Raw genomic sequence first — 115,343 nt, 5'->3', positions numbered from 1 at the left:
CAATGACTTTCAGGTTTTTGCGCCGTGGTTTGCGCAGGTAATGCGCGACCACCATAGTCAGCAAGCCATACCCGATCTCAAACAGGTAAGAAAACTGCCCGATGAAGCGCGGCACGGGGAAACCGGTGAAACTGTGAATGTTGATGCCAATAACCAGCAGCCCGAAATCGAGCAAGCCAAAGAGCAGGACCAAAAGGCCGACTATCTTGAAGAAATTTGACATCGGCGCCTATAAAGCCCGGCAGTTTGGCCAAAGCGCGAAGAAATTGTGGCAGTGCTTCGGAAAGCTGCGCGATGTGGCGCGCTAGCCCTCTTCGGCCAGGAAACGTTCTGCTTCCAATGCGGCCATGCACCCCATCCCGGCGGAGGTCACGGCCTGACGGTATTTGTGGTCGGTCAGATCGCCCGCGGCAAAAACGCCGGGGATCGAGGTCTCGGTGCTGTCGGGTTTGGTGACGACATAGCCGCCCATATGGGTCTCCAGTACATCCTTGACCAGTTCATTCGCCGGCGCGTGGCCGATGGCGACGAAGACGCCTTTGCAGGGTATTTCCGTGATCTCGTCGGTCTTGACGTTGCGCACCTTAACGGCTTCCACGCCCATTGGGCTGTCGGCGCCGATCACCTCTTCGAGCTGGTGGAACCACAAAGGTTCAATCTTGGGGTTCTTCATCAGACGGTCTTGCAAGATCGCCTCCGCGCGCAGCTCATCGCGGCGGTGAATGAGCGTCACTTTTGACGCGAAATTGGTCAGGAACAGCGCTTCTTCAACGGCCGTGTTGCCGCCGCCGATGACAACGATTTCCTGGCCGCGATAGAAGAACCCGTCGCAGGTTGCGCAGGCGGAGACGCCGAACCCTTTGAACTTCTCTTCGGAGGGCAGGCCCAGCCATTTCGCCCGTGCGCCGGTTGCCAGGATCAACGCGTCAGCGGTGTAGACCGTGCCGCTGTCCGATTGGCAGGTGAAGGGGCGTTTTTTGGTGTCGATTGAAGTGATGATATCGCCGATGATTTCGCAGCCCATCGCTTTGGCATGCGCTTCCATGCGCACCATTAGATCCGGGCCCTGCACCTCTGTGTCGCCGGGCCAGTTTTCGACCTCCGTGGTGGTGGTCAACTGCCCGCCGGGTTCAATCCCTTGGACCAAAATCGGGTCCAGCATGGCGCGAGACGCATAAACGCCCGCCGTATAGCCTGCCGGGCCGGAGCCAATGATGAGAACTTTGGTGTGACGGGGGTCGGGCACGGCGGTTACCTCTTTTTCCAAACTGAGAGCTGGCTTATAATCCAGCTCTATTCCGGGCGAAAGGCCCGCATGCGTGTTTGATGAGGAGCGATTGATGAAAGTGATTTATATTGCAGCGGCGATCTGCGCGCTGGGAACGGGCCCACTTTGGGCGCAGTCCTCAGACAGCCAAGAGATGCCGGAAGGTTGCACCGTCACCGACAAAAGTGACATCATTCGCCTTGTGCATTGTGCGATTGACGCGTCCGATGGGGAGCTGCTGGCCCAAGCCGGTCGCGCGGCCTGCACCGGGTTGGAGGTCTGCGGGACATGGATTTGGAAAGACCGCGCAGATATGCCTGAAACAGCCCCGGAAAATCATGACGGGCTAACGCAAGATCAGGTGACCTCGGCCCTGGCGGTGTGGTCACAGGAAACCAAGCAGCTGATCACCATTGCGAAGGAATAAAACCACTGCTCGTTTGGGTGGTATGACAGAAAAAGGCCGGGTCGCTGGGACCCGGCCTTTTCAATTCTATAAGGTCAGTTGCCCGACTAGGCAGCCATTTTCGCCTTGCGACGCGACAAGCCTGCAAAGGCACCGATGCCAACCAACAAAAGTGGAAGACCGGCTGGCAATGGAACAACGTTCGGGTTGCCGCCGCCGCCAGTGTCGATCACGATTTTGCCGATTTTGGCTTTGATGGCCGCTTCATAATCCGCGAAAGTCAGAACTGGGATCACGAAACCAGTTGTGGTTGCGTTCGGGATAATAGCGCCTTGTGCCAATACAACACCGGCCAATGCGTTGCCCGAAGTCCCCAGACCCGCGATACGTGCCATACGGTTGAGAGCAGTCGTGTTATTGATGCCCGCGCCAACGGCCTCAAAGCTGATGCCGTCAACGTAGTCACTGTTGGCTGCCAATGCAGCAGCTTCAGAGTTTGACTGGCTGTTCGGCGAACCGTCTGTGGTGATGTTAAACAGCGTCGTGTCTGACTTGAACGGGTCGAACAAGGCAGTCAGGTTGTTGATGGCGCTACTTGTCGCGGTTCCGCCCCCACTGTAGGTCGTGGCTTTCAAATCAGCTTTGAGCTGGGCGATATTGCCTGCAGTGACGATGGTTGGTGGAATGACAGTTGTCGTACCGCTCGAATAGGTCGTGACGGCAACGCGGTACTGGTTTGCGCCGCTTGTCGGGATCGCACCAAGCGCATCGGCCAAGGCATCGCGCGTTGTGGCGAAGTTGGACGGGCCTACGGACCCAGATTCGTCGAGTGAAAAGCCAAGGTTGATCACCGCAGCTGATGCGGACAGTGCGCTGACCGCCAGACCGGCAGCGAAGACGCCCGCGAATAGAGTTCTTTTCAACATAATATTTCCCTCTGTTAAAACACAAAAGATGCCTAAAAATTTCATCTTTCAGACACTTGTTTACCAGATTCGGAGCGGATTCCCTATATTTTTCCGTGAATAATCCGTTAATGCTGGACAGAGTTGCCAAAAATCTGGCCTAAGATTGAAATAATAAACCGCAAGTGCGAAATATTGTTGCGTCGATGGCGACAATGAACTTGCGAAGGGAAAGACGCTTAAACATGGGGCAAACGCTAAATGGCCATCTCTAAACTGGACGACATTGACCGCAAAATTCTAGCCGAATTGCAGGCCGATGGGCGGATGACCAATGTTGAGCTTGCAAAGCGCGTAGGCATCTCTGCGCCGCCGTGCTTGCGCCGCGTGCGGACGCTGGAGGAATCGGGTTTCATCAAAGGCTACCACGCCGATGTTGAGGCGCGCGCACTTGGGTTTGAAGTTCAGGTTTTTGCGATGGTCGGGCTTGTCAGCCAGGCGGAAGCGGACCTGAGCGCGTTTGAGAAACGCTGCGAGGGCTGGCCGCTTGTCCGCGAATGCCACATGCTCAACGGCGAGGTCGATTTTATCCTCAAATGCGTGGCCCCGGACCTATCCAGCTTCCAGAGCTTTCTGACAGAAGAGCTGACCTCAGCCGACAATGTCGCAAGCGTCAAAACCTCGCTCGTCATTCGCGGCGCAAAAGACGAGCCGGGTGTGCCCTTCGACGTGGTTGAAGAACGGTTGAACGCGATAAATTAAGCGCTTTCGCGCAGCCTGCCTGCCTCAAACACTGTAAGCCGCTCAGTTTGCGGCTTGCCGCATTGGCGCAGGCTACTGACATGCGGAAACAGTCGCAAAAGGGCGGTCCGAAAGTTGTGATCCAGCAGCGTTTCGGCCAGTGGGCCCGGGTGGAATGCTTCGAGCTCTATGCCGTTGGCCACAATCGTGGCGGGTTGATCAAAGGCAATGTTATAGACCGTCACAGGCGCTGCCGGCGTGATCGAAAAGACTTGCGCCCCGTCTTCAAAGGCGCGTGCGGGGACATAGGCTTGCTCCATCCCGAAAAGCGGGACGCATTGCGGATTGCGCACCAGTATGTGTGCACGTTCTGCGAGCATCAGGTCCGCGCTTGGCTTCGCGAGGCCGAACGTATCAGCGCTGATGCGCACCAGCCGCGTCATAGATCGGCCTGAGTTATTGCGATGGGCATCAACCGTGTAAGAGCCGATCCAACGCACCGGTAAAGCCCCGTGCTCAGGCGTCAGTACCTCGTCGCCGGGTTGCAAATCTTCAATCGGCACTTGCCCGTCCGGCGTACTGATCACCGCCCCGCGCACGACATTGGCGAAGGTGACTTCGATTAGCTGGTCTGCGGGCGCGATCACCGTTTCAAACCGCGCTGATCCGCGTTCATCAAGCCAGGCGATTTCATAGCTTCTTACCGGGCCCCCACGGCGCGCGTTTTGATCGGGTGTGTGCGGCACACCTCGGAAATTCGGGGTAGAATGGGCTTGAAGCAGGCGGGACATTGGGGCTCCTGAGTATGGCTTCGGCGTCAAGGGTCCCACCCCGTGGCTGCATAAATCAGCCGCATGATCCGCACACGAACCCACAGCCCGTATAAAAAGTCAAAATTTTCGCGATATTGTCGCTTTGATCTGTAAAAATCAGCAGTGGCGTATCAAGATTGTTTCCAATTTCAGGGCATTGGCGGCGCGCGCTCGAATCGTTGGCACTGGCTCAGGCCAATCCCGCATGATAGTCGAGCGCAACCGCACATAGCAGGGCAGGGTCCAAAATGGCCGGCGCAGATCACATCAAAAAAACCTATGCCAAAGCCATTGCAGCGCTCAACGCAGGCAAGTTGGAGGCGGCCCAGAAAGGGTTTTTGCGCGTGCTCAAGCTCAGCCCAAATCTGGCCGAAGCGCATTTTCAACTGGGCCGCATCGCGACCAGGCAGGCCGATTTCGGTGCGGGATCGCAGCATTTTGAAACCGCTTTGCGGCTTAAGCCCGGGCAGGGGGAGATTTGGCTCGCCTATCTCGACATGGCGTCGCGCCACCCCAAGACCGACAATCTGCAAACACTTCTGACTAGGGTCGGCAATGGCCTTGATGCGCGTCCTGAGATCGGGTTTTTTCGGGCGCTTGTATCGCTCGCGCAGGGCGATGCGGCACACGCGCGGGTCTTGCTGGAAGACGCGCTCAAACGCGGGCTTAAATCGGGGCGGGCCGAGATCGCACTGGGCCGCTTGTTGGCGCAGAGCGGTGAGACTGACGGCGCGCTTGCCGCATATGACCGCGCCGCGACATTTGGCGGTAGCGCCGGGGAAGCACTGTCGCTGAAAGCCGCCCTTTTGCGCAATCTTGGGCGCATCGACGCGGCACGTGACGCGGCGCGCGCCGCCATTGAGGCTGAGCCGCAAACCGGATCGCTTTACTACACCTATAGCTCCATCGCGCGCATGCAGGCGGATGACCCGCTCATTCCTATCATGCAGGACATGTTCAAACGCGCCGGCAAATCCGACCCCAGCAGGCCCTATCTGGGCTACGCACTTGCCAAAACCGCCGAAGAGACGGGTCAGACGGATCAGGTATTTTCCTATCTCAATGCGGCGAATGCGCAATTGTCGCGGATGTTTCCCTATAACGCCGAGGCGGACGCGCAGGCCGTGACGCGTGTGCGGGAGCTGTTCGCGCAGCTGCCCGACGCGCCGTCCCTGAAAGACGCAAGCGCCAGCCCGACGCCGATCTTTGTCACTGGCTTGCCGCGGTCGGGGACGACGCTGGTGGAACAGATCTTAGCCTCCCATTCGCACTGCGAGGGCGCGGGGGAAATTGCGCTTTTGGGCCGGGCGCTGAAGCCTGTTTATGAGGTTAAGGACGCCGGTAAACTGCCCAAAGCGCTGCGCGAGGCAGGCGCGGACTATCGCAATAAGCTGGCGCAGCGTTTCGAGGGCGCACGATATGTCACCGACAAATCCATCGCCAGTTACAGCACCATCGGGCTGATCCGCCATGCGCTGCCTGATGCGAAAATCATTGTGGTGCGCCGTGACCCGGCGGATGACGCGCTGTCGATCTACAAGAACCTGTTTGAGCTGGGTCAGCATCGCTACGCCAATGATCTGGGGAACATTGCGAAGTTCATGCGGCTGTTTGAGGCGCAAATCGACTTTTGGCGGGATGCTGTGCCGGGCGCGTTTCATGAAATTCAATATGAGGCGCTGATCGCCGAGCCCGAAGCGCAAAGCCGCGCGCTTGTTGCTGCTGCGGGCTTGGAATGGGAAGACGCTTGCCTCGATTTCCACCAAAACACACGGCAGGTCGACACGCTATCGGCCACACAAGTCCGCAAGCCGATTTACACGTCATCCGTGGCGGCATGGAAAAAGTACGAGACGGACATGGCACCGTTTCTGGCGGCCTATAGCGACGAAACAGGCGCTTCAGAATAGGAAAAGGCGCGCACTCAGGGGAAAAGAGCACGCGCCTTCTGCCAGCCAAAAGATGTGGATCAAGCCGTTTTGACGTCTGCTTCGTCTGAGCCTGACCCCTTTTGGGCCATTCGAGGGGGACGGGTTTGACGCGCTTGGCGCGTCCAGGGCAAAATGTCTTCAGATGCGGCGGATTCCTCAAGGACCCACTCCATCCAACGTGATGTTTTCGCCATGTTACCTCTCCATCTTGAGTTGACCGGGGCCAGTTGCCTTGGGAGCAACTTGGGAAGAGCCCACGGTCGATTTTCGATGTCCCCACCTTGGAACAGCATCAGCGTCGCAGCTGTTTCGGGCGCAAGCATGGCGGTGTTTATTTTTTCTTAGGGATTGGCAGAAAAATGCAAATCGGTGCTACCCCTTTGCTTTAAAATGAATTTTCTGCGGTGAGGCGCCAAATTGTGACAAAAATTTGCGGTAAATTGCCCTGATATTGTCACGAATAGAGAAACAATCCCCGGGGTCTAAAGCGTGATTGTTGCGATCAACCGCCCGTAATCCGCTTCATTTTGGTGCACAGACCGGCGGTAGGAATAGAACCGATCCGGGTCGGCATAAGTGCAATGACGGGTCCATTCGGCGTCAACACCCGCCGCACGCAGCCTTGCGAGCCCATAGGCCGGCAGGTCGAATTGCACCTTGTCGCCTAGACCTTGGGCGAAGAACCGTCCGTTTTCCGGATCGTCATCAAGAAAGCGATCCAGAAATTCCGGGCCGACTTCGTAATTGGCCTGACTGATCGAGGGGCCGATAACTGCCTGAATGCTGTCGCGCTGCGCCCCAAGGTTTTCCATGGCGTCAATCGTGGCTTCTAACACGCCTTTGAGCGCGCCGCCCCAGCCCGCATGGGCACCGCCGATGACGCCATTCTCAGCGTCAGCAAACAGCACCGGTTGGCAATCGGCGGTAAGGATCCCCAGCGCCACACCGGGCGTAGCCGTCACCATCGCATCCGCCATGGGCCGCTCTGCATTTGGATCGGTCACCGTCATAACATCGGCCGAATGGATTTGGCGCACCGTGATCAGGTGATCCGCTGCAACATCCATCGCGTCGGCCACACGCTTGCGATTGCAGCTTACGGCATCGCGTTGATCGGACGAGCCATAGCCGCAATTCAGCCCCTTATAGATGCCTGAGGACGCGCCGCCACGGCGGGTGAAAAACCCGTGTTTGAACGGCGCGAGGCTGTCGGCGGTGATGATTTCAAGCGTCATGGGGCAAATCCCGGCGGGGGCTGCGCGCCTTTGGGGTGAAGCGCGATTGCTTTGAACAGCGTCCCCATCTGGGCCGGGTCCGTCAAGCGTTTGTAGGCGGATAAATGCGCATCAAGCGCAACCCGGTCGCCTGCATCATCAAGGCTTTCGGCAAGTTTCTGCGCGCGTGGGCCGATCCCCAGCGCATGCAGCAACGCGCCTTGGGTGGTCATTTGGCTGGCGGCGCAATTGGCGGCGAGGCTCAGCGCATGAAAATCCACATGCGCGGTCAGATCGGCTTGGCCCGGGGCGCCGAGCGGGTCACAGGGCGCGTGGTTTTGCACCGCCTGAAACGTGTCGCCCTTTGATCCCCAATCGCCATAATCCACAATCAACGCGGCACCACCGTGGGCCGCGATCCGTTCGCTGATTTCAGAAGTGATCGGTGGTGCGGAGGAGCACAGCTCAATCACATCGCCGTCAGCCGTATCGGCCAATCGATGCGCAAGCGCCTCCATCGGGACGGGTTCTGTCAGTCCAAAGACCAAAGCCCCGTCCTTCGCACCGACGCGGCGTTCTGCCCAGCCACGACCTTGCCGGATGAACTGGCGGATTGGCAGCGCGTCGAAGAACTCGTTGGCGATCAGAAAAAGGGGGCGTCGGGTAGCGTCGAGGCCTCATAATGCCAGTGAATTTCTGTGCCTTTTAGCGTTTGGGCTTGAACTGCGCGCAGCTTTTCGCTGGCCTCAACCAGATGCACATCGGGCGCAAAACCCGGCACCGCGCGGGCGGCGCGCAGCATATCAGCCATGAGCGTGCCACGACCGGGCCCGAGCTCAGCCAAGGCGCAAGGTCCGCCGCCCTGATCACGCCAGCTTTGGGCCAGCGACAGGCCCAACAGCTCGCCAAACATCTGCGAAATCTCGGGCGCGGTGATGAAATCACCTGCTGTGCCAAACGGATTGCGCGTGGCGTAATAGCCGTGTTCAGGATCGAGCAGGCAGGCCTGCATATAGTCGGCCAAGCTGATTGGCCCGTTGGCCGCAATCTGACGCAATAGCCGCGTCTTGAGGCTCATAGCGCGCGGCGCCGTGCCGCCAGAATAATGATCACACCAATCACAATCATCGGGGTCGACAACAGCTGCCCCATAGTCAGCCCGACCGGCCCAAAGAACTGGATCGCGTAGCCCAGCGGGTTGGTGTCTGAGAAGAATTGCGCGTCAGGCTGGCGGAAGAATTCCACGAAGAACCGCGCGGTTCCGTAGCCTGCGAAAAACACCCCGACTAAAGCGCCCGGCGTTTTCAGCCAGCCGCGTTTCAGCGCCAGCCAGATCAGGACGATGCCAAGGATCAACCCTTCAAGGATGGCCTCATAAAGCTGCGACGGATGGCGCGCGCAAAATTGGCTGGCGGTCGCGCAGGCTTGTGCCGCTTCACCCGGGAATACGACGCCCCATGGCAGGTCGGTCGGACGGCCCCAAAGCTCCGCATTGATAAAATTGGCGCATCGGCCCAGAAACAAGGCAGGTGGCGTCGCAATCACAATCAAGTCACCGACGCTGAAAGGCGAGATTTTGTTGCGCCAGCAGAAAATGAGCCCTGCAATCAAAACGCCCAATGCGCCGCCATGGAAGGCCATGCCGCCCTGCCAGACCTGCAAAATCTCCATCGGGTTTCTGAAATAATAGGCCGGTTGGTAAAACAGCACGAAACCAAGCCGCCCCCCAAGACCACGCCCAACACGATCCATGTGATCAAATCCGATAGCTGGTCGGAGGTCATCGGCGCCGCGTCCTTGGGCCAAATCTTTGCGCGCTTGATCAGACGCCCGGCCATCCACCAGCCGATCAAAATGCCGACAATATAGGCCATGGCGTAGTAGCGCAGGGCGATCTCGAAGCCGAAGACATCGAAGGCGACGATATTCGGGCCGATATCGGGGAAGGGCAGGGCAAATGTGGTCATGGCGTTTGAGTGGGCCGGGGTTGCGACGATGTCAACCTTGAGCTTTGCGGCCGCGATCACCATATAGGGAGTAACGCAAAATCACGGAGGGCGCTGCATGCAAACCCGCAACAAATTCTTTGACGACATGAGCCAGATGATGACCAACGCCATGGGCGTCGCGCAAGGCGCGCGAAGCGAGGCGGAAAACGCCATGAAATCCATGATGGACCGCTGGCTGGCGGACCGCGATTTCGTCACGCGCGACGAGTTCGACGCGGTACGCGCCATGGCCCAAAAAGCGCGTGAAGAGAACGAGGCGTTGAAAGCGCGTCTTGACGCGATGGAAAAGAAAAAGCCCACCAAGAAAACCTGATAAGGCGCAATTGCGCTTGTGATGCAGGGCTCGCGCCGGTTGGTGCGGGCCTTTTTCGTTTGTGACGCGGCGTCTTTTGGTGACGGGCGCCGGGCCTATTTGGTGCTTGCCCTGCGGCTAAACCCCTCATGCGGCTGGGTTTGTTGGGGGTTCCCGCGCGTGGGCAAATGGTTAAGGTGGGGATAGCGGGGAATTTGAGCCGATTTGGAACCTTTTTGATTTGGGCGGGCCTGTTAAGGAATTTGAGTGACTTTTTCGTGGGTGTTTTGCTGCCCAAATAAACAATCGCGCGATCAGCATGCTTAACGACTTGTTCAGGGCGGGCTGGCACATATTTTTAGCGCAAAGGAGACATTGATGACGAACCCGCTTTTGGCCGACTGGGCCACACCGTTTGAGCTGCCTCCTTTTGACGCGATTTCCGATGATGATTTTGCCCCGGCCTTTGCGAAGGCACTGGATGCGGCGCGCGCGCAGCTGAACGCAATTGCGGGAAATGCCGCGGCGCCGACATTTGCTAATACAATCGATGCGCTCGCGCAGATGGGCGAGGCGATGGAAAAAACGCTCGCGCCGTTTTACCTGCTGGCCAGCGTCGACGCCAACCCTGCGCGCGAGGCTTTGATGCGTGACTTCTCCCCGAAACTCGCCGCTTGGGGGTCCGAGGTGATGATGAACCGCGCCTTGTTTGACCGGGTGGAACGCCTGTGGGAGGCGCGCGACACGCTGGGCCTGAGCGACGAGCAAAAGCGCGTTCTATACCTGCAGCGCCGCAGCTTTTTACGTGCCGGTGCGCAGTTGGAAGGCGCGCAATACGACCGGCTGAAAGAGATCAAGAACCGCCTTGCGGTGATTGGCACTGAATTTACCCAGAACCTGTTGGCCGATGAGCGCGATTGGTTCATGGAGATCGGTGCCGATGACCTGACGGGTCTGCCTGAGTTTGTTGTCGCCTCAGCCAAAACTGCCGCGCAGGAAAAGGGCGTCGATGACTATGTCATCACGCTGTCGCGCTCCCTGATCGTGCCGTTCTTGCAGTATTCGGACAGGCGGGATCTGCGCGAAAAAGCCTATGAAGCCTGGACCGCGCGCGGCGCGAATGGTGGCGCCACAGACAATCGCGACATTGCGCTAGAGACGCTACAATTGCGCCGCGAACGGGCGCAGCTTTTGGGCCATGACACGTTTGCGGACTATAAATTGGTCACCGAAATGGCCAAGACACCGCAAAACGTCCGGGATTTGTTGATGCAGGTCTGGGAACCGGCCAAAGCACAGGCCGAACTGGACGCGGGCAAACTGGAAGCGATGATGCATGAGGACGGCGTCAACGGCCGGCTTGAGCCTTGGGACTGGCGGTACTACTCGGAGAAACGGCGCGCGGTTGAACATGACCTCGATGAGGCGGCGCTGAAACCATATTTGCAGCTTGATACAATGATCGAAGCTGCATTTGATTGCGCCAATCGGTTGTTTAATCTTGATTTTACGCCGCTGGATATAAGCCTGCACCATCCCGATGCGCGCGCTTGGGAAGTGACGCGCGACGGTCAGCATATCGCGGTTTTCATCGGCGATTACTTTGCGCGTTCGGGCAAAAGGTCGGGCGCTTGGTGTTCGGCCCTGCGGGCGCAGCAAAAGCTGAAAGGCGACATCCGCCCGCATGTGATCAACGTCTGTAATTTTGCCAAGGGCGATCCGGCGCTGTTGTCCTATGATGACGCGCGGACCCTGTTTCATGAATTCGGCCATGCGCTGCATCAGATGCTGTCAGATGTGACCTATGAGATGATCTCAGGCACGTCCGTGCCGCGCGATTTTGTCGAGCTGCCCAGCCAGCTCTATGAGCATTGGCTTGAGGTCCCCGAGGTGCTGCAAAAGCACGCGCGCCATGTCGACACGGGCGAGGCGATGCCGGCTGACATGCTCGACAAGATGCTGAAGGCCGCGACCTATGATCAGGGGTTCGCGACCGTTGAATATGTGGCATCCGCGCTGGTCGATCTTGAGTTTCACAATGGCCCTGTCCCAGATGACATCATGGAGCGGCAGCGCGAGATTTTGGACGGGCTCGGTATGCCCCACGCGATCCGAATGCGGCATGCGACCCCGCATTTCGCCCATGTCTTTGCCGGAGACGGCTATTCGAGCGCCTATTATTCCTACATGTGGTCCGAGGTGATGGATGCGGACGCCTTTGAGGCGTTTGAAGAAGCAGGCGGCGCGTTTGACGCGGAAATGGCCGAAAAGCTGGAGGCGCATATTCTGTCGACCGGCGGCTCGCAAGAGGCCGACCAACTCTACACTGCGTTCCGGGGTAAGATGCCGGGCGTTGATGCGTTGCTCAAAGGTCGTGGGCTCGACAAAGTCGCATAGACCCACCGGTGCGCGCTTTCGCGCGCCCATGATTTTTGCGCTCGCCGCGCGTGCTGGCACCAGGTGACGCGCCGTTCGCCGTGATCATTCGTCAATTTTGCTTGAAATCTGTGACTGGCAATGCTTTGACGGCGATCTGACGCAGCGGCGGGGGACGCATGTTAACTGACGAGCATATCAGCGCGCTGATTGAACAAGTGCGCGCGACGTCCAAAGCTGAGATCATGCCGCATTTCCGTGCGCTGACCAGCCAACAGATTGATGCGAAATCTGCGCCTGATGACCTTGTGACCGTGGCCGACCGCGCCGCTGAAATGGCGTTGACGCAATCCATACATGAGCTGCTGCCCGAGGCGCAGATCGTGGGGGAGGAGGCCGTAGCGGCCGACAAATCCGTGCTGTCACGCGTCAAGGAACCCGGCCTTGTGGTCGTCATCGACCCGATTGACGGCACCTGGAATTACGCCAATGGCATCGCGACGTTCGGCGTCATTCTAGCAGTGATTGAAGACGGGAAAACAGTCTTCGGAATGCTGTACGACCCCAGTTTTGACGATTGGATCATGGCCGTGCGCGGGCAGGGCGCATTTTATTGCAAGGCGGATGGCTCACGCCAGCCGCTTGCGCTGCCGCCCCCACCCGAAACACTGGGTGATACGATGGGGTTCATCGGGTTGTACCTGTTCAGCAAGGATCGGCAGGCGGAGCTGGCGGCAACCCTACCAAGTTTCCGGCGCACGATGACGCTGCGTTGCTCATGCCACGAATACCGGCTGTTGGCGCAGGGCAATGCGCAGTTTTGCCTCAATGGCATGCTCAATGTCTGGGACCACGCCGCGGGTGTGCTGATTTATGAAGAGGCCGGTGGTGTCGCCCGGCTGCTTGATGGTCGCGCCTATGACCCTGCGATGCGCAAAGGCCATCTTTTGACGGCGGCATCTGAGCGGCTTTGGGAAGAGCTGGCGGAGTTGTTCGTCTAGAGCTTTGCGGCTACTGTCGCGTTTCACCGGGCATCATGCCCCAAAACGCGGCGCGTTCGATCCAGCCCTTTGAGCCTTCGACGCTGACGCGGCACCAGCCGTTTTCGCATTTGCCCAGCCGCGCGATCACGCCCGCTTCGGCATAGGCTTCAACCGGTGAGTTTGCATCTGGCTTGGCATAAAGCGGCGCCATATCGGTTTCGATCAACACCGTGCGCACGCCTGACAGCAATGTGTAGTGCACCCAGCCGCCTGCGCCTTCGCGGTCTTCGACCCGGCGCCAATGGCCGTGCTCGGCCACGACCTGCAGTGGCATGTTGCGGCGCGTAAACACCCAGTCAATCCGGTGCGACAGGGAGGGGCCGCGACGCACATTGCCTTCCGTTGCTTTCAGCGAAACGAAGCGCGGCATGGGCAGATTGGTGACAGGGCCGCGGTCGGCAAAGGCTGCGCCGCCGGCCAAAACTGCCGATATTGCCAAAGCAATCATTCCCGATCTCATAGTGAACCTGTCCGGTTTGAAGCGCCTGCTTTTATGTCGAACGGGGCTTATTGTTGCTTGCCCCTTTGTGCGTGATCTTGTCATCATGGGGGCAGGAAATCTACCCCGCAAGGAAGCGCCATGCCCAGACAGAAGCTGAGTGTTGTTGTCACGCGACGGTTGCCCAACGCCGTTGAGACCCGGATGAGTGAGCTGTTTGACCTGCGCCTGCGCGAAGATGATACCGCCATGAGCCGAGCAGAGCTGGCAGACGCCATGCAACAGGCCGATGTGTTGGTGCCAACGATCACCGACAAGATCGATGCGGGGCTGCTTGGGCAAGCCGGCGACAAGCTAAAGCTGATCGCCAATTACGGCGCGGGGGTCGACCATATCGACGTCGCCACGGCCCGGCTGCGCGGCATCCTGGTGTCGCACACGCCGGGTGCGACCACCGATGACACGGCAGATATGACCGTTGCATTGATACTGGCCGTAACACGGCGCATCCCCGAGGGTTTGCAGCTGATGCAATCGGGCGATTGGGAAGGCTGGTCGCCAACGGCGATGATGGGCGGGCGCATCGCCGGGCGGCGTTTGGGCATTTTGGGCATGGGACGCATCGGTCAGGCCGTCGCCCGCCGCGCCAAGGTTTTTGGCATGCAGGTGCATTACCACAACCGCACCCCGGTCCATGACGGTATCGCCGAAGAGCTGGAAGCCACCTATTGGGAAAGCCTGGATCAGATGCTGGCGCGCATGGACATCGTGTCGGTCAACTGCCCGCACACGCCTTCAACCTACCATTTGCTGAACGCACGCCGCTTGAAGTTGATGAAACCAAGCGCCGTGGTGGTCAACACCTCCCGTGGGGAGGTTATTGACGAGAATGCCATGACGCGGATGTTGCGCGCGGGTGAGTTGGCGGGCGCCGGGCTGGATGTGTTTGAGCATGGCAATGAAATCAACCCGCGTTTGCGCGATTTGGCCAATGTTGTCGCGCTGCCGCATATGGGGTCGGCCACCGAAGAAGGCCGGGTCGAGATGGGCGAGAAGGTCCTTCTCAACATCAAGACCTTTCAGGACGGACATCGCCCGCCCGATCAGGTCGTGCCGGGCATGCTTTAATTCAGCGCGCCGGAGCCGCTAGCGATCAATTGCTGCCGCCGACAATGCGATTGCCTGCTGATACACCGTCGCCGCGTTCCAGTCGTTCAACACGCGGAAATTGGCAGTGCCTTCCTGATAGGGCTGCCCGGGCTGCCAGCCTTTGGCACGCAGGAAATTCGCGGTCGAGGCGAGTGAATCCGCCAGATTGTAGAAATCGGCCCGCCCGTCGCCCGTCGCATCAACCCCGTAGCGCACGGCGTTGCCGGGGAGGAACTGGGTATGGCCCAGCTCGCCATGCGCGGCACCCCGTTGGCCGGGTGACAGAGTGCCCTTGTCGACCATGCTCAGGGCGGCAATCGCGTGCGGGGTGAAGAAATCGCTGCGGCGGCAGTCATAGGCCACGGTCAGGATGGAATCGACGACCGGCGTGTTGCCCATGTTGCGCCCGAAACCGGTTTCCATGCCGTGGATCGCCAGCAAGATTCCGGCTGGCACGCCGTATTTTGCTTCCAATGACTGGTAAAACGCGGCGTCGCGCGCCTTGCGTTTGCGGGCTTGCGCGGCAAACCCGTTGACAGATCCCAGCCGGATTTTAATGAACCGGTCGAGCGTGTATTTCACGCCCTTCTGGTTGCGGTCCGCAGCGATGGTGCTGCGCGAGTATTGCGCGCGCGCGAGGGCGTTCAGCCCCGCTTGTTTGACCCCGGCGGCAGCCGCTTCCTGGGCGAATTGCCCCTTCCATGCTTCAAACCCGCTTGATGTGTTGCCGCACTGTGCGGCGTGGGCTTGCACGGCGCCAAGACAGAGGCAAGCGGATAGCGCCAATTTACGTGTCTTCGAAAAATTCATTGATGTCCCCAGCGGCAGATGTGGCAGATCGCGGAAGCGTAAATCATTGCCGAGACTCCTCAAAGCCCTGCACGACCTTACCCCGCGCGCAGTGCCGTGAAAGGCACACACAGGTTTGCCCCGGCCATCTTTTTTTGAAAATGACGCAAATTTGCCTAAATCTGCTGCCACCTTGGCAACGTGTGAAGGAATTAAACATGATGCGTCGCATTTTGATCAACCTTGCTTTCGTGGTGCCAATGGGTGCTGTCGTGATGGGCGGCGCATTTTATATGCAGTTCCAACGTCAGCAGATTGAGGCGCAGGCAAGTGGCCAACCCGTGCTGAGCTTTGCCGCCTATTCGAAAGAAAAGTTCGGATTTCCTGTTGCTTCAGATCTTGAGGGCGCAGAGCAGCCAGTACTGGAAACGGTTGATGCGGCCCTTGTCAGTGCGCCGTCGTTCACCGACCGCCTGAAAGAGTTTTTTGGCGCAAAGCCCGAGCCAGAGGTCGAAGTGGAAGCCCCGCGCAGGCTGGTATGCCATATCCGCAAAGGCGCCAAGCACTGCTTCATGCCACCCGAAGAAGACGAATAAGTTGACGCAGCCGCGCGCAATGACGTCCTAAAACTGCCCCAATTAGTTGCTATTTTGACCTCGTATTAGGGTTGAAGGGACCATTTATGGCCGGCAAGTTTTTGATAATTCCACTTGTTCTGGGCATCGTGCTGATGGGCGGCGCGATGGGTGTAAGCCACCTGCAAGACAGTACGGGGGCCACTGTGAAGGCCGATGGGTTTACCGGGGACCCCGGTGCGACGGCCAAACCATCACTTCTGCAAACACAGCCACCAGTTGTTGACATGGCGCCACCTGCCTTGGGGCAACAATCAAACGAAAGCGGCTCGCTGCTTGCCAGCATAGCCAGCTTCTTGATCGCTGACGAGCAACCCGAAGCTGAGGAGTCGGACGGTTCCCAGAAAATGGAGTGCCGCACGCATCAGGGCTTCAAACGCTGTCGCTTCGTCGCGCAATAACGCAGCTAATCTGATACTTGGCGACAAGTGATGTCGCAATTTTACCGAATATGTCGGGCCATTCCCGTTTCGCTTTGCCAAAATAGGCCAAGAGAGGAAAGGACAGGTTCAGGGACATATTGCCATGAAAACTCACGTTAAAGCTCTGGTTGTTGGTGGCGGTGCCGTCGGAACCTCCATCGCGTATCATCTGGCCAAGGCGGGCTGGGACACGATGTTGTTGGAACGCGACGAGCTGACCTCTGGCTCAACATGGCATGCCGCTGGGCTGCTTCCGTACTTCAACATGAGCTATGCTACGACGCATATTCATGACTATTCGATCAAGTTTTACAAAACGCTCGAAGAAGAAACCGGTCTGAACGCGGGCTTTTCGATCTGCGGCAACCTGCGCATGGCCCAAACCAAAGAGCGGATGGACGAATATGCGCTCTATGGGGCGACGGCTGAATCGGTGGGCGTACCGTATGAATGGCTCACCGCCAAGGAAATCAAAGACCGCTGGCCGCTGATCCGCACCGAGGATCTGGAAGGCGCGATTTATCACCCGACCGACGGCTACATTAACCCCGCTGATGTCACCATGGCCATGGCCAAGGGCGCGCGTCAGCACGGGGCCGTTATTGAGCGGAAATGGCAGGTCGACGGATACGAGTGGACCGGCTCTGAATGGCGCGTCACCGTCACCAAAATGGTGGAGAAGGGCGGCAATCTGGTGCCGTCGGACGAGCAAACCGTGATCACCGCAGAACACGTTGTCACCGCCACTGGCAACCACGCGCAGCGCACCGCAGAGCTGCTGAAAATCAAAATCCCGGCCATCCCCGTCGAGCACCAGTTCATCGTAATGGAGCAGGACCCGGCGCTGGTGGAATGGCGCAAGAACAACCCTGAACACCCAGTGATCCGCGATGCCGATGCCCAAAGCTATGTGCGCGAGGAACGTGGCGGCTGGATTCTTGGCGTTTATGAAAAAAACGCGCCTGCGCGGTTTGAATACGGCGTACCTGACAGTTTCCGGGCCGATCTCTTCCAGCTCGATCTGGAACGGATCGAGGCGCAATATATGGCGATGATCCACCGCATCCCGTCCTGCGAAACCTGCGGTCTTAAAGATGATTTCAACGGCCCGATTTGCTACACGCCTGACGGCAACCCGCTTGTCGGTCCCGCGCCGGGCTTGCGCAATATGTGGCTGGCGGAAGGGTTCTCCTTCGGGATCACCGCCGCCGGTGGCACCGGGCATTATCTGGCGCAAATGATGGTCGAAGGCGAGGCGGAGATCGACATGGCCTCCCTCGATCCGAAACGCTACGGCAGTTGGATGACGACGGAATATGCGGCGCGCAAGAATGAAGAGTGCTACGACCACGTCTACATCCTGCATCACCCCGACGAGGAACGCCCGGCAGCGCGGCCTTTGCGCACATCGCCTGCCTATGACCGTCAGGCCGCGCGTGGTGCGCAGTTTGGTCAGGTAAACGGTTGGGAGCGCCCGAACTACTACGCGCCCGAAGGGTTCAGCGATCATGACAGCCGGTCCTTTCGCCGTGGCGGTTGGTGGCAATACGCGGTTGAAGAAGCAAAAGCGATCCGCGAAGGCGTCGGCCTGATCGACGCCACAGCCTTCACCAAACATCGCATCACCGGCCCCGGCGCGACCGCGTTTCTGGACTGGTTCACCACCAACAAACTGCCGCGCGTGGGCCGCATCAACCTGACCTACGCGCTGACGGCGGCGGGGACAACGCGGACCGAATACACGATCGTGCGCAATGGTGAGAACGACTATTACCTCGTCTCCGCAGGTGCGTGGACGGCTTATGATCAGGATTACCTGTACAAAGCGATCGAGGACAAAGAGCCAAAATTCGGGCGGATCAACGAAGAAGAGGTCACAACCCAATGGGGTGTCTTCGCAATTGCCGGCCCCAAGTCGCGCGACGTTTTGCAGTCAATCATCAAGGATGCTGACCCAGACACCGCCCTGTCGAACAAACGCTTCCCCTGGTTGTCGGCGAAGCGAATTGAGCTTGGTATGTGCCCCGTCAACGCCATCCGCGTGGCCTATACGGGTGAGCTCGGCTGGGAACTGCACCACCCGATTGAGATGCAGAACTACCTGTTCGATCTACTCGAAAAAGCAGGGGAGCCGCATGGCATGAAGCTTGTTGGCGCGCGGGCGCAAAACTGGCTGCGTCAGGAGAAGTCATACCGCGCCTTCGGCACCGAGCTTGGCCGCGACGCAACCCCGCTTGAAGCTGATCTGCCCCGGTTCGTTGACCTTGAAAAAGACTTCCATGGCAAGGAAGCAATGCAGGCTCTGGGCATCCGCGCGCAATGCGTGACGCTTCTGATTGACGGACCTGCCGACGCCGATCCGTGGGGGCGCGAGGCGCTTTATGATGGCGACACGAAAGTGGGTCGTCTGACATCGGGTGGCTATTCGGTGGCTTTTGGAAAGAGCATCGGTATGGGCTATGTTCCGCCCGCGCTCGCCAAGCCGGGCACCAAGCTGAAAGTGCGGATGCTGCGCGAATTGTGGGACGCGGAAGTCGTTGAAGACAGCCCATATGATCCCAAGAACGCGGCCATTCGGCTGGACGGCTAACGCTTCTTCTTTTTCCCGCGTTTGTGCCGCCAAACATCGATCCGGCGGCGCCCCCTGATCATCGCGGCAGATAGCGGCGCGCGCAAAAGGGGCAGGTCCACGGCAAGCAAAAGCAGCCCCAAAGGCAGCATCCAAAGGCCCAGTATCGGTAGAAATGACAGCAGCCCGCCGGTGATGAACAGCAATGCCAGTGGCAGCCGTATGATCCACCAGCCCCGCGCCCGGACGGCTGTGAGCGGTCGCTTGAGCCAAGGGAGCTGCATTTCAATCGCGCGAAACTGGCGTTCAAATCGCGCACGAATGCGCGCTCTGCGCTGCTCGGCCGGGGTCATATCAGGTTCAAGCGTCATTCCTGCCCAATTAAGCAGCATTGAGCGCTAAAACAATGCGCTTACGAAAAGCGGGCAGGGGTCAGTGCAAATTTGATGCTGTCATCGAACTGGGATGCGGTCCCGTCGGAAATATCCGCCAGAAGCTGGCTTGCGGCAGGCGCGGTTTGAAATCCGTAGCCGCCTTGCCCGGCAAACCACAGAAAGTCGGGAACCAACGGGTCGGGCCCGATGACCAATGCCCGGTCTGGCGCAAAGCTGCGCAGCCCCGCCCAAGTGGTTTCGGGCCGCGTGACGGGTTCGGTCACCATCGCCTCGTAGCGCGCCAAGCCTTCGGCCAAAACCATATCATCGGCATAGGCGTCATGCGGGTCCATCGGATCCTCCTCAGACGGGGAGACCAGCATTTTCCCGGCGGAAGGTTTGGCGTACCAGGCTTCGCCGACTGCATCCAAGAAGGGCCAACCCGTCATATCATGCCCACCGGGCGCGGCGAGCTGCGCGAAGGATCTGCGGTATGGTTGCAGTCCGATGGGTCTGATCCCGGCCAATTCCGCGACCTGATCCGCCCATGCCCCGGCGGCGTTGACCAGTCGTGCCGCGGTGAAGGTTTGGTCACGCGTTTTGACGACCCAAGATTGCGCCGTCCGCGTGATGTGTTCCACCTTGGCGTTCGTGACGATCTTTGCGCCGTTGGCGCGCGCGTCTTTGACAAACCCTTGCAGCATCAGATCGGTGTCGAGGTCGTAAATGTCTTCTCGATACGCGGCGAAGCCAACGGTTTCGGTGTTTAGGATCGGGAAACGCGCCTGCGCATCCGCAATTGAGATCTGCTCCATATTGAAGCTTGGAAATTCCGTCTCAAACAGCGCGCGTTTGTTGTGCCCGGCCACCAGCATCATCGCGCGGGGCGTGAGCAACCCTGCTCTTTGAAGGTAATCGGTTGAGGCATAATTCAGCGCGCGCACCACGTCGTTGCCATAGTCGCGCAGAAAGATCGCGGCGGAGCGGCCCGTGGCATGATAGCCCAGCGCCGTTTCGGCCTCCAACACAGTGACGGAGCCTAGCTGCGACAGCCGCGCCGCTGCCGAAATGCCCGCTATCCCGCCGCCTATGACCAGAAAATCAATCACACCTCTTCAAGCCGGTCGGTGGCCGGTGGCGGGGTTTGGCTGAGCGCGGACATCGCTGCGTAGATCTCATCCGTCATGGCGAAGTCCAACGCACCAAGCGACGGTTTAAGTTGCTCGACCGAGCGGGCCGAGATGATCGGCGCGGTGATGCCGGGGTTATGCGCAACCCATGCGACGGCCAGCGTGGCTGCACTGGTCCCATATTTTTGGGCCAATTCTGGCAAAGCGGCGGCCGTTTCATGCATCCAGGCCACATCGTAGCGGTTGGTGTACATGTCGACATCCTTTAGCCGCCCGCCGGCACCGCCCGCGTATTTGCCCGTCAAAAGACCACCGCCCAATGGGGAATACGGCACGACGGCCACGTCCTGATCGACGCAGGCGGGAATAATCTCCACCTCAGCCTGACGTTTGACGAGGTTGTACATCGGTTGCAGCACGTCGATTTTCAGATCGAACGTGGCGGCGACCTGACAGGCTTTCACCACTTGCCAGGCGGCGAAATTTGACACGCCAATGTAGCGGATTTTGCCTTGCTGCTTCAGCGTGGCGAAGCCTTCCATGCTGCTCTCAAGCGGCGTGTCGTCGTCGAACCGGTGCAGGTAAAGCAGATCGACGCTGTCCATTTGCAGCCGATCCAGACTGGTGGCGAGGCTGGATTGAACGACAGCGGCGGATGAGGGCTGATCCTGCGCGACTTTCGTTGCGATGATCACATCCTCCAGCTCATGGGCTGCCTGTTTGCCCAGAAACTGCTCAGACACGCCGCCATTATAGACATAGGCAGTGTCGAAGAAATTGATGCCCGCCGCGCGGGACGCATCGTAAAGCGCTTGCGACGCGGCCTCATCGGCATTGCTGCCATATTGCATAGTGCCGAAACAATAGGGCGAAGCGGGGCTGCCGGAGCGCGTGAAAAGCTGTGTCATGGGGGCGATGGTGGCAGAGCTTTGAGGCGGCGAAAAGCCCTGAATTGCGGCGCGCGACCTGTGGCGCGTCTGCACCCACGGCGGCGTGATCGTCCGCGCTGCTCGACAGGTGGCGGGGCGCGTTGTAACGCTGAATTAGGGAACAGGGGACCGACCACTATGCGCCGCGCTATTCGTCACATCTTTGCGTTGTCTTTCATGCTGTTGGTCGCGGCCTGCGGCGGCACGCCGCGCGATGATGGTGCTGCCCAAAAGGCGCAGCTACAAAACGAGCGCGCGCTTGGGGCCGCAATTCTGGCTTTGGGCGCCGGTGTTGATCCCGGTGAGGCGCAACGCGCGGCCCAGATCGCCTACCGCCACACCGCGCAACTGGCGCGCGACTATGAAATTGTGGATGGCCCGATCATCCACAACATCAAGGTCAATCGCGGCACCAAGCCACGCGGGCTGTGCTGGCATTGGGCTGAGGATATGGAGACACGCCTGAAAGCCGAAGGTTTTGAGACCCTTCAAATGCATCGCGCCATTGCCAATTTCGACAATTGGAAGCTGGAACATTCCACCGCCATCATAAGCGCGAAGGGCGCGGGCATGTATGACGGCATCGTGCTGGACCCGTGGCGCAAGGGCGGGGTATTATTCTGGGACGGCGTGCGCGATGATACGCGCTACAACTGGACCCCCCGGCAAGAAGTGTTCGATTGGAAACGCGAACGCGGGCTATTGACCGTGCGTTATGTTGAGGCTGCGGGTGGCTAGGTCGGGCCTGCCGGTCGCCAAATCCTTCCAATCGACGCTCAGCTTAAAGTCAAAGATCCGTTAAATCGCAGTCATTTTTGGGTTAAATCAGCCATTCGCGCGGGGCCGATTTTGATTTTTGCTGTGAGATCCGCTAATCAGATCTTATTTGAAGACGACTATTTTTATTATGAATTGTTTGGAGATTACCAATGGCTCTTCACGACCAATCCCGAGATATGTCTGCTGAAAAACGCTATATTGGCCCGGCCTCAACCGGAATGGAGGTGCTTGGCCCGCTGCGCAATTTGCCAGGTCTTTGGCACAGCCGGGGGCGCGGCTGGAACATGATCGCGCTACCAGTGGCGCCTTCGCTGACGAATGGCAGCTCGCCTGCACCATTCCGCGTTTTGATGAACCAATATAGCGAGAACCTGAAGTTCACGACCGTTGATACGAAAGTGCCCAACCGCGGTGTCTCATTCGGTCCGGGTGGCATTAACGACGCGACGCAGTTTGTCGTCACCCTTGATTATGAGCAGACCGTCGCACAAGACGTTGCTGATGATTTTCCAAAGACGACGCCAGATCTGGCGGGTGGCGCGGGGCTGGGTATTCACCATGAGCCCGGCCTCTGGCTGAACATGACTAACCAAAAGACCGACAATATCGACATTGCGCGGCTGGCCAATGTCCCGCATGGCAATTCGGTTTTAGCGATGGGGACCAGCGACCATTACGAGGGCGGCGCCAAAGAGATCTTCCCGCTCAATGGCGCGATCCCCGTGACGCCCGGTGTGGCGATTGGGCGGTTGACGGATGAATTCGACAGCGATCCCTATATGGCCCCCTACCGTCACTACATTGACAATCCGTTTTTCGGGAATGTGCCCACCAGTGTTCCGGGTTTCCCAGGCTTCAGCCCTGCCGATATGAACGCAATCTTGCGGTTTGGTCATGGCGATGGATCAGACGTGGCCAGCACCACGCAACTAACCGTGGACAGCACCATTGAGCGCGGGGGCGTCTCCAATATTCCATTCATCGAAAAGCAGGCCGATGCGGCCAGCATGAGCTCGACCTTCTGGGTTCAGGAGATGAAGGAGAAAGAGACCGAGGGCGACCGCAAAGGTCTGCCGAAGCTGCGCCTGCTCTATACACAAACGGTTATGCTCGACTTCTTCGCGCCGCGCCGCGACGGGTTGCCGGGCAAAATCGAATGGCCGCATATCTCGATCAATATGCTCGACAAGCTTAGCGACGATCCGGGCGCGAAGACGCCTGATTTGCAGGCCTAGGGTCTGCTACTCCGCCGGGGCGGGTTGGTTGTGCCACAAAACTGCGAAGAGCGCGGCCACGGCCAGCCAATCCGCCACGGCGATACCCGCCATGACCAATCCGAACACCTGGTTCGGGTTCCATATTTGCGCAATGGCAAAGCAACTGCCGATCATCAGCAGCACGAAGCTGAGATAAGCCAACCAACGCCAACTGCGCAGCAGCCCATATGTGATCGCGAGGTAAAGCAGCCCGACCGGGATCAGAATAGTCGTCCCGGCTGCAAAACCTGCGGCCACAGGTGCCGCAATATGGAGCAAAGCGCTGATAGCGACAAACAGGGCGGCGGCGCGGAATGGGCCTTGGACATCAATCATGGGCGGGCTCCTATTCGCTCGGGTCGGCGGCGCAAGGGAAGCCGGCGACGCCCCAAATTAGCAGGTCATTGACGTGCTCTTGCAGGCTGTAGGGGGCGGGTTCACGGGTGCCGCCGGGGTTCCACGCCCAATGCAGAATGACATCATGATCAAGGTGGCTGGCCAGCTCAAGCAAGTCGCGGTCGCCGTTGCGTTCAGGGTCGCGCAGCTGTTGGCAGATATAGGCGGCGTCCTTGCCGAACCACTCTGCCTCCACCGGGGCAAGTTGCCAATCGGCGGCCACCTGCGGGGCGGCATGGGGCGCGTCATTGGTTGTGTCGCGATAGGCGTGGCAGGTAGAACAGAGCAAGGTTTCAGCCCCGATACGGCTTTCGCCCGCGTTGATATGCATGCCATGCGGTCGGGTTTTGCCATAGGACGGCCCCGACCACATCGGACGGTTATCGGCGCCGACATGGCAGTTGGAGCAGCGCGGATGCGACGTGACCTCAAAGATGCGCGCGAACGCATCCAGCCCCTCGGCCCGGGTCGCGCTGTCGGGCGGGGAGATGTCAACAGTGCCCTCCGCCGCCCAGACGGGTGCGGCAAGGCTGATGCAGATTGCTGCTAGGGAAAGAGTTTTCATCACGCAGCCCCTAGACGAAGTCGACGAATTTGTTGAACGGCATTTCGCGCAGCCGTGTGCCGGTCGCGGCAAATATCGCATTGCCCAAAGCAGCCGCTGCGGGCGGGACCGCCGGTTCCCCGATGCCGCGAATGCGCTTTGCATTCTCCAATACCTTCAGCTCAAAAACCGGGGTTTGGTACAGCCGCAACCCTTCATAGGCGTGGTAATTGTTTTGTGTGGGCTGGTAATCTTCATATGTCAGCTCTGCGTTCATGGCATGGCCCAGCCCGAATATCATGCCGCCAAAAAGCTGCGCTTCCAGATTGACCGGGTCCAAAATGGTGCCAACGTCGGCCGCGATATAAGCCTTGTCGAGCCGGAGGCCCGCTTCGGTCTGGGTGACCTCGATCACCTGTGCGCAGGGCACGCCAAATGACATTGTAAACGACACACCACGTCCGCGACCCGGGCCCATATCTGGCCCGTCCCAGCCGGACATCTCGCCGACAGCTTCCATCACTTTGCGGCTTTCATCGTGCAGGCATAGCCGGATGCGTTCTTCCAGCGGGTCGGCGCCCGCCTCATGGATCAGCTCATCCAGAAACGTGTCGTGGAAGAACCCGTTGCTGGAAGCCCCGACAGACCGCCAGGACGACACCGGCACCAGATTGGGCGCGCGGTAGCCCGTGACCCGGTAATTTGGGATCGCAAAGGGTTGGTCCCAGGAGCCCGTTGTGATTGTCGCATCGGGTCCTGGTAGCACCAGACCGGTAAGCCGCCCCATCCAAGGGCCAGCAAGGCCCTGTTGCGCGACAGAGATATCGAAGGTTTCAACCTGCCCGTCTTTGACCGTCCCGCGCCCGCGCATCAGCGCGGCAGGGCGGGGGTAGTCATGGGTCATGTCTTCTTCGCGCGACCAGGTGAGCTTGATCGGGGTGCCGGGCATGGCTTGCGCGACTTCGATGGCCTGCTCGACATGGGTCATCTCAAGACGGTGCCCGAAGCTGCCGCCCATGGGTTCGACATGGATATGTACATCCGCGGCGTCGACGCCCGTGATCTGGGCCGCGCGGTCGCGGATGAAAAGCGGGATTTGGGTGCCGGTCCAGATGTCTACGCGGGTCGCGTCGACCTTTACGACAGCGTTCATCGGCTCCAGCGGGGCATGCGCAAGGAAGGGCACGCGGTATTCGGCCTCAAATGCGCCGCCTTCGGCAAGGGCTGCGTCAACGTCGCCCTCATCGCGTTGCCGGTGGTCGAAATTGGCCTCGGTGTCGACGCTTTCTGAAAGCAATGCCCACATCTCATCTGAGCTGGCCGGATAGTCGGGCGTGCCCCAAACGCAATCAATCGCGTCGACGGCTTGGAACGCGTACCAGCTATTGCTTGCGATCACGGCGACGCCAGGGTTGCCGGATTTGACCTCGACGATCTTTTCAACGCCGCGCATGGTTTCGGCCACGGAGGCGTCGTAGCTTTCGAGCGCGCCGCCGATGCCGGGGTTGGCGCAGATTGCGGCATAGCGCATGCCGTCCATGACCAGGTCGATGCCGTAGACCTCAGTGCCGGTGGATTTAGCGACCATATCGGTCCTTTGGACCGGTTTGCCCAATCGGCGCCATTGCGAGGATGGGCGCAGGTCCGTTTCCGAAAGGGCAATCGGGTCAAGGCGCGCGGCGTCAGCCGCCAGATCGGTATAGGCGATGGTGCTGCCATCCGGGGTGCGGACGGTGCCATTTTCGGTGCTGAGATCGCCGCGCGGAACGCCAAGGCGCTGTGCTGCGGCCTCTTTCAAGGTTTCGCGCGCGACAGCACCTGCGAGACGCAGTTTGGTGAATTGGTCGGGCACCGTTGAGGAGCCGCCGGTCATTTGCATGCTGAAAAGTTTTGCGGGCACCGACATGAACGCCCGCGCGGTTTCGGCCATGGGGGTGTCCACATAGGCCGGGATCGGAACACCTTCACCAAGAACGGCGCCGTTGTAATAGGCGGGACCGGGTGTGCCCGGCGTGATCACAGCCTGCGACGGGTCAATATCGAGCTCCTCGGCGATCAGGTTGGCCTGTATCGAATAAGCGCCTTGCCCGCTATCGGCACGCGGCGTGATCAGGATGATGCCGTCGGACGAAATTTTAACATACGGGTTGAAGGCGGCCTCACCCTCCGCCAGATCGTCCAGAAGTGGGTTTGCGGCTGGTCGGGCTGCCATATAGGTGCCGAACGCGACGCCCCCGAAAATCGCGGCAGAACCGATCAGAAAGCCGCGACGGGCGATTGTTTTTGCAGCGCCCATGATCAAGCCTCCCGCAATTTGGCGGCGGCGCTGTGTATCGCTGCCCGAATACGTGGGTATGTGCCGCAGCGGCATAGATTGCCGCTCATGACCGCGTCGATTGTGGCATCGTCGGGGTCATCATTCAGATCAAGCAGGTTTGCCGCCTGCATGATTTGCCCCGATTGGCAGTAGCCACATTGCGCGACCTGATGTTCGACCCAGGCCTGCTGCACCGCGTGCAATGCGCCGGGCTGGCCCAACCCTTCGATTGTGGTGACCTCCGCGCCGTCTTCCATACTGCCGACGGCCAACTGACAGCTGCGCACTGCCAACCCGTCAACATGCACGGTGCACGCACCGCATTGGGCGATGCCGCAGCCATATTTGGGGCCGGTGATGTTCAGCTCGTCGCGCAAAACCCACAGAAGTGGCATGTCGGGGTCGACATCTATTTGCTTTTGTTGGCCGTTGACATTTAACTTCATGGAGGCCTCCGGGCGGGTATGCTGGGGATGGAATGACGAAGATTTTGGACAAAATAGACCTATGGGTACATAATGTCCAAAATAAACTGAATAGCAAGTCGAAACTACTATGCGCAGCACCAAAGAAGACCTGATCCTGCACGCTGCGAATAAGCTTTTCGCAGATCATGGTTTCGAGAAGACCACCATGAACGACATCGCGCGTGAGGCAGGTGTTGCGCGTCAAACCGTCTACAACCGCTTTGACAGCAAGGACGCCATCTTTCTGGCTTTGGTGCAGATGCATGTGGCCGCGCTGCGTGGTGCATTGAAGGCGGGATGGGCGGCTGCTGACAGCTTTGAAGACTATCTCGATACGTTTTTGCGTATCGTCCCGATTGCGTGGTTTGATCAGGCTTCAGATTTTTCGGACCCGGGCGAGATGATTGACCGGCTGCACCGCGTCGCCAACGAGGAGCTGCAGCTCTTTGCGGAGGACTCGATTGCAGCCATCGCGGAACGTTTGGCAGGATATGCGGTGTTTGAAGGGCCGGGGCTGGACCGCTACGCCTTCGCGGCCAATCTGTACTGGAGCTTCGTGAATGCCAAATACGGTGCGCCAAGTCGGGAGGCCTTCATGACGCGGATCGAAACTACCCGCACCATGGCCCTGATGGTGCTTGGCGAAGGTTAGTGCTGACGGGTAATGCGCAAGCTGCCCAGTCGTGCGAGCCCTGCAAGGGCGCAGCTGCGAGCGTGGGGGGGCGTAAAAGTCAGCCAAGATTGTTTGTAAGGGCGGTTTCTATCTGGTCGGATGGATGTTGGCCGAGCCGATTGGCACTAAGTGAAAAACCCATGCCTTCGCAAGACCGGCTCCGAGCGCGGTATCCGCTTTGCGACTTTGGTGAAAATTTGTGAGGTGCTGAACTGTCAGTTCGGAGAGATCCTGGAGATTTAGGTAGGCAATGAGTAAGGTTTTGCGCCGCGGCTTTGCCGCGTCGCGACGCTGGGGAGGCTCTGCCTCCCCAGACCCCACCGGAATATTTTTGAAACAATGAAGGGGGAGGGTGCGGTGCCTGCTTGGAGGTCTGTGCAAAGCAAAAGCTGTCCAAAACAAAAAAGGCCCGCGTGAGATGCGGGCCTTTTGTTGTGTCTATGAACCTCGGATCAGTTCGGGATTTCGGCTGTCAGGCCTTCGACATAGAATCCCATGCCGGCCAGATCGCCGTCGCTTGCGGTCTCACCCTCTGCCAACCAGGGGGTGCCGTCTTGCTTGTTCAACGGGCCGGTAAAGGCGTGGTAGGAGCCGTCTGCCAATGCGTCTTTCATGGCCAGTGCTTCAGCCTTCACATCGGCAGGCACAGCGTCCGAGATTTCGCCAATCGCGACCATGCCTGGGCCGATACCGTCCCATGTGTCCATGCTTTCCCAAGTGCCGTCCATCACCGCGCCCACGCGGGCGATGTAGTAAGGCGCCCAGTCATCAATGATGGAAGACACGCGCGGCAGCGGGGCGTATTCGCCCATATCGGAAGCCTGACCAAAGGTGATCACGCCTTCCGCTTTTTGCGCGGCGGCTTGAGGCGCGGTGGAATCCGTGTGTTGCAGGATCACGTCGGCGCCTTGTTCGATCAGCGCAGTTGCGGCGTCGGCTTCTTTGGCCGGGTCGAACCATGTGTAGGCCCAGATGATATTGAACTCGACATCCGGGTTAACCTTCTTGGCGTGGATATAGGCGGAGTTAATGCCGCGAATAACCTCTGGGATCGGGAAGGAGGCGATGTAGCCGATCTTGTTGGTCTTGGTCATCTTGCCCGCGATGTGGCCTTGAATGGCGCGGCCCTCATAGAAGCGGGCCGAGTAGGTCGACACGTTCGGGTGCTCGCGCTTGTAGCCCGTGGCATGTTCGAATTTCACATCCGGGAATTTGGCGGCGACCGCGTTGGTCGGGTCCATGTAGCCAAAGGAGGTGGTGAAGATGATGTCGGCGCCTTGCAGGGCCATTTGGGTGATTGCACGTTCGGCATCTGCGCCTTCTGGCACGTTTTCCTGGTAAACGGTTTCGACCTTGGCGCCGTATTCGGCTTCAACGGCCAAACGGCCTTTGTCATGCTCATAGGTCCAGCCGCCGTCGCCGATGGGGCCGACATAGATGAAGCCAACCTTGGTTTTGGCGTGGCCGTCGGCGAATGCGCCGCCAGCGGTCAGGGCCAGTGCGGCGGCGCCGGCTGCGAGTAGTGATCTGCGTTTCATTGGAATCTCCCCAGTTTGGTATTTAGCAGCGATTTTGTGCCTCTAGGATGAGGCGTGGAATTGGCGTCCCAGGCAGGCAGGCGCGGATAGCGCGGCCTTGGCTTTGCCCGAGGACATGATGACAAGCACCAGGATGGTTATCAGATAGGGCGACATGGACAAGTACTCTACCGGTATGGCGACCCCGGCTGCCTGCAGGTTCAGCTGCAAAACGGTAACGCCGCCAAATAAATAAGCTCCTAACAAAACCCGGAACGGTCGCCAGGCGCCAAAGACCACAATCGCAAGAGCGATCCAGCCGGCGCCCGCGGTCATACCTTCGGTCCACTGCGGCACGCGCACGAGGCTGAGATAAGCGCCGCCAAGCCCTGCGCAGGCCCCGCCGAACATTATCGCCAACAGTCGCACTCGGACGACCTTGTAGCCCAAAGCATGCGCGGCATCATGGTTTTCACCGACCGCGCGCAGGATCAGCCCGGCGCGCGTAAACTTCAGCACGGCCCAAGTGGCAATGACCAGCGACAGCGCGACATAGACCATCAGGTCTTGATTGAAGAGCACCGGGCCAAAAAACGGGATATCGCCAAGCAGCGGGATATTGATCTTCTCCGTCGCGGGGGGCGAATGCCGACATAGCCTTGCCCCATGAGCGAGCTGAGTCCGAGCCCGAATAGCGTCAGCCCCAAGCCGGTCGCGACCTGATTTGACAGGAAATATTGCGTCAGCACGCCAAAGAGCAGCGACAGAACCGCCCCGCCAAAGGCCGCGGCAAGGAAGCCAACAAAGGGCGAGCCGGTTTCAACCGCAATTGCAAATCCGCAGATCGCGCCGATGATCATCATGCCTTCAACGCCGAGGTTCAACACGCCCGCTTTTTCAACGATCATTTCGCCGATGGCAGCGAGGATGATGGGGGTGGCGGCCACCATCAGTGAGGCGACTAGGAGCGTGGGGGAAATGGCACTTAGGTCCAATGCTGACCTCCAATCACCAGACAAACTGCGCATGTCAGCGCCCAGCCAGCTGCGATGCCGAAAATCATCCGGGGCATATGGAACATATGTCCAAAAAGATGTCGGAACTTGCTTCGTGCCGAAGGAAAGATCAGCACGAGGCTCGCGAACAGCAAAGTAATCGCAACATGGGCTGCAATGAACAAAAAGCCGATTTCACTGCCGCCCATGTGCATCATCCAAGGCATAGCCAAGCCCATGAGCACACCTAAAGCGATTGGTTTCTTTGCGGTGATCATCATGCAGCCTCCCCTGCGCCAAAGCGCACGCGGAAATTTGTAAGGACATCCACGGCGAGCAGGAAGAACAATAGCATCCCTTGGAAGGCCTGAATGGCGGCGGCGGGCAGGCCGAGGGAGCTTTGCGCGGCCTCCCCGCCGATATAGGTCAGGGCCAGCAGCAGCCCGGCCAGCAGGATGCCCACAGGATGCAACCGGCCAAGGAATGCCACGATGATGGCGGTGAAACCGTAGCCCACGTTGAAATCAATGCTGATCTGGCCAGCAGGGCCGGAGACTTCGAAAAGACCAGCCAACCCGGCCAGAGCGCCGGAGATGCCGAGGCAGAACAGAACCAACCGCGTTGGGTTCACCCCACCAAAGCGCGCGGCGCGTGGCGCCTGACCTGCAAGTTTGATCTGAAATCCCAGCTGGTGGCGGGCGAGCAGGATATAGGCGAAGATCACCGCGATGAAGGCGGCGGCGACACCCCAATGCATGCCGGTGCCTGCGATGATTTCTTCGTTGAAACCAGCGGGGTAGCTGCGGAAATTACGAGAGCCGGGGAAGCCTGCGCCGTCAGGGTTGCGCAGTGCGCCCAAAGCCATAGAGGCCAGAATGAATTCCGCCACATAGACCAGTAGCAGCGAGACGAGGATTTCGTTGGTGTTGAACTTCACCCGCAAAATGCCTGGGATCATTGCCCATAAAAGCCCGCCCAAAGCGCCTGCGATGATCATCAGCGGGAAGACCAGGAAACTGTCGAGCGGGTAAAAGGCCAACCCGACGGCAGCACCGCAAATCGCGCCGATTATGTATTGCCCTTCCGCCCCGATGTTCCAGATGCCTGCGCGAAAGCCCAATGACAGGCCAGTCGCGATCAGGATCAGCGGTCCGGCTTTGACCAGCAATTGGCCGCGATAATAGAAGGCGAATTCGCCAAAAATCGGGTCCCAGAAGATGGTGCGGATTGCCTCCAGCGGGTCCTTGCCTAGGGCTGCGAACATCAGACCGCCCGCCAACATGGTCAAGACGACGGCTAAGGGTGGCGTGGCCCAAGACCAGATGCGCGACGGCTCGGGACGTTTTTCAAGCCGGATCAATGGGCCGTCTCCAAATCATGCGCGCCGCCCATCATCAGCCCGATCTGATCAACGGTCAGGCCCGGTGCTGGGACGGGCGCGGTCAAACGCCCCTCGTTCAGCGCCGCGAAGCGGTCGGAGATTTCCATCAACTCGTCCAAATCCTGGCTGATCACCACAATCGCGGCGCCATCAGCGGCCAGATCCAGAAGCGCCTGCCGGATCGCGGCGGCTGCAGCGGCATCGACGCCCCATGTGGGTTGGTTAACGACCAAAAGATCGGGTTTTTGCAATATCTCACGCCCGATGACGAATTTCTGCAAGTTGCCGCCCGACAGGGCCCGCGCAGCAGTGTCGGCGCCGGGGGTGCGCACGTCGAAGCTTTTGACCACGTCTTCGGCAAATTCGCGCGCCGCGCCCCAGTTCAGAAAACCTTTATTGGCGAGAGACTTACGCACCGTTCCTGTCAGAACCGCATTTTCGGTCAAGCTCATATCTGGTGCAGCGGCATGGCCCAACCGTTCTTCAGGCGCGGCCAAAAGCCCGATTGCCCGCCGCGCATTGGGACCGAGCCCGCCCACGTCATTTTGTTCGAAAAAGACCTGTCCGGGGCTGGCCAGAAGTTCACCCGACAGGGCGCCCGTTAGCTCATCCTGGCCATTCCCGGCAACGCCGCCGATGCCCAGGACCTCACCGCGGTGCACAGACAGGTTGATGTCCTTCAGGGAGGTCCCAAAGGCCGACGGTGCAGGCAGGGATAAGGCACGCAGCTCAAGTGCGACCTCTGCGCTGCTATGCGGTTTGCGCTCAGGCACGTGCAAGACCTGACCGACCATCATTTCAGCCATGGCGCGGGCCGTCTCGACCTTTGGGTCGCAGGTGCCCACATTTTTGCCCAGCCGCAGAATGGTTGCGGCGTCGCATAAGCGCCGAATTTCTTCCAGCTTGTGCGAAATATAGAGGATCGATGTTCCCTCGCTGCGCAGCTTTTCGAGGGTTTGAAATAGGATTTCGACCTCTTGCGGCGTCAGAACGGAGGTCGGCTCATCCATGATCAAAAGCTTGGGATTCTGCAAAAGGCAGCGGATGATTTCGACGCGTTGCCGTTCGCCTGCGGACAGATCGCCCACTAAACGTGCTGGATCAAGCGGAAGACCGTAAGCGTTTGACACGTCAGTGATTTTTGCCGCCAGATCACGCATTTTCGGCGGGTTTTCCATCCCCAAGGCAATATTTTCGGCCACATCCAGCGCCTCAAACAACGAGAAATGCTGAAACACCATGGCGACCCCGGCGGCACGAGCCGCGCGCGGCTCAGCCGGAGTAAACGGCGCGCCATGCAAGCGCATCTCGCCACTGTCGGGCTTCACCAGCCCGTAGATCATCTTCACCAATGTGGATTTGCCGGCGCCGTTTTCGCCAAGCAGCGCATGTACCTCGCCCGGCTCAATGCGCAACGACACGTCGTCATTGGCCACGACGCCTGGATAGGCCTTGGTCAGCCCTGAAAGTTCCAAAAGCGCCGTCATGCCGTCGCGCGTCCCCCTGTATCGCTCAGGCCTTGTACCCCAGAGCGCGAAGCGGAAATTAGCGCGCAGGCCGTGCCAAGCGCAATAGCGTGCGGGTGTTTGCCAAGGTCGGTTTGCCCGATTGGGCAGCGAATGCGACTAATTTGTGCATCTGAGTGACCCAGACTGGTTAACCGCGACCTAAAACGCGCCCATTTGGTGGCCGAGCCGATCAACCCAGCCTGCGCGAAACCGTGGCTGAGTAACCGGTGGCACAGCTCCAGATCCAATGCATGAGAATAGGTCAGGATCAAGTGGAACGCGTCTTTTGGGGCCAGTGTCGCGGCATCCGCCGGATTCACTGCGGGAAGGGCTGTGACATGTTGGGGCACATGGTCGGGGAAGCGTTTGGGTGATGTGTCGATCCATGTGATCGCGAAATCGGGCAGCGGCGCCATCACATCGACCAAAGCCCGGCCAACATGACCCGCGCCGTAGATCCAAAGCGGTGTCTTGGTCTGGTGAAGCGGCTCGGCGAGCCAACCGGCTTCATAGATCAATTCACCCGGTGCGGCGCCGCTACGATGCCGCGCCAAACTGCGGGTCAGTTTCAAAGGCTGAGCCTGTTCTCCGTCGCAGCAGCGTAGGTAATGGCCCTCATTGATGGGGATTTGGGCAAGCGCACCTGCGTCAAACACTTCCGCCACCAAAGTCACGGCGCCGCCGCAGCACTGCCCCAACGCGGGACCTAGCGGCAGTCGTTGCACCGTCGTGTCATCTGTGTTCAAGCGGGCGCGCAGTTCTTTCACCGCCTCAAATTCTAACGCGCCGCCGCCAATCGTGCCGCTTTGCCCGTCTCGCCAAACTAGCATCGACGTTCCCGTCTCTCGCGGGGCGGAGCCCGCGTGATCCACGATGACGATCCGCCCGACGCGCCCGTGCTGCGCAACTGCACGGTGCAGCTGATCAAGGTCAAAGCTCATGCGCTGACCTGTGTGACCGCAGCAAGAACGCGTTCCGCTGTGGCCGGGGCGTCCAGGTCAGGGTAGCCGGGCCCGCAATATGACACGGCATCAGACAGCGCCATCAACGCAGAAATGCCCAGCATTAACGGCGGCTCGCCCACGGCTTTGGACCGATAAATAGTCTCTGCCGGGTTCGTACCCTCCCACAATGCCACGTTGAAGATCTCCGGCCTGTCGGAGGCTGCGGGGATTTTATACGTCGCAGGCGCATGGGTGCTGAGCGCGCCGCGCGCATCCCAGACCAGCTCTTCCGTGGTCAGCCAGCCCGCGCCCTGCACATAGCCGCCCTCGATCTGGCCAATGTCCAAAGCCGGGTTCAGCGAAGCGCCGCAATCATGCAGGATATCCGCCCGCAAGATGCGGTTTTCACCGGTCAGCGTGTCAATCACCACCTCGGTCACTGCCGCCCCGTAAGCGAAATAGAAAAACGGGCGGCCTTCACCCTTGATCCGGTCCCAGGCCACTTCAGGCGTCGCATAAAACCCTGTGCTGGACAGCGACACGCGGTGTTCATAGGCGGTTTTGGCGGCTTCCGCGAAACTCATCTCGCCGCCGACATACCGGACCTTCCCATCCGCAAATTGTGCCCCGCCCAGATGCGCGCTGATCCGGTCGCGGATCGTCTCGCATGCCGCTTTCGCAGCCATCCCGTTCAGATCCGTACCGGACGAGGCCGCTGTGGCTGAGGTGTTCGGCACCTTACCCGTATCCGTCGCAGTGATCTGCACCGTTTCAACCGGCACCCCAAACACTGCGGCCGCAACTTGCGCCACTTTGGTGAACAGGCCTTGGCCCATCTCCGTGCCGCCGTGGTTAAGATGGATAGAGCCGTCTTGATAGACATGCACCAGCGCGCCGGCCTGATTGAGATGGGTTAATGTAAACGAAATCCCGAATTTCACCGGTGTCAGCGCAATCCCACGTTTCAGGATCGGATTTTCCGCATTCCAGGCCGCAACTGCGCGCCGTCGCGCCGTGTAGTCCGATGTACGCTCCAAAGCGCCAACCAGCTCATCCAGAATGCTGTCGGTTACTTCCATCCCATAGGGCGTCGTCGGCTTCGTTCTGTCAGAAATACTCATGGTGGAGGGGTAGAAATTGGCGTGTCGCACATTCAACGGGTCAAGGCCCAGATGATGCGCAATATGGTCCATGACCCGCTCAATCCCGACCATGCCTTGCGGCCCGCCAAACCCGCGAAACGCGGTGTTGCTTTGCGTATTTGTCTTCAACCGGTGTGATGTGATCCGCGCTGTGGGCAGCACATACGCGTTGTCAGCATGCAGCATCGCGCGGTCGGCGACGGGCAGCGACAGATCCTGCGCCCAGCCGCATTTTACATATTGCGTGAAATCGACACCGATGATGCGGCCAGTGTCATCGAAGCCCGCGTCATATTCGATGCGGAAATCATGCCGTTTGCCGGTGATGATCATGTCGTCATCGCGGTCATACCGCATTTTGACGGGGCGCTCGGTGCGCGCGGCCACAACGGCGCAGGCAACGCACAGCGCATTGCCTTGGCTTTCCTTGCCGCCAAATCCGCCGCCCATGCGCCGCACCTCGACCCGCACCGCACCCATGGGCTTGCCTATGGCCTCAGCCACCTTGTGCTGAATCTCCGTCGGGTGTTGGGATGAGGCATGAACCACCATCTCGCCGCCATCTTGCGGCAGGGCGAGCGCCGCGTGGCCCTCAAGATAGAAATGTTCCTGCCCGCCAAGCTCCATACTGCCTGACACGCGCTGTGGGGCTTTTTCCAAAGCCGCGTCCACATCGCCTTTTGAATAGACGCGCGGGCCCTCTTCAAATCGGCTATCAGCGGCCATAGCTGCATCAATCGTCAGGATTGGCGTTTCTTCTTTGTAAGTGATCTTGCCCAGCCGCGCGGCTTTGCGCGCGGCCAGATGGCTGTCGGCGACCACCAAAAACACGGGCTGTCCGACGTAGTGAACGCGACCGATTGCCAGCAAGGGTTCATCGTGAATTGACGGCGAGACGTCATTGTCAAACGGCAAATCATCCGCCACCAAAACGTCGACGACGCCGGGTGCTGTGCGTACCGCGTCCAAATCCATCGACGTTATTTCGCCGCGGGCAATGGTGGACAAGCCAAAAGCAAGATGCAGCGCATTTGCCGGCACCGGTACATCATCGGTGTAGCGCGCGGCGCCGGTTACGTGCAAAGGCGCGCTGTCATGGCTGCGGGGCTGGCGCACGCTCATGGTCGAACCTCCAACACAGAGGCGCGCGCGCCGGTCTGTTCCGCGAAGAAACGGTGCAAAAGCGCTTTTGCGACCTGCAGCCGGTAGGCTGCCGAGCCGCGCATGTCATCGAGCGGTGAGTAGTCGTCGGCAAATTTGTCTGCCGCTGCCGTGATCGTGCCCGCCGTCCAAGGCTGGCCGATCAACGCAGCCTCAACATGGGGTGCGCGCTTTGGCGTGCCCGCCATGCCGCCAAAAGCGATCCGGGCAGATGTCACGATGCCGTCCTTGATGACTATATTAAAGCAACCGCACACAGCTGAAATGTCCTGATCAAAACGTTTCGAGATTTTGTAGCAGCGCAAATTATCTGGCTGGCGAGGGATCGTGACGAACTCGACAAACTCACCCGGTGCGCGGTCCTGCTTGCCATATTCAAGGAAGAAGTCCTCAAGCGGCAGTGTTCGTCGTGTATCGCCCTTTCGCAGATGCACTTGTGCCCCCAGCGCGATCAATGCCGGGGGGCTGTCCCCGATAGGGGAGCCATTGGCGATGTTGCCGCCAATCGTCGCGGCATTGCGTACTTGGACTGAGCCGTAGCGGCGCAGCATTTCCGCGAAGGAGGGGTGAATGCCGCGCATTGCCTCCAAAACCTGGGTGATCGTGCAGGCCGCACCGATTTTGATCTCGTCGTTGTCTATTTCGATCTGTTGCAGGTCCGTGCAGCGCCCCAAAAACGCGACCTCGTTCAAATGGCGCAACTGCTTGGTGACCCAAAGACCGACATCCGTGGCTCCGCCGATCAGCGTAGCGTCGGGATGCGCGGCATACCACGCTGCCAAGGCGTCCGAGCTTTCGGGCATGGCAAAAGGCGGGGCGCCCGCATCGACCTTGGGTTCGGCCATCCAATCCGGGACAGGCTCAGGCGCGGCGGCTTCTGCGGCGCGGATGATTGGGGCATAACCGGTGCACCGGCACAGGTTGCCCGCCAGTTGGTCATTGAAATCCGTTGCGCCGTTTTTATGCGCGGCGGCCATGGTCGTGATGAACCCTGGCGTGCAGAACCCGCATTGCGACCCGTGATGCGCCACCATCGCATCCTGCACCGGGTGCAACGCTCCGTCTGGCCCCGCGATCCCTTCGACGCTGCGCACCGCGCGCCCGTGCAATTGTGGCATGAACAAGATGCAGGCGTTCATCGCGCGCGCCGCGCCATCCGGGCCCGTCACGATCACAGAACAGGCCCCGCAATCACCTTCATTGCAGCCTTCTTTGGTGCCTGTTAGCCCGCGACGATCCCGCAAAAAATCCAGCAAAGTGTCTGTCGGTCCACAATCGGCCCGCACAGTTTCCCCGTTGAGAAGAAACGTCACCATATGGAATATGTCCTGCCGCCTTACCCAGGGTGTTTGTCGTATAGTCGCGCTGTCGATGCGGCGTAGACGGCGCGGCGAGTTGTTCTGACAATGCTAGGCTGGGCTTTGCCACATTTGCAAGCCCGCCGCCGTGCAAAAGGCGCGCAAAAGGCTCGGTGAAAGCAAACAAACGCCATCAAAATGTGCGATTGCTCAAAGAGGATCATGGTTAATCCTTCATTTAAGCTGCCACTGAATGAGATCATGCTAAAAAGACTGCTCACACGAGAAAAAATCCCCGCCGTTGACGTCGCTTCTGACGACGTATTGGACCCCGTCGAAGTGCGCCCGGCGCCATCGGCCAAAGCCGCGCCGGTTCAACCAAAGCGTGCCCGCAAAACCAAAAGCATGCGCGACAGCGACATCAAAGATGATCAAGGTCGTTCTGCCGAAGAAATCGCCGCGGAAGCCGCGCGTGAATTCGATATTGACGCCGTCGTGCGCAAAGCCGCCTCGATGCCGGACACGCCAATCGGTATGCGCCCTACGCAGGCGGCACCGCCCCCGTCGTTGCAGATCTGCCCAAACATAAAGCACGGGAAGGCCATACCGGCGCCCCGGTCGCGCCTCCGGTTCAGGCCGCGCCCCCGGCGCCGACACCACAGCCCGCGCCCGTTGCACAAGCCAAGCCAGCCCCGATTGTCTTGCCCGAAACGGCCCGTGTCCCGGCAAAGCGCGCAAATATCGCGCTGAAGGACGGCCATATTGCCCTGACAGGCCCCACCCCGGATTCCATCCTGGAGACGGAAGACGCCCGCGAAGCCTATTGGCAGGCCATCGGCGAAAGCGATGACGAACTTCTCAGCTATCCGGTCTCGCCGCAGGTCATGGGTTTGCCCGCGTGGCCCACGCAATCGCAGGCCTTCCGCGTTATTCGCACCGAGCATAGCGTGATCTTGGCCTCCGAAGGGCTGAGCGACCCGTTTGGTGCGTTTGGCCCGCGTAGCAATGTGAACGGCTTCGGGCTGGAGGTGTTTATCGAGGTTGTCGGCTGGCAGTCTATGATTGCCAAAAACCTGCGCAAAACCTGGGCGTTCAAAGCGGTTGAACACGCTGCACGGCTGGCCGCGCATGCGCAAAACCTGACGCAGCTTTTGCAAAATGATGTTTTGTCGATGGATTTGCCGCAACATTGCGTCCCGAAAGGCTGGGTCGTACCCGGTGTTGCCGATCCTGCCGGCGCACTTTTGGGCTTGCCACAACCGCCCGGACGCGGGGCCATCAAAGGCATGCCGTTGTCGGAAGTCAAAATGGTGCCCATCACGCCGATCTTCCCCGAAGAGCTGGAATCCTGCGTCTTGGAAGGCCCGGCAGAACGCCGCGCCCTTGCCAATGATCTGTTGACCACGGGGGCCGGGCACCGCGCCGATATGACGCGCACGAGTTTGCGTTAAACAAAGCGCCCGACATCGGATTTTGTGGGTGGTGCTCGCAGACGGACAAGATACTGTTCGGGCATGGCTGACCAACCCCGATTCATTCACCTGCGCACCCATACCGAATACTCGCTTTTGGAAGGCGCGTTGCGCGTCAAAAAGCTGGCGGGCATGTGTCAGGACGCAAAAATGCCCGCTGTGGCGATCACGGACACCAACAACATGTTCGCGGCGCTGGAATTTTCGGAATACGCGGCAGGGGCCGGGGTGCAGCCCATAATTGGCTGCCAGGTTGACCTCGCCTATGAGCAAACCGCGCCGGGCGAAAAGCCCCGCCCGCCTGCGCCGATCGTCCTGTTGGCGCAAAACGAGCGCGGCTACGAGAACCTGATGAAGCTCAATTCCTGCCTCTATCTGGATGCAGATGGGCAGCTGCCGCAGGTTTCATTGGCGGAATTGGCCGAGCACCATGAGGGATTGATTTGCCTGACTGGCGGGCCAGATGGGCCTTTGGGGCGGTTGCTGCGAAACGGGCAGGCGCCCAAAGCCGACGCGCTGCTGCGGCAATTCGCGCAGACCTACCCGGACAGGCTCTATGTTGAACTGCAACGCCACCCGGGCGACGATGGTTTGCCGGAGGCGGAGAAACTGTCAGAACGCGGGCATGTCGAAATGGCCTACGCGATGGGCCTGCCATTGGTTGCCACCAATGACGCGTATTTTCCAAAATCGAACATGTATGAAGCGCATGATGCGCTGATTTGCATTGCGGAAGGCGCCTATGTTGACCAGCAGGGCGACCGGCGCAAACTGACCCCGCAGCACTATTTCAAGACGCCGCAAGAAATGGCCGCGTTATTCGCTGACCTGCCGGAAGCACTAGAAAATACCGTTGAGATCGCACAGCGCTGCGCCTTCAAAGCCTATAAACGCGATCCGATCCTGCCAAAGTTCGCCGATGATGAGGTCGAGGAATTGCGCCGTCAGGCCAATGAAGGCTTGCAGGCACGACTTGCGATTATCCCACATGCGGCCTCGGTCGAGGAATACCAAGCGCGGCTGGATTTTGAGCTTGGCATTATCGAAGGCATGGGCTTTCCGGGCTACTTTTTGATCGTGGCGGACTTCATTCACTGGGCCAAGAAAGAGAATATTCCGGTGGGGCCGGGGCGTGGCTCCGGCGCGGGGTCACTGGTGGCCTATGCTCTGACCGTCACCGATTTGGACCCGCTGCGCTATTCGCTGCTGTTTGAGCGGTTCCTGAACCCCGAACGTGTGTCCATGCCTGATTTCGATATCGATTTCTGCATGGACCGCCGGGAAGAGGTGATCCGCTACGTCCAAGAAAAGTACGGCCGTGACAAGGTCGGACAGATCATCACTTTTGGTGCGCTTCTGTCGAAAGCTGCCGTGCGCGATATCGGCCGCGTTCTGCAAATGCCCTATGGGCAGGTGGACCGGCTTTCGAAGATGATCCCCGTAGAGGGCGTCAAACCGGTCAGTATCGAAAAGGCTTTGGCGGACGAGCCGAAGCTGCGTGAAGAGGCGAAGAACGAAGAGGTTGTCGCGCGGTTGCTGGACTATGGCCAACAGGTCGAAGGGTTGCTGCGCAACGCATCCACCCATGCCGCGGGCGTTGTCATCGGCGACCGGCCATTGGACGCGTTGGTGCCGCTTTATCAAGACCCGCGTTCCGATATGCCTGCGACGCAGTTCAACATGAAATGGGTCGAACAAGCCGGGCTCGTGAAGTTCGACTTCCTCGGCCTGAAGACGCTGACTGTTATTCAAAACGCAATTGATCTGCTCGACCGGCCTTTGCATATCGCGGCAGATGGCTCGCAGATATACGAGCCGCCTGCGGGGGCGGAGAATGACATTGGCGCGATCCCGCTGGATGACGAAAAGTCGTATAAGTTATATTCTTCGGCCAAAACCGTTGCTGTTTTCCAGGTGGAAAGTTCGGGAATGATGGATGCGCTGCGGCGCATGAAGCCGACCTGTATCGAGGATATCGTGGCGCTGGTGGCCTTGTATCGCCCCGGCCCGATGGAGAATATTCCGACCTATTGCGAGGTGAAGAACGGGTTAAAAGAGCTTGAATCTATTCATCCTTTGATCGACCACATCTTAGCCGAGACCCAAGGCATCATCGTCTACCAGGAACAGGTGATGGAGATCGCGCAGGTCATGGCGGGCTACAGCCTCGGCGGGGCCGACCTGCTGCGCCGCGCCATGGGTAAGAAGATCAAGGAGGCGATGGACGCCGAACGCCCCAAGTTCGAAGAAGGCGCGAAGAAGAACGGCGTTGACGCGAAGAAAGCACGTGAAGTCTTTGACCTACTTGAGAAATTTGCCAATTACGGTTTCAACAAATCCCACGCCGCCGCCTATGCTGTGGTCAGTTACCAGACGGCCTGGCTGAAGGCGAACCACCCGGTTGAATTCATGGCGGGCGTCATGAACTGCGACCTGCATCTCACTGATAAGCTTGGCGTTTACAAAGAAGAGATCGTAAAAACGCTCGAAATTGAAATCGTGCCGCCGTGCGTGAACCGCTCCGGCGCGACCTTCACGGTGACCGATGGCAAAGTGGTCTATGCGTTAGGCGGTCTGAAGAATGTGGGCGTCGAGGCGATGCGGCTGGTCACAGATGCGCGTGTCGTCGACGGCGTCGAAAAACCCTTCGCGACGCTCTATGATTTCGCCCGCCGCGTTGATTTGAAACGCGTTGGTAAGCGGCCTTTGGAAATGCTGGCGCGATCTGGCGCGTTTGACCAGTTGGACCCAAACCGGCACCGCGTTTTCGGATCGCTGGACGGGTTGGTCAGCTATTCGGCGGCGATTCATGAGCAGCGCAATTCCAATCAGGTGTCGCTGTTTGGCGAGGCGGGGGACGACCTGCCGGAGCCACGATTGTCACCGGTGGACGACTGGCTGCCCAGCGAACGGCTCGCGCAGGAATTCACAGCAATTGGGTTCTATCTGTCGGGCCATCCGCTGGATGACTACGCGCTCGCGCTCAAGCGTAAAGGCGTCTCCAGCCTGACCGATATCGAAGAAAAAGTGCAGGGCGGCGCGATCATCGCCAAGCTTGCGGCGACAATATCTGGTCGCCAGGAACGCAAGTCAGCGCGCGGCAACCGCTTCGCTTTTGTGCAGGGCTCCGACCCGACGGGGATGTTTGAAGTCACGGTTTTTTCCGACACGCTGGAGGCCGCTGGCGATCACCTGATGCCGGGGACAAACGTCGTGCTGACCGTCGAGGCAACCTACGAATCCGAGCAACTGAAGCTGCTCTGCCGTGGTGCGCAGCCAATCGACGGCGCGGTCGACGCTGGTGCGATGGGGTTGAAAATATTCGTCGATGACAACACGGCCATCGGATCAATCGCCTCCGTTCTTGAACGCTCGGGGCAGGACAAATCGATCCGAGCGCGTGGCCCGGTGTCGCTGTGCCTGATGAACCCCGAACTTCCGGGTGAGGTCGAGGTCGATTTGGGCGCTCAGTTTGCGATCAACCCTAAAGTCAAAGGCGCGATCAAATCGCTCGGCGGCGTCGTGATGGTAGAAGAAATCTAGTAATGCGGCGGGCGCTCGTCGCCCAAAACAACATGGCCACCAGCGTCTTGGCTGCGCTCTTGCTCGCGCTCCATCAACAGGCGGACACGGTTGGTGAGAAGGGCGATTTCCTTCTCTTGCCGCGCGACGATATCGGACATCTCTTCGACCGAGCGGGTGAGATGGGCGATCTGTTCTTCAAACTTGGTGTCTTCACTCATGTCCGCCCTCTTGGCAGGTTGCTTGTTTCTCGTCCAGCCCTTCGCTAAAGCGGGGCGCGAGTTAACCCGCAGGATCCGACGCCATGGCCAAAGTCAAAAAACAGCCCCGCCCCAAGGCAGAAACCCCAAAAGGGTTTCGCGATTATTTCGGGGCCGAGGTCGCGCAGCGTAAGGCGATGCTGGATCAGATCACCGCCGTCTATCAGCTTTACGGGTTTGACGCGTTGGAAAGCTCCGCCGTCGAAACGGTTGAGGCGCTGGGCAAGTTCCTGCCCGACGTGGACCGCCCCAATGAAGGTGTGTTCGCTTGGCAGGAAGACGAAGATTGGATGGCCCTGCGCTACGATCTGACCGCACCGTTGGCCCGTGTCTACGCCCAACACCGCAACGATCTGCCCACGCCTTACCGTCGCTACGCAATGGGGCCGGTTTGGCGCAATGAAAAGCCGGGTCCGGGGCGCTTTCGCCAGTTTTATCAATGTGATGCCGATACTGTCGGCTCCGGGTCTGTTGCCGCAGATGCTGAGATTTGCGCGATGTTGTCGGATGTGTTGGAAGCTGTTGGCATCCCGCGCGGCGACTACCTGATCCGGGTCAACAACCGCAAAGTTCTCAATGGCGTTTTGGAGGTGATGGGCCTGGCCGATGACCCCCGCCGCGACGACGTTTTGCGCACCATCGACAAGTTCGACAAGGTGGGCGAGGCGGGCGTGCGCCAGCTGCTGACCGTTGGTCGCACCGACGCCTCCGGCGCTGAGATTGACGGCGTCGGCCTGAGCGATGAACAAGCCGGTCCAGTGTTGGCTTTCCTGACGGCCAAGCAAGACAAGGTCGACGACACGCTGGCCAAGCTGGCTGAGGCCGTCGGCGATAGCGCCATTGGCAAAGACGGCATTGAAGAGCTGGCCCAGATCGCCGCCATGCTGGAGGCGCAAGGCTATGGCCCTGACCGGATCGAGATTGACCCCTCCGTTGTGCGTGGCCTTGGCTACTATACCGGCCCCGTCTATGAGGCTGAGCTGACCTTCGAGATCAAGGACGAAAAAGGCAGACCACGCCAGTTTGGCTCTGTTGCGGGGGGCGGGCGCTATGACGACTTGGTCAAACGCTTCACGGGCCAGGCTGTGCCGGCCACTGGCGTCTCCATCGGTGTCGACCGTTTGCTGGCCGCGCTGCATGCCAAAGGGCGGCTCGACAAGGGCAGCATTGGTCCGGTCATTGTCACCGTAATGGACCGCGCCCGCATGTCCGACTATCAGGCGATGGTTGGCGAGCTGCGTGCCGCGGGCATCCGGGCCGAGGCCTATCTGGGCAATCCGAAAAACTTCGGCAACCAATTGAAATACGCCGACAAACGCGGCAGCCCCATGGCTATAATCGCCGGGTCAGTTGAGTTCGACCAAGGCATCGTTCAGGTCAAGGATTTGGTCTTGGGCGCCAAGATCGCCGAAACCGCGACACATGAAGAATGGAAAGAACAACCCGCCCAGTTCGAGATCAAGCGCGCCGATTTGGTCGCTGAAATTCAGAAGATGCTGGCAAGATAAGTGGCTGACAAAGCTCAGATAAAGGCGGAGGCCGGGCGCCTTTTTACGCTGTTTCAGGCAGCAGGTGCTGCGCCCGTTGACGCTGATCTGCTGCAACCTTCCGAGACGCTTCTGGACCTCTATGGCGAAGATATCCGCGCGCGCGCCTATGTGACTTCCGACCCGGTTCGGGGCGAACAAATGCTGCGCCCCGATTTTACAGTGCCGATTGTTCAGGCCCACATGCGCGACGGGGCCGAACCCGCGCGCTACACCTATATGGGCGAAGTGTTTCGCCAGCAGCAGGCCGGCACGGGGCGGGCCAACGAATATTTGCAAGTGGGCTATGAGGTGTTTGATCGCACCAATCCGGCAGAGGCTGACGCAGAGGTATTCGCGCTGTTCGCACGCGCTTTGGAAGGCCATGCGTTGACGCCGTCCATCGGTGATATCGGCCTGCTGATTGCCGCAGTTCAGGGGCTTGAAACTTCCGCCCGCAGGCGTGCCGCGTTGATGCGCCATATTTGGCGGCCAAACCGGTTCCGCACCCTCTTGGACCGTTTCGCAGGCCGCGCGCCCGCGCCTGATGGGCGTGACGCATTGGTTGCTGCGCTGGACGGGCTTAATGTGGATCAGATCGTGGCGGGCGCAGGGCCCGAAATCGGGGTGCGCAGCGCGGGTGAGGTTGCGGCGCGGCTCAGAGCCTTGAGCGTGGACAAGGACGTAGCGCCGATCCCGGAAGTACAGATCGATGCGGTTTTGGAGCTGCTGGAAATCGCTGAACCTGCGGCTGAAGCGTCGAAAAAACTGTTAGAGATTTCCGAACGCTTCCCGGCAATTGAAGCGGCGCTTGCCGTATTTGACCGGCGCTTGGAGGCGTTGAGCGCGCGCGGCGTGTTGCTTGAGGGCCTTCGGTTCGAAGGCGCCTATGGGCGGACCTCCATGGAATACTATGATGGGTTCGTGTTTGGATTTGCCCAAAACGGCGCGGCGCCTGTGGCGTCTGGTGGGCGTTATGACGCGCTGACGCGGGTGCTGGGGCAGGGGCGCGAGATCCCGGCCGTGGGCGGTGTGATCCGCCCCGAATTGCTGGGAGCGGCGTCATGAGTATCAAACTGGGCGTGCCCTCGAAGGGGCGGTTGATGGAAGATACGTTTGCCTGGTTCGCGAACCATGGCGTGACGCTGCAGCGGACCGGGTCGGACCGGGAATATGCGGGGGCTGTCTCGGGCGTGGACGGGGTCGAGCTGGTGCTGCTCAGCGCGGGCGAGATACCGCGCGAATTGGTGGCGGGAAGGATTGATCTGGGTGTCACCGGAACTGACCTTGTGCGTGAGAAAATTCCACTGTGGCACGACAAAGTTGAGCCGCTGGTTGAGATGGGGTTCGGGTTCGCGGACCTGATCCTGGCGGTGCCACGGTTTTGGGCGGATGTGTCGACTTTGGATGATCTTGATGCGGTAGCGGCGGCGTTTAGGGCGGAGCATGGCTTTCGGCTGCGGATTGCCACGAAATACCACCGGTTGGTGAGGGAGCATCTTCAAACGGCTGGCGTGGCGGATTATCAGCTGGTCGACAGTCAGGGGGCGACGGAGGGGACGATCAAGAACCTGACGGCGGAGGCGATTGCCGACATCACGACGACCGGGGCGACGTTGGAGGCGAACCATCTGAAAATACTCGGAGGGGAGCCGATCTTGCGGTCGCAGGCGACTTTATTTGCCTCCAAAAAAACCGCTGATCTGAGCGCTGAGAATGCGGTCTTCCTGACGGCTTTGAAGGCGAAGTTGGGGCTGGTTTGAAAAGCCCCGCATGCGGGGAATCTTGTAACTGTCTGATTTAAAACAGGTCTCAGATTTTGTTTACCACCTGTTAACCCGGTCTACCGCACACCGATATCGGCCAAAGCGGCGCTGAGCTGGGGTGGCAATTTCTCTTCGCGGGCGCGATGTTCTGGTAGGTCGGCCGGCGCGTCCTCCGGGCGCAAATAGCGCCAGCCCTGGAACGGGCGCTTGGTCATGTTTTCGACCCGGATCAATTTCGGATCAAAGACCAAAGCGCAGCGACGGATGCCGTCGCCACGGTCGTATTCATCAAGGCGCAACAGCTTTTGGCGGGCTTGCACGACACCTTTGATGACCCAAAAAATCGACCCGCCGTTCAAAAGCTCAGCCTCACGCTTGGGCCACATCCGGGTGACATGACGCGGGTTGCCATCGGCGCCTTTGGGGCGCGGGCTGTCCTGCCAGATCTGCAGATCCTCGACCGTCTCGGTGCCGACAGATAGTTTTATCAGATTGATATGTTGTGCCACGACTCAGCCCCCGCTCTCAGACGTAAGGGTATTGTGTTCGGCGGGGCTTTCAAGTGCTCAACACTGCCGGACTCGACGGCATGAAAATGGTTAGTTCGGGTTCAGACTTGCCCACCGATGGGAAAAGCTGAGTTGCAGGGAGGGCAAAGGCACAGTTTGTTCCGACACAATGCCATGCGTTGAGGATGGTCTGCAATTTTCCATGAATGGCGGCTTTGAGCCCATAGTTCCTGGTGCTGCACCTTGCACCAACGGCTGCTCTACACTTGCATCTTGCAGAATGGCATAAGTATTCCTGAACATCATACGATTTTCAGCAAGGGGTCTACCTTAGGTTTTCATGGAACAGCTTAGTTGGAAAACGATCTGAGCTAGTAAAGCGCCCGATCTAGGCGCGTGAGGCGGGGTAACTTTGCCGTACAATTCGCGGTTATACCTACTGGAAAGGAGTAAATTGAAGATGTATCAGAGTTGTATCACTACTTTCGTAGATATATTAGGCTTTCGCTCGCTTTTGAACCGCAGAAGTCCCAATGAGATATCAGGCATCCTGTCAGAGTTTCGAACTATCAACAATGATCGCTTAGATGAGCAATTGAAGACGTTCTTAGCTTCAACGATCTCCAAGAACGACGGCATTCTAGTTGAGACAATTTCTGATGCGATTGTTCGCGCGAGACCCTACGAGGAAAGCGATGCGAGTTCTGTTCTCTTTTCAGAAATCGTAAATCTTGCGCGAATTCAGTTGAGATGCGCCCATGAGGGCGTTCTCATCCGTGGAGCCGTTACCGTCGGCGATATGCATCTTGGCGTGAACCGTCTCGGCCCGGTTTTTGGTCCAGCATTGGCCAAAGCATACGATCTAGAGTCAAAGCATGCACAATTTCCGATAGTTATGCTGGATCCAGCAGTAGTTGATCTCCTTAATCCTAGAAAGCTCAACCCCAGACTACCGAACCCATTTAATGGTTTTTTGAAACCAGATAGCTCCGATGTATACTACATCGACTACCTAAACATCGGGGCGCGTTTGATCGGAGGGTTTATGTCGCCAGAATGGTTGCGGCACTTGAAAAAACAAGCCAGCCATTTCCGTGATAACTGGTCTACAGTGAGTGGCATGTCCGCTACGAGGAAGGTAGCGTGGATGAAGAACTACCATAACAGTTTTGTCAGAGAATTGATCGAATACCAGGAAAGGAACATTCTCAACTTGTCGAGTGAGCCCAACTTTGCCTTCATTAAGCGAGAAGAAAAGAAATTGTCAGAATTCAATAATTTGATTGTTGATTTTGAGAGGTTTTAGTCGAACCTCTGCGCGTTATTATTTCTGCCAACAATGCCCCCGTGCCGCTTTAATGCCTTTAGCCAGCCCAACTCCAAAAGTCAGCCGTAGAGAAGTAAGCGGTTATAATTTATGTTTGGTGTCGATGGCGTCGACGATTGCTCTTTGGCAGCGTGTCCAGAAGCCGACTTTGGTCCAATCTGCGGGAAAGTCGGGATTGTCCCGCATAAGCGACATTGAATCGCGCTAGGCTTGGCGATGTTTTCGTCCAAAGCGCCTCTCTTTTGAGTTAGATCGCTTTGACGGTTGGGGTTCGGCGCGGTAAGCTCTATATATTGCATCCTTCCTCATAGGGACCAACGATATGAGCCGCTTTGCTGCCCCCATTGCCGACCAAATCTGGGACATGAAATACCGTTTCAAGGAGGCCGATGGCACGCCGATTGACGTCACTGTCGAAGACAGTTGGCGCCGGATCGCGCGCGCGCTGGCGGCGACTGAGGCGGAACCTGCCAAATGGGAAGAGACGTTTTACGCGGCGTTGGAAGACTTCAAATACCTGCCCGCGGGCCGGATCACCGCAGGGGCGGGCACGGAGCGGTCGGTGACGCTGTTCAACTGCTTCGTCATGGGCACGATCCCCGACAGTATGGGCGGCATATTCGAGATGTTGAAAGAGGCCGCGCTGACCATGCAGCAGGGCGGCGGCATCGGCTATGATTTCTCGACCATCCGGCCCAAAGGCGCGGGCGTCAAAGGCGTGGCGGCGGATGCGTCCGGGCCATTGAGCTTCATGGATGTGTGGGACGCGATGTGCCGCACGATCATGTCGGCAGGGTCGCGCCGCGGCGCGATGATGGCCACGATGCGCTGCGACCACCCCGACATTGAGGATTTCATCACCGCCAAACAGGACGCGGCGCGGCTGCGGATGTTCAACCTGTCGGTGCTGGTGACCGATGACTTCATGGAGGCCGTAAAGGCGGACGCCTCGTGGGACCTGGTTTTCAACGGCGAGGTCTACAAGACGATCCCGGCGCTGGAGCTGTGGGATTTGATCATGCGCTCCACCTATGATTTCGCGGAACCGGGCGTGATTTTCATCGACCGGATCAACGCGGCCAACAACCTGAATTACTGCGAGACGATTGCGGCGACCAACCCGTGCGGGGAACAACCCCTGCCGCCCTATGGGGCGTGTTTGCTGGGCTCGATCAACCTGGCGCGTCTGGTGGTGGCGCCGTTCGAGCCGGATGCGGCGCTGGACGAAGACGCGTTGGAGGCGCTGGTGGGCACCGCCGTGCGGATGATGGACAATGTGGTCGATGCATCACGCTTCCCGCTGCCCGAACAAGCGGCCGAAGCGCAGGCGAAACGCCGGATTGGCTTGGGCGTCACCGGGTTGGCGGATGCGCTGCTGATGGTGGGGTCGCGCTACGGATCGGAGGAGGCGGCGCGTCTGACCGAGCACTGGTTGCACCGGGTCGCCCGCGCCGCGTATCTGGCCTCAGTGCAGCTTGCGAAGGAAAAGGGCCCGTTCCCGTTGTTCGACGCGGACGCGTTTTTGGCCAGCGGCGCGATGCAGGGCATGGATGAGGATGTGCGCGCGGCGATTGCCGAGCATGGCATCCGCAACGCGCTTTTGACCTCTATCGCGCCGACGGGGACGATTTCGCTTTACGCGGGCAACGTGTCGTCGGGCATCGAGCCCGTGTTTGCCTATGCCTACACGCGCAAAGTGCTGCAAAAGGACGGGTCGCGCACCGAGGAAGAGGTCGTGGATTACGCAGTACAGCTGTGGCGCGAGAAGCATGGCGATGTGGACCTGCCGGAGCATTTCGTGAACGCGCAGACCTTGGCGCCTTTGGACCATGTCCGCATGCAGGCGGCGGCGCAGAAATGGGTGGATTCTTCGATTTCGAAGACGATCAACTGCCCCGAAGACATCAGCTTTGACGATTTCAAGGAAGTCTACATGGCTGCCTGGGATCAGGGCTGCAAGGGCTGCACCACCTATCGCCCAAATGACGTGACGGGGTCTGTTTTGAGCGTGTCGGAGAGCAGCGATACGCAGGAGGCGGAGCCGTTGAAGGTCGCTGAGGGCGGTGAGGTTGTCTACATGTCCGAGCCGCTCGACCGGCCGTCGGAGCTGGAGGGGCAGACCTATAAGGTCAAATGGCCCGACAGCGAGCATGCGCTTTATATCACCATCAATGACATTGTGCTGAACGGGCATCGCAGGCCGTTTGAGGTGTTTATCAACTCCAAGAACATGGAGCATTTCGCCTGGACGGTGGCGCTGACGCGAATGATTTCGGCGGTGTTCCGGCGCGGCGGCGATGTGTCCTTTGTGGTTGAGGAGCTGAAGGCGGTGTTTGACCCGCGCGGCGGCGCGTGGATGGGTGGCAAGTATATCCCGTCCATACTGGCGGCGATTGGCGGCGTGATTGAACAGCATATGATCGCCACGGGCTTTATCGCGGGCGAGGGGATGGGGCTGAAGGCTGACCCATCGGCCAAGGTCGCTGTCGTGGGCCAAAAGGGCAAAGCCTGCCCCAGCTGCGGTCAATTTGACACGCGGATGATTGAGGGCTGCATGACCTGTGCCTCTTGCGGTCATTCGAAATGCGGCTAGCGGCTTGAGCGGCTGGTGGGCGATTGCCAAGGCGGTTTACGCGCAGATTGACGACGAAAACCTGAGCCTGATTTCCGCAGGCGTGGCGTTTTTCGGCATGATGGCCGTGTTTCCGGGGCTGGCGGCGGTGATTGCGATCTTTGGGCTCTGGGCGGACCCAGTGGTGATTCAGGACCAGATCGCGCTGCTGAAAGGCATCTTGCCGGGCGACGTCCTGACCCTGATGGACACGCAATTGACCCGGTTGGTCGGCGCGGGGTCAGAGACGCTGGGCTGGGCTACGGGGCTGTCGATTTTACTTGCGCTTTGGTCGGCGCGGGCGGGCGTGGGCGCGATGATGCGGGGGCTGAACACCATCTACCGCGCGCCCAACAGGGGCGTGTTCCACCATTATTTCGCGGCGTTCAACCTGACATCGGCCTTGGTTTTGGTGGCGCTGGTGGCGGGCAGCGCCATCGTTGTGACCCCGGTTGTCGTCGCGTTCCTGCCGCTGACCGACCAGACGGCAGCGATTATCAATGTGATCCGGTGGAGTGCCGCGATCTTTGTGATCACCATGGGGATCACGCTGATTTACCGTTACGGGCCGCGCAAACGCGACGGGCGGCGGACGCCTTGGCTAACTTGGGGGCGGCCTTTGCGGTGCTGACCTGGGCTGCAAGTTCTGCCGCGTTTTCGCAGTATTTGGCGAATTTCGGACGATACAATGAGGTGTACGGGTCCATCGGGGCCGTGGTGGCGTTGCTGATTTGGCTGTATTTGTCGGCGTTTTTGGTGCTGCTTGGTGGCGCGCTGAATGCGGAACTGGAACGGCGGGAGGGGTCATGAGATTGAAAGACAAAGTGGCGATTGTGACGGGCGGGGCCTCAGGCTTTGGCGCGGGGATTGTGCGGAAATTCGTGGCCGAGGGCGCGCGTGTGATGGTCGCAGACCTGAACTTTGAGGGCGCACGGGGCTTGGCAGATGAGCTAGGCGCCGACGCGGTCGCAGCGAATGTCGCGGAAGGCGACAGCGTTGCTGCAATGATTGCGGCGACGCAGGACGCCTTTGGGCGGGTCGATATCTTGGTGAACAATGCGGGTGTGACGCATCTGCCTAAGCCCATGGAGGAGGTCAGCGAGGATGACTTCGACCGGGTGTTCGCGGTGAATTGCAAGTCTGTTTATCTGGCCGCGCGGACCATTGTCCCGATTTTCAAAGCCCAAGGTGCGGGGTGCATTTTGAATGTGGCCTCGACGGCGGGGGTGTCGCCGCGGCCGAACCTGAATTGGTATAATGCCTCCAAAGGCTGGATGATTACTGCGACCAAGGCCATGGCGGTGGAATTGGCGCCGTCTGGTATTCGCGTCAACGCGCTGAACCCGGTCGCGGGGGAGACGCCTTTGCTGAAGTCCTTCATGGGCGAGGACACGCCGGAGCGGCGAGCGCAGTTTCTGTCAACGATCCCGCTGGGGCGCTTTTCGACGCCTGAGGATATGGGCAATGCGGCCTGCTATTTGTGCTCGGATGAGGCCAGCATGATCACCGGCGTCGCGATGGAGGTTGACGGCGGGCGCTGCATATAGTCGGGTTTCCTTCGGGAGATTTTGAGTATGCAGGCACCTGAGAAAACCAGCTATGACGTCGTGATTGTCGGGGGCGCCATGTATGGGTCATCCGTGGCGTGGTGGCTGTCGCGCAACCCGGATTTTGATGGCTCCATTTTGGTTGTGGAACGCGATCCGAACTATGAATTCGCCTCGACCTCCCACACCAATAGCTGCATTCGGCAACAGTTTTCCAATGAGGTGAATATCCAAATTTCGCAATTTGGCGCGGAATTCATCCATAATTTCAAAGAGTTCATGGGCACAGGTGATGCGCCCGACATTGTGCTGCAAAGCTACGGGTATCTGTATCTGGCCGACAATGCGGAGTTTGCGGACAACCTGAAGTCGCAACAGCAGGTGCAACAACGTCTGGGCGCGGGCACCAAGTTTTTGACGAAGGATGAGATTGCAGAGGCCTACCCGTTTTACCAGCTGGATGACATCATTGGCGGCAATCACAACCTGATTGACGAGGGCTATTTTGATGGCGGCACCATCTTTGACTGGTGGAAACGCCGGGCCCGCGCGCAGGGCGCGGAATACGTTCACAATGAGGTCACGGCGATCGCGCGCAGCGCGGATGGCACGCGGGCGGAAAGCGTGACGCTGGCCACGGGGGAGGTCGTGACCTGCGGAACTGTGGTGAATTGTTCGGGCCCCCGTGCGGCTGCGACGGCGGCCATGGCGGGCATTGAGATCCCCGTGGAGCCGCGCAAGCGCTACACGTTCATCTTTGACGCCGAGACGCCGTTGGACCGGGATCTGCCGCTGACGATTGACCCGTCTGGCGTGCATATGCGCAGCGACGGTCAGTACTATTTGGCGGGCTGCCCGCCCGATGAGGACCCGGGCGTGGCCTATGATGACTTTGTTGAAGACCATTCCCTGTGGCAAGAGAAGGTCTGGCCGGTGATCGCGACCCGGGTGCCAGCCTTTGAGACGGTGAAGCTGATCAATTCCTGGGTTGGGCATTACGCCTTCAACACGTTTGACCAGAACGCCATTGTCGGGCCGCATAGCGCGGTTGAAAACTTCATTTTCGTGAATGGGTTTTCGGGCCACGGGCTGCAGCAATCGATGGCACTGGGGCGCGGCGTGGCGGAATGGATCACCTATGGCTCGTATCGCAGCATCGATCTGGCGCAGTTTGGATTTGACCGGATTGAAAGCCAAACGCGCTTCGCCGAGCGGGCGGTTATTTAGCAAAACTACGTATCTGTGACACCGCCTTTTCGTCTCTAGTGAGCTGAAATTGACGGGAAAGTTTTTATTAAAAGCAATGTCTTAATGGTCTTTTTGAGGTGCGTACCTCAAAAAAGGCTAGACTTGAGGTGCGTACCTCAAATAGCGTTGAAGCACGATAAGGATTCGGCTGCCGGAGGAGGGTGCCGAGTGACACTTTGGGAGGAAAACCAATGAAGAATTTGAAACTGGCATCCGTCAGTGCGCTGAGCATTGCTGCCGCATCGGCTGCAACGACCGCACAGGCCGATGATCTGACTTTGTGCTGGGCAGCTTGGGATCCGGCAAACGCGCTTGTCGAGCTGAGCAAAGAATTTGAGGCGCAGTCGGGCCACAACATGAGCTTTGAGTTCATCCCGTGGCCGAACTTTGCGGACCGGATGCTCAACGAACTGAACTCCGGCGGTAAATTGTGCGACCTGCTGATCGGCGACAGCCAATGGATTGGCGGCGGCGCGGAGAACGGTCACTACGTCAAGCTGAACGATTTCTTCGACGCTGAAGGCATCTCTATGTCCGACTTTGCGGACGCCACAGTTTACGCCTATTCGACATGGCCAAAGGGCACACCGAACTACTACGCACTGCCGGCAATGGGCGACGCGAATGGCTGGTTCTACCGCAAGGACTGGTTCGCACGTGACGACATTCGCGCCGCGTTCAAGGAGGCCACTGGCCGTGAGCTGGGCGAGCCTAAGACACAAAAAGAAATGCTCGAAATCGCGCAGTTCTTCCAAGGCCGCGAGATTGACGGCCAGACCGTATACGGCGCTGCGATCTTCACCGAGCGTGGTTCCGAAGGCATCACGATGGGCGTAACATCGGCGCTGTACCCATGGGGTTTCAAATATGAAAACACCCCGGGGTCCTACGACATGGATGGCGCGGTAAACTCGCCTGAGGCTGTTGAAGCGCTTGAATTCTATAAAGAATTCTATGAGACAGCGACCCCGCCGGGCTACACCAACTCCTATATGGGTGAAGGTCTGGACGCGTTCAAATCGGGGCAGGTCGCCATGGCGATGAACTGGTTTGCCTTCTTCCCGGGCCTTTATGCGGATCCGAACACGGGCGGCGACAAGATCGACTTCTTCGTCAACCCACCCCAGAACCAAGCCGGTTCTACGCTGGGCGGTCAGGGTATTTCGGTTGTGGCCTATTCCGACAAGCAGGACGCTGCGCTTGAGTATATCAAGTGGTTCTCCAACCCCGATGTGCAGGCGAAATGGTGGTCCTTGGGCGGCTATTCCGCGCATAACTCGGTCCTGAATGACCCGGGCTTCAAAGACAGCGCACCGTTTGCCGGTGACTTCTTGGAGGCCATGGGGTCGGTGCAGGATTTCTGGCAAGAGCCGGCCTATGCCGAGCTGCTTCTGGCGATGCAGAAACGCATGCATGACTACATCGTGGCCGATCAGGGCACGGCGCAGGAAGCACTGGACAAGCTGGTCGAGGATTGGACCGAAGTCTTCGAGGACGAAGGCAAGCTGTAATCTCCCTGAAGGGTCAACTCCACCCTTCGACTAAGATGGGCTTCCCCGGACCTGCGAGTCCGGGGCGCTCTTTCCCTGTACCTTCACGACCGGATCCCGCGACATGTCTGAGACACCCGCTGCCCGCGCTGCTGCTGCGACACCCAAACGTGTTGCGCGCAAGATCAAAGGCCTAAGCGACCGCGCCATTGCGTGGATTTTCGTGGGGCCCACGATCTTCCTGCTACTGGCGATTAACATTTTCCCGCTGATCTGGACGATCAATCTTAGCTTCACCGACTTCAAGGCCAACCGCATCGGGCGGGAGGTCAAGAATGTGGGACTGCGCAATTACGAGCGCATCCTGACCGACAGCGACATTTGGCTGAACATGCAGGCGACTGCGCATTTCCTGTTCTGGACGATCGTCTTCCAAGTGCTGATTGGCTTCGCGCTGGCCTATCTGATCAACAAGAAATTCAAGGGCAACGACCTGTGGACCACGATCATCGTGCTGCCGATGATGCTGAGCCCGGCGGTGGTTGGGAACTTCTGGAAGTTCCTGTACCAGCCGCAGATCGGCCTGTTTAACTACGTCGTGGCCTTCTTCACCGGTAAGGATCCGTCCAGCTTCGAGATGTTGGGGCAGGTGAACCTTGCGCCTTGGTCCATTGTGATCGTCGACACCTGGATGTGGACGCCCTTTGTGATGCTGATTTGTTTGGCCGGGCTGCGGTCCATCCCTGACTATATCTACGAGGCGGCTGAGGTCGACCGAGCCTCCAAGCTGCGGCAGTTCTTCACGATCACCATCCCGATGGTGCTGCCCTTCCTGATGCTTGCGGTGCTGTTCCGGGGGATCGAGAATTTCAAGATGTTCGATCTGGTGGTGCAGCTGACCGGCGGTGGGCCGGGCTCCACGACCGAGCTGACCTCTATCAACCTCAAACGTGAGGCGTTTGAGAAATGGCGGACGGGCTATGCGTCGGCTTACGCAATCATCCTTTTTGTGACCGTCTTCGGGCTTGCCTCGATCTACGTCAAAGCGCTGAACAAGGTAAAAGAAAGATGAGCAGTTTTTCCGTAACCGAGCCGTCGAAACGCTCCAAATGGGTCGCGGGCAGCGTTGTTATCCTGTACGCGCTGATCACGATGGTCCCGCTGGTCTGGATCATGATGACCGGGTTCAAGTCACCGGCTGATGCGATCAGCTACCCGCCCAAGGTGCTGTTCGAGCCGACCTTGGAAGGCTACGTCAACCTGTTCACCACACGGACACGGCAGACCGAGGAGTTCCTGGCCGCAAACCCGCCGCAGACATGGTACGAAGAGATCGTGCGCGAATATGACATGGTCATCGCGGGCCCGTCGAAATTTGGCGAGCGGTTCCTGAATTCCGTCATCATCGGGTTTGGATCGACCTTCCTGAGCATTTTCCTGGGCACGCTGGCGGCTTACGGCTTTTCGCGGTTCAAGATACCCTTCGCGGACGATCTGCTGTTCTTCATCCTCAGTACACGGATGATGCCGCCGATTGCCGTAGCGATCCCGATCTTCCTGATGTACCGCCAGCTTGGCTTGTCGGACACGCATCTGGGAATGATCCTGCTGTATACCGGGGTGAATATCTCGCTGGCGGTGTGGCTGCTGAAAGGCTTTATCGACGAAATCCCGCTGGAATATGAGGAAGCGGCGCTGATCGACGGCTACACACGGTTTCAGGCCTTCTACAAAGTGGTGTTGCCGCAGGCAGCCACGGGCATCGCGTCCACCGCGATCTTCTGCCTGATCTTCGCGTGGAACGAATACGCTTTTGCAGTGCTGCTGACATCTGGCACGGCGCAAACGGCACCGCCTTTCATCCCGACCATCATCGGCGTGGGCGGCTTGGATTGGCCAGCGGTCGCGGCGGGCGCCACGATCTTCCTGCTGCCGGTCATGATCTTCACCATTTTGCTGCGCAAACACCTGCTGCGCGGGATCACATTCGGGGCGGTACGCAAATGAGCGCTTTTTTCACCGGACTTCTTCGCTTTCGCCGCGGCCCTTGGGAGATGCTGGCGACCATCCTGATCGGGCTTGGTGTGTTCATGCTGATGCAGCCGTTTGCGCTGTGGCTCTACACCTACTCGTTTATCGTCACACTGGTCGGAACGGTGATGTTTATTGTCGTCTCCCACTTCAAGGAATAGCTGCGTGGCTCAGATACAGATCAAAAATATCCGCAAGGATTTCGGCGACTTCAACGCCGTGAAAGAGTCGAGCTTCACCATTGAGGATGGCGAATTCTTCATGCTGCTGGGCCCGTCTGGGTGCGGCAAGACCACGACGCTGCGGATGATTGCGGGGCTTGAGCTGCCGACCTCGGGAGAGATCTACCTTGATGGAGATGAGATCAGCCAATTGCCGCCCTCGCAGCGTGATATTGCCTTCGTGTTTCAGATGTTTGCGCTTTATCCGCATATGAATGTGGGCAAGAACCTCAGCTATCCGCTGGTCAGCCAAGGCATGCCGCGTGCGCAGGTGAAGGCGAAGGTGGATGAGGTCGCGCAAATCCTTGGAATTCAGGACATTTTGAAACGTCCCGTCGGCGGTCTGTCCGGCGGTGACCGGCAACGTGTGGCGCTGGGCCGCGCCATCGTCCGTGACCCCAAAGCGTTCATGATGGATGAACCTTTGGGGGCCCTGGACGCCGAGTTCCGCGAGCATATGTCCGAAGAGCTGCGCGCGCTGCATGACCGGATGAACGCAACCACGGTTTACGTGACGCATGACCAGCTTGAGGCCATGCAAATGGGCGACAAGATCGTGGTGATGAACAACGCGGTGGTTGAGCAGTTTGGCACGCCGCAGCAAATTTACGACAAGCCCGCGACAATGTTTGTGGCCGATTTTATTGGCTCGCCTTCGATGAATTTTCTGCGCTTTGACGGCGCGGTGTCTGAGGGCGCCACGTCGATTGAGCTGAACGGCGACACGCACGCGATCCCGGCGCAACGGCAAGGCGCGTCTGGCAAGCTGGTGTTTGGCGTGCGGCCCGAACATATCAAACTGTCCGATAGTGGCGCTTACCGGGGCGAGGTTTTGGCGTCTGAATATCTGGGAACGACCCAGATCATCACGCTGGATACGCCGAATGGCGAGATCAAGGCCCGCGTGGACAGCGCGCAGGTGGCCACGGTGGGCGAAAAGGTCGGGCTGAGCTTTGATCCCGCGACGATCACCTTGTTTGATGAGGCAAATGGCCGGGCTTTGTGCTCCGCGCTGAATGAAGAGGTGCTGGCGCATGGCTGAGGTCATCCTGAAAAACCTGTCGAAATCCTTCGGGGCCGATGTGGGCGTCGAAGACATGACCATGACGATCCCGGACGGCGCGTTCGTGGTGCTGCTGGGCCCGACGGGGGCGGGCAAGACCACGACCCTGCGGCTGATTTCCGGACTTGAAAAGCCGGATCAGGGCGAGGTCTGGATCGACGGGCGCAACGTGAATGCCGAGACACCCGCGCAGCGCGACGTGGCGATGGTGTTCCAGCAATATTCGCTCTACCCGCATCTGACGGTGCGCGACAATCTGGCGTTTCCATTGAAGTCGCCGATCCTGAACACACCTGCCGACGAGATCGCCCGCAAAGTGGCCGAAGTGGCGGAGGTTTTGCAGATCAGCCACAAGCTGGACAACAAGGCGACGGCGCTGTCGGGGGGCGAGATGCAGCGCGTTTCCATCGGGCGGGCGCTGGTGCGGGAGCCGGCGATTTACCTTATGGATGAGCCGCTTAGCTCCCTTGACGCGAAGCTGAGGACCGACCTGCGGGTCGAACTGAAGCGCATTCAGGCGAGCTTGGGTGCGACGCTTCTATACGTGACGCACGACCAGATCGAGGCGATGACCATGGCCACCCATGTTGGCGTTCTGGATGAGGGCAAGCTGGTGCAATTCGGCACGCCGCGTGAGATCTACGAGAACCCCAATTCGCTTTACGTGGCCTCCCGACTGGGCCTGCCGCGCATCAATGTGCTGCCTGCGGATGTGTTTGGCGGCGTGCCCAGCGGGACCGACCAAATCGGCATCCGGCCCGAACATATTGTGCAGGGCGAGGGGCAGGCGGCGGACATCAAGCGGTTGGAGCATCTGGGCGATCACACCCGGCTGCATCTTTCGCTGCAAGGCCACGACATCACAACATTGGCGCAACCAGAGCGGACATATGAGCCCGGCGCGCAGATTAAGATTGCGCCCAAGGACCCGCTTTGTTTTGACGCGCAAGGCGTTCGCATTCGGTGAGGAGACTTTCATGAGCCAATTTATAAACGCAAAAGAAAACCTCGTTTCCGAGGCCGTTGACGGGTTAATCGAAACCTCCGGCGGGGCGCTGATGCGGCTGGACGGCTACCCGCATATCAAAGTGGTGTGCCGCGCCGACTGGGACCGTTCTAAAGTGGCGTTGATTTCGGGCGGAGGCTCGGGGCATGAACCGGCGCATGCGGGGTTTGTGGGCCAAGGAATGCTTACGGCGGCTGTTTGCGGCGAGGTCTTCGCCTCGCCTTCCGTCGATGCGGTACTGGCGGCCATTTTGGCGGTTACGGGCGACGCGGGCTGCTTGCTGATTGTGAAGAACTACACTGGCGACCGGCTGAATTTCGGCCTTGCGGCGGAACGCGCGCGGGCCTTCGGGTTGAAAGTGTCGATGGTCATCGTGGGCGACGATATTGCGCTGCCGGACCTGCCGCAGCCGCGGGGCGTGGCAGGCACGTTGTTTGTTCACAAGATCGCTGGCGCTTTGGCGGATCAGGGCGCGGATTTGGCGGCGGTTGAGGCCGCTGCGCAGGACACGATTGACAACGCGGCCTCCATCGGGATGTCGCTTGATACCTGCACGATGCCCGGCGCGGGGCGCGAGGACCGGATCCCTGCGGGCAAGGCAGAGCTTGGCCTTGGCATTCACGGCGAGGCGGGCGTTGAACAGGTTCCCCATGACAGCGCCAAGGCGGCGATGGGGTTGATGCTGGACAAGCTGGCACCGCATATTGGCAACGGCCCGCATGTTGCGATTTTGAACAATCTGGGCGGCACCACGCCATTGGAGATGAGCGTTCTAGCGCATGAGCTGGCCACCCATCCCAAAGCGTCCAACATCGCCCATGTGGTTGGCCCGACTGCGATGATGACGGCGCTCGATATGCATGGGTTCTCAGTCTCGGTTCTGCCGGTAACGGGCGCGAATAAGGCGCAGCTTTTGGCCGGCGTCGGGACCCCGGCCTGGCCGGGCATGCGCGAGGTGGTGGAGGTGCCGATAGCCCCGCTTCCAGATGGATTGACGCCGATCAAACCTATCGCGTCGGAAAACCCGAAGGTGCGCGCCTTGATCGAACGGGTCTGCGACTTGCTGATTGCGTCTGAGGCGGATTTGAACTTGCTGGACGCGAAATCTGGCGACGGGGATACGGGCAGTACGCTTGCCACGGCGGCCAAGGCCATGAAAGGCGCGTTGGACCGCATGCCGCTGGCCGATCTAACGCAGCTTTTCCGGGCTATCAGCAATGAGCTGAGCCAGACCATGGGCGGCTCGTCCGGGATCATCATGTCGATCTTCTTTGGCGCCACGGGCGATGCCTGTGCCAATGGAAAGGCCACTGCAGCGGCCCTGTTGACCGGGTTGGAACGGATCAGCGAAGTGGGTGGCGCCGTTGCAGGCGACCGCACAATGATCGACGCATTGGAACCGGCCTTGAAGGCCCTGCCTGATGGGATGCAAGCGGCCGCTGAGGCCGCGCGCGCAGGCGCGGACCACACGTCGAAGATTGGTCAGGCAAAGGCAGGGCGGTCCAGCTATGTGCCTGAGGAAAATCTGATTGGTCACAATGATCCGGGCGCCGAAGCCGTCGCGCGCCTGTTCGAAGAACTGGCATAGCAAAAGGTCCCGCATGAGCCAAAAGCGCGAAACACGCCCCAAACCAACAGCCCATGACGTGGCCCGCGAAGCGCGGGTCAGTCTGGCCACGGTTGACCGCGTGTTGAACAAGCGTGAGGGCGTGCGCGAGGCGACCGTAAAACGCGTCAACGGCGCGATTGAACGGCTGGGATATGTGCGCGATCTGTCAGCCGCGAACCTAGCGCGGCAACGTACCTACCGCTTTGTCTTCGTGCTACCGGACGGGCAGGGGCAGTTTCTGTCCAGCCTGCGCCGGTCGATCATGGAGGCGGTTGAGGGCGCGATCTATGAACGCGTCTCGGCGCGGGTGGTGCTGATTTCGAACCGTGACCAGATGAAGATGTCGCAGGAACTAAAAGCGCTGGACGCCGGAAACATTGACGGATTGGCCATCATGGCCGACGAAACCCCAATTGTGCGCGACACAATTGCGCGGCTGAAAAAGAATGGTGTGACGGTCGTTTCGATGGTGGCCGACCAACCGAATTCTGAACGCGATCATTTTGTGGGTTTCGACAATGTCTCTGCCGGGCGCACGGCGGGGACCTTGCTGGGCCGCTTTGTCGGGCCGAAACAGGGCAAGGTGGCGGTGGTTGTGACCTCGATGCAGGCGCGCGACATGATCGAGCGGCGCTTGGGGTTTGACACGGTCATGCGTGAGCAGTTTTCGAACCTGACGCCTCTGCCCAGCCTTGAGGCCTATGATGACCCGGACGCCGCTTGCGAGCTGACATTGCGGTGCCTGCAGCAGAACAAAGATGTCGTCGCGGTGTATTCAGTCGGCGCCAGTGTGCGCGGCGTGGCGGAAGCCTTGCGCATTTACGATGCGCCCGAGCGGATCGTGTGCCTTGACCATGAACTGACCGACAATTCGCGCGACCTGCTTGAAGCGGGCGTTCTAGACGCCGTGATCAATCAAAACACCGGCCATCTGGCGCGCAGTGCGTTGCGCGTGATGCGTGCCAAATGCGACAGCGCGCCGGTTCTGGCCTCGCAAGAACATATCCGTATCGAAGTGCTGATCGCCGAAAACCTGCCGTTGCGCGACAGCAAAACACATTGACCCCCAAGGAGGACACCCCATGAAAAATATCAAAGGACCGGCCCTGTTTCTGGCCCAGTTTGCCGGCGATGAGGCGCCGTTCAACTCGTGGGATGCGATCACCAAATGGGCGGCGGATTGCGGCTACAAAGGCGTTCAAGTGCCCAGCTGGGACGCGCGCTTGTTCGATCTGTCCAAGGCCGCTGAAAGCAAAGACTACTGCGACACATTCAAGGGCCGCGCTGCGGAAAACGGTGTCGAGGTGACAGAATTGTCGACCCATTTGCAGGGCCAGCTGGTTGCCGTACATCCGGCCTACGACGCAGGCTTTGACGGGTTCGCCGACCCGTCTGTGCATGGCGACCCGAAAGCGCGGCAGGAATGGGCGGTTGATCAGGTGATGAAGGCAATCACCGCTTCCGCCAATATGGGGATCAAGAACCATGTGTCCTTCTCGGGCGCTTTGGCATGGCCCTATATCTACCCGTGGCCGCAGCGCCCGGCTGGTTTGGTGGAAACTGCGTTTGATGAACTGGCCCGCAGGTGGCGGCCAATTTTGGATCACGCCGAGGACAATGACGTCAATATCTGCTACGAAATTCACCCCGGCGAGGACCTGCATGACGGCGTGACATTTGAGATGTTTTTGGAACGCGTCGACAACCACGCGCGCTGCAACATGCTGTATGACCCCAGCCACTATGTGCTGCAATGCCTTGATTACCTTGACAATATCGACATTTACAAGGACCGGATCAAGATGTTCCACGTCAAGGATGCCGAGTTCAATCCGACGGGGCGCCAAGGCGTCTATTCCGGTTACCAGCCTTGGGTTGACCGCGCCGGGCGGTTCCGCAGCTTGGGCGATGGGCAGGTCGATTTCGGCGCGATCTTCTCGAAGATGGCCGCCAATGATTTCGATGGTTGGGCCGTGGTGGAATGGGAATGCTGCCTCAAACACCCAGAGGACGGCGCCCGCGAAGGCGCGCAGTTTGTCAAAGACCACATCATCCGCGTGACGGAACGCGCCTTTGACGATTTCGCCGATGGCGGCACGGATGAGGCCGCAAACCGCAAAATGCTTGGGATCGCCTGATGAAAACCGGGTTCAATCTTCTGCTGTGGTGCACGGGGCTGGGAGATGAGGAACTGCGCCGCTGTGAAGCCCTGGCAAAGATGGGCTGGGACGGGGTGGAAGTCCCCGTCTTTCAAGGCACAGAAGCGGATCACCGCACGCTTGGCAAACGGCTCGATGACCTGGGTCTGGAACGCACAACCGTCGGTATCGTTTCAGCGGAGGGGGCTGACCCGCTGTCAGACGACCCGGTCGCACGACAGAAAGGCGTCGACCATCTGAAATGGCTGGCGGATTGTTCCGCCGCGTTGGGATCAGAAGTCTTGTGCGGACCGCTGACCCAACCGCTCGCGCAGTTCAGCGGGCAGGGGCCAACGGGTGTCGAATGGGATCGGTTGGTCGCGTCCAGCCGTGCTTTGGCAGAACATACACGCGGTATGGGGCTGCAGGTCTCGGTCGAGCCACTCAACAGATTTGAATGCTATGCGCTCAACACGGCTGCGCAAGCGGCTGAGTTGGTAGATCAGGTTGGTGAGGATCACTACGGCTATCTGTTCGACAGTTTCCACGCCAATATTGAGGAAAAGGATCCTTGGGGCGCGCTTAAGGACACAGCGGCACGGGTGAACCATATCCACGTCTCGGAAAATGATCGTGGAACGCCGGGTGCCGGCCATATCAATTTCGACGACATGTTCCGTGTTTTACATTCCGTCAACTACGACGGCTGGCTCACGGTAGAAGCGTTTGGCCAAGCGCTGCCGGATATTGCGGCGGCCACGAAAGTATGGCGACCGCTTTTTGACAGCGATGACACTCTGGCACGAGATGCCCTGACATTGATCCGAACGACTTGGGAGAACACAAAATGACAAAACGTATCAGATTGGGAATGGTCGGCGGCGGCAATGATGCCTTTATCGGGGGTGTGCACCGTATCGCGTCGCGCATTGACGACCGTTATGAGCTGGTTGCGGGCGCTTTGTCCTCGACCCCTGAAAAGGCGCAAGCCTCCGGCGAGGCTTTGGGATTGCCGCGCATCTATGACGACTTCAAGCAGATGGCGATCCGCGAGGCGCGCTTGAAAAACGGGATCGAGGCAGTGTCTATCGTCACGCCCAACCACGTGCACTACGCCGCCGCGCGGGAGTTTCTGAAACGCGGTATCCATGTGATCTGCGACAAGCCGCTCACCTCGACGCTTGGCGATGCCAAAAAGCTGGTCAAGGCTGCTGAGAAAGCGGATGCGCTGTTCATCCTGACCCACAATTACACGGGCTACCCGATGGTACGCCAGGCACGCGAGATGGTTGCGGCGGGTGATATCGGTAAGGTCCGCGTCGTTCAGGTTGAATATCCGCAGGATTGGCTGAGCGTAGAGCAGGATTTCAAACAGGCCGAGTGGCGCACCGACCCGGCGCGCTCCGGGGCCGGGGGCTCGACCGGCGATATCGGGACGCATGCGCATAACCTTGCGCGCTTTGTCACCGGGTTGGAGGTTGAAAGTCTGGCAGCAGATCTTGATGCCTTTGTTCCGGGGCGCCCAGTGGACGACAATGGCCATGTCATGCTGCGGTTTGAAGGCGGTGCCAAAGGCATGCTGTGGTGCAGCCAAGTGGCGCCGGGCAACGAAAACGCGCTGCGGATCCGGGTCTATGGCGAGACGGGCGGTCTGGAATGGGCGCAAGAAGACCCGAACTATCTTTGGCACACGCCGTTTGGCGAACCCAAACGCCTGATCACCCGCAACGGCGCGGGCGCGGGTGGCGCTGCGGCCCGAATGAGCCGCATTCCACCGGGCCACCCGGAGGGCTATCTTGAAGCCTTCGCCAATGTCTACAGCGAAGCTGCCCTTGCGATTGAAGCGAAACGCGACGGCACGCCGCTGTCTGAGGACGTGATCTACCCGAATGTGCAAGACGGACTGAAAGGCGTGGAGTTCGTGGACGCCTGCGTCAGATCATCGGCCCGCAACGCGGCCTGGGTCACTCTCTGAGCGCTGTCTCTTGGCTTTGCGCGCGGCAGCTTCGCCGCGCGCCCTTGATTTTGCGATGAAGCCGGGTCCTGTCACTTGCTTTGCGGCAAGTAAAAAATTGTCGATGTGAAATGGAGGCGAGTACCGGAATCGAACCGGTGTACACGGATTTGCAATCCGCTGCGTAACCACTCCGCCAACTCGCCCCGTGGTCGGCGCTTTTTGGGGTTTGGGGGCTTTGCCGTCAAGATGAAAAGCGCGAGGTTGTTGCGCCTGTTCTCAGTTTTCAGGTTTTGTTGTACGATGGAGTTTCCTTAGTGCCCTTTCAGGGTCGAAGTGAGAGGGCTCGTATTTTAGGCCGCTTGAGAGAGAAACCTGGCGAGTTAGGATTTTGAAATATGCTGGCGGGCCGCGGCTTTGGCCTGGTTCCTGTCGATACTCCGAACAGACAGCCGCGCCAAACGCGGCGATCTGTGCGGAGGAAACAAGGCGAAGCTCCGATCGATCCGGTGAAAACCGGCAGAGTTACCAATCCTGACGCTCATAGGTCTCATAGATGTCGCTGGATTGCTCACTGGCTTGAGCGGCTTCTACTTGCTCCTGCATCGCGTCATCATCTGATTGCACGACGTTGTCATCTGCGGTGCTTTGGTCATTCGACCAACCGCCGGACGCGTCATTTTGGCTTTGTGAGGTCATCAGCATGTCATGGTTTCCGTTTGTGCCACCCGTCGATGTCCCGTCGCCAACGGAGATCGTGAAGCTTTCACTGCTTATCATTTCCTGCCCGTTAAAGGCGGTTCCGCTGCTCGAAATCGTTGCGGAAATCTCGCCCTCAAACCCTGAGGGGGGCATGATCTCTATCAGGTCGAGGTTCCACCCGTCGAGCGAGATTTCAGACCCGTCAGACACCGCACTCATCTCGCCGCTTACCAAGATCGTGTCTGCCGGCAAACCCGACATAGAAACGCTTTCGGTCATGGGAACGTCGATATGCACGTTGAGCGCGCCATTCTCGGAAACCTGTAGGTCGGTATCGGCCTGAACCACTTCGCGCCCATTTGTCCCTGGACCATCCCATTCCAGCTTCAGGCCTGCATGGCCGTAGTTTTCAAAGTACCGCACTTCGATCTCATGGGTGCCGGGTTCTAGTTCGATTTCACCACCACGCGTCCTAAACCCATGGAGGCCATCATCTTTGATGACCTCTTCGCCATTGATGAACAACACAGCGCCGTCATCGCCGCCTAGGTAGAAATCAAAGCTGCCACCCTCTTCGACGGTGATTTGGCCTTCGATCTTAACGCCAAATGTGTCGGTGGAGCCACCTTCCCAGAATGAGTCACTGCTGTTGGTATAGTTGATGTCACCGGTGACTTCTTCATGGGTGGGATCGCTTGACCAGTCGATATCGTCCAGTTTGCCCAGCGAGTGGTCGACGTCGAAATAGCTGGCGCGGAAGCCGGACCCCATCTCAACCTGGTTGGTCAGAGACGCCTCGCTGACGGTGAAGTCAAGATTTTGACTGCTGGAGACAATATCGCCGGATGGAAGTGCCACTTCGGTTGTCAGTTCTGCTGTTACCGGGCCTGAAAAGGTAACGGGTGGGGTAAGCGTGAGAAGTGAGCCGTCCCAGCCTGTCACATCGACCTCACCATCGGGCCCCACTTCGGCAACTTGGTCGCCGGCCTGAACGATCGTTCCGGTTGGCATGCCTTCGAGCAGGGAGCGGACTGAGCCGTCCACGCCGTCTTGGGCGATGTCGATGGAGACGGCGAGCGGCATGCCATTGACCGTTTGCAAATCGTCAACATCCGGAGCGCTGACAAGCTGGCGACCTTCGATGCCCGGCCCGTCCCATTCGACCTTCAAACCGGCATGGCCATAATTTTCGAAATAGCGCACTTCGATGCTATGGGTGCCCGGTTCCAACTCAATTTCGCCGCTGCGGGTTCGAAAACCATGCAATCCGTCGTTTTCGACCACTTCGACCCCATCGATGAACAAGACAACCCCGTCATCGCCACCAATATGAAAGTTGAAGGTTCCGCCTTCCTCAACGTCGATATTTCCGGTGATCTTTGCGCCAAATGTATCGGTTGACCCACCCTCCCAGAAGGAGCCGCTTGAGTTGGTGTAGTCGATGTCACCAACCAACTCTTGATGGGTCGGGGTGCTGTCCCAATTGACGTCATCGAGCTTGTTCAGGGACTGATCCATGTCGAAATATTGCGCTTGGAACCCGGTGCCGATTGTGACGTCTGGCATATCGGCCACGTGGATGTCAAAGCTCTGCGTCACTTGCGCACCAGCGCTGTCGGTGGCTGTCACTTCAAGGCTCAGGTCGGCATCCTCCTCATGGTCAAGCGAGATGCCTTCCTTGAGTTTTACTGTCCCGTCGACCACCTCAAACCTATCATCGGACAGCGTGAAACTATGGGCTTCATTTGCGTCGCGATCGCTGACAGACAGCACGCCAACGGTGGCGCCGCCCGCATTTTCGGCGACACTTGTGCTGGAAAGATCGACACTTTCAGGCGGCGTATTGATCGCGATTGTTTGGCCCGTCTCATTGCTCAGGACCAAGCCGCCTTCGTCCCCTTGGGTGAGCGAAAAGCTGGCATCGTCAAATTGGAAGGTCTCGACATTGGACACCCGGTCGGTCCCGTCAGGGCCCGAGACGATAACTTCGCCATTCGTACCATTTGCAAACGTATAGGCCGTGCTGGGACCCGCAAAGATCGCGGTATCGCCACCACTGCCGCCGTCAATCGTGTCGTTTCCTGTCCCGCCGGTCAGCGTGTCATTGCCCGCATCGCCGGTCATGATGTCATCACCGGTGCCGCCGGATACTTGGTCATTGGCTGCACCACCATAGAGCTGGTCGTCGCCAGAGCCGCCCGACATGATGTCGCCGCGCGCCGCCCAGCCTTCGTTCAACGGCGTGTTGTGGTTGCCGGAATAAATTATATCGTCGCCCGCGCCACCGTCGAGAATATCGCTATCCGCTGTCGCATAGTCATTCCCGCCGATCAGAGTGTCGTCCCCGTCGCCGCCATAGAGTTTTTGAACACCGTTGCTGCCGCGCATGTAGTCATTGCCGGCATCGCCATGCGCCGTCGCACCATGATTGCTATATCCAAGCGAAATCGTGTCATCCCCGTCACCGCCATGGAGCGTGTCATAGTGATCGCCCGACATACGATCATTGCCCGCGCCGCCAAACATTTCGTCGTTTCCGGCGCTGTTATTCATCACGTCATTGCCGTCACCACCAAAGACACGGTCATCGCCGCCGCCCCCAGCAAGCGTTTCACTGCCTTGGGAGCCGACAACAATGTGTTGCCCGGAACTGTTGGTCAATTGGAAGGTGCCGTTGTCCAATGCGGCAAGGTCGAAGTCGCCGTCACTAAACTGAACCACGTCAACATCGCCGACCAGTTTGCTGCCCTCCGGGCCGGTCGCGACAAGGCGGCCGTCATCTGAAGTGGCAAAGCTGTATTCACTGCTGTCGCCCGGGAAGGTCGCCTCCCGGATATCTGTGACAGCGACGTTGAACGTCTCGACCGTTTGCGCGCCGGCACTGTCGGTCGCGGTGACCTCCAAATTGATCTGTGCGGCCTCTTCATGATCCAGCGACACGCCGTCCTTGAGCTTGACTGTGCCGCCAATGACCTCAAACCGATCGTCTGAAACGGTGATCGTATGGGTGTCACCGGCATCAGGGTCGAGCACGCTAAATGTTCCAACAACCGCGCCGTCTGCGTTTTCGAGAACGCTTGGCGCGTTGGATGTCTCTGCCTCAAAAACATAAGCGCCGTTTTCCATGACCAGATCATAATTGCCGGCCTTATCGACGACCGCGCCATCGGTGGCGCCGTCCATGACCCAATTGATCACCAGCCCGTCCGCTGCTTGTGGGTTTTGCAGCGGCGCGCCTGTATCTTGCGCAATCTCGTCGGCGGAGCGTGCGTGATCAAACAGGCGCAGCTCCGAAACGGAGCCTTCAAAGATTTGGGAGGCATCGTAGCTGCCACCCTCCACATCTTGTTCCTGGCCAAGGGCGATGGTTCCGCCCGGTTTTAGGTCGCGTGTTGAGACGTCGCCTTCAAAGCGTTCTTCCCCATCGACAAACAGTTTGAACGCGCCCGCTCCGCTATCCCAGGTGATCGCAAAATCATGGACATTACCATCGAGCAATTCGGATGCGTCCAGATCGGTCGAGATCTTCTGGCCGCCAAAATGCACGCTGACATTCCCCGCAGCGCCGTCTTCCATCCAAACCAGAAACTCGTTGTTGCTGCCATCATTGGCGGCATATGAAAACAGCGAGACCCCGTGCGTTGGCGCCGGGTCAACCGATTGGAACCGCATTTCCAATGTCAGCGCGTCGGTCGGAAAATCTGCGACGTCTTGTGCGACTGCGACCTGATCGGTGCTGCCATCAGCGTTGAGGGACAAGCCACCTATTTGTGTTTTCTCGAAAATAATGTCGGATGGCGCATCATTGACGTCGGCCACGTTGATTTCAAAACTTTGCGAGATTTGTGCGCCGCCGCTATCGGTGGCCGTGACTTCCAAGTTGATCTGCGCCGCGTCTTCATGGTCGAGCGAGACGCCGTCTTTCAGTTTGACGGTCCCGTCGACCACTTCAAATCGGTCGTCAGAAAGGGTGAAGCTATGCGTGTCGTCTGCATCGGGGTCGACGACGTTCAGGGTGCCGATAACCACGCCAGCGGAGTTTTCAGACACTTCGTTGCCTGACAGGGACACCGATACCGGACCTTCGTTCACGTCCGCGACGTTGATTTCAAAGGTTTCGGTGCGTGTTGCACCATCCTTGTCGGTGACCTCAACGTCGATACTGAGTGTCGCGGCGTCCTCATGATTTAGGGAGACATCGGGTTTGACGCGTAACGTGCCATCCACGATCTCAAACCGGTCGTCAGATACCGCATAGCTATGACGCTCACCGATCTCGGCGACATATGTTGCGACAAGCTCGTCGCCGTCTAGGATGTCGAGCGTCAGCTCCGGTTCCAGATCGCCGCGTCCGTAGTTGCGATCCGCATCGAAGGTAATCGTGTAGGTCTCGCCAGGAACAGTCTCGACAGTTTGTGATATCGTGCCGTCCTGACCATTGCCCCAGCCGTCGACTGCGTAATAGCCTGTTCCTTCCGAAGCGCGATTTTCGTCTTCATGACGCCCGCCGCTGCCGGAAATTTCCCAACCTGTCGGCGCAACACCTCGTCCGACGCCGCCATCCTCAAAGTTGCCGTTTTCGATCAAATTGTCGTTCGGCGCATTGGCTTGCGTCAGGACGACATTGTCGAGGTCAATGTCGTAGCTGGCCTGAGTCGCCTCCGTTGAATCCTGGAACCGCAGCGTCGTTTCTGTGCCGGTCGCCGTAAAGGTGAAAGAGAAGCTGTCGCGCGCATCTTCATCGGTGACGCTCAGCGACCCAACATGCGCGCCTGCCGCGTTTTCCTGAACAGTATTGCCATTCAGTGCAATATCGCTGGGCCCTTCGTTTACGTCGGCCACATCTATTTCAAAACTCTGCGAGACCTGCGCACCGGCACTGTCCGTGGCCGTGACTTCTAGGTTGATCTGTGCCGCGTCTTCATGGTCGAGCGAGACGCCGTCTTTCAGTTTGACGGTTCCGTCGACCACCTCAAATCGGTCGTCAGAGAGGGTGAAGCTATGCGTGTCGCCCGCGTCGGGGTCGACAACGTTCAGGGTGCCGATAACTGCGCCAGCGGAGTTTTCAGCCACTTCGTTGCCTGACAATGACACCGATACTGGACCTTCGTTCACGTCCGCGACGGTGATTGTGAAACTATCGGTATGGCTGAGGCCGCCAGCGTCGGTCACTGTGACGTCGATTTCAACCCCACGCGCCTCTTCATGATCCAGCGACATGTCGGGTTTCAGGCGAAGGACGCCATCGACCACCTCGAACCGATCATCGGACACGCTGATTTGATGGCTGTCGCCCACATCCGGGTCGTCGAATGTGACCTGCCCGACAACCGCGCCTGCAACATTTTCCGCAATCGTGCCCGGTGTTGCGATCAGCGAAAGATTGTCTATGAGCGCCCCCAGCCCATCACTTTCGCCCGCAGGTTCACGCAGTTCGAGGGTGTCACTTCCGGTGCCAACGACATTTAGACCTACGGCAGTCCACTCGATTGAATCGGGTTTGATTTCACCGATTTGTTCGCCGTTCCAATACACCTCGACCGTGTTGGTGCCGCCGGCAATGCGCTCTCGAATATCCATCCCAAGGTCGTAGAGCTGGCCGTCCTGCGTCTCGATCACTTGCGAGATGCTGTCCACGGCGCTGCCATGATCCATTTCCATATATTGAACGCCATCAGTGGCCTCGACCCCGCGATGCGTGTCCCAGATTTCGATGCCATTGGTGCCATTCCAAGCGTTGCTGGGGTCGTCCGCAAACCCTTTCCATCCGCCTGTACCGACATTGAAATTTTCAAAGCTGCCGTTTTGGATCAAGTTTTCCGAAGAGGAACCGAGAGAAATCCCCGACGGTCCTTCATTGACGTCGGCCACGTTGATCTCAAAACTTTGCGAGACCTGCGCGCCGCCGCTATCGGTGGCTGTGACCTCCAAATTGATCTGCGCAGCTTCTTCATGGTCGAGCGACACGCCGTCTTTCAATTTGACGGTCCCGTCGACCACTTCAAATCGGTCGTCAGAGAGGGTGAAACTATGCGTGTCGCCCGCGTCGGGGTCGACCACATCCAAATTGCCGATAACCGCGCCCGCGGCGTTTTCGGCGACATCGTTGCCCGATAGGGAAACGGAGGCGGGTCCTTCGTTGACGTCGGCGACGTTGATCTCAAAACTTTGCGAGACCTGCGCACCGCCGCTATCGGTGGCTGTGACCTCCAAATTGATCTGCGCGGCTTCTTCATGGTCGAGTGACACGCCGTCTTTCAGCTTCACCAACCCATCGACAACCTCGAACCTGTCATCCGAAAGGTTGAAGCGGTGCATATCGCCATCGTCTACATCGCTAACGTCGAGGCGGCCTATGATCGCGCCGGCGGCGTTCTCGGATAGGGTGCCGCCGGACATATCGATGCTGCTGGGGCCTTCGTTGACATCGGTCACGTTGATCACAAAGCTTGCTGAGACCTCGGCGCCAAAGCTATCTGTCGCGATGATTTCAAGGTCGATCTGCGCGGCCTCTTCATGATCAAGCGAAATGCCGTCCTTCAGTTTGACCATGCCATCGACAACTTCGAAGCGATCGTCCGAGAGCTGGAAACTATGGCGATCACCCGCATCAAGATCGCGGACGTCCAAAGCGCCGATATTGGCACCTTCCGCGTTTTCATCCACCGTTGTCGATGACAGCTCGATTGCCGTCGGCGCAGCGTTTTGAGGTTCTTCATCAGATGAGGTGTCAGGCGTGCGTGAACCGCCATCGTTGGCACCGGCGGTTTCGACAGCCATCTCCGCCGGTTCGGCAAAACGAGGTTCTGAAAGCGTTATTGGGTCGGTCTCGGGGCTATTCGATTGCGTAGGTGTTGGGTTAACGGGATCGACTGAGAAGGTATCCGCCTCTGCCTGACCTGCGGCGTTGACCGGACCGGGCCCGAAATCCGTTGGGGTGCCGGTGTTGGTATCGGCAGACCCGCCCCCGGATTGAGCGGGGTCAGTGAACGACATGTCCTGCGAGGTGCCATCCGACGACCCTGGAGTTTCGGTTGTTCTGGCTGTGTCCGTGACGTGATTTTCGCCGTAATGCAACGCGCCGCGCGATGTGTCTTCCTGCCCTTGAGCGGAGGCCTGGGTCGCATTCTCAACGACTTTTTTGTTCAACTCGTCACCGGTCTCACCCTGATCGGCTACGACAAACTCTTCGAACTCTTTAGACTCTTCGGACATTATAAACCCTTCGCATTACACGCAGCCGGGTTTGGTATTGGTGGGCTAACAAACCCCTAACGTGATGAAAACGAAAACGGACAAGTTTAGGTAAATCACGCGCGCTTAAAGTGTTTCTTTCAGGCGTTGGTAACTTTTTTGAGCGCAATTTCGGCCCGTTATTCGGGAATAAATACGTGGCCAAACCAGCGTCTAAAATTGAAACGATCTTACCGATACCGCGCATTGGTGCGCCGGTTCTGCTGTCGACATTTGCGTTAAACACGCTTGCGCTGGCGTTGCCGCTGGTAGTTTTGCAGATTTTTGACCGGGTGATCCCGTTTCAATCGAGCGAAACGCTTTTGCTCCTGTTTCTTGGACTTTGCCTCGTAGCACTTTTGGAATTCGTGCTACGGGCGTCGCGGGCAGTGCTTCTAGGAAGCACTGGTAAAGATTTTGAGACGGCTCTCAGCCAGACTTTCATGCGCGCCACCGTCTTTGCGGAGCCCGAAGCGTTTTCACGGACAACGCCCGCGTCTCATCTCGACCAATTTGGCGCTATCGGTGAACTGCGCAACTACTACGCGGGACAGGGGCGCATATTGGCAATAGACTTGCCATTTACGGTCGTGTTTGTGGCGATGATCGGTTTGATTGGCGGATGGCTGGTTCTGGTCCCGCTGGGATGTATGATCGCGCTTTTGACGTTTAAAATCGGGCTACGTGCTGCCCAGTCGTCGATCTTTGAAATGCGCAGAACGCTCGACAGCCGCCGTTACTCTTTCCTGGCGGAAGCGCTGTCCCAAATTCGGACATTGAAAGCCAACACGATGGAGCCGCAAATTTTGCGGCGCTACGAATTATTGCAGGCGCAAACGACGGAGATCAGCCACAAGATCATCAAATTTGCGGGGATGTCCCAGGCGTTTGGCGCCCTTTTTTCGCAGTTTGCCGTCGCCGCGATGGGGCTTTTTGGCAGTTATTTGATTATTGAAGGCAAAATCGGGATTGCCGAATTGGCCGCCTGTATGTTGCTAAACGGGCGCACTGTTCAGCCTATGCTCAAAGCGCTGGGGCTTTGGGTGCAGTCCGAAAATATCGCTGCTGCCAAACAAAAATATGAGCTTGCTTGCAAAATTGAAAGTCGCCCACGCTTTCCCAATCGCGCGGAAGGTTTGCGGGGCGAGTTGTTTATTGCGGATGCCAGTATGAAGCTGGATCAGGCGACGGTGCCGTTATTTGAGAATCTGCGAATGAAAGTCGACGCTGGCCAATGTTTGCTGGTGACGGGGAATGGCGGAACAGGCAAAACGACCTTTCTAAAAATCCTTCTGGGAGAGGTGAGCCCGACAGATGGCAAAGTTCTCATTGATGGTCGTCAAGCGCGCGGTTTCATCTCCACGCGCGGCCAGGGGGGATTGGATATGTTGACCATAGACCGGTCATGTTTGCCGGAACTGTACTCGAAAATATTTCGGCCTTTGGTGATGGTGACCGCATCGCCTTTGCATTGGAGTTGGCCGAACGGCTGGGTATCGACCGCTACATTAACCGATTGCCACTTGGGTATAACACACAGGTGCTCACCAGCCCAACATTGACCAACAATAGAGCCGCGATGCAGGGCATGTCTTTGGTGCGCGCGCTTGCGCTGCGTCCCAAGCTTTTGCTCGTCAACAGTATCGGCGCAGTGATGGACGACAAGTCCAAGATCGGCTTTGAGAAATATATGCTTGAGCAAAAAGGCGAAATGACCCTCGTGCTGGCAGACGAAACGCCAAGTTTTGCTGCACTTGCAGATCACAGGCTGATTTTGGATGACCCCCTCGAGGATTTGATCGAGGCTTGGGAAGCGGACAAGCATGCAGATTTGGAGCTGGGGCCGAAACAGCGCGCGTTTGCTGAAGGACAAGCGGCATGAATGAAATCGCGCTGCCCTCTAGCTTGAAGCTTTTGAGCCGATTGATGTCGGCCGCGGGCTGGCATTGCAATGAGAACCGGCTTTTTGAAGCGATTCCGCATATGTCGGATCGGCTATCGCCGCGTGACCTGACACAAGCGCTCAAAAATCTTGGTGTCCCGACGACGCATGAACGCTGCAGTTTGTCCGAAGTCCGGGCGTCCGATTGCCCGGCCTTGTTTATCGATGCAAAAGACACCGTTCATGCCGTGATCGATGCGCGCGACGGGCGGCTTCTGATTGCAACTGCCGATGATGACAGCGAACCAAGCTGGCGCCCAGCGGGCAAACGGCGTGGCCGTATCGTAAGGCTTGAAAAGTACAACAACAACCTGTCAGCAAGCAAGATCACGTCTGTCTCAGACGTGACGCAGAACTTTCGCAAACTCATGCCTTGGCTGATTTTTGCAACCTTCATGTCAAATTTGACGGGGCTCGCCACGCCCTTGTTGATCATGGTCATTTACGATCGTGTGATACCGGCGGGCTCCTTCGAACTCATCGTTTCGCTTGCGGTTCTTGCGATCGTCTTCTTGCTGACGGATGCGGGTTTCCGCGCGGCGCGATCAAGCGCAGTTGCCCATATGGGACGCGAGACGGAGCAACAATTGGGATTGGCGTTATTTGCCAAGCTGATGGCGTTGCCGATTGAGCAAATTCAGAAATCGGACGTGGAACAACAGCTCGCGCGTTTCAAACAATTCGAAGGGTTTCGCGACGTTTTCACCGGGCAGGTGCTCACCACATTGCTTGACCTGCCGTTTACACTGATTTTCTTTTTCGTTTTGTTTTGGCTCTCGCCACAGGTCGCGTTTTTGATCGCGGCGCTTGCAGCAATATTCTTGGTTGTGAGTTGGTATTTTTTGCCACTTCAACAAAAGGCGGGAGCTTTGGCCTCAAAAGACCGATCTACATTGCAAGCCCATGTCTTTGAGGCGGCAACCCATCAACGCGCGATCCAGCGACTTGGCCTGGAAGATCATTGGGTCGAAAAGCAAGCCTTCCTGACCGAACAGGCCGCGCAATCAACCCGGCTGTCTAGCGCGGGCCATCTGTTGTCCCAAAATATTGGGCAATCCTTGATGGGGATCGCGGGAATTGGCGCTGTTTGCCTTGGAACGCTCAGCGCTATGGCGGGTGACATGAGTTTTGGCGCCCTCATCGCCATCATGTCCTTGGTTTGGAAAATTTTGACGCCACTACAGGCGCTCTACTCCAATACTCCTCAGATTTTTGGGTATCTGAAAAGCAAGAACCAAAGCGACCGAGTACTGGCAATTCCTGAAGAGCTGGTTCGGGGCGTCGCCCAAAGCCATCAGAAGGTCTTTGAGGGCAATATCACCCTCTCAGGCGTGACACACCGTTATGATGCCAGTTCGGTCCCGGCCCTGTCGCAGATCAGTTTGGACATCGCACCGCGCGAGTTTACCGTAGTTTGCGGTGATGAAAGCAGCGGACGGTCGACGTTGCTGAACCTGCTATGTGGCTTTTACCAGCCGACAATCGGTACGGTGCAGCTTGACGGCGTCGATATTCGTCAAATCCCTGTCGATGATCTGCGCCGTTCGGTCACCTATGCACAGCCCGATCTTTTTTATGGCACTGTGTTTCAAAACTTCAGGCTCGCGGCCCCCAGTTTGTCGGAGGCCGATGTCAATAACGCGCTGCGGAACATGGGGCTACAATCCGTGATCGGGTCCTTTGAAGACGGCGTCCATACCAGATTGTCTGAGTCCTTTCGAAACAGCCAACCGACCTCGACGCTGCGTGCCATTGCGCTTGCGCGCAGCTTTGCACGGGGCGGCTCGGCGCTATTGCTCAACAACCCGTCACAAAATCTTGACGCGATGCGGCGCCAAGCCTTGATCCATTGTTTGCGTCGGGAGCGCGGAGCGCGCACGATTGTTGTCGCCTCTCAAGATCCCGAAATTATCGCTCTGGCAGACCGGTTCGTTTATCTTGATCAAGGTCGTGTCGTTGTGAACGACGTCGGAGAAACGGCAGCGAAGAAGATCAAAGCACTCATCAACCGGACCCGGGGGGTATAAATGCGCCGATTTTTCACGTCAGAGAAAGGTGTGTTCAGCCGCGCGAAAACGCGACAGGACGCGCGCGCGCCACGGATTGCAAAAATTGTCATACTGACAATCGTTGGTTTTCTTTGCAGCAGCATTTGGCTCGCCTCGACCACCTCAGTTCCTGAGGTGACGCGCGCCAGTGGGGAGCTGAAACCGATGGGTGGTTATCGGCAGGTTCAGTCTTCGGAGGGAGGGGTCGTATTTGACGTCTTTGTGAGCGAAGGCCAATTGGTTGCTAAAAATGAACGGCTTGCAAGCTTGCGTTCCAGCGCGCTAGGCGATGCGTTGCGCGACACAGAGGAAGAGCTGCGCAGTGCGAAAATCGAGCTGAGCAATCTCAAAGCACTTTTAGGTATTCTCGACGATACCTCCCTATCGCTAGAAGGCGCGGTTGCTGCTTTGCGCCAGAGGGGCATGGCATATGGCGCCTCGCGCCTTGATGTTCTCGTTCAGCAGCAAAATGTCCAAAACAGCGTGATAGCAGAGTTTGAGCGAACATTGATCGTGCAGCATCAAGCCAGTCGCCTGACCGCGGAACGGATCGCGGCACGCAAAGAACGGCTTGGGCGCGCAGAGACTTTGCGCGCAAAAAAGCTCATTCCGATGCGGGAGGTTGATGAGCAGCGCGACGCGCTAGACCAGCTTCGCGCAACACGGGTTGATCTTGATGTCAGGGTTTCGCAGACCCAAAAGGATCTCAACTCCGCCATGGGACAGCGCGAACAGGCCCGTCTCGATCTGCGCCGCGTGTTGATTGATGACATATTCAAGCTGACGCAATCTCTTGATGCAGCAACCGTGCGTTTAGAGGCTTTGCGCACCCGCCAATCCTCGCTTGAGATTCGCGCGCCCGAAGACGGCATCATTCAAGCTGTGGCTTTCCCGAATGCAGGTGAAGTCATAGCCGCAGGCGAAACTATTTTTGAGCTGTTGCCAACCCGATCGGAGCTGGTTGCAGAGATCGAGTTTAACCCCGTCGACATCGGCCATTTGGAAGAGGGTGACGCTGTAACCCTAAAAATGGAGACATATGATGCGCGACGCTATGGCTATGTCACGGGTCAGATTTCGAGTATTTCACCGAGCCTGGTTTTTGATCCGGATACTGCGCGCGAATTTTTTCGCACGACCGTGCAATTGGATCGCACCACAATCGGTGCCGGGGTTTGGAAACGCGATCTGCGCGCAGGGATGGTCGCAACTGCTGAGGTCATCACGGCCGAGCGCACAGCGATCGCTTATTTGCTCAAGCCCGTCAGCCGGTCGATTCAAAAAGCTTTTGGCGAAAGGTGAGTATGTGGCTGCCTAACTTGCTGTCACGCCTCAAATACTTTTTTAAAAAGATACCTACGCCAACAAAGCGGCACATCGATGCTCTGCCAGCCCGCACACCTGAAGAAAGTGAGCCGTGAGAGGGAAAAGCCGCTCTCTCGATGGAAAATTCTTGATCGCAGTTGTTCGCACATAATTTCTGTGTCAAACCGGAAATGACCGAAACTAGACTGATGAGTTTAGTCAATGACAGACTTCGCCGCTAACCGTACGATGATGGTCGACACGCAAGTGCGCCCCTCAGATGTTACAAAATTTCCGATCATCGATGCCATGTTGTCGGTGCGTCGCGAGGCCTTCGTGCCCCGCTTGCGCCAGGACACAGCCTATGTTGATAGCAATATCGCGCTGGGCCAGGACCGCGTCATTCTTGAGCCACGCAGCCTCGCAAAAATGCTCGACGTTATGGAGCTCGACCATACAGATGTCGTGCTGACCATCGGCACGGGGCTGGGCTACACGGCGGCCATTTTGTCGCGCATGTGCGAAGCGGTGATTGCGCTGGAAGAAGACAGCGACATGGCCGCCGAGGCCGAGGCCGTTCTGTTGCAAGAAGGGGCCGACAATGTTGTCGTGATCGAAGGTGCATTGGCGCAAGGTGCGGCAAAACACGGCCCCTATGACGCCATCATCATCGAAGGCGGTGTGACGCAAATCGCCGACGAAATTTTGGCGCAGCTCAAAGAAGGCGGCAAGATTGCCGCGATTTTCATGCAAGGCGCATTGGGCGAATGCCGGGTCGGCCATCGGTTGGACGGGCAAATGTCTTGGCGCATGGCGTTCAATGCGGCGGCGCCCATTTTGCCAGGTTTTGAGGCCAAAGACGGATTTTCATTATAAACTTTCGGCGGGGTCCCATGACCAAGGTTCTTAAAGATATACATGCCATTAAGCGCGGCCTCACAACTGTCGCGACATGCGTGATAATCGCAACCGTGCCCGGGGCAGCTCAGGCTGAGACGCTGCGCGAAGCTTTGGTGTCGGCCTACAAGAACTCGAACTTGCTTGTTCAGAGCCGCGCATTGTTGCGCGCGACGGATGAGGATGTGGGTGTCGCGCTTTCCGCGTTGCGGCCGCAACTCTCTGCGATCTCGCGGATTTCGCAATCGGATCAGGCATCTAATTTTGCTGGCGGGTCGCTGACATCGTCGGTTGAGCTGCAATTGCAATTGTTGGTCTATGATGGTGGGGCCACGCAGCTTGGTGTGGAAGCGGCTAAGGAAACGGTGCTGGCGACGCGCGCGCAATTGCGGTCGCAGGAGCAGCAGGTATTGTTGGCTGCGGTGAATGCCTATCTCGGTGTGTTGCGGGAACAACGCACCGTTGCCTTGCGCGAAAGCAATTTGCGTTTAATCACGCAAGAGCTGCGAGCGGCGCGCGACCGATTTGAGGTCGGCGAAGTCACCCGTACGGATGTCGCCCAAGCGGAAGCAAGACTGGCAGAAGCAGGCGGGCAGGTGGCCCAGGCCGTTGGCAATCTGGCAATCGCACGCGAGCAATATGTGGCAACTGTTGGCCGCACACCCGGCGCATTGCGCGCAATCAACGCTTTGCCGAACCTGCCTGCAACCCTTGACGCGGCGCGGGCTTTGGCGGAACGCAAATCGCCAAGCGTCGATCAGGCGCAGCATGAGATCAAAGTCAGCGAGCTCAACGCGGCCCGCGCTCAGAAAGCCACCAGCCCACAGATTGGGCTGAGCGGTTCGGTGGGCCACAATGAGCGTACCGACAACAATTCGTCAGTCGCGCTGCAGCTGACGGTGCCTATTTATCAAGGTGGGCAGCTGCGCGCGTTGGAACGCCGTGCGCTTGCGCAGGTCCATTCTGCACGCGCGGGCCTGAACCAAACCGTACTGACGGCGCGCCAGAATGTGGCTGATAGCTGGTCGAACCTGGCCGTCGCGCAAGCGCAATTGCAGGCCAATGAACGACAGGTGCGCGCAGCCCAAGTCGCCTTTGACGGGGTGCGCGAAGAAGCCAAACTTGGCGCCCGCACAACACTTGATGTGCTGGATGCCGAGCAATCGCTGCTCAATGCGCGCACAAATCGGGTAGTGTTTGAGACCCAGGTGTTTTCAGCGGCCTACCAGCTTCTTGCTTCCACAGGGCAGATGACGGTGAGCGCGCTTGGTCTGCCTGTCGAGCAATATGACCCGGCTGAGTATTACAATGCTGTCAAGAACGCGCCGATCAAGAGATCCAAGCAAGGGGCGAAGCTGGATCGCATTTTGAAACGCTATGAAAATTAACGAGAATTAGAGCTCTCAGTTGTCAGCACCTCATTAAACCGTTACCCTTTCCGAAAAAGTTACGAGGCTGAGTAATGTCGGATCCGGTGTCCAATTCGGAAAATGTTGAGGATGTAGAGGATGTCTTGTCCTCGATAAAACGGCTTGTTTCGTCCAACAACACCCCCAAAGAAACGCCTTCAGAACCCGAGGAAGCCGTGCAGGACGAAGCGCCGTCGAACCCGGAAGACAACGACGCCCCGCAAAGCTTGGGCGCCTTGCTGTTAACGTCCGCGTTGCGCGTTCCCCCCATCAGTGAGGAGCCGGTTAGCAATCTTGAAAGCCTTCGCAAATCAGTGACGGAGACAATTGCCTCACCCAGTCCAGCGGAGCCCGATACAGACGAGCCAGTCAAAGACGATGCCAGCGAGGCACAGTCTGACACGATGGATGCGCAGACGATACGTTGGGTCGCGCCAAAGGCGATGGACGAATATTACGAAGATGAGGCCGCTGAGACCGATGCCGTGGTCACGCCGCTGGCAGATGCCGGAAAAGACGCTGACGCGGCGATTGATGTCGAGGCGCCTGTTGAGACGGCTGAAATTCTGCGGCTCGATATGAAATCGCGAGCTGCCCATTCGTCGGATGAAGCCGACGCGCCGAATGCCGAGGGCGGTTCAGAGGGCGACCAAATTGCAACGGTGCCAGAAGATACCGATGCGATGCAGCCGTCCGTTTCAGATGAAGCCGAGTTGGCGATAGGCGATGAAGACGGCGTGGAAGCGCCGCTAGATGAACGTGTTCAGGACTTAGGCGCTGACGCCGATCTTGACCCGACGCCCGCCGCCGAAGAGGCCCATGTTGATGCGCTTGAACGCGCTGATAACAGCGACGATGCATTCGATTTTTCTGATGACGACGCGCCGCTGGATGACGATGATTTCGACGCGCTTGCTGATGATGCGGGCCTAAGTGACGCTGCAGAAGATGGCGAACAAGATGATGACTGGCAAGAAGATGACTGGCCGCTAGATGAGGTGGCCGAGGCTGATATAGCTCAAAAGTCGCCGCGCCAGCTTGATGCCTCTCTGCCGGATGATGAGCGGATCGAAACAGGTGGGCAACGGCAAGACCCACATGTAATCGATCCTGAACCGACGCAGCAGTGGGATGATGTTGCCGCGTCAGACGCCCCCGCATTCGGGCCGGATGAGAGCGAGGCCGGCGTTGCAGGCATTGCGACATTTGTGCGCTCAGGCCGTGAAGTGACCTACACCGAGGTGGACGCGCAGCCCGTCTCAGACGCGGCCGCCTTCCCAATGGCCGGGCCCGATGTCATTGACGCCGAGGAGCTGGACGCATCGGCACCCATTTCTGATGAATTTGACGAAGCGCTTTTGGATGAGGACGCCCTGCGTGAGATGGTCGCCGAGATTGTCCGCCAAGAGCTGACCGGCGATTTGGGCGAGCGGATCACCCGCAATGTGCGCAAGCTGGTGCGCCGCGAAATACACCGTGCATTAGCTGCGCAGGAACTCGAATAGCGCCGCGTTTAAACGATCTCGGTGGCGAGTTGTAAAAGTGCGTCGCACTCAAGATGCGTGGCGAGATGGGTGGCAAGCACATCCAATGTTGCTTCAACGCTACTGGTATAGTTGTTCAACTCAGGTGTGGCACCAAGCCTCTCTAGATAGGCGCGACGAAACGGATCTGACGCAAAAAGCCCGTGAATGTAGCAGCCTTTGATCCGTCCATCCGGGCTGGCAGCCCCTTCGGTGCGACCTTCCATGTTGAGCCAACCACGGGCGCAATCGGCGCCTGTCGTCTCACCGATATGGATTTCATATCCCGTCACGGGCGTGCCGGTGGCGCGATCTTGCCCGGTAACCTCAACCAGCCGCTTTTGCGGCGACATCACGGTCGCGACCTCCAGCAGCCCAAGCCCATCGACGCCGCCCGGCGGACCTTCGATCCCTTCTGGGTCCTCGATCCGTTGCCCCAACATTTGATACCCGCCGCAGACGCCCAACACACGACCGCCGCGTCGGATATGCGCCTGTAGGTCGATGTCCCAGCCCTGCGCGCGGAAATGCGCCAGATCGCCAATTGTAGATTTTGAACCTGGGATCAGCACCATGTCTGCATCGCCCGGCAGCGGACGGCCAGCTTCGACGATTTCGACGCTGACACCGGGCTCTTGGCTGAGCGGGTCCAGATCGTCGAAATTGGCGATCCGCGACAGGCGCGGCACCGCGATTTTGCAGCGTCCACCTTCTGAGGAAGCAATGTCCATGATGTCTTCGGCAGGCAGTTTCCAAGCCTCTGAAAACCAGGGCAAAACGCCCAGATCGGTCCAGCCGGTCCGTGCCTCGATCTCGACCCGTCCGCCGTCAAACAGGGAGGTGTCTCCGCGGAATTTGTTGACGATAAAGCCCGCAATCCGGTCGCGATCGCCCTCTGGCAGAACCACATGGGTGCCGACTAGTTGCGCAATAACGCCGCCCCGGTCGATGTCACCAACTAAGACAACCGGTGCGTCCACGGCTTCGGCGAAACCCATATTTGCAATGTCGCCGGCGCGCAGATTGACCTCCGCCGGGCTGCCCGCGCCCTCGATAATGATCAGATCGGCCTCGGAGGCCAACCGGCGGTAGCTTTCGACGGCGCGTGCCAGCAAATCGGGCTTGGCCTTCGCATAATCGCGCGCTTTGAGCGTCGCGAACCGCTTGCCTTGCACGATCACTTGCGCGCCGACATCCGTTTCGGGCTTGAGCAAAACTGGGTTCATGTCCACCACAGGTGCCGTGCCGCAGGCCAAAGCCTGCAAAGCTTGCGCGCGCCCAATCTCGCCGCCATCAGCGGTAACGGCGGCATTGTTTGACATGTTTTGCGGCTTGAAAGGGCGCACGATCAGGCCTTGCTGCGTAAAATACCGACAAAGCCCGGCCACGACCATCGACTTGCCGACATTCGAGCCCGCACCCTGGATCATGATTGCCTTGGTCATCGCTTGCGCCTCCCGCTAGGGTTTGGGTGACGCGAAGCGCGAAGGAAGTAAAGAGCCCATGAACACGCCTGCCCATCTGATTTTCGGCGCTGCTGCCTTTGCGCGACCGGGCGCTGCAAAAGTCACATGCGCGGCGCTGCTTGGTGCACTTATGCCCGATTTGTCGCTTTACCTAATGGCCGGATGGCATCTGGTCATCATGGGCACGGACCCGAATGTGGTTTTCAACGTGTTGTATTTTTCGGATCTGTGGCAGGCGATTTTCGCTGTTGATAATTCATTTTTTGTCTGGGGCGCGGGGCTGGGTTTTGCGCTTTGGGCACGTGACCCGGTTTTGGTAGCGTTTGCCGGGTCCGGGCTGCTGCACTTGGCGCTGGATTTTCCATTGCACCATGACGATGCGCGGGCCCATTTCTGGCCAGTGAGTGATTGGAAATTTGTGAGCCCCGTCAGCTACTGGGACCGTGATCACTATGGCGGGATTGTTGGCCCCGTTGAGATGTTGGCAAGCCTTGCCTGCCTTGGTCTGCTATGGCGGCGGTTTCATTCGATATGGCCGCGAGTTGTTCTGGTTTTGGCGGGTCTTATGCAACTGGCGCCGGTGTTCATCTGGGTGTTCGTGTTTCAGGGCTAGGGTTGCGCCGCGCTTGCGCGCGTCGCGATAGCGGGGGCCAGCCCCCGTGCCCCCGGAATATTTTTGAAACAATGAAAAGGGACGGGGCGCTACAAGAGCTCCTCTTTCACGGCCTCCATCACCACATGGGTCGACGTGTTGGAGACATGCGGCAGGGACGAGATCAACTCCCCCAGCACCCGGCGATAGGCACGCATATCAGAGGTGCGTACCTTCAGCAGATAGTCGAAATTCGATGCCGTCATATGGCATTCTTCCACCTCCGGGATCGCCATCACGGCTTCGTTAAACGCGGTCAAAGCGGCCTCGCGGGTGTCGTCAAGTTTGACTTCGACGAAGGCGATGTGATCGAGCCCCAGCTTGACCGGGTCCAAAAGCGCCTTGTAGCCGCGAATGATCCCGTCTTTTTCCAGCCGTTTGACGCGCGCCTGAGTAGGGGTGTTCGAAAGGTTAATTTGCGCCGCGAGGTCGGTGATCGACAGCCGCCCTTCTGCACAAAGCAGCCTCAGGATGGCACGATCATAGTCATCTAGGTCTCTTTGCATTATGACTTTCTATTTGGTGTATGTTGGTGAAAAGCACTGCTGATTTAGTAAATATAGAGGGAATAGTGTATTAAAATTGCTATTATGCAAAGATAAATTTATCTAGGGAGGCGTCCATGACAGATCCAGCAACTTTGCGCGGCGTTATTCGCGCCAACACATCCCCTGATGAGGCTGCAGCTGTGGCGCGCCTGAGCGCAATTGCGGGGCTCAGTGCCAAGGACCGCGCGCGCATAGTTGAGCGTGGTGCAAAGCTTGTGACTGACATCCGGACCTCTGCCAAGCCGGGGTTGATGGAGGTGTTTTTGGCTGAATACGGGCTGAACACGGAAGAAGGCGTCGCGCTGATGTGTCTGGCCGAAGCCTTGTTGCGCGTGCCGGACGCGGAGACGATGGATGCGTTGATCGAAGACAAGATTGCACCGTCGGATTGGGGCACCCATTTGGGGCATTCGTCGTCCTCGCTGGTCAATGCCTCGACCTGGGGGTTGATGCTGACGGGCAAAGTGTTGACCGATGAGCAACCCGGTATTGCGGGGCAGTTGCGCGGTATGGTCAAACGCTTGGGGGAGCCGGTGATCCGCGCCGCAACCGCGCGTGCGATGAAAGAAATGGGCCGTCAATTCGTGCTGGGGGAGACGATCGAAACGGCCATGACCCGCGCCCGGGACGAAGAGGCTGAGGGCTACACCTATAGCTACGACATGCTGGGCGAGGCCGCGAAAACCGACGCTGATGCGCAGCGCTATTTGGCCAGCTACGCCCATGCGATCAGTGCTATTGCGCGTGCGACCAACAAACCTGATATCCGTGACAATCCGGGTATTTCCGTCAAGTTATCAGCGCTTTTTGCCCGCTACGAGACGCCCCAGAAAGACGCTGTCATGGCTACGCTGCAACCGCGTCTTCTACAGCTGTGCCAGCAGGCGGCGCAGGCCGGTGTCGGGCTGAATATTGATGCCGAGGAAGCGGACCGGCTGGACCTGTCGCTTGATGTGATCGAGGCGACCTTAGCCGATGCTAGCCTGAAAGGCTGGGACGGGTTTGGCGTTGTTGTGCAGGCCTACGGGCACCGTGCGTCCTTCGTGCTCGATTGGCTTTATGCGCTTGCGCAGACCCTTGATCGCAAAATCATGGTCCGTCTCGTCAAAGGGGCCTATTGGGACACCGAGGTGAAGCGCGCCCAAGTGTTGGGCCTGAAGGGCTTTCCGGTGTTCACGCATAAACCGGCCACTGACATCAGCTACATCGCCAATGCGCGCAAATTGTTGGGCATGACGGATCGGATTTACCCGCAATTTGCCACACATAACGCCCATACTGTCGCCGCAATCCTGCATATGGCTGACGATCTTGACGCGTTCGAATTTCAGCGTTTGCATGGCATGGGCGACCGGCTGCACGACCTTGTCATGGCCAAGGGTGAGACCCGCTGCCGCATCTACGCGCCCGTTGGCGCGCATCGCGATTTGCTGGCCTACCTTGTGCGCAGGTTGTTGGAAAACGGGGCAAATTCGTCCTTCGTGAACCAAATCGTCGACGAAGACGTCACCCCGACCGAGGTTGCTTCCGACCCGTTTACCGACATTGAGGATGCGGTTTTTCCGGCCGTCACACCCCCCGCGCGGGTTTTTGGCGTGCGTGAAAATTCCAAAGGCTGGGATTGGAATGACCCGGTCGATATGGACGATATCGCGCAGGCCCGTGCACCATTTGCGAAAGTTGATTTGATCCATAAGGATGCGTCAGAAACTGATGTCGCAAAGGCCTTGGATGCGACCAAACCGTGGAGCGCCGACACTGCCACCCGTGCAGCAACGTTGCGCAAAGCGGCTGATTTGTACGAAGAAAACTACGGCGAAATATTTGCAATCCTAGCGCGGGAGGCCGGGAAAACCACGCTGGACGTGATTGGCGAGCTGCGCGAAGCCGTCGATTTCCTGCGCTATTATGCTGACGAAGCGGAAAACCACGCAAGCCCAGCGCGCGGGGTCTTTACCTGCATATCGCCTTGGAACTTCCCGCTGGCGATCTTTACCGGGCAAGTTGCGGCGGCTTTGGCGACAGGAAATGCGGTGCTGGCGAAACCGGCGGAACAAACGCCTGTCATCGCGGCGCTCGCCACAAAATTGCTGCATGAGGCGGGCGTTCCTAAATCCGCGTTGCAGCTTTTGCCCGGCAGCGGGGCTATTGGCGCGGCGCTGACAGCGAGCCCCAAGATTGATGGCGTGTGTTTTACCGGCTCAACTGCGACAGCCAAACGCATCCATACCTCGCTCGCGACCTCCGGTAATTTCAAAGCGCCGCTGATTGCGGAAACCGGTGGGTTGAACGCCATGATCGTCGACAGCACCGCGCTGCCGGAACAGGCCGTGCGCGATATTGTGGCCTCCGCCTTTCAATCTGCGGGGCAGCGCTGCTCTGCGCTCAGATGTCTCTATGTGCAGGAAGATATCGTAGACGGGCTGACCGAAATGCTGACTGGCGCGATGAAGGCGCTGCGCGTCGGCGACCCGTGGGACATGGCCACCGATGTGGGTCCGATCATTGACGCGCCTGCGCATGACAAGATCGCGCGCCACATCGAAACAGCGCGCGCGGAGGGCAGGGTGGTCTATGAGACCCCCCATGATGCGCAGGGCAGTTTCATCGCGCCGACCCTGATCCGGGTCAGCGGTATCGCCGAGATGGGGGAGGAGATTTTTGGACCCGTCCTGCATATCGCCACGTTCAAGGCGGAGACCCACAAGCAGATCATCGACGATATCAACGCCACCGGCTACGGGCTTACTTTTGGCCTGCATTCGCGCATTGATGACCGGGTGCAGGAGGTCGTGGATCTTGTTCATGCGGGCAATATCTACGTCAATCGCAACCAGATCGGGGCCATCGTCGGCTCACAGCCATTCGGGGGGAGGGGTTGTCGGGCACCGGCCCCAAAGCCGGCGGGCCGCATTACCTGATGAAATTTGTGCAACCCGACGCAGCGCGCGCGCCCTATCCCAGCCAAACGCTGCCCGGCCCGACAGGTGAGAGCAACCGCCTGACCGTGATGCCGCGCGCGCCGATCCTTTGCCTTGGGCCGGACCCTGATATCGGCACGCAAATGGCTGCCGTAGACGCCGCTGGGGGCAGACCTGTCGAAGGCACGTTGGACGATTGCGGTAAGCTTGATGATATCGGTGGCGTGATCTGGTGGGGCGACGACGACACGGCCCGCGACATTCGTAAGACGTTGGCCGAGCGTGCGGGCCCGATACTCGGGCTGATCACAGGGCATCCAAGTCCCGCCGATGTCATCGCCGAACGCCACACCTGCATCGACACCACGGCGTCTGGCGGCAACGCGCAATTGTTGGCTGAGGTCGCGGGCTAGCCCCGTAGTCAAGAACTTGCCAAAGGACGCAAGGGAGGCCAATCTGCTCCCATGTTTCCTATTCGCGACCACAACCCGTCCGAGCGCACGCCATATGTGACCTATGCGCTGCTTGCTGCCAACATTTTGATTTTTCTCAGTTATTGGCCGCTGCAAACCAATGACCCATCGGGGCTGGCGCAGTTTTGGGATGCGTGGGCGATGCGGCCTGTTGAGATCGTTAACGGGGTTGATCTGCACACGCTCGTCACCTCGATGTTTTTGCATGGCGGCTGGATGCATTTGGCGGGCAACATGCTGTTTCTCTATATTTTCGGGGACAATCTGGAGGATCAGCTGGGCCATGTCCCTTTCCTGCTATTTTACCTTGTTTGCGGGGTTTTGGCCGATTTCGGACAGATCCTGGCGGACCCGTCGAGCCCGGTGCCCAATGTCGGAGCGTCGGGCGCAATTGCGGGCGTGATGGGGGGGTATCTGCTGCTGTTCCCAAAAGCCCGCGTCGACATCATTATTATTTTTATCGTCTTTTTCAAAATCTTCCCGATCCCGGCTTGGGTCATGCTGGGCCTTTGGATGGCGCTGCAGCTGTTCAACGGGGTCACCGCCGATGTTGCCGGTGGCGGGGTGGCCTATTGGGCGCATGCGGGCGGGTTTTTAGTGGGGTTTGTGCTGCTGATCCCGTTCTGGCTGCGGCGCGGCGGCAAGACGTTCTGGACCCAGACCGAGGGCCATCCGCCACATCCGGAGGCGAAATATTCGCCCTCGACCGTCCCGGTGATCAAGAGGCGTAAATGAGCGAAAGGTCTGTAGCCACCTGCCATTGCGGGGCGGTTGAAATCAGTTTTGTCATGGTGGGTGGGGTCGATGGATTGCACCGCTGCGACTGCTCCATGTGCCGGCGCAAATACCCGGCAGCTGTGTCAGGCCTGGTCGATGACATGCGGATCGAACGGGGTGCAGACAAGCTGGGCCTCTACCAATTCGGCACAATGACTGCGCGGCACCAGTTTTGCAAAATCTGCGGCGTGCACCTGTTTCACCAGCGCCGTTCCAACCCCGAAGAGATCGGCGTGAATGTAGGGTGTGTCGCAGGATTGGACCCACGCATTGCCGGGACGGCCGAATGGGTGGACGGCGTTGTCCACCCCAATGATGCGCCCCAGTAGCGCTTAAGCGCGTTCGGTATATTCCATGCTTTCTGTGTCGACGATGATCGCCTCATCAACCGAGATGAACGGCGGCACCATCAGGCGCATCCCATTGTCCAAAACGGCCGGCTTGAAGGATTTCGATGCGGTCTGACCTTTGACGACCGGCTCGGTCTCGGTGACGGTGCAGGTGACTTTTTGGGGCAGGGTGACGTTCAACGCTTCCGCCTCATAATATTCGATCTGCGCAATCATGCCGTCTTGCAGGAAGGGGCGGCGTTCGCCCAGCAGGTCGGCTGGCAGCTCGATCTGTTCATAGGTTTCGGTGTCCATAAATGTCAGCATGCCGTCGGTTTCATACAGAAACTGCTGGTCTTTTTGCTCAAGACGGACGCGTTCGACCTTGTCGGCGGAGCGGAAGCGTTCGTTGAGTTTCGAGCCATTGCGCAGGTTCTTCATCTCGACTTGCGCAAATGCACCACCTTTGCCCGGCTTGACGTGATCGACCTTCACCGCGACCCAGAGGCCGTCATTATGTTCCAGAATATTGCCCCCACGAATTTCGTTTCCGTTAATCTTTGGCATTGTGGCAATTCCTTGGCGAAAGGTTGAAGAGAAGTTGTCCGGACCTATATATTGCGAATGAATACGGGGCAAGATCGCTAAATGCAGTGAAAATCTGAAACAAGCTATGCGTAAATTGCATAGGTGCCATATCAGATTTGCAATGACGAATCGGAAAAGATGCGTCATAAAGAGCGCCACGCCCAAGATACAAGAGCAAAAATAAAAGGACGCGAAATGGCTGCTGATTTCGTAGACGGAACCGCTTTCAACTTTGAACAGGGTCAACGCGCACGCAAACTGTTTGCTGCGGTGGTTTTGGCCGCATTGGATGATGCGATTGCCGACGACAAGAAATACGGGAATGGTCCCGAACAGATCGCCCGCTGGGCGCGGTCGCGCGATGGGCGCGAAGTGCTCAGCTGCGCCGGGATCGACCCCAACGAGCGCGTTGTCTCGGGTTTGATGGAATTCGTTGGCAACGGTGTGCGTACCTCCGTCGCGCTGTCGCGCGAGGAAAGCGAGCGTCGCTCGCAAGCCGAAGCCGCCTGAGGGTAGCCTCCCTACCAATTCAAAAAGCGCGTCCCATCGGGGCGCGTTTTTTTGTGATTGGTGAAATTCGAAGATAGAGTAGTGCCATGTTTTTGGACACCACAACCCCGATCCTGCAAGCGCTGGACCTGGCCGCTGCTGTTGCCTTTGCGATCACAGGCGCGCTGGTGGCGTCGCGCAAACAGCTCGACATATTGGGTTTCATTTGGCTGGCTGTCATCACTGGTGTGGGCGGCGGGACGGTGCGCGATCTGGTGCTGGGCCTGCCAGTCTTCTGGGTGGTCGATCCGACGCCGGTCGTGGCCTGTATCGCGACCGCTATCGTGGTGCATTTTGCGGCCCATTTGATGGAAAGCCGCTACCGCTACATTCTGCTTTTTGACGCATTTGGCATGGCGTTGGTGGCAGTAGCGGGCACCGCGAAGGGGTTGGACGCGGGCACATCAGCGCTGGTGGCGGTGATTATGGGGGTGATGACGGCGTCTCTGGGCGGCATCATCCGCGACACATTGGGCCAAGAACCCTCGATCATTTTGCGCCGTGAGATCTATGTGGCAGCCGCCGTTGTCGGTGCATGTGCCTATATCGCCATGAGCCGGGCCGGGGTGGACCGGGTCGTTGCGATGGGCACGGCATTTACCTTGGCATTTGTGGTTCGTGTTTTGGCGCTGCGCTACAATTGGTCGCTGCCCGCATATCGCGCACGTGCGGGGCGCGATATGTCGGACGACGCGTAAAGTGTAGGACGGCGCGTAAGGTGTTGCGCCCTGACTGCGTCAGGTCGCGGTGGTGGGGGCTCTGCCCCCGACGCTGTCGCGTCTCCCCCGGAATATTTTTGAAACAATGAAGGCCTAAGCATAGGGCGCGAGCAGGGCGCGCATGTTGACGCGGGCTTTGAGGCGTGTGGCCAAGAGATACATGCCGCCGACCTTGCGTTGCAGGAACAGCGTATCAATCGGCGGCAACGGGACGTAGCTGCGATCCTCCGCCATATCCATGCCGGCATTGCGCAAATCGCCCAGAAGATCGGTGTTGCCAAAATCATAGAGCGCGTCCTGACGCAGCGGCGCCATGGCCATGTCGAACAGGTCGAGCAAGACGGCCTCAACGCTGCTTGGGATTGTGGCGTCATAGAGCTCGATTTGCAGCATGGCAGCGCGGGCAGCGTCTTTGTCTGCATCGAGCCCTGCGCGCAGCAAGGCGCGGTAGTTGGGGGCCATCTCTGGACTGAAAGCGCGTGTGGCGCCGAAATCGAGCAGCACGATCTGGTCGGTTGCGGCATTGTAGCGGTAATTGGCGAAATTCGGGTCGGTTTGCATGAGCCCGAAGGTAAAGAGCTCGCGCAATGTGAGCGCGATGAGATCGGTCGCTATGCGGTCTCGGGTCGCTTGATCGGCCTGGGTTAGGCTTTCAACGGGGACGCCCTCCATAAAGTCCATGGCGAGCAGGTCGGGGCCGGAAAGCTCAGTAACCAGATCAGGCACGGTGAAACGCGTATCATCCTTGAGCAGCGCCGCGTAGCGCGACAGGTAGTCCGCCTCGCACGTATAATCTGCCTCTTCATGCAATTGCTGGCGGGCCTCTTCGAGCAGGCCGGAGATGTCGAGCCCTTTGGGCAACATGCCCGACAGTTTCATCAAGCTGCCGAGGTTGCGGATATCGCTGTCGATACTGTCACGCACGCCGGGATATTGCACCTTCAGCGCCACCTGCCGCCCGTCTTTCAGGGTCGCGCGATGCACTTGCCCGATGGAGGCGGCGGCGATCGGATGCACATCGAACTGCTTGAAATGCGTCATGAAGCCGGTGCCAAGGCTGCGTGTCAGCTGCGCCTTGAGTTGCGGGCCCGGCATGATATGCGCGTCTGATCTGAGGGCTGAGATGATCTCGGCAAATTCGGGTGGCATCAGGTCTGACGCCTCCATCGACAGCATCTGGCCCACTTTCATGGCTGCGCCGCGCATTTGCGACAGCTGGTCGCGCAGTCGGGCGGCGTTTGAGGGCGTCATGAACAGGTCCTGCGCGCGCGGCCGTTTGCCGGTCGCCAGTTGGCCCGCGCCTGACAAAGCCATGCTGCCAGCAAGCCCCGCCGCCAACCCGCCCATGCGCGCCATGCGGCCAAACCGGCCGGATGGCACGGCGGCAATGCGCGTCTTGCTCATGTCACAAGATCATCAACCGGATGGCATAGGCCACCACCGCCAGTACCGCGACGCTGGCGATCCAAATGCCGATAAACCAAGCGATGCGGGTCATCAGTGATAGCCCTCGCTTGGGTCGATTTTGCCGCGGAACACCCAGTAGGCATAGGCGGTATAGGCCAGGATCAGCGGGATCAGGATGACTGTTCCCACCAGCGCGAATTTCAGGCTGCTGTCGGGCGCCGCTGCTGCAACGATGGTCAAGCCGGGCGGCACGATATTGGGATAGAAGCTGATGCCGATGCCGATAAAGCCCAACACAAACATACCCATGGCCGACAGGAAGGGCAGGTGGTCATTCATGCGCCGCAGCCCGTAAAACAGCCCCACGATGCACAGTGCCACCAAGGTGGGCACGATGGATACGAAAAGCACATTTGGATAGTCAAACCACCGGTGGAAGTAGTCTTCGTTGAGGAAGGGTGTGATAAGGCTGACCGCGCCCATGAAACCCACGGTTGCCACGGCCAGCGGCAGAGCGAGGCGCTGCATGTGGCGCTGAATACGGCCTTCCAGCTTCATCACCAGCCATGTCGCGCCCAGCAGTGCGTAGCCGACGGTCAGCGCCACGCCTGTGAGAATGGAGAAGGGTGTCAGCCAGTCCCACCAGCCGCCCGCATAGGCGCGGTCCGCGACCTCAATGCCTTGCACCAATGCGCCCAGAGCGATGCCCTGGGTGAAGGCCGCAACCAGCGACCCGCCCGCAAAGGCCATGTCCCAGACGCCCTTCCAGCGTTCCGTGCGCCAGCGGTATTCAAAGGCCACGCCGCGAAACACCAGCGCCAGCAGCATCAGAATAATCGGCATGTAGAGCGCGGGCATGACCACCGCATAGGCCAGCGGAAACACGGCAAACAGCCCGCCGCCGCCCATGACCAGCCATGTCTCGTTGCCGTCCCAAACGGGTGCGACGGAATTCATCATGACGTCGCGCTCTTCCTCATCGGTGGTGACAGGGAACAGGATGCCGACGCCAAGGTCGAACCCGTCGAGGATGACATAGACCAGCACGGCAAAGGCGATGATGCCCGCCCAGATGAAGGAAAGTTCCAATCCAAACATGTGCCTACTCCGCCGGGGTTGAACGTGGGGCGCGGGCGGGCGTGATCCCGGTGGAGCGCAACGGCCCCTCGCGCAGTTTGATCTTGTCGGCATCCTTTGGCGGGTAGCCCATCATCCTGAGCAGGTAGAACGTGCCCGCCCCGAAGATGAAGAAATACACCACGATGAAAGCGATGAGCGATGCTGCGACTGCTGGCGCCGCAATCGGGGCTAACGAGTCGGAGGTGCGCATCAGCCCGTAGACGGTGAAGGGCTGGCGCCCGACCTCGGTGGTGATCCACCCGGCCAGAACGGCGACAAAGCCCATTGGCCCCATGGTGAAGGCCGCGCGGTGCAGCCACACGCTGTCATAAAGCGTGCGCCGGTAGCGCGCCCAAAGCGACCAAAGGCCGAGCCCCAGCATCGCCATGCCCAACCCCACCATCACGCGGAACGACCAGAAGACAGTCGCCACCGGCGGCTCATCTTCGTCTGGGATTGTGTCGAGACCCTTCATCGGCGCGTTTAGGTCATGTTTTAGGATCAGGGAAGACAGCTTGGGTATCTCGATCTTATAATCGATGCGCTTTTCTGCCTCATTGGGGATGCCAAACAGGATCAGTGGGGCGCCATCCGGGTAGCTGTCATAGTGGCCTTCCATGGCCATGACCTTTTGGGGTTGGTGCTCATAGGTGTTGATGCCGTGAAAGTCGCCCGCCACGATTTGCAAAGGCGTCACAATTGCCAGCATCCACATGGCCATAGAAAACATCTTCTTGGACGCATCCCCCGCGCCGCCCCGTAGGAAATGCCACGCGCCAGTACCACCAACGACCAAAGCAGTCGTCAGGTAGGCCGCCAGCACCATATGGGTCAGCCGGTAGGGAAAGGACGGGTTGAAGACGATGGCCAACCAGTCCTCCGGCACGAATTGCCCCACCTCATTGATCGAATAGCCCGCAGGTGTCTGCATCCAGCTATTGACCGACAGGATCCAGGTGGCCGACATCAGCGTGCCAAAGGCCACCATCGCGGTTGCAAACATATGCAGCTTCTCGCCCACCCGGTCGCGGCCAAACAGCATGATACCAAGGAAACCGGCTTCAAGGAAGAAGGCCGACAGTACCTCATAGGCCATCAAAGGCCCTAGGATCGGGCCCGTTTTGTCCGAGAAGACAGACCAGTTTGTGCCGAACTGATAGGACATCACGATGCCCGACACGACGCCCATGCCAAAGGCCACAGCGAAGATCTTCTTCCAGTAGTTGAAGAGCGTCAGGTAAGTTTCGTCCCGCGTCTTCATCCAGAGCGCGTTGAGCACCGCCAGATAGGAGGCCAACCCGATGGAAAAGGAAGGGAAGATAATGTGAAACGACACAGTGAAAGCGAATTGGAAACGCGCCAGGTGTTCCGCTGAAAAACCGTCAAGCATGGGAGCTGCTCCGTCCTAAATGCGATGCCTTTCAAATAAGGGTTTTGGGACCCAGTTGAATTGGCGATACTGTCGCACCCGACCACGACAGCAAACAAACTAGCCCATCGTCGTGAAAAGGCGAAATTACCGCTCGCGCTATTGTGCTATGAGCCCGTCAAAGCCGCGCGCAACCTAACGGGATCGGCCCGCTGGCCCGAAAAAATTTCCCAAGCATCCCGCCCTTGCCCGAAGAACAGCTCGTACCCGCTTAGAGTTTGCAACCCGGCCTTAGACGCAGCGGCCAAAAATGGTGTGTTAACCGGGGTATAAACGGCGTCAAAGGCCCAACTTGCATTGGCCAAATGATCGGGCGCGATAGGCAGCCCACCGATGCCGTCCATGCCCAGGGGCGTGCAATTCAAATACCCGTCCGCACCGCGCACGGGTTTGCTATGGGCGGTGGTGTGGCAATCAGGATTGGCGCGCCGAATGGCGTCGGCAAGGTTTTCGGCGCGGGGCAGATCAAGATCGACGCAACGGATCTCAGCCGCGCCTAGCTTTGCTAGCGCGAATGCGACTGCGCGCCCGACACCGCCGCTGCCGATGACACAGCTTACACCCGGCGGGGTCGCGCCAAACGCTGCGCGATACGCCTGCACAAACCCGGTGAAATCCGTGTTGAACCCACGCGCGCCGGTGGGTCCGAAAACCACCGTGTTTACGGCCCCAAGCTGGCCGATCTGGGGGTCGTCAATCGTAACCTTCGCACAGGCAGTTTCTTTGTACGGGTAGGTGATGTTGAGGCCATGATACCCCTGCGCGCGGGCCTGTTCGAACAGCACGTCGAAATCGCAGCCTCTCTCTCGCGGGATCAACAAATCATAGCGCACGGATATCCCTGCTTGCGCCCCCGCCAAGCGGTGCAGGTCCGGCGCGCGGGAGGCGGCGATATTGTCGCCGATCAAGCCAAGTCTCAAGGTAGGTCGCGCCATGTTTGTTCCGCGTGTTCTCAGGCATATCGGAGATCAGGAGTAAGCAGTTACCAGCAAAGAATCATCCCCAAAACGCGTTCCGCGTCGAGGCCCCCAAACGCATCGGAAATGACTATATAGCTGCCCGGGTGGCGGTTTGATCAGGCTCAAATCTGTGCGTCACGTGGCACCGATAGCGTGAATTGCCCGATATTGAATAATGACGAAATTCCAAGATGTAAGCCCGCGTTTTGATCACAAAAACATGGCGTTTTTGAAAGCCGCGCGGCAGCCGTTAGAAAAAACAGCTTGGTGAAACTGGCGGGTTCGGGCGATGATGTATGCATTATTTAGGATTTTTTGTTGTGACTTATTTATTGAATGCGCGTTGCGTTGTTTTGGGGGTTTTTGTGACATTGGCGGCGTGTTCTACGGCGCGTTTCACCCCGGAGATTGAGAATTTTGCCAAAGCGACATCGGATGTGGCGGAGGCGTCGCAAGAGACGACCAACTCGAAAGCGTTCCAGGACCAAATCGCCGCTGCCCGGCTCAGGGCATTGGTCGCCAACGGTGCAACCTATGATGAAAGTCTGGCTGGCGACGGCTGCGCTTACGTTCGGCCAAGCCTCAACCGTGCGCAAACGCCGTTCCGCGAAACCTGTCAGCTCATCGCGCGTGATCAATCAGGCCAAATCGTCGCGACATATTTCGATGATGCAGCGGCGCAAGCCCGGGCGGACAGGGTTGTCGACGCGATCCCCTCTGATCAAGTGTTATTGCGCCAGTACGAACGCCATCTGCTCAGCGCCAGCCTCAGCGCCTATGCGGATGCGCTTCAAACACTGGCCTCAACCGAATTGCCGGCCGAGATTGGTGCCGCGACATCCAAAGCCTTTGATGCTGCCACCGGCGTCTGGTCTGCGGTCAGTGCGATCCGAAACGACGGCGGCGCGCCGGACCCGGTGCCACCGAAATTCACCACCGGCGGCAGCTTGTTTGCCACTTTGGCGCGGGAAGCGTTTGAAGCGCGGCGCTATGCACTTTTGGTCCAAACCGTGCGTGAGGCAGACGCGTCCGTGCAGCGCGCGACGATCCAGCTCAGCGAATTGACGTTTGAGGAGGAAGAGAGCGCCTTCATCCCACTTAAAGACGCGCTGTTTGACGCCGGGACCGCACGCGATGCGGGCGATGCGACTGGAATGGCGCGCATCGATGCGGCCTACGCCGCGCTCGACCAGGCCGATCAGGGGGCCGATTTTCGCGTCGTCAGCTATATCGGCCGCGCCCACCGCGCGATCCTGGCCAGTCTGAACGCGCCCAGCTCGGCTGAGGCGCTGCTAGCGGCCAATCAACGCATTCAGGACCTCATAGATAGCGTTAAAAAGTTCGAAGAGTCATAAGTTTAGCGAAGGGAGGCGCCGTCATGCCTGCAATCTCTCAATCAGAATTTGACAAGCTCATGGATGTCGTCGACGTGTTGCGCCGGCATTTCGACGAGGTCGACCGCGCCGCTGCACGGCTGATGGTCGATTTCAGGCGTGCCAAGCAATGGCCCGAGTTTGACGAAGTCGTGGCCCTGCGCCGCAAGATGCGCGACGACTACGAAGAAGCGTTGGGCATGATCGCCGAAAAGATTACAACGCCCACGCAGCTGCGCGAGACCCGGAGCGAAATTAACCGCTTCAAAAAGCGTGCCTGGGGGTTTGTGAAACAGATGCGCAAGACCAAGTTGACGATTGAAAAACTGACTGAGGCTGCGACCGTCCTGTCGGGTTTGCTAACCACATTGGGCAAGTTTCTCGCGTAACGAAGCTCCTTGGTTCACGTTGAGAAGGAGCGCGTCGCAAGCGTTTTGCGAAAAGCGTTTGGCGTTGTTCCGATCTTTGTTTTGAACGTTCGGCTGAAGAACGCGGCGTCCCGAAACCCGCAGCGATGGGCAATTTCAGCCACAGATAAGCCGGTATATTCCAGCAGGCGTTTGGCCTCCAAAAGGCGGCGTTGCCCAACCAGCGCATTGGGCGGCGCGCCTAAGACTTGCCGGCATATCCGCGTCAGGTGCGGGGCCGAAATGTTCAATTCTGCCGCATAGTCCGAAACTGTACGCCGTTCTAAAAAATGCGTTTCCAGCAGACCGCAAAACGCGTCGACCTGCTGTTCCTGTTTGCTGCGTGGGCTGGCGATCTTCGCGCGGCCCGACGCGTGTTTGTGCTGCAAGTCCCCGATCAGGTACAGTGCGACAAGATTGACTTGCGCCGTAAGAACGGCGCCGCGACTGTTCCCCATGCTTTGGTAGCTGTCGCCAAGCTGTGCGATCAAAGCCGCCGCGGCAGCAAAGTTGGGGGTGTCGCTGGCGCGAAATATCATATCGGTCTCTGAGGTCAGCTGCGAAAACTGGTCTCGAATGCCGCCCGGCATGTCCTCCAATTGGAGGCTCACGACATCGCCCACAACGTCTTGCGCAAACAAGAACCCGTGCGGGATATCCGGTGGCACAAGCAAGATCATCGGCTCCGTGCTGGTATGTTCAACGTCACCGATCCGAAAGAACACATCAGGTGAGTGAAACAAGAAAATCTGCGCAAGCCGTCGGTGCCGGTGAAGTCGGATAGTCCAATCGTGCCGACTGCTGCGTTCTTTGATCGTCTCATGGTGGACGGGCTCGGAAAAACGACCCGCAAGCAAATCACCATAAAGTTCGTAGCTCGGTATCGGACGCACAGCTCTGCCATCTCTTTGGGATCAGTCCAAGAAACGTGTCAGAAATGATCGAAAAGTGCAATAATTCGACCGATGACTCCATTTCGCACCGCCTGCATTACCCTATCATCACGTTCAAAGGCCGCGTGTCTATGATTGCCTTATGACACGGCGTGCTCAAAACCGGAGCCGCCTGTGCCAGTCATTCACAAAACCCAAGTCTGCATCATTGGCGCGGGGCCCAGCGGGCTTTTGCTGTCGCAACTATTGGCCAATGCCGGAATCGATACGATCGTGCTCGACCGCAAAGATCGATCCTATATCGAAGGCCGGATCCGTGCCGGCGTGTTGGAACAAGGCACCGTCACCGTTTTGGAGGAGGCGGGCGTTGCAGACCGTTTGCACGCAGAAGGCCTGCCACATAGCGGGTTTGAGCTGGCCTTTGACGGGCAACGTCACCGAATAGACCTGGCCGCGCTGACCGGGCATTCGATGATGGTCTACGGCCAGACGGAGGTGACGAAGGACCTTTTCGCGGCTCGTTTTGCGCAAGGTCAGCCGTTCTTTTTCAATGTTGAAAATGTTGTGCCCAATGGCCTCAGAACCGACACACCAAGCGTTTCCTTCCGAAAAGGCTGCGTGCAGTATGAGATCAACTGCGACTACATTGCGGGCTGTGACGGGTTTCACGGTGTTTCGCGGCGCGCGATCCCGGCTGCGGTGCGCCGCCGTTTCGAACGGGTCTACCCGTTCGGGTGGCTTGGGATTTTGGTGGATCAGCCCCCCGTTCATCACGAGCTGATTTACGCCAATCACCAAGACGGATTTGCCTTGGCCTCGCAACGCTCGGAGTCCCGAAGCAGGTACTACATCCAATGCGATGCCGACGATACGGTGGCGGCATGGTCCGATGACCGCGTCTGGCAGGCCCTAGCTACGCGTCTTGGCCCCGAATTGGCGGCAAATCTGGCGACCGGGCCTTCCATTGAAAAATCCATTGCCCCCCTTCGCTCCTTCGTGACGGAAAACATGCGATACGGCGCACTGTTTCTGGCCGGTGATGCGGCCCATATCGTCCCGCCGACCGGGGCCAAGGGGCTGAACCTTGCTTTGGCCGATATCCGGCTGCTGTCGCGCGCCTTGATTGCGCATTATGCAGGCAATGATCACCATCTCGATACCTATAGTGAAACGGCGCTCAGCCGGGTTTGGAAGGTCGAACGGTTCTCTTGGCACTTGTCCAACCTGATGCACCAGTTTCCAGAAGCGTCGCCTTTTGAGAAACGGATGCAGCGTGCAGAGTTTGACTATATCGCCACATCTGAGGCAGCCTCTAAATCTATCGCGGAAAACTATGTAGGCTTGCCGCTGGAATGACCTGATGAATGTGATTGAACTAAACGGCACGCATATCGCCTACCGGCACCGCCCGTCGCTGGGACGCACGATTGTGTTTGCCAATTCGCTGGGCAGCGATCAAAGCATCTGGGACGAGGTGATCGCGGCCTTGCCGCCGGGCTACGGCATCCTGACCTACGATCTGCGCGGGCACGGGCTGAGTTCTGGTACTGCGGAAAGTATAGAGGGGCTGGCAGATGACGTGGGCCAGCTGATCGAGGCGCTTGGGCTGCGCGACGTCCTGTTTTGCGGCGTCTCCATTGGCGGGATGATTGGGCAGGTGTTGGCGGCTCGACGGCCCGATCTGCTATGCGGCGCGGTACTGTGCAACACCGCCGCGCAGGTCGGTACAACGGAACGCTGGACAGACCGGATAACTGCCGTTGAGGCGGACGGGCTCGCGCATATGGCCGACACCATTGTTGGGACGTGGTTTGCGCCAAGCTACGCCGCGCAAACCGACCGGATAGCGCTGCACCGCAACATGATCGCACGCACGACGGATGCCGGGTATCTGGCCGCCTGTACCTGCCTCCGCGACGCGGACCTGCGCCAATACGGACCTGTCATCACTGTTCCAACTCTGTGCATTGGTGGCAGCGATGACCAGTCCGTACCGCCGGACGCAGTCCAGGCTTTGGCCAAAGCGATCCCGAATGCTGAGCTCAAGATCATCGACGGCTTGGGCCATCTGCCTTGCTTGGAGGTTCCCGTGCAACTGGCGGCGCTGATCGAAGCGCATGATCCACCCGCGCGCAGCCGCGCCAAGGCGGGCCAGGATATGCGCCGCGCGGTGCTGGGTCATGATCACGTCGCGCGCGCAGGCGCCAACGTCACGCCGCTCGATCAGGCCTTCCAATCCCTGATAACTGAAGGCGCTTGGGGCACAGTCTGGTCAAGCCCCGGCCTGTCCGCGCGCGACCGCTCCATGCTTACGCTGGCGCTGCTTGCGGCGACTGGAAATTTCGACGAAATCCCCATGCATATCCGCGCCACTGCCCGTACCGGGGCGACCGAACGCGATATCTCGGAGGCGTTTCAGCATGTCGCGATTTATGCAGGCGTGCCAAAAGCCAACCATGCGCTCAAGCTGGCAAAGCGCACCTTGGCGGAGATGGAGGGCGCGCGCGATGTCTGACACACCATTCATGCCACGCGATCTAAGCTGGCACCCGCCCGCGGCTGTGCCGTCTTACCGTTCGACCCGGTTGCGCGCCCCGCACCAGCCGCTTTTGCATATGCCGCAAACCCCGACAGAGCTGTCAGGACCCACATTCGGTCAGAACGATTTGGGCCCGCTTGATGACGATCTGATCCAGAATTACGCGGCCCATGGTCAGACCGCGCAGGGCCCGCGCATCATTGTGCATGGCAAACTGATGGACGAAAACGGGCGCGCGGTGCCGCACAAGCTGATCGAGATCTGGCAAGCCAATGCGGGCGGACGGTATCGCCATGTCAATGATGGCTACCTGGCTCCGCTGGACGACAATTTCGGCGGGTGCGGGCGCTGCATTTCGGGCGAAGATGGCCGCTATTCCTTCCAAACGATCATGCCCGGCCCTTATCCGTGGCCGAACGGCGGCAATGATTGGCGCCCGGCGCATATTCACTTTTCAGTCTTTGGCGACGGCTTTGCGCAGCGCCTGATCACCCAGATGTATTTCGAGGGGGACCCGCATGTTGCGCTTTGCCCCATCGTGCAGGCGATCCCTGATGCTCGGGCGGTCGATCGGTTGGTGGCACGGCTTGATATGGAGCGCACGGTGTCCATGGATATGCGCGCCTACCGGTTCGACATCGTGCTGCGGGGACGGCAGGCGATGCCCTTCGAAAACGCGTTGGAGGGGACATGACAAAACGGCTGAGGGAAACCCCGTCCCAGACCGCCGGGCCCTATGTGCATATCGGCTGCGTACCGCAAACTGCCGGGTTGGAACCGCGCAGGATGGGGCCACAGCTTGGCATGCAGATGGTCGGAAATGGTGCTGACGGCACGCCGATCACGCTTGAAATCACAATCCGTGATGGCGAGGGCGCGTTGGTTAAAGAGGCCCTGATTGAGATTTGGCAAGCCGGGCCTGATGGCAGCTTTACCCCCCAAATTGGCTTTCAAAACTGGGGTCGGCAGGCGACGCATCCGGACACAGGGATTGCCGTGTTCGAGACTTTGAAACCCGGGCCCGGCGCGGGGCAGTCGCCCCATATCCTGCTGTGGATCGCGGCGCGTGGCATCAATCTAGCGTTGACGACGCGGCTCTATTTCCCTGATGAGAACAACGCGCAAGACCCGGTGCTTGCGCTTGCCGCCGACCGGGCCCAAACTCTGATCGCGACCAAAACCAATACGGGTTACGCCCACGAAATTCGCCTACAAGGCCCAAATGAAACGGTTTTCTTCGATGTCTGATATTTCCGGCAAGCCCTGTATTTTGTGCTGCGCCATCACCGGCTCGGTGCCGCGTAAATCCGACAATCCAGCGGTGCCCACGACCGTGACCGAGCAGATCGAAAGCAGCCATGCTGCGGTCGAGGCAGGCGCATCCATCATCCACGCCCATGTGCGCAATGATGACGAAACCCCCTCCAGCGATCCCGAAAAATTCGCGCGCCTCAAAGAGGGGCTAGAACGTCATTGCCCCGGCGTGATCATCCAGTTTTCAACCGGTGGCCGATCCGGCGCCGGGCAGGAACGCGGCGGCATGTTGGCACTGCGGCCCGATATGGCGTCGCTGTCTGTCGGCTCTAACAATTTCCCGACGCGGGTCTATGAAAACCCGCCCGATCTGGTCGACTGGCTCGCCTCGGAAATGCAAACCCATGAGGTCACGCCGGAGATTGAGGCTTTCGACCTCAGCCACATCCTGCGTGCGATTGACCTGAGCGATCAGGGCGCGTTTTTCGGCAAGCTTTATGTGCAATTCGTCATGGGTGTGAAAAACGCGATGCCAGCGGATCGGGACGTGTTTGATGTCTACCATCGGATCATGCAAACGCGCGCGCCGCAGGCCGAATGGTGCGCCGCCGGAATTGGTGCGGCGCAGCTTATGGTCAACGAATGGGCAATAGCGGCGGGCGGGCACACGCGCGCCGGGTTAGAAGATAACGTCCGCCTCGACAAAGCACGGCTGGCGCCGTCCAACGCAGCACTTATTGAACGGGCAGCGGGTCTCTGCGCCAAATACGACCGCCCCGTTGCTACCCCGGCGCAGGCGCGCGCCATTCTCGGTTTGCGGGCGGCGTGAGCGATCCCAGTACGCACCCTTGGATGAGCGGCCTTCTAGGCGACGATGAGATCGCCCGCATCTTCGCCCCTGCGGCGGAACTACAAAGGTTTCTCAAAGTTGAGGCCGCGTGGTCGCGCGCCTTGGGACGCGTCGCAGGCAGCACAGATGCGGAGCCCGTCGCACGCATGATCGAGACCGCGCAAATCACGCCCGAGGCGCTGAAAGCCGGTTTCGCGCAAGATGGCGTCCCGATCCCGGCGCTGGTCAAACGGCTTGTCGATGATATCGGGCCCGATGGCACGGCCTGGCTGCATCGCGGTCTAACCTCACAAGATGTAATGGATACGAGCCTGATGTTGGCCTTGTCTGAGGTGCTGGACCTTGTCGCCGCGCGGCTAACAGCGCTTGATGACCAGCTTGCCGCGCTTCAAGAACGTCAAGGCGATGCCGCGGTTATGGCCTATACGCGCATGCAGCCTGCAATCGACACCACCGCAGCGCAGGTGATTGCACGATGGCGTCAGCCAGTGCCGCGCTTGCAAGCCGATGTCACGGCGGCAAGACGCGATGTATCCAACATCCAATGGGGCGGCCCAATCGGCACCCGGGACCACACTGATGCATGTGGTCTTGGCCGCACCTTTGCAGATCAGCTCGGCTTGAACGATCCGGGCATGGCGTGGCACACGGATCGCAGCTGCGTGACGCAGGTGGCCCATGTCCTGACACGGATCGCGACGGCAACGGGAAAAATCGGTGCTGACATAGCGCTTATGGCCGCCATCGGGCCAGAGCAATGCGTGGTCTCGGGCGGCGGCTCCTCGGCCATGGCGCATAAGAACAACCCGGTCAAAGCGGAAGCTCTGGTCAGCCTGTCAAGCCACGCTGCCGCGTTACAAATGTCGCTGACGCATGCCGCCCGGCATGAAGGGTTTCGATCCGGGCAGGCATGGATGCTTGAATGGCTGACACTGCCACAGCTATGCGCCACAACCGGGGCAGGGCTGTTACAGGCCAAGGCGCTATTGGGCAGCGTAGAAAGCATTGGCCGCGCCAAAAGCTGAAATCATCACTTGGTGGCAATGAAGGGCATGCGCGCGCTAAGGCCGGACCTTTTGGGCGAATTCAACCAGTTCGATGACAGAGCCGATTTCAAGCTTGTCCAGAATGCGGGCCCGATGGTGGTCAACGGTTCGCGGTGAAATGCTCAGCGCGCGCCCGATTTCCTTGCTGGCCGTGTTGGAAGGGTTTTTCATCATAAAAACCGCGATCTCCCGTTCCCGGGAGGTCAGACGCTCTAGCCGTTCCTGCGCGTTGCTCTGCTCGGACACTTGATGTTGCATCTGCAAATCGCGTTCAAAGGCGGTGTGGATACAGGTGATAAGCTCATTCTGGCGAAATGGTTTTTCCAGAAAATCGACGGCGCCTGCCTTCATGGCTTGGACGGATTCAGAAATGCCGCCATGGCCTGAGATAAAGATAATCGGGATTGTAAAATTGGAGTCGTTGATCAGCGACTGCAATTCCAGCCCGTTGATATCTGGCATGCCATAGTCGAGTACCAGACAGCCGCGTTGATCATGTTGGTAATGTTTGAGGAAACTGCTGGCGGAGTCAAAGGCCTCTACTCTGAACCCACGCTTGGTCAGTGCGCGTGACAGTGTTGTGCGCACTTCCTCTTCGTCGTCGACGAGAAATACTGTGAGGTTCTCCAAGGGCAATTCCAAGATTAGGCGTGGACGGAGCCAATTTAGGAGTTTTCCATCGGGATGGTAAAGCAGAAGGTCGTTTTTCCGACCGCACCTTTTTCGTGCCAAAGCCTGCCGCCGTTGGTCTCGACAATCCGGCGGCTGATCGACAGGCCCAAACCCATGCCGCCCGCTTTGCTGGTTTGAAACTGTTTGAACAGCTTAACATCCTTGGGCACACCAGGGCCGGTATCATCGACGCTGACCAGCAGAAACGCGCCATCGGGTTTGGCGCGCACTTCGACGTTTCGCGTCTCAGATCCATCCGACGCGATAGCGTCAATGGCATTGCGAACGAGGTTAATCAGAACCTGGGCGATCTGGACGCGGTTGCCTTTGACCATGTGGTCTCCCGCCCGCTCATAGACGATGGTGACGTTGTTATCTTCGGCCTCATGCCGCATCAGGCGCTTGGCTTGATCCAGCAGCTCGACAAAGTTGAACGTCTCGCTCTCACCCTCATCTTTTTTGACGAAACTGCGCAAAGCCCGGACGACATCGCCGCCTTGGTGTGCCTGTTCATCAAGTTCGTTTAGGATTGCGACCAGATCTTCATTCGTTTCACCACCCTGTTTGGCGGTTGAAATAGCGGCATCCACATTTTGCGTGATTGCTGTCAGCGGCTGGCTCAGCTCGTGGGCCAATCCGCTCGCCATCTGGCCCATCACACTGACGCGTGAGAAATGCGCAAGGTCGCGGCTGAGTTCTTGAACCTTTGCTTCCGACTCTCGCCTCTGGGCGATCTCGTCGATCAGGGTTTTGTTGGCTTTGGTCAGCTCGCGATAGGTTTTGGGCAAAGGCGCGCTCGCAGACACTTCGCCTTGCGACACGAGCGCGGTCCTTACGGCAAAGGCCCGAACGGGCCGCAAAATAAGCTCGGCCAAGGTCAGCCCGACAAGTGCCGTGAGAATGGAAATTATGGCCGCAATCCAGATATTGCGCGCACGGTTCTTTTTGATCTCCCCGATGAAGTCATTTTCGGGCGCGTAGACCGCGACTGTCCAAGGCAAATCGACACCGGCAAGTGGCTTAAACAAACTCAGGTATTCATTATTCTGAAATGAAAACCCTGTTTGCGCGCCGGCGTCGTAGCTGCCGGACACTTCAATATCCGCGAAAGCCGCGCGCGAAATGGGATCATCAATGTCGTTAACATTTGCAAAGCTCAGCGATCCGTCTTCGTTTTGAACCTGAATTTGGCTTTGGTCCGGATGCGCCAGCAAACTGCCATCTTGTCCCAAAATCATCGCTGTACCGCGTTCGCTGACAACGAGGTCAGACAAAAAGAGCGAGATGTCTGAAATCTCGATATCGACCCCGACGACGCCCTGCAGCCCTGCACCTGGGAAAACAACGGGCGCGGCCACGGTTATCCCGGGTTGGCGGGACGAAAAGAAGATATAGGGATCGGTCCAAATGCGGTCATCAAGCGCGCTCGCCTTGATGTACCATGGCCGGGTCCGGGCGTCGTAGCTGTCAAACGGGTCGCTGTCGCGGGCAACGATTTGGTAGTCTTCGGTGCGCCATATGAAGTCCACCTTCTTGGCGCCATCGTCGTTAATGATGAATTTGGTTCGAAAAGGGCCGGGCCCGCTGCTTTTCATCACGTAAACAAAGTTGCCCGCTTCGTCGCCGTAATTCACCCCTGCGATTTGCGGCTCAGATTGAAGAAGCTGAAAGAAGTAGCGCTCCATCGTCTCATAGTCGGTGGTCCCGACAAGGCCACTATTCAGAACGCGCCTTGCTTGCTCGGTCATTTCGCCTGCGGGTTCCAGGAACCTTATGGTGTGCTCAACCGCGTTGGATCCCACGCCTTCCATCAACCCGCGGGCGTGATCCAATATCGCCCGTTCAGAAGAAAGGTAGGATGTGGTGACGACAAAAAGAATTGCGATGAATTGCAGGCCCGCGAGGCTAATCGCCAAGATGAAGCCCAGCGAAAATCGCATGCCGTCTTGTCTTAGATTATAGGCCAATCGTTTTGATCACATCCCTATGTCGGTGGCGACTTGGGAGACAGCTTTCGCAAGTTTGCTCATGATCTCTTCAAGATGATGCGTCTCGGATATGAACGGTGGCGCAAGCAATACATGGTCCCCTTGCTTGCCATCGATGGTACCGCCCATCGGGTAGCAAATCAAACCAGCGTCAAATGCAGCCGCTTTCAGCCGCGCGTGGAATTTGTGGTTTGGGTCAATGACCGCTTTGGTGTCCCGGTCAGAAACAAACTCTAGTCCAACAAAGAGCCCTCTGCCGCGAATGTCACCAACGATGGGGTTTTGACCGAACTCTTGATGCGCCAGGTCGAGAAGCTCCTGGCCTTTGCCAGCCACCCGGGCAGCAATACCGCCCTCAGTCAGTTTTTGCACAACGGCGAGACCGGCCGCGCAGGCAGTAGGGTGCCCGATATAGGTGTGGCCGTGCTGGAAAAACCCGCTGCCGTTTCTGATCGTGTCAAAGATGCCTGCGGTGCATAGCGTTGCGCCAATGGGTTGGTATCCCGCCCCCAATCCCTTCGCAATGGTGCAGATGTCGGGGGAAACGCCGTCTTCCTCTGACGCAAACAGAGTCCCGGTTCGGCCCATGCCGCACATCACCTCGTCCAGGATCAAAAGGACGCCGTATTTGTCGCAGATCTCGCGAATGCGCCTGAAATACCCGTCGACGGCGGGCACGGCACCCATCGTGGCGCCGACCACGGGCTCCGCCACGAAGGCCATGACCGTGTCGGCACCCAGACGCAAAATCTCCGCTTCCAGCTCATTGGCGGCCCGCTGCCCGAAGTCAAATGTGGTCTCGCCGTCCCGCTTGTCACGGTATTCGTAGCAAGGGCCAATATGGGATACGTCGATCAGCAATGGCGCAAATTGTGCGCGCCGCCACTCATTGCCGCCGACAGCCAAAGCGCCAAGCGTGTTGCCATGATAGCTTTGGCGGCGGGCAATGATTTTCGATCTCTGGGGTTGGCCAATTTCAACGAAATACTGCCGGGCAAGTTTCAACGCCGCCTCAATGGCCTCGGACCCGCCTGAGACGAAATAGACGTGCTCTAGCCCGTCGGGCGCCTGTGCAACCAACGCATCGGCCAGTGCTTCGGCAGGCTCTGAACTTAGAAATCCAGTATGGGCAAAAGCCATAGAATCGAGCTGACGTTTGATGGCCACTATGACGTCCTGATCGCCGTGCCCCAGGCACGAGACCGCAGCGCCGCCCGATCCGTCAAAATACTGCTTTCCGTCAGCGTCATAAAGGTAGACACCTTCACCCCGCACGCCGACAGGCGGTAACTTATTGGAATTTCTAGGGAAAACGTGGCTCATATGGGCGATTCCATGATCAGACGCCGGGATCGTCCCACGTCGCCCCCGCAATTTCTATAGGTAGTTACGCGCATAGACAGAGTGGGGCTTCTAAGAGAGCCTGATTTCACGCGCTGATCCGCCAAGCGGGCCTTTGACTGTTAAAGGCCGTCTGTTGGTTTTGTGAGTATTGGGGTTCCAGGGGTGGGCACCAGCGCGCGACATCATAGGGAGAGACTTATGTCACAAACAAAATTCACAACAGCAGCTGCCGCATTATTGGCGCTCGCCGTTTCCGCGCCAGCAGCTGTCGCTGAAGAGTTCATCACAATTGGCACCGGTGGCGTCACTGGCGTGTACTACCCAACTGGCGGCGCGATCTGCCGGTTGGTCAACAAAGGCCGCCGCGACCACGGCATTCGCTGTTCCGTGGAATCGACAGGTGGTTCCGTCTACAACATCAACACCATCCGCGAAGGCGAATTGGAATTTGGTGTTGCGCAGTCTGATTGGCAGTACCACGCCTATAACGGCACATCGAAGTTTGAAGACGCAGGTGCCTTTGAAGGCCTTCGCGCCGTTTTCTCTGTTCACCCAGAGCCATTCACAGTTGTGGCGCGTGCGGATGCCGGGATTTCTTCGTTTGAAGACCTGAAGGGCAAGCGCGTCAACATCGGCAACCCCGGCTCCGGCCAGCGTGGCACGATGGACGTTGTGCTGGGCGCGCTCGGCTGGACAACGGATGACTTCGCCCTGGCATCAGAGCTGAAGGCGGCTGAGCAGTCGGCGGCCCTCTGCGACAACCAGATCGATGCGATGATTTACACCGTTGGTCACCCATCTGGGTCCATTCAGGAGGCCACAACAGCGTGCGATTCCGTTCTGGTCAACGTCACTGGCGACGCGATTGACGGCCTGATTGCCGACAACTCCTTCTATCGCACAGCAACTGTCCCGGGCGGCATGTATCGCGGCAACGATGGCGATACGACCACATTCGGCGTTGGGGCAACATTCGTCACATCTGCGGATGTCTCGGAAGATGCGGTTTACACCGTTGTGTCTGCGGTGTTCGACAACTTGGATGATTTCAAGAAGCTGCACCCGGCTTTCGCCAACCTTGAGCCAGAGCAGATGGCGACCGCTGGCCTGTCCGCACCTTTGCACCCTGGCGCTGCAAAATACTACCGCGAGCAGGGCTGGATTGAATAATCCACCCGCCGTTTGAGATTGGGAGAGGCGCAGCAAGCGCCTCTCTCTTCCGATAAGCCCGTAAAAACAGGGCATTGGGGATATTCAGGGGGATTTCATATGACCGACCAAAATAAAGAAGGGCGCGCCCTTAGCGAAGAAGAGCTACAGGACCTCGTCTCCTCATCCGACGCTGGCGCGCGCAATCCTGTGGGCCCAGTTGGCACATTCTTGGCCATCGTGGCGATCATTTGGTCTGTATTTCAGGTGGTCCTTGCATCCCCGCTTTCGAACCAGCTTCTGCCGGGTTCAATCATTAACAACTCGCGCCAAATCCATCTGGCCTTTGCTATTTTCCTGGCCTTCATGGCCTATCCCGCGCTGAAATCGAGCCCACGTCACTACATCCCAATCCAGGATTGGATCATGGCGGTCGCAGGCGCTTTCATCGCTCTTTACGGGTACTTCTTTTACGACAAGATCGTGAATTCCGGCGGCCTTGCGGACGACATGGACAAGTGGTTTGCGCTGGTCGGTTTGATCTTGCTGTTTGAGGCCGCGCGGCGTGCGCTTGGCCCGGCTATGGCGATTATCGCCACAATCTTTCTTCTCTATGTCTTCTTCGGGTCGTCAACGGTTGTCCCCGATGTGATCCGGTGGGGTGGCGCGTCCCTCAAAAAAGCCATGAGCCACATGTGGATCACATCAGAAGGCGTCTTTGGTATCGCGCTTGGCGTCTCTACCAAATTCGTCTTCCTTTTTGTGTTGTTCGGCGCCCTGCTCGATAAAGCGGGGGCCGGCAACTACTTCATCAAAATGGCATTTGGCGCGCTTGGGCACCTGAAAGGCGGCCCCGCCAAAGCGGCTGTGGTTGGCTCCGCCGCGACGGGTTTGATTTCCGGCTCATCGATCGCGAACGTTGTGACGACCGGCACATTTACCATTCCCCTGATGAAGCGCGTAGGCTTCAGCTCCGAACAAGCGGGAGCCGTTGAAGTGGCCTCGTCCGTTAACGGTCAGATCATGCCGCCGGTCATGGGCGCGGCGGCGTTTTTGATGGTCGAATATGTCGGCATTTCCTATGTCGAGGTTATCACCCACGCCTTCCTACCAGCGACGATCTCCTACATTGCGCTGGTCTATATCGTTCACCTCGAAGCGGTGAAGCGTAACATGCCGGTTCTTGGCAGCCGGGTCGTGTCCATGGGCAAAACCATCGGCGGCATGGCGGCCTTTTTCGTGGGCTTTGCGGCGCTGTGCTACGGCGTCCAATACCCGGTGAAGGCGATCACCTCGGTGCTTCCCGCGTCGGGCCTGATCCTGTCTGCGTTGGTGTTCCTGACCTATGCTGTGTTGCTGTTCTTCGCCGCAAAGGTTCCGGACCTAGAGCCGGACGATCCGCACGCAAAAGAAGTCGAGCTGCCGGTTGTGGGCGAGATCTACAAATCCGGCCTCTACTATCTGCTCCCGATCATTGTTCTGGTCTATTTCTTGATGATCGAGCAAAAGTCACCCGGCCTTTCAGCGTTCTGGGCAACCTCGCTGCTGTTCGTGATTTTGCTGACCCAAAAACCGTTGAAAGCCATCTTCCGCGGCGAAAGCGAAACGGTTGAGCGTTTCAAAGACGGTGTGGTCGACTTGCTGCAAGGCTTGGTTGACGGCGCGCGCAACATGATTGGTATCGGGCTGGCGACGGCCACGGCTGGCGTTATCGTTGGGACGGTGACGCTGACCGGCGTGGGTCAGGTTATGGCCGATTTGGTAGAATTCCTGTCGGGCGGAAATCTAATCCTGATGCTGGTGATGGTCGGACTCTTGTCGCTGATCCTAGGCATGGGCTTGCCAACAACGGCAAACTACATCGTCGTGTCGTCCCTGATGGCCGGTGTTGTTGTCGAACTGGGCGCGCAGTCCGGTTTGATCGTGCCGCTGATCGCTGTGCACCTCTTCGTGTTCTACTTTGGGATCATGGCCGACGTAACGCCGCCTGTTGGCTTGGCCAGCTTTGCTGCTGCCGCCGTGTCAGGTGGTGATGCTATCAAGACCGGCTTCGTCGCGTTCTTTTACAGCTTGCGCACCGTTGCGCTGCCATTTGTCTTCATCTTCAACACCGACCTGCTTCTGATCGATGTGACGTGGATGCAGGGCATACTTGTCTTCGTGACCGCCAGCATCGCGATCCTTGCGTTCACAGCGGGTACGATGGGCTACTTCATCACGCGCAGCCGCATCTACGAAAGCGTCGCGTTGATTTTGATCGCCTTCACATTGTTCCGCCCGGACTTCTTCATGGACCGGATCCAGCCACCATTTGCGGCGGTCGCGCCGACAGAATTGGCACAGGCGGTTGATGCCGCAGAACCCGGTAGCGAAATTCGTGTGGTCGTCTCGGGCCCCGATTTCGACACAGGCGAAACGAAGGACACAACGCTCGTTCTGCCCATCGGCGATGAAGCGGCAGGGACGCGTATGGAAGCACTTGGCTTGCTGACATTCGAAGATGGCGATGCTTTGGCTCTGGAAGAGCCGCTGTTTGGGACACCGTTCGCGGGCACATTGCAAAACTATGACTTCTACGCCGATGACTATGTCACAGTGAAATCGGTAAGCGCGCCTGCAAGTCAGTTGCCAAAGGAGCTTTTGTTCCTGCCTGCCTTGATCCTGCTCGGTCTGGTTTACCTACTGCAAAAGGGCCGCGCCTCTAAAGAAGGAGTTCCAGCATGAGCCGTCCAGTCCTGTGCGCCGTCGACATCTCCAACAAGGGGAAAGACGACGCTGTCTTGAAAACCGCGAAACGCTTGGCGGATCTCGATGGTGCCCAGCTTGATGTCGTCACGGTCCTTCCTGATTTCGGCAAAAGCGTTGTCGGCAGCTTCTTTGATGCAGGCCACCACGAGGAAGCCGTGAAGGCTGCGAAATCAGATTTGAAGGACCAAATCATCGCCAGCTTGGGACCCGATGCCGATGCAAAGGTGCGCCACGTCGTTGCCACCGGGACCGCGTATGAAGAGATCCTGCGAACAGCCAAAGAAACCGGCTGTGGCCTGATCGTCATAGGGGCCCACAAGCCCGATTTTGCGGACTACCTTCTTGGCCCGAATGCGGCGCGGGTTGTCAGACATTCGCAATGTTCGGTGCATGTGGTGCGCTAACCCGCGCGAAAATTGGGACATACTCGTGGCCAAGGCGTCTCTCGAAGGGCGCATGGCAACTTCCGCTATTTCGCCGCGCACGCTTCACGGGCGTGGCTAAGCGCGGTAGGTTTGCACCATGCCAAATGTTCCTATTTACTTCGCTCAGACACTAGCACAGGCCGCGGCGCTGCACCTGACTGATGCAGGCCAGCTGGTGCAAAACGGGACCACTGTGCTGAGCGTTCCTGTCGACAAAGGCCATGTCACGATGGCGGATCATTGCGCCGTTCTGGCATGGGTCGCCGATACTTTGGACGGGCGCGCGGCGATCGCGATTAGGCATGCTCAAGGTCTCGATGTTGATAGGATGGGCACGATTGGGCTGGCCTATAAGGCTGCTCCCGATCTGCGCGGCTCAGTGCAACGTCTGGTGCGCTACTTCATGCTCGTTACTGACGGCGTGCGGTACGAATTTGAACCCGATGGCCCACATCATTTGCTGCGGCTTGAGGCGCCAGATGTCTACGGCTCGGCGCTGACAATGATGGCCGAAGCTGCACTCGCGGGGGTCGCGCAAGTGATGCGGCGTATCTCAGGCCAAGACGTACGACCACATGCCGTGTCCTTCCGCCAAGCGCCGCCAAAAGACGCGGCCTTGTTTGACGACTTTTTCGGATGCGAGGTCCGCTTTGATCAAGCGGCCAATGGGTTGCTGTTTTCAGAAGAAACACTAGCCACGCCCAACCGCGTGGGCGACGCGGCGCTGTCTGACTTTCTTACGATGCATCTTGAAAATGAACGGGCCGCTATCACGCCCGCAAAGACCCTTGCGGAGCGGGTCCTCGTTCGGATTAGTAAAACGCTAAGCGACGGCGTCCCGAAGGCCGCCCAGCTTGCACAAGAACTTGGCATGAGCGAACGCACGCTGCATCGGCGTTTGGCAGATGATGGCAGTTCCTATCGCGACATCTGTGATGGAACCCGCAAAAACCTCGCCAGTAACCTGCTGCGCGAGACGGATCGCCCGCTGGCGGAAGTGGCGTTTTTGACGGGGTTTTCCGAACAAAGCGCTTTCACGCGGGCTTTCAAACGCTGGCAGGGACAAACCCCGGCGGAATTCAGGAATATCGCCAACCCGTCCAGATAGGCGATCTGACAATTTGGCAGCTTCGGTCAAAATGCTGGCGAAACTGGTCAATACCGCGACCGGCACGGCCGTCTATCCCTTGGTCATCGTATTCAACCAGGGGATGTCCCATGCAGCTTCAAATCATCTACGTCTCATCGCTCTCAGTCTTGATCGCATCGGGCTGGATCACGGCTTTGTATTTGTGAGCTGATCTGCGTCACGGCCACTGCCCAGACATACACCCAAAAAAATTCAGACCAGACCGGGCCATCGGCCCACGAAACGGAGATTCTTGCTATGACTGATCACCCAATTCTTGTCGTCGGTGCGACCGGCAAAACTGGCGCGCGGGTCGCCAATCGCCTCAAATCACGCGGCTTGCCCGTTCGTCTTGGCACGCGCAGCGCCACCATCCCGTTTGACTGGGAGGATCCAAATACATGGGCGCCTGTGCTTGACGGCGTCGAGAAAGCCTACGTCACCTATTTCCCGGATCTTGCCTTCCCGGGCGCGGTCGAAAAAGTCGCCGCTTTTTGCGAAACGGCGAAGGCAACCGGCCTGAAACACATCGTATTGCTGTCTGGCCGCGGCGAACACCACGCCCGTTTTGGTGAAGAGGCGGTTCGCAAGTCGGGGCTCAATTTTACCCTGATCCGGTCCGCTTGGTTTGCGCAAAACTTCAGCGAAGGCTATCTGCGCGATCCCATTCTTGCAGGTGTCTTGCCCATGCCCGGCGGCAGTGTCCGTGAGCCGATCATCGATATTGACGACATAGCCGACGTGGCTGTGGCGGCGCTTACTGAAGATGGCCATGTCGGCGAGCTTTACGAAGTCACCGGACCGCGATTGATGAGCTTCGCTGAGATGGCCGTCACATTGGCGGAAGCGACCGGTCGGCCCGTCCAGCACGTCCCGATCAGTTTCGATGACTTCCACGCAAACGTAGCAAGCGCGGGCGGAGACTTCGTCGCTGACGTCTTCACGGCCATCGCCCGCGAAACCCTTGATGGGCGCAACGCCAATCTATGCGACGGGGTTCAACGGGCTCTGGGCCGCTCACCCCGCGACTTTGCCGATTACGCCAAAGCGGCAGCCGCATCCGGCGCATGGGCAACCGCCGCCTGATCAAATCTCCCTGAAATTTTACACTCAAAGGAGCCAAGTATGATCTTAGCTCACCTTCAAAAAGTCAAGTTGGGCGCGGACCCCAACTTGATCGTCGAACCTGTTATTGCAACCCTTTGCCTCGCGGCTTTTTTCCCGGCGGCTTCAAGGAAAGGAAACCCCCAATGTCACTGATCGCTCTGTTTCTTCTTATGCTCGCCATCATGGCCTATGCACTTGTCAGCGGCGTGTTTCTGGCCTTTTCGGATTTCATCATGCGTTCGTTGGCTAATACCAGCGCCGTCGGCGGCATCGATGCGATGCAGGTCATCAACAAGCAGGTCTTCCGCACGGT

100 protein-coding genes, 1 tRNA gene and 4 pseudogenes (2 of these 105 only partly in view) are annotated in these 115,343 nt (G+C 58.5%); 65 read left to right on the top strand and 40 right to left on the bottom strand.

What is annotated here, in order from left to right; all coding sequences use genetic code 11:
• Together ACZ1G7_RS07600 and trxB are read right to left on the bottom strand one after the other, a co-directional pair.
• Positions 1-223 carry the 5' end (the start) of a hypothetical protein gene (locus ACZ1G7_RS07600; protein WP_472663213.1) on the bottom strand. Its footprint begins 533 nt before the window's first position, so the window shows 223 of its 756 coding nt (coding positions 1-223); its start codon is at positions 221-223; its stop codon lies beyond the left edge, outside the window.
• Positions 224-304: 81 nt separating this feature from the next.
• Complete coding sequence (gene trxB / locus ACZ1G7_RS07595; protein ID WP_472663212.1) at positions 305-1,246, bottom strand: thioredoxin-disulfide reductase; 942 nt, start codon at positions 1,244-1,246, stop codon at positions 305-307.
• A 94-nt stretch (positions 1,247-1,340) separates the two neighbouring features.
• Here trxB and ACZ1G7_RS07590 point away from each other — a divergent pair, with 94 nt between their 5' ends.
• A complete protein-coding gene (locus ACZ1G7_RS07590; RefSeq protein WP_472663211.1) occupies positions 1,341-1,694 on the top strand; it encodes a hypothetical protein in 354 nt (117 codons plus the stop codon).
• A gap of 86 nt (positions 1,695-1,780) precedes the next feature.
• On the opposite strand, the gene ACZ1G7_RS07585 is transcribed toward ACZ1G7_RS07590, so the two are convergent.
• Positions 1,781-2,599, bottom strand: coding sequence for a VWA domain-containing protein (locus ACZ1G7_RS07585; RefSeq protein WP_472663210.1), 819 nt, complete (start codon positions 2,597-2,599; stop codon positions 1,781-1,783).
• Between the two features lie 240 nt (positions 2,600-2,839).
• Here ACZ1G7_RS07585 and ACZ1G7_RS07580 point away from each other — a divergent pair, with 240 nt between their 5' ends.
• On the top strand, positions 2,840-3,340 hold the full coding sequence (locus ACZ1G7_RS07580) for an Lrp/AsnC family transcriptional regulator (RefSeq protein ID WP_472663209.1): 501 nt from the start codon (positions 2,840-2,842) through the stop codon (positions 3,338-3,340).
• Here ACZ1G7_RS07580 and ACZ1G7_RS07575 read toward each other — a convergent pair.
• Positions 3,337-4,110, bottom strand: coding sequence for a Hint domain-containing protein (locus ACZ1G7_RS07575; protein ID WP_472663208.1), 774 nt, complete (start codon positions 4,108-4,110; stop codon positions 3,337-3,339). The genes ACZ1G7_RS07580 and ACZ1G7_RS07575 overlap by 4 nt on opposite strands.
• A gap of 269 nt (positions 4,111-4,379) precedes the next feature.
• Here ACZ1G7_RS07575 and ACZ1G7_RS07570 point away from each other — a divergent pair, with 269 nt between their 5' ends.
• A complete protein-coding gene (locus ACZ1G7_RS07570; RefSeq protein ID WP_472663207.1) occupies positions 4,380-6,041 on the top strand; it encodes a tetratricopeptide repeat-containing sulfotransferase family protein in 1,662 nt (553 codons plus the stop codon).
• 503 nt (positions 6,042-6,544) lie between these two features.
• On the opposite strand, the gene pgeF is transcribed toward ACZ1G7_RS07570, so the two are convergent.
• The 3 genes and pseudogenes from pgeF to lgt all read right to left on the bottom strand — a co-directional run bounded on the left by pgeF (position 6,545) and on the right by lgt (position 9,243).
• Positions 6,545-7,297, bottom strand: coding sequence for a peptidoglycan editing factor PgeF (pgeF, locus tag ACZ1G7_RS07565; RefSeq protein WP_472663206.1), 753 nt, complete (start codon positions 7,295-7,297; stop codon positions 6,545-6,547).
• A pseudogene (locus ACZ1G7_RS07560) lies at positions 7,294-8,354 on the bottom strand (class I SAM-dependent methyltransferase). Before ACZ1G7_RS07560 ends, pgeF begins: the two are co-directional and overlap by 4 nt.
• Positions 8,351-9,243, bottom strand: a pseudogene (lgt, locus tag ACZ1G7_RS07555) (prolipoprotein diacylglyceryl transferase). Before lgt ends, ACZ1G7_RS07560 begins: the two co-directional pseudogenes overlap by 4 nt.
• A 97-nt stretch (positions 9,244-9,340) precedes the next feature.
• On the opposite strand from lgt, the gene ACZ1G7_RS07550 reads away from it, so the two are divergent.
• From ACZ1G7_RS07550 to ACZ1G7_RS07540, 3 genes are all read left to right on the top strand, one after another.
• Entirely contained in the window at positions 9,341-9,598 is a 258-nt protein-coding gene (locus tag ACZ1G7_RS07550; protein ID WP_472663205.1) for an accessory factor UbiK family protein, read from the top strand.
• A gap of 357 nt (positions 9,599-9,955) precedes the next feature.
• Positions 9,956-11,974, top strand: coding sequence for a M3 family metallopeptidase (locus ACZ1G7_RS07545; RefSeq protein WP_472663204.1), 2,019 nt, complete (start codon positions 9,956-9,958; stop codon positions 11,972-11,974).
• 158 nt (positions 11,975-12,132) lie between these two features.
• Positions 12,133-12,954, top strand: coding sequence for an inositol monophosphatase family protein (locus ACZ1G7_RS07540; RefSeq protein WP_472663203.1), 822 nt, complete (start codon positions 12,133-12,135; stop codon positions 12,952-12,954).
• Positions 12,955-12,964: 10 nt separating this feature from the next.
• Here the strand turns inward: ACZ1G7_RS07540 and ACZ1G7_RS07535 are convergent, their stop codons facing one another.
• Entirely contained in the window at positions 12,965-13,444 is a 480-nt protein-coding gene (locus ACZ1G7_RS07535; RefSeq protein ID WP_472663201.1) for an SH3 domain-containing protein, read from the bottom strand.
• 132 nt (positions 13,445-13,576) lie between these two features.
• On the opposite strand from ACZ1G7_RS07535, the gene ACZ1G7_RS07530 reads away from it, so the two are divergent.
• Positions 13,577-14,563: a 2-hydroxyacid dehydrogenase gene (locus ACZ1G7_RS07530; RefSeq protein WP_472663200.1), complete on the top strand. Its 987-nt coding sequence runs from the start codon at positions 13,577-13,579 to the stop codon at positions 14,561-14,563.
• 18 nt (positions 14,564-14,581) lie between these two features.
• Here ACZ1G7_RS07530 and ACZ1G7_RS07525 read toward each other — a convergent pair whose 3' ends face one another.
• Complete coding sequence (locus ACZ1G7_RS07525) at positions 14,582-15,394, bottom strand: lytic murein transglycosylase (protein ID WP_472663199.1); 813 nt, start codon at positions 15,392-15,394, stop codon at positions 14,582-14,584.
• 197 nt (positions 15,395-15,591) lie between these two features.
• Between ACZ1G7_RS07525 and ACZ1G7_RS07520 the strand changes: the two genes are divergently transcribed.
• From ACZ1G7_RS07520 to ACZ1G7_RS07510, 3 genes are all read left to right on the top strand, one after another.
• Positions 15,592-15,969 (top strand): hypothetical protein, encoded by a 378-nt coding sequence (locus ACZ1G7_RS07520; protein WP_472663198.1) that lies wholly within the window; start codon positions 15,592-15,594, stop codon positions 15,967-15,969.
• An 86-nt stretch (positions 15,970-16,055) separates the two neighbouring features.
• Complete coding sequence (locus tag ACZ1G7_RS07515) at positions 16,056-16,409, top strand: hypothetical protein (RefSeq protein ID WP_472663197.1); 354 nt, start codon at positions 16,056-16,058, stop codon at positions 16,407-16,409.
• Positions 16,410-16,533: 124 nt separating this feature from the next.
• Entirely contained in the window at positions 16,534-19,020 is a 2,487-nt protein-coding gene (locus tag ACZ1G7_RS07510) for a GcvT family protein (RefSeq protein WP_472663196.1), read from the top strand.
• Here the strand turns inward: ACZ1G7_RS07510 and ACZ1G7_RS07505 are convergent.
• The 3 genes from ACZ1G7_RS07505 to ACZ1G7_RS07495 are packed head-to-tail and all read right to left on the bottom strand — an operon-like array spanning position 19,017 to position 21,411.
• Positions 19,017-19,370 carry a hypothetical protein gene (locus ACZ1G7_RS07505; protein ID WP_472663195.1) on the bottom strand — a complete coding sequence of 118 codons (354 nt, stop codon included), beginning with the start codon at positions 19,368-19,370 and terminating at the stop codon, positions 19,017-19,019. The two genes, ACZ1G7_RS07510 and ACZ1G7_RS07505, sit on opposite strands and share 4 nt — an antisense overlap.
• 41 nt (positions 19,371-19,411) lie before the next feature.
• A complete protein-coding gene (locus ACZ1G7_RS07500; protein ID WP_472663194.1) occupies positions 19,412-20,482 on the bottom strand; it encodes an NAD(P)/FAD-dependent oxidoreductase in 1,071 nt (356 codons plus the stop codon).
• Entirely contained in the window at positions 20,479-21,411 is a 933-nt protein-coding gene (locus ACZ1G7_RS07495) for an aldo/keto reductase (protein WP_472663193.1), read from the bottom strand. Before ACZ1G7_RS07495 ends, ACZ1G7_RS07500 begins: the two co-directional genes overlap by 4 nt.
• 159 nt (positions 21,412-21,570) lie before the next feature.
• Here ACZ1G7_RS07495 and ACZ1G7_RS07490 point away from each other — a divergent pair, with 159 nt between their 5' ends.
• Together ACZ1G7_RS07490 and ACZ1G7_RS07485 are read left to right on the top strand one after the other, a co-directional pair.
• A complete protein-coding gene (locus ACZ1G7_RS07490) occupies positions 21,571-22,170 on the top strand; it encodes an LptM family lipoprotein (RefSeq protein ID WP_472663192.1) in 600 nt (199 codons plus the stop codon).
• Between the two features lie 191 nt (positions 22,171-22,361).
• The gene (locus ACZ1G7_RS07485; protein ID WP_472663191.1) at positions 22,362-23,447 is read left to right on the top strand and encodes a heme-binding protein; all 1,086 of its coding nucleotides are present in this window, start codon (positions 22,362-22,364) and stop codon (positions 23,445-23,447) included.
• Between the two features lie 6 nt (positions 23,448-23,453).
• Here the strand turns inward: ACZ1G7_RS07485 and ACZ1G7_RS07480 are convergent, their stop codons facing one another.
• The 4 genes from ACZ1G7_RS07480 to ACZ1G7_RS07465 are packed head-to-tail and all read right to left on the bottom strand — an operon-like array spanning position 23,454 to position 27,171.
• Entirely contained in the window at positions 23,454-23,804 is a 351-nt protein-coding gene (locus ACZ1G7_RS07480; protein ID WP_472663190.1) for a hypothetical protein, read from the bottom strand.
• A gap of 10 nt (positions 23,805-23,814) precedes the next feature.
• On the bottom strand, positions 23,815-24,429 hold the full coding sequence (locus tag ACZ1G7_RS07475; protein WP_472663189.1) for a hypothetical protein: 615 nt from the start codon (positions 24,427-24,429) through the stop codon (positions 23,815-23,817).
• A gap of 10 nt (positions 24,430-24,439) precedes the next feature.
• Positions 24,440-26,704 (bottom strand): xanthine dehydrogenase family protein molybdopterin-binding subunit, encoded by a 2,265-nt coding sequence (locus ACZ1G7_RS07470; protein ID WP_472663188.1) that lies wholly within the window; start codon positions 26,702-26,704, stop codon positions 24,440-24,442.
• Positions 26,705-26,706: 2 nt separating this feature from the next.
• Positions 26,707-27,171 carry a (2Fe-2S)-binding protein gene (locus ACZ1G7_RS07465; protein WP_472663187.1) on the bottom strand — a complete coding sequence of 155 codons (465 nt, stop codon included), beginning with the start codon at positions 27,169-27,171 and terminating at the stop codon, positions 26,707-26,709.
• Between the two features lie 109 nt (positions 27,172-27,280).
• On the opposite strand from ACZ1G7_RS07465, the gene ACZ1G7_RS07460 reads away from it, so the two are divergent.
• Together ACZ1G7_RS07460 and ACZ1G7_RS07455 are read left to right on the top strand one after the other, a co-directional pair.
• Entirely contained in the window at positions 27,281-27,844 is a 564-nt protein-coding gene (locus ACZ1G7_RS07460) for a TetR/AcrR family transcriptional regulator (RefSeq protein WP_472663186.1), read from the top strand.
• 150 nt (positions 27,845-27,994) lie between these two features.
• The gene (locus ACZ1G7_RS07455) at positions 27,995-28,108 is read left to right on the top strand and encodes a helix-turn-helix domain-containing protein (RefSeq protein WP_472663185.1); all 114 of its coding nucleotides are present in this window, start codon (positions 27,995-27,997) and stop codon (positions 28,106-28,108) included.
• 209 nt (positions 28,109-28,317) lie between these two features.
• Here ACZ1G7_RS07455 and ACZ1G7_RS07450 read toward each other — a convergent pair whose 3' ends face one another.
• The 8 genes and pseudogenes from ACZ1G7_RS07450 to ACZ1G7_RS07415 form a co-directional block, all read right to left on the bottom strand.
• A complete protein-coding gene (locus ACZ1G7_RS07450) occupies positions 28,318-29,403 on the bottom strand; it encodes a BMP family ABC transporter substrate-binding protein (protein WP_472663184.1) in 1,086 nt (361 codons plus the stop codon).
• 42 nt (positions 29,404-29,445) lie between these two features.
• Positions 29,446-30,377: pseudogene (locus ACZ1G7_RS07445) on the bottom strand (ABC transporter permease).
• On the bottom strand, positions 30,368-30,658 hold the full coding sequence (locus ACZ1G7_RS07440; RefSeq protein ID WP_472663183.1) for a hypothetical protein: 291 nt from the start codon (positions 30,656-30,658) through the stop codon (positions 30,368-30,370). The pseudogene ACZ1G7_RS07445 and the gene ACZ1G7_RS07440 overlap by 10 nt, the downstream one beginning before the upstream one ends.
• A complete protein-coding gene (locus ACZ1G7_RS07435) occupies positions 30,655-31,737 on the bottom strand; it encodes an ABC transporter permease (protein WP_472663182.1) in 1,083 nt (360 codons plus the stop codon). The genes ACZ1G7_RS07440 and ACZ1G7_RS07435 overlap by 4 nt, the downstream gene beginning before the upstream one ends.
• Positions 31,734-33,245, bottom strand: coding sequence for an ABC transporter ATP-binding protein (locus ACZ1G7_RS07430; protein ID WP_472663181.1), 1,512 nt, complete (start codon positions 33,243-33,245; stop codon positions 31,734-31,736). The genes ACZ1G7_RS07435 and ACZ1G7_RS07430 overlap by 4 nt, the downstream gene beginning before the upstream one ends.
• Complete coding sequence (xdhC, locus tag ACZ1G7_RS07425; protein ID WP_472663180.1) at positions 33,242-34,207, bottom strand: xanthine dehydrogenase accessory protein XdhC; 966 nt, start codon at positions 34,205-34,207, stop codon at positions 33,242-33,244. The genes ACZ1G7_RS07430 and xdhC overlap by 4 nt, the downstream gene beginning before the upstream one ends.
• Positions 34,204-36,474: a xanthine dehydrogenase molybdopterin binding subunit gene (gene xdhB, locus ACZ1G7_RS07420; protein ID WP_472663179.1), complete on the bottom strand. Its 2,271-nt coding sequence runs from the start codon at positions 36,472-36,474 to the stop codon at positions 34,204-34,206. The genes xdhC and xdhB overlap by 4 nt, the downstream gene beginning before the upstream one ends.
• Complete coding sequence (locus tag ACZ1G7_RS07415; protein WP_472663178.1) at positions 36,471-37,829, bottom strand: xanthine dehydrogenase small subunit; 1,359 nt, start codon at positions 37,827-37,829, stop codon at positions 36,471-36,473. The genes xdhB and ACZ1G7_RS07415 overlap by 4 nt, the downstream gene beginning before the upstream one ends.
• A gap of 204 nt (positions 37,830-38,033) precedes the next feature.
• Between ACZ1G7_RS07415 and ACZ1G7_RS07410 the strand changes: the two genes are divergently transcribed.
• The 3 genes from ACZ1G7_RS07410 to dnaE all read left to right on the top strand — a co-directional run bounded on the left by ACZ1G7_RS07410 (position 38,034) and on the right by dnaE (position 42,826).
• The gene (locus ACZ1G7_RS07410) at positions 38,034-38,561 is read left to right on the top strand and encodes a hypothetical protein (protein ID WP_472663177.1); all 528 of its coding nucleotides are present in this window, start codon (positions 38,034-38,036) and stop codon (positions 38,559-38,561) included.
• The gene (locus ACZ1G7_RS07405) at positions 38,513-39,262 is read left to right on the top strand and encodes a hypothetical protein (protein WP_472663176.1); all 750 of its coding nucleotides are present in this window, start codon (positions 38,513-38,515) and stop codon (positions 39,260-39,262) included. The genes ACZ1G7_RS07410 and ACZ1G7_RS07405 overlap by 49 nt, the downstream gene beginning before the upstream one ends.
• Positions 39,263-39,325: 63 nt before the next feature.
• Positions 39,326-42,826: a DNA polymerase III subunit alpha gene (gene dnaE, locus ACZ1G7_RS07400; protein ID WP_472663175.1), complete on the top strand. Its 3,501-nt coding sequence runs from the start codon at positions 39,326-39,328 to the stop codon at positions 42,824-42,826.
• On the opposite strand, the gene ACZ1G7_RS07395 is transcribed toward dnaE, so the two are convergent.
• Entirely contained in the window at positions 42,823-43,026 is a 204-nt protein-coding gene (locus ACZ1G7_RS07395) for a SlyX family protein (RefSeq protein WP_472663174.1), read from the bottom strand. The genes dnaE and ACZ1G7_RS07395 overlap by 4 nt on opposite strands.
• Positions 43,027-43,109: 83 nt before the next feature.
• Here ACZ1G7_RS07395 and hisS point away from each other — a divergent pair, with 83 nt between their 5' ends.
• From hisS to hisG, 3 genes are read left to right on the top strand one after another with little or no spacing between them, the layout of a single operon-like run.
• A complete protein-coding gene (gene hisS, locus ACZ1G7_RS07390) occupies positions 43,110-44,573 on the top strand; it encodes a histidine--tRNA ligase (protein WP_472663173.1) in 1,464 nt (487 codons plus the stop codon).
• Positions 44,574-45,659: an ATP phosphoribosyltransferase regulatory subunit gene (locus ACZ1G7_RS07385; protein WP_472663172.1), complete on the top strand. Its 1,086-nt coding sequence runs from the start codon at positions 44,574-44,576 to the stop codon at positions 45,657-45,659. It begins immediately after the preceding gene.
• Positions 45,656-46,354 carry an ATP phosphoribosyltransferase gene (gene hisG, locus ACZ1G7_RS07380; protein ID WP_472663171.1) on the top strand — a complete coding sequence of 233 codons (699 nt, stop codon included), beginning with the start codon at positions 45,656-45,658 and terminating at the stop codon, positions 46,352-46,354. The genes ACZ1G7_RS07385 and hisG overlap by 4 nt, the downstream gene beginning before the upstream one ends.
• Before the next feature lie 80 nt (positions 46,355-46,434).
• On the opposite strand, the gene ACZ1G7_RS07375 is transcribed toward hisG, so the two are convergent.
• Positions 46,435-46,866 carry a DUF1489 family protein gene (locus tag ACZ1G7_RS07375; protein WP_472663170.1) on the bottom strand — a complete coding sequence of 144 codons (432 nt, stop codon included), beginning with the start codon at positions 46,864-46,866 and terminating at the stop codon, positions 46,435-46,437.
• A 460-nt stretch (positions 46,867-47,326) separates the two neighbouring features.
• Between ACZ1G7_RS07375 and ACZ1G7_RS07370 the strand changes: the two genes are divergently transcribed.
• The 17 genes from ACZ1G7_RS07370 to ACZ1G7_RS07290 all read left to right on the top strand — a co-directional run bounded on the left by ACZ1G7_RS07370 (position 47,327) and on the right by ACZ1G7_RS07290 (position 65,132).
• Positions 47,327-48,172, top strand: coding sequence for a hypothetical protein (locus tag ACZ1G7_RS07370; RefSeq protein WP_472663169.1), 846 nt, complete (start codon positions 47,327-47,329; stop codon positions 48,170-48,172).
• Between the two features lie 343 nt (positions 48,173-48,515).
• Entirely contained in the window at positions 48,516-50,786 is a 2,271-nt protein-coding gene (locus ACZ1G7_RS07365) for an adenosylcobalamin-dependent ribonucleoside-diphosphate reductase (protein WP_472663168.1), read from the top strand.
• A gap of 4 nt (positions 50,787-50,790) precedes the next feature.
• The gene (locus ACZ1G7_RS07360; RefSeq protein WP_472663167.1) at positions 50,791-51,435 is read left to right on the top strand and encodes a YihY/virulence factor BrkB family protein; all 645 of its coding nucleotides are present in this window, start codon (positions 50,791-50,793) and stop codon (positions 51,433-51,435) included.
• A complete protein-coding gene (locus ACZ1G7_RS07355) occupies positions 51,402-51,614 on the top strand; it encodes a YhjD/YihY/BrkB family envelope integrity protein (RefSeq protein WP_472663166.1) in 213 nt (70 codons plus the stop codon). Before ACZ1G7_RS07360 ends, ACZ1G7_RS07355 begins: the two co-directional genes overlap by 34 nt.
• Entirely contained in the window at positions 51,611-52,351 is a 741-nt protein-coding gene (locus tag ACZ1G7_RS07350; protein ID WP_472663165.1) for an SDR family oxidoreductase, read from the top strand. Before ACZ1G7_RS07355 ends, ACZ1G7_RS07350 begins: the two co-directional genes overlap by 4 nt.
• A 27-nt stretch (positions 52,352-52,378) precedes the next feature.
• Positions 52,379-53,578, top strand: a complete 1,200-nt coding sequence (locus ACZ1G7_RS07345) for an NAD(P)/FAD-dependent oxidoreductase (protein WP_472663164.1) — start codon at positions 52,379-52,381, stop codon at positions 53,576-53,578.
• Positions 53,579-53,790: 212 nt separating this feature from the next.
• Entirely contained in the window at positions 53,791-55,110 is a 1,320-nt protein-coding gene (locus ACZ1G7_RS07340) for an ABC transporter substrate-binding protein (RefSeq protein WP_472663163.1), read from the top strand.
• Between the two features lie 103 nt (positions 55,111-55,213).
• Entirely contained in the window at positions 55,214-56,161 is a 948-nt protein-coding gene (locus ACZ1G7_RS07335) for a carbohydrate ABC transporter permease (protein WP_472663162.1), read from the top strand.
• Positions 56,158-57,096 carry a carbohydrate ABC transporter permease gene (locus ACZ1G7_RS07330; protein ID WP_472663161.1) on the top strand — a complete coding sequence of 313 codons (939 nt, stop codon included), beginning with the start codon at positions 56,158-56,160 and terminating at the stop codon, positions 57,094-57,096. Before ACZ1G7_RS07335 ends, ACZ1G7_RS07330 begins: the two co-directional genes overlap by 4 nt.
• Positions 57,093-57,281 (top strand): hypothetical protein, encoded by a 189-nt coding sequence (locus ACZ1G7_RS07325; protein ID WP_472663160.1) that lies wholly within the window; start codon positions 57,093-57,095, stop codon positions 57,279-57,281. The genes ACZ1G7_RS07330 and ACZ1G7_RS07325 overlap by 4 nt, the downstream gene beginning before the upstream one ends.
• 4 nt (positions 57,282-57,285) lie before the next feature.
• Complete coding sequence (locus tag ACZ1G7_RS07320) at positions 57,286-58,383, top strand: ABC transporter ATP-binding protein (protein ID WP_472663159.1); 1,098 nt, start codon at positions 57,286-57,288, stop codon at positions 58,381-58,383.
• Positions 58,376-59,371: an ABC transporter ATP-binding protein gene (locus ACZ1G7_RS07315; protein WP_472663158.1), complete on the top strand. Its 996-nt coding sequence runs from the start codon at positions 58,376-58,378 to the stop codon at positions 59,369-59,371. The genes ACZ1G7_RS07320 and ACZ1G7_RS07315 overlap by 8 nt, the downstream gene beginning before the upstream one ends.
• Positions 59,372-59,381: 10 nt before the next feature.
• A complete protein-coding gene (locus ACZ1G7_RS07310) occupies positions 59,382-60,998 on the top strand; it encodes a dihydroxyacetone kinase subunit DhaK (RefSeq protein WP_472663157.1) in 1,617 nt (538 codons plus the stop codon).
• Between the two features lie 13 nt (positions 60,999-61,011).
• Positions 61,012-62,082 carry a LacI family DNA-binding transcriptional regulator gene (locus ACZ1G7_RS07305; protein ID WP_472663156.1) on the top strand — a complete coding sequence of 357 codons (1,071 nt, stop codon included), beginning with the start codon at positions 61,012-61,014 and terminating at the stop codon, positions 62,080-62,082.
• A 19-nt stretch (positions 62,083-62,101) separates the two neighbouring features.
• Positions 62,102-63,157, top strand: a complete 1,056-nt coding sequence (locus tag ACZ1G7_RS07300; RefSeq protein WP_472663155.1) for a sugar phosphate isomerase/epimerase family protein — start codon at positions 62,102-62,104, stop codon at positions 63,155-63,157.
• The gene (locus ACZ1G7_RS07295) at positions 63,157-64,008 is read left to right on the top strand and encodes a sugar phosphate isomerase/epimerase family protein (protein ID WP_472663154.1); all 852 of its coding nucleotides are present in this window, start codon (positions 63,157-63,159) and stop codon (positions 64,006-64,008) included. Before ACZ1G7_RS07300 ends, ACZ1G7_RS07295 begins: the two co-directional genes overlap by 1 nt.
• Entirely contained in the window at positions 64,005-65,132 is a 1,128-nt protein-coding gene (locus ACZ1G7_RS07290) for a Gfo/Idh/MocA family protein (protein ID WP_472663153.1), read from the top strand. The genes ACZ1G7_RS07295 and ACZ1G7_RS07290 overlap by 4 nt, the downstream gene beginning before the upstream one ends.
• Before the next feature lie 111 nt (positions 65,133-65,243).
• On the opposite strand, the gene ACZ1G7_RS07285 is transcribed toward ACZ1G7_RS07290, so the two are convergent.
• Both ACZ1G7_RS07285 and ACZ1G7_RS07280 read right to left on the bottom strand, forming a co-directional pair.
• Positions 65,244-65,317: transfer RNA gene (locus tag ACZ1G7_RS07285), tRNA-Cys, on the bottom strand.
• Between the two features lie 319 nt (positions 65,318-65,636).
• Positions 65,637-73,028, bottom strand: a complete 7,392-nt coding sequence (locus ACZ1G7_RS07280) for a PA14 domain-containing protein (RefSeq protein WP_472663152.1) — start codon at positions 73,026-73,028, stop codon at positions 65,637-65,639.
• Positions 73,029-73,138: 110 nt separating this feature from the next.
• Between ACZ1G7_RS07280 and ACZ1G7_RS07275 the strand changes: the two genes are divergently transcribed.
• The 7 genes from ACZ1G7_RS07275 (at position 73,139) to ACZ1G7_RS07245 (ending at position 82,152) form a co-directional block, all read left to right on the top strand.
• The gene (locus ACZ1G7_RS07275) at positions 73,139-74,608 is read left to right on the top strand and encodes an ABC transporter transmembrane domain-containing protein (RefSeq protein WP_472663151.1); all 1,470 of its coding nucleotides are present in this window, start codon (positions 73,139-73,141) and stop codon (positions 74,606-74,608) included.
• Entirely contained in the window at positions 74,605-74,928 is a 324-nt protein-coding gene (locus ACZ1G7_RS07270; RefSeq protein ID WP_472663150.1) for a hypothetical protein, read from the top strand. The genes ACZ1G7_RS07275 and ACZ1G7_RS07270 overlap by 4 nt, the downstream gene beginning before the upstream one ends.
• Positions 74,925-77,015 (top strand): peptidase domain-containing ABC transporter, encoded by a 2,091-nt coding sequence (locus ACZ1G7_RS07265; RefSeq protein ID WP_472663149.1) that lies wholly within the window; start codon positions 74,925-74,927, stop codon positions 77,013-77,015. The genes ACZ1G7_RS07270 and ACZ1G7_RS07265 overlap by 4 nt, the downstream gene beginning before the upstream one ends.
• Positions 77,016-78,338, top strand: coding sequence for an HlyD family type I secretion periplasmic adaptor subunit (locus ACZ1G7_RS07260; protein ID WP_472663148.1), 1,323 nt, complete (start codon positions 77,016-77,018; stop codon positions 78,336-78,338).
• 225 nt (positions 78,339-78,563) lie between these two features.
• Positions 78,564-79,217 (top strand): protein-L-isoaspartate O-methyltransferase family protein, encoded by a 654-nt coding sequence (locus tag ACZ1G7_RS07255; RefSeq protein WP_472663147.1) that lies wholly within the window; start codon positions 78,564-78,566, stop codon positions 79,215-79,217.
• Between the two features lie 17 nt (positions 79,218-79,234).
• Entirely contained in the window at positions 79,235-80,626 is a 1,392-nt protein-coding gene (locus ACZ1G7_RS07250) for a TolC family outer membrane protein (protein ID WP_472663146.1), read from the top strand.
• Positions 80,627-80,700: 74 nt separating this feature from the next.
• Positions 80,701-82,152 carry a hypothetical protein gene (locus tag ACZ1G7_RS07245; protein WP_472663145.1) on the top strand — a complete coding sequence of 484 codons (1,452 nt, stop codon included), beginning with the start codon at positions 80,701-80,703 and terminating at the stop codon, positions 82,150-82,152.
• 8 nt (positions 82,153-82,160) lie between these two features.
• On the opposite strand, the gene ACZ1G7_RS07240 is transcribed toward ACZ1G7_RS07245, so the two are convergent.
• Positions 82,161-83,615, bottom strand: a complete 1,455-nt coding sequence (locus tag ACZ1G7_RS07240; protein ID WP_472663144.1) for a cobyric acid synthase — start codon at positions 83,613-83,615, stop codon at positions 82,161-82,163.
• Between the two features lie 58 nt (positions 83,616-83,673).
• On the opposite strand from ACZ1G7_RS07240, the gene ACZ1G7_RS07235 reads away from it, so the two are divergent.
• The gene (locus tag ACZ1G7_RS07235; RefSeq protein ID WP_472663143.1) at positions 83,674-84,249 is read left to right on the top strand and encodes a cobalamin biosynthesis protein CobQ; all 576 of its coding nucleotides are present in this window, start codon (positions 83,674-83,676) and stop codon (positions 84,247-84,249) included.
• An 89-nt stretch (positions 84,250-84,338) separates the two neighbouring features.
• On the opposite strand, the gene ACZ1G7_RS07230 is transcribed toward ACZ1G7_RS07235, so the two are convergent.
• Positions 84,339-84,794, bottom strand: coding sequence for an Lrp/AsnC family transcriptional regulator (locus tag ACZ1G7_RS07230; RefSeq protein WP_472663142.1), 456 nt, complete (start codon positions 84,792-84,794; stop codon positions 84,339-84,341).
• A gap of 116 nt (positions 84,795-84,910) precedes the next feature.
• Here ACZ1G7_RS07230 and ACZ1G7_RS07225 point away from each other — a divergent pair.
• The 3 genes and pseudogenes from ACZ1G7_RS07225 to ACZ1G7_RS07215 all read left to right on the top strand — a co-directional run bounded on the left by ACZ1G7_RS07225 (position 84,911) and on the right by ACZ1G7_RS07215 (position 89,336).
• Positions 84,911-88,170 (top strand): annotated as a pseudogene (locus ACZ1G7_RS07225) (L-glutamate gamma-semialdehyde dehydrogenase).
• Positions 88,171-88,221: 51 nt separating this feature from the next.
• Positions 88,222-88,965 carry a rhomboid family intramembrane serine protease gene (locus ACZ1G7_RS07220; RefSeq protein ID WP_472663141.1) on the top strand — a complete coding sequence of 248 codons (744 nt, stop codon included), beginning with the start codon at positions 88,222-88,224 and terminating at the stop codon, positions 88,963-88,965.
• Positions 88,962-89,336 carry a GFA family protein gene (locus ACZ1G7_RS07215; protein ID WP_472663140.1) on the top strand — a complete coding sequence of 125 codons (375 nt, stop codon included), beginning with the start codon at positions 88,962-88,964 and terminating at the stop codon, positions 89,334-89,336. The genes ACZ1G7_RS07220 and ACZ1G7_RS07215 overlap by 4 nt, the downstream gene beginning before the upstream one ends.
• Positions 89,337-89,339: 3 nt before the next feature.
• Here the strand turns inward: ACZ1G7_RS07215 and efp are convergent, their stop codons facing one another.
• Complete coding sequence (efp, locus tag ACZ1G7_RS07210; protein ID WP_472663139.1) at positions 89,340-89,903, bottom strand: elongation factor P; 564 nt, start codon at positions 89,901-89,903, stop codon at positions 89,340-89,342.
• 216 nt (positions 89,904-90,119) lie between these two features.
• Between efp and ACZ1G7_RS07205 the strand changes: the two genes are divergently transcribed.
• Together ACZ1G7_RS07205 and ACZ1G7_RS07200 are read left to right on the top strand one after the other, a co-directional pair.
• A complete protein-coding gene (locus tag ACZ1G7_RS07205) occupies positions 90,120-90,434 on the top strand; it encodes a DUF6280 family protein (protein WP_472663138.1) in 315 nt (104 codons plus the stop codon).
• Positions 90,435-90,520: 86 nt separating this feature from the next.
• On the top strand, positions 90,521-91,171 hold the full coding sequence (locus tag ACZ1G7_RS07200; RefSeq protein WP_472663137.1) for a trimeric intracellular cation channel family protein: 651 nt from the start codon (positions 90,521-90,523) through the stop codon (positions 91,169-91,171).
• Positions 91,172-91,285: 114 nt separating this feature from the next.
• Here the strand turns inward: ACZ1G7_RS07200 and ACZ1G7_RS07195 are convergent, their stop codons facing one another.
• The 5 genes from ACZ1G7_RS07195 to ACZ1G7_RS07175 all read right to left on the bottom strand — a co-directional run bounded on the left by ACZ1G7_RS07195 (position 91,286) and on the right by ACZ1G7_RS07175 (position 96,082).
• Positions 91,286-92,596: an ABC1 kinase family protein gene (locus ACZ1G7_RS07195; RefSeq protein ID WP_472663136.1), complete on the bottom strand. Its 1,311-nt coding sequence runs from the start codon at positions 92,594-92,596 to the stop codon at positions 91,286-91,288.
• Position 92,597: 1 nt separating this feature from the next.
• The gene (locus ACZ1G7_RS07190) at positions 92,598-92,690 is read right to left on the bottom strand and encodes a DUF2474 family protein (protein WP_472663135.1); all 93 of its coding nucleotides are present in this window, start codon (positions 92,688-92,690) and stop codon (positions 92,598-92,600) included.
• The gene (cydB, locus tag ACZ1G7_RS07185; protein WP_472663134.1) at positions 92,690-93,697 is read right to left on the bottom strand and encodes a cytochrome d ubiquinol oxidase subunit II; all 1,008 of its coding nucleotides are present in this window, start codon (positions 93,695-93,697) and stop codon (positions 92,690-92,692) included. The genes ACZ1G7_RS07190 and cydB overlap by 1 nt, the downstream gene beginning before the upstream one ends.
• 4 nt (positions 93,698-93,701) lie before the next feature.
• Complete coding sequence (locus tag ACZ1G7_RS07180) at positions 93,702-95,108, bottom strand: cytochrome ubiquinol oxidase subunit I (RefSeq protein WP_472663133.1); 1,407 nt, start codon at positions 95,106-95,108, stop codon at positions 93,702-93,704.
• 146 nt (positions 95,109-95,254) lie between these two features.
• Positions 95,255-96,082, bottom strand: coding sequence for a shikimate dehydrogenase family protein (locus tag ACZ1G7_RS07175; protein WP_472663132.1), 828 nt, complete (start codon positions 96,080-96,082; stop codon positions 95,255-95,257).
• Positions 96,083-96,426: 344 nt separating this feature from the next.
• Here ACZ1G7_RS07175 and ACZ1G7_RS07170 point away from each other — a divergent pair, with 344 nt between their 5' ends.
• The gene (locus ACZ1G7_RS07170) at positions 96,427-97,461 is read left to right on the top strand and encodes a hypothetical protein (protein ID WP_472663131.1); all 1,035 of its coding nucleotides are present in this window, start codon (positions 96,427-96,429) and stop codon (positions 97,459-97,461) included.
• 23 nt (positions 97,462-97,484) lie between these two features.
• Complete coding sequence (locus ACZ1G7_RS07165) at positions 97,485-97,868, top strand: hypothetical protein (RefSeq protein WP_472663130.1); 384 nt, start codon at positions 97,485-97,487, stop codon at positions 97,866-97,868.
• A 14-nt stretch (positions 97,869-97,882) separates the two neighbouring features.
• On the opposite strand, the gene ACZ1G7_RS07160 is transcribed toward ACZ1G7_RS07165, so the two are convergent.
• Positions 97,883-98,779, bottom strand: a complete 897-nt coding sequence (locus ACZ1G7_RS07160) for a helix-turn-helix domain-containing protein (protein WP_472663129.1) — start codon at positions 98,777-98,779, stop codon at positions 97,883-97,885.
• Positions 98,780-98,953: 174 nt separating this feature from the next.
• Here ACZ1G7_RS07160 and pobA point away from each other — a divergent pair, with 174 nt between their 5' ends.
• Genes pobA through ACZ1G7_RS07130 form a run of 6 tightly spaced genes read left to right on the top strand, consistent with a single transcriptional unit; the run spans position 98,954 to position 104,447 of the window.
• Positions 98,954-100,135 (top strand): 4-hydroxybenzoate 3-monooxygenase, encoded by a 1,182-nt coding sequence (gene pobA, locus ACZ1G7_RS07155; protein WP_472663128.1) that lies wholly within the window; start codon positions 98,954-98,956, stop codon positions 100,133-100,135.
• Between the two features lie 4 nt (positions 100,136-100,139).
• A complete protein-coding gene (gene pcaDC, locus ACZ1G7_RS07150; protein WP_472663127.1) occupies positions 100,140-101,294 on the top strand; it encodes a bifunctional 3-oxoadipate enol-lactonase/4-carboxymuconolactone decarboxylase PcaDC in 1,155 nt (384 codons plus the stop codon).
• Entirely contained in the window at positions 101,287-102,012 is a 726-nt protein-coding gene (gene pcaH / locus ACZ1G7_RS07145) for a protocatechuate 3,4-dioxygenase subunit beta (protein ID WP_472663126.1), read from the top strand. The genes pcaDC and pcaH overlap by 8 nt, the downstream gene beginning before the upstream one ends.
• Positions 102,009-102,566 (top strand): protocatechuate 3,4-dioxygenase subunit alpha, encoded by a 558-nt coding sequence (gene pcaG, locus ACZ1G7_RS07140; RefSeq protein WP_472663125.1) that lies wholly within the window; start codon positions 102,009-102,011, stop codon positions 102,564-102,566. The genes pcaH and pcaG overlap by 4 nt, the downstream gene beginning before the upstream one ends.
• Positions 102,559-103,401: a 3-oxoadipate:acetyl-CoA acetyltransferase gene (locus ACZ1G7_RS07135; RefSeq protein ID WP_472663124.1), complete on the top strand. Its 843-nt coding sequence runs from the start codon at positions 102,559-102,561 to the stop codon at positions 103,399-103,401. The genes pcaG and ACZ1G7_RS07135 overlap by 8 nt, the downstream gene beginning before the upstream one ends.
• Before the next feature lie 23 nt (positions 103,402-103,424).
• Complete coding sequence (locus tag ACZ1G7_RS07130; protein ID WP_472663123.1) at positions 103,425-104,447, top strand: lyase family protein; 1,023 nt, start codon at positions 103,425-103,427, stop codon at positions 104,445-104,447.
• A 36-nt stretch (positions 104,448-104,483) separates the two neighbouring features.
• On the opposite strand, the gene ACZ1G7_RS07125 is transcribed toward ACZ1G7_RS07130, so the two are convergent.
• From ACZ1G7_RS07125 to ACZ1G7_RS07115, 3 genes are read right to left on the bottom strand one after another with little or no spacing between them, the layout of a single operon-like run.
• Positions 104,484-105,098, bottom strand: a complete 615-nt coding sequence (locus tag ACZ1G7_RS07125) for a response regulator transcription factor (protein WP_472663122.1) — start codon at positions 105,096-105,098, stop codon at positions 104,484-104,486.
• A gap of 35 nt (positions 105,099-105,133) precedes the next feature.
• Positions 105,134-107,080 (bottom strand): ATP-binding protein, encoded by a 1,947-nt coding sequence (locus ACZ1G7_RS07120; protein WP_472663121.1) that lies wholly within the window; start codon positions 107,078-107,080, stop codon positions 105,134-105,136.
• 36 nt (positions 107,081-107,116) lie between these two features.
• Positions 107,117-108,451, bottom strand: a complete 1,335-nt coding sequence (locus ACZ1G7_RS07115) for an aspartate aminotransferase family protein (RefSeq protein ID WP_472663120.1) — start codon at positions 108,449-108,451, stop codon at positions 107,117-107,119.
• Positions 108,452-108,670: 219 nt separating this feature from the next.
• On the opposite strand from ACZ1G7_RS07115, the gene ACZ1G7_RS07110 reads away from it, so the two are divergent.
• The 7 genes from ACZ1G7_RS07110 to ACZ1G7_RS07080 form a co-directional block, all read left to right on the top strand.
• Positions 108,671-109,642 carry a TAXI family TRAP transporter solute-binding subunit gene (locus tag ACZ1G7_RS07110; RefSeq protein ID WP_472663119.1) on the top strand — a complete coding sequence of 324 codons (972 nt, stop codon included), beginning with the start codon at positions 108,671-108,673 and terminating at the stop codon, positions 109,640-109,642.
• Between the two features lie 99 nt (positions 109,643-109,741).
• The gene (locus tag ACZ1G7_RS07105; RefSeq protein WP_472663118.1) at positions 109,742-112,345 is read left to right on the top strand and encodes a TRAP transporter permease; all 2,604 of its coding nucleotides are present in this window, start codon (positions 109,742-109,744) and stop codon (positions 112,343-112,345) included.
• On the top strand, positions 112,342-112,773 hold the full coding sequence (locus ACZ1G7_RS07100) for a universal stress protein (RefSeq protein ID WP_472663117.1): 432 nt from the start codon (positions 112,342-112,344) through the stop codon (positions 112,771-112,773). Before ACZ1G7_RS07105 ends, ACZ1G7_RS07100 begins: the two co-directional genes overlap by 4 nt.
• Before the next feature lie 118 nt (positions 112,774-112,891).
• Positions 112,892-113,902, top strand: a complete 1,011-nt coding sequence (locus tag ACZ1G7_RS07095) for a helix-turn-helix domain-containing protein (RefSeq protein ID WP_472663116.1) — start codon at positions 112,892-112,894, stop codon at positions 113,900-113,902.
• Between the two features lie 13 nt (positions 113,903-113,915).
• Positions 113,916-114,095, top strand: a complete 180-nt coding sequence (locus tag ACZ1G7_RS07090; protein WP_472663115.1) for a hypothetical protein — start codon at positions 113,916-113,918, stop codon at positions 114,093-114,095.
• 86 nt (positions 114,096-114,181) lie between these two features.
• Entirely contained in the window at positions 114,182-115,009 is an 828-nt protein-coding gene (locus ACZ1G7_RS07085) for an NAD(P)H-binding protein (protein ID WP_472663114.1), read from the top strand.
• A 164-nt stretch (positions 115,010-115,173) separates the two neighbouring features.
• Positions 115,174-115,343: the beginning of an anthrone oxygenase family protein gene (locus ACZ1G7_RS07080; protein ID WP_472663113.1), read on the top strand. It continues 331 nt past the right edge of the window; 170 of the gene's 501 nt are visible here — the first part of the coding sequence; its start codon is at positions 115,174-115,176; its stop codon lies beyond the right edge, outside the window.

Source organism: Litoreibacter sp. JB4-2 (assembly GCF_055693445.1).
This window is presented reverse-complemented; position numbering and strand designations above follow the sequence as displayed.

Excerpts from the sequence above, each read along its gene's own strand:
- ACZ1G7_RS07530 (WP_472663200.1), top strand. The coding sequence starts at position 13,577 with ATGCCCAGACAGAAGCTGAGTGTTGTTGTCACGCGACGGTTGCCCAAC.
- ACZ1G7_RS07575 (WP_472663208.1), bottom strand. The coding sequence starts at position 4,110 with ATGTCCCGCCTGCTTCAAGCCCATTCTACCCCGAATTTCCGAGGTGTG.
- ACZ1G7_RS07295 (WP_472663154.1), top strand. The coding sequence starts at position 63,157 with ATGAAAACCGGGTTCAATCTTCTGCTGTGGTGCACGGGGCTGGGAGAT.
- efp (WP_472663139.1), bottom strand. The coding sequence starts at position 89,903 with ATGCCAAAGATTAACGGAAACGAAATTCGTGGGGGCAATATTCTGGAA.
- ACZ1G7_RS07550 (WP_472663205.1), top strand. The coding sequence starts at position 9,341 with ATGCAAACCCGCAACAAATTCTTTGACGACATGAGCCAGATGATGACC.
- ACZ1G7_RS07510 (WP_472663196.1), top strand. The coding sequence starts at position 16,534 with ATGAAAACTCACGTTAAAGCTCTGGTTGTTGGTGGCGGTGCCGTCGGA.
- ACZ1G7_RS07120 (WP_472663121.1), bottom strand. The coding sequence starts at position 107,080 with ATGCGATTTTCGCTGGGCTTCATCTTGGCGATTAGCCTCGCGGGCCTG.
- ACZ1G7_RS07245 (WP_472663145.1), top strand. The coding sequence starts at position 80,701 with ATGTCGGATCCGGTGTCCAATTCGGAAAATGTTGAGGATGTAGAGGAT.
- ACZ1G7_RS07205 (WP_472663138.1), top strand. The coding sequence starts at position 90,120 with ATGGCTGCTGATTTCGTAGACGGAACCGCTTTCAACTTTGAACAGGGT.
- ACZ1G7_RS07465 (WP_472663187.1), bottom strand. The coding sequence starts at position 27,171 with ATGAAGTTAAATGTCAACGGCCAACAAAAGCAAATAGATGTCGACCCC.
- cydB (WP_472663134.1), bottom strand. The coding sequence starts at position 93,697 with ATGTTTGGATTGGAACTTTCCTTCATCTGGGCGGGCATCATCGCCTTT.
- ACZ1G7_RS07515 (WP_472663197.1), top strand. The coding sequence starts at position 16,056 with ATGGCCGGCAAGTTTTTGATAATTCCACTTGTTCTGGGCATCGTGCTG.
- pcaH (WP_472663126.1), top strand. The coding sequence starts at position 101,287 with ATGTCTGACACACCATTCATGCCACGCGATCTAAGCTGGCACCCGCCC.
- ACZ1G7_RS07345 (WP_472663164.1), top strand. The coding sequence starts at position 52,379 with ATGCAGGCACCTGAGAAAACCAGCTATGACGTCGTGATTGTCGGGGGC.
- ACZ1G7_RS07190 (WP_472663135.1), bottom strand. The coding sequence starts at position 92,690 with ATGACCCGCATCGCTTGGTTTATCGGCATTTGGATCGCCAGCGTCGCG.
- ACZ1G7_RS07265 (WP_472663149.1), top strand. The coding sequence starts at position 74,925 with ATGAATGAAATCGCGCTGCCCTCTAGCTTGAAGCTTTTGAGCCGATTG.
- ACZ1G7_RS07130 (WP_472663123.1), top strand. The coding sequence starts at position 103,425 with ATGAGCGGCCTTCTAGGCGACGATGAGATCGCCCGCATCTTCGCCCCT.
- ACZ1G7_RS07430 (WP_472663181.1), bottom strand. The coding sequence starts at position 33,245 with ATGACGGCGCTTTTGGAACTTTCAGGGCTGACCAAGGCCTATCCAGGC.
- hisG (WP_472663171.1), top strand. The coding sequence starts at position 45,656 with ATGAGTATCAAACTGGGCGTGCCCTCGAAGGGGCGGTTGATGGAAGAT.
- ACZ1G7_RS07570 (WP_472663207.1), top strand. The coding sequence starts at position 4,380 with ATGGCCGGCGCAGATCACATCAAAAAAACCTATGCCAAAGCCATTGCA.
- ACZ1G7_RS07365 (WP_472663168.1), top strand. The coding sequence starts at position 48,516 with ATGAGCCGCTTTGCTGCCCCCATTGCCGACCAAATCTGGGACATGAAA.
- ACZ1G7_RS07335 (WP_472663162.1), top strand. The coding sequence starts at position 55,214 with ATGTCTGAGACACCCGCTGCCCGCGCTGCTGCTGCGACACCCAAACGT.
- ACZ1G7_RS07485 (WP_472663191.1), top strand. The coding sequence starts at position 22,362 with ATGGCTCTTCACGACCAATCCCGAGATATGTCTGCTGAAAAACGCTAT.
- ACZ1G7_RS07200 (WP_472663137.1), top strand. The coding sequence starts at position 90,521 with ATGTTTTTGGACACCACAACCCCGATCCTGCAAGCGCTGGACCTGGCC.
- ACZ1G7_RS07165 (WP_472663130.1), top strand. The coding sequence starts at position 97,485 with ATGCCTGCAATCTCTCAATCAGAATTTGACAAGCTCATGGATGTCGTC.
- pcaDC (WP_472663127.1), top strand. The coding sequence starts at position 100,140 with ATGAATGTGATTGAACTAAACGGCACGCATATCGCCTACCGGCACCGC.
- ACZ1G7_RS07545 (WP_472663204.1), top strand. The coding sequence starts at position 9,956 with ATGACGAACCCGCTTTTGGCCGACTGGGCCACACCGTTTGAGCTGCCT.
- ACZ1G7_RS07460 (WP_472663186.1), top strand. The coding sequence starts at position 27,281 with ATGCGCAGCACCAAAGAAGACCTGATCCTGCACGCTGCGAATAAGCTT.
- ACZ1G7_RS07590 (WP_472663211.1), top strand. The coding sequence starts at position 1,341 with ATGAAAGTGATTTATATTGCAGCGGCGATCTGCGCGCTGGGAACGGGC.
- pgeF (WP_472663206.1), bottom strand. The coding sequence starts at position 7,297 with ATGACGCTTGAAATCATCACCGCCGACAGCCTCGCGCCGTTCAAACAC.
- ACZ1G7_RS07085 (WP_472663114.1), top strand. The coding sequence starts at position 114,182 with ATGACTGATCACCCAATTCTTGTCGTCGGTGCGACCGGCAAAACTGGC.
- ACZ1G7_RS07310 (WP_472663157.1), top strand. The coding sequence starts at position 59,382 with ATGAGCCAATTTATAAACGCAAAAGAAAACCTCGTTTCCGAGGCCGTT.
- ACZ1G7_RS07490 (WP_472663192.1), top strand. The coding sequence starts at position 21,571 with ATGCGCCGCGCTATTCGTCACATCTTTGCGTTGTCTTTCATGCTGTTG.
- ACZ1G7_RS07480 (WP_472663190.1), bottom strand. The coding sequence starts at position 23,804 with ATGATTGATGTCCAAGGCCCATTCCGCGCCGCCGCCCTGTTTGTCGCT.
- ACZ1G7_RS07115 (WP_472663120.1), bottom strand. The coding sequence starts at position 108,451 with ATGAGCCACGTTTTCCCTAGAAATTCCAATAAGTTACCGCCTGTCGGC.
- ACZ1G7_RS07495 (WP_472663193.1), bottom strand. The coding sequence starts at position 21,411 with ATGACACAGCTTTTCACGCGCTCCGGCAGCCCCGCTTCGCCCTATTGT.
- ACZ1G7_RS07305 (WP_472663156.1), top strand. The coding sequence starts at position 61,012 with ATGAGCCAAAAGCGCGAAACACGCCCCAAACCAACAGCCCATGACGTG.
- ACZ1G7_RS07450 (WP_472663184.1), bottom strand. The coding sequence starts at position 29,403 with ATGAAACGCAGATCACTACTCGCAGCCGGCGCCGCCGCACTGGCCCTG.
- ACZ1G7_RS07350 (WP_472663165.1), top strand. The coding sequence starts at position 51,611 with ATGAGATTGAAAGACAAAGTGGCGATTGTGACGGGCGGGGCCTCAGGC.
- xdhB (WP_472663179.1), bottom strand. The coding sequence starts at position 36,474 with ATGAGCGTGCGCCAGCCCCGCAGCCATGACAGCGCGCCTTTGCACGTA.
- ACZ1G7_RS07585 (WP_472663210.1), bottom strand. The coding sequence starts at position 2,599 with ATGTTGAAAAGAACTCTATTCGCGGGCGTCTTCGCTGCCGGTCTGGCG.
- ACZ1G7_RS07315 (WP_472663158.1), top strand. The coding sequence starts at position 58,376 with ATGGCTGAGGTCATCCTGAAAAACCTGTCGAAATCCTTCGGGGCCGAT.
- ACZ1G7_RS07340 (WP_472663163.1), top strand. The coding sequence starts at position 53,791 with ATGAAGAATTTGAAACTGGCATCCGTCAGTGCGCTGAGCATTGCTGCC.
- ACZ1G7_RS07540 (WP_472663203.1), top strand. The coding sequence starts at position 12,133 with ATGTTAACTGACGAGCATATCAGCGCGCTGATTGAACAAGTGCGCGCG.
- ACZ1G7_RS07330 (WP_472663161.1), top strand. The coding sequence starts at position 56,158 with ATGAGCAGTTTTTCCGTAACCGAGCCGTCGAAACGCTCCAAATGGGTC.
- ACZ1G7_RS07535 (WP_472663201.1), bottom strand. The coding sequence starts at position 13,444 with ATGATTGCTTTGGCAATATCGGCAGTTTTGGCCGGCGGCGCAGCCTTT.
- ACZ1G7_RS07095 (WP_472663116.1), top strand. The coding sequence starts at position 112,892 with ATGCCAAATGTTCCTATTTACTTCGCTCAGACACTAGCACAGGCCGCG.
- ACZ1G7_RS07395 (WP_472663174.1), bottom strand. The coding sequence starts at position 43,026 with ATGAGTGAAGACACCAAGTTTGAAGAACAGATCGCCCATCTCACCCGC.
- ACZ1G7_RS07195 (WP_472663136.1), bottom strand. The coding sequence starts at position 92,596 with ATGAGCAAGACGCGCATTGCCGCCGTGCCATCCGGCCGGTTTGGCCGC.
- ACZ1G7_RS07250 (WP_472663146.1), top strand. The coding sequence starts at position 79,235 with ATGACCAAGGTTCTTAAAGATATACATGCCATTAAGCGCGGCCTCACA.
- ACZ1G7_RS07215 (WP_472663140.1), top strand. The coding sequence starts at position 88,962 with ATGAGCGAAAGGTCTGTAGCCACCTGCCATTGCGGGGCGGTTGAAATC.
- ACZ1G7_RS07580 (WP_472663209.1), top strand. The coding sequence starts at position 2,840 with ATGGCCATCTCTAAACTGGACGACATTGACCGCAAAATTCTAGCCGAA.
- ACZ1G7_RS07325 (WP_472663160.1), top strand. The coding sequence starts at position 57,093 with ATGAGCGCTTTTTTCACCGGACTTCTTCGCTTTCGCCGCGGCCCTTGG.
- ACZ1G7_RS07370 (WP_472663169.1), top strand. The coding sequence starts at position 47,327 with ATGTATCAGAGTTGTATCACTACTTTCGTAGATATATTAGGCTTTCGC.
- ACZ1G7_RS07505 (WP_472663195.1), bottom strand. The coding sequence starts at position 19,370 with ATGACGCTTGAACCTGATATGACCCCGGCCGAGCAGCGCAGAGCGCGC.
- ACZ1G7_RS07100 (WP_472663117.1), top strand. The coding sequence starts at position 112,342 with ATGAGCCGTCCAGTCCTGTGCGCCGTCGACATCTCCAACAAGGGGAAA.
- ACZ1G7_RS07175 (WP_472663132.1), bottom strand. The coding sequence starts at position 96,082 with ATGGCGCGACCTACCTTGAGACTTGGCTTGATCGGCGACAATATCGCC.
- ACZ1G7_RS07240 (WP_472663144.1), bottom strand. The coding sequence starts at position 83,615 with ATGACCAAGGCAATCATGATCCAGGGTGCGGGCTCGAATGTCGGCAAG.
- ACZ1G7_RS07180 (WP_472663133.1), bottom strand. The coding sequence starts at position 95,108 with ATGCTTGACGGTTTTTCAGCGGAACACCTGGCGCGTTTCCAATTCGCT.
- ACZ1G7_RS07415 (WP_472663178.1), bottom strand. The coding sequence starts at position 37,829 with ATGGTGACGTTTCTTCTCAACGGGGAAACTGTGCGGGCCGATTGTGGA.
- ACZ1G7_RS07235 (WP_472663143.1), top strand. The coding sequence starts at position 83,674 with ATGAACACGCCTGCCCATCTGATTTTCGGCGCTGCTGCCTTTGCGCGA.
- xdhC (WP_472663180.1), bottom strand. The coding sequence starts at position 34,207 with ATGAGCTTTGACCTTGATCAGCTGCACCGTGCAGTTGCGCAGCACGGG.
- ACZ1G7_RS07290 (WP_472663153.1), top strand. The coding sequence starts at position 64,005 with ATGACAAAACGTATCAGATTGGGAATGGTCGGCGGCGGCAATGATGCC.
- ACZ1G7_RS07110 (WP_472663119.1), top strand. The coding sequence starts at position 108,671 with ATGTCACAAACAAAATTCACAACAGCAGCTGCCGCATTATTGGCGCTC.
- ACZ1G7_RS07470 (WP_472663188.1), bottom strand. The coding sequence starts at position 26,704 with ATGGGCGCTGCAAAAACAATCGCCCGTCGCGGCTTTCTGATCGGTTCT.
- ACZ1G7_RS07135 (WP_472663124.1), top strand. The coding sequence starts at position 102,559 with ATGTCTGATATTTCCGGCAAGCCCTGTATTTTGTGCTGCGCCATCACC.
- hisS (WP_472663173.1), top strand. The coding sequence starts at position 43,110 with ATGGCCAAAGTCAAAAAACAGCCCCGCCCCAAGGCAGAAACCCCAAAA.
- ACZ1G7_RS07220 (WP_472663141.1), top strand. The coding sequence starts at position 88,222 with ATGTTTCCTATTCGCGACCACAACCCGTCCGAGCGCACGCCATATGTG.
- ACZ1G7_RS07475 (WP_472663189.1), bottom strand. The coding sequence starts at position 24,429 with ATGAAAACTCTTTCCCTAGCAGCAATCTGCATCAGCCTTGCCGCACCC.
- dnaE (WP_472663175.1), top strand. The coding sequence starts at position 39,326 with ATGGCTGACCAACCCCGATTCATTCACCTGCGCACCCATACCGAATAC.
- ACZ1G7_RS07280 (WP_472663152.1), bottom strand. The coding sequence starts at position 73,028 with ATGTCCGAAGAGTCTAAAGAGTTCGAAGAGTTTGTCGTAGCCGATCAG.
- ACZ1G7_RS07105 (WP_472663118.1), top strand. The coding sequence starts at position 109,742 with ATGACCGACCAAAATAAAGAAGGGCGCGCCCTTAGCGAAGAAGAGCTA.
- ACZ1G7_RS07255 (WP_472663147.1), top strand. The coding sequence starts at position 78,564 with ATGACAGACTTCGCCGCTAACCGTACGATGATGGTCGACACGCAAGTG.
- ACZ1G7_RS07410 (WP_472663177.1), top strand. The coding sequence starts at position 38,034 with ATGGTTAATCCTTCATTTAAGCTGCCACTGAATGAGATCATGCTAAAA.
- ACZ1G7_RS07260 (WP_472663148.1), top strand. The coding sequence starts at position 77,016 with ATGCGCCGATTTTTCACGTCAGAGAAAGGTGTGTTCAGCCGCGCGAAA.
- pcaG (WP_472663125.1), top strand. The coding sequence starts at position 102,009 with ATGACAAAACGGCTGAGGGAAACCCCGTCCCAGACCGCCGGGCCCTAT.
- ACZ1G7_RS07525 (WP_472663199.1), bottom strand. The coding sequence starts at position 15,394 with ATGAATTTTTCGAAGACACGTAAATTGGCGCTATCCGCTTGCCTCTGT.
- ACZ1G7_RS07520 (WP_472663198.1), top strand. The coding sequence starts at position 15,592 with ATGATGCGTCGCATTTTGATCAACCTTGCTTTCGTGGTGCCAATGGGT.
- ACZ1G7_RS07230 (WP_472663142.1), bottom strand. The coding sequence starts at position 84,794 with ATGCAAAGAGACCTAGATGACTATGATCGTGCCATCCTGAGGCTGCTT.
- ACZ1G7_RS07440 (WP_472663183.1), bottom strand. The coding sequence starts at position 30,658 with ATGATGATCACCGCAAAGAAACCAATCGCTTTAGGTGTGCTCATGGGC.
- ACZ1G7_RS07300 (WP_472663155.1), top strand. The coding sequence starts at position 62,102 with ATGAAAAATATCAAAGGACCGGCCCTGTTTCTGGCCCAGTTTGCCGGC.